Source organism: Halohasta sp. A2, assembly GCF_056175805.1.
This window is the reverse complement of record NZ_JAQFWV010000003.1, coordinates 1-110,443: the sequence shown is the minus strand read 5'-3', so window position 1 is coordinate 110,443 and position 110,443 is coordinate 1. Positions and strand designations below refer to the sequence as shown.

Genomic DNA, 110,443 nt, shown 5'->3' with positions numbered 1-110,443 from the left:
CCGGGCGTTGAGGTCCGGCTCGTCGACTTCTTGGACGTCGATCTGCGGGTCTTCCATGCCGAACCGTTCGGTGAGTTCGGTGGTGATCTTCCGAATGTTCTTGCCGCCTTTCCCGATGACCATTCCTGGCTTTTCGGCTTTGAGGACGATCTGCGTCCCCATCGGGGTTTTGGCGATATCCATGCCGCCGTAGCCTGCGCGACCGAGTTCGTCGCCGAAGAACTCGTCGATCTGGGCGCGCTGTAGGCCGTTTTCGATGAATTGGTGTTCGTCTGCCATTATCGGTCTGCCTCCGGTACTTCGAGGACGATCTCGACGTCACAGAGCGTGGTGTTCCACGCGCTGGCACGGCCGAACGCACGGGGCTTGCGGCCGGCTCGCTCGCCGACTTTGTGGGGCGCGAGATGGACGATCTCCATCTCCGAGCCCTCGAAGCCCTTGTTGGTGCCGTTGTTGCGGGCGTTTTCGAGGAGCTTCTTGAAGTCCTTCGAGGCCTTGTTCGGGTAGCGACCGGCATCCCAGCCGTCGATATCCGAGCGGTGACCGACGCCCGTGTTGTGTTGTTTGAACGGCACTGACTGCTCGCCAGCGATGACGCTGTCGAGGTACTGTTCGGCCTCGCTGACCGTCATGCCTCGAATGGCATTCGAGATGGCCTTGCTGTGCTTCAGGCTGATGGGCCGCTCGCGAAGCATCGCTTTCGCGGTGGTTTCGGGGTCGGCCTCGACGCTGTAGTTGATTCCCATGATTTACTTGAGGGGCACGAACTTCGATGAACGGGTCGCGCCAATCCCGGCCTGTCCGTGTTCGACCGAGTTGCGGGTCAGCTGGAACTCGCCGAGGTAGTGCCCGATCATCTCGGGCTGTACCTCGACGCGCTCGAAGCTCTGACCGGTGTAGACCGCAAACGTCAGCCCGACAAACTCCGGCAGAATCGGCATATCCCGCAGGTGGGTTCGGATCGGGTTGTTCGCGGTATCCTCGTCGGTCTTGCCGTCGGCTTTGTCCAGCAGCTTCTGGTGTTCCTCGGAGAGACCACGGAGAATGGTTCGCCGCTGTCGAGCGGGGAGCAGTTCTGCGACTTCGTCGAGCTCCAGGTCCTGCAACTCGTCGAGCGTGTGACCGCGGTAGGTGAACTCACCCTCACGGCCGGTTCGGTAGTCAGTACTCATTTGTCACGTCCTCCTTTGCCGCCGCGGCCGGTTCGCTTCGAGGCGATGTCGCCCACCTTTCGGCCCGGTGGCGCGTTCCGCGAAACCGACTTCGGCTTGCCGGGGTGCTGGCGGCCGCCGCCACCGAACGGGTGGTCGACGGCGTTCATCGCAACCCCACGCACACGCGGGTACTTCGTGCCGCGTGCTTTCATTTTGTGGTACTTGTTTCCGGCTTTGACGAACGGCTTTTCGGTCCGGCCACCACCCGCGACAACGCCGATGGTTGCTCGGCAGTCGGGGTTGAGCCGTTTGACCTCGCCGCTCGGCAGTTTGACGACCGCGACCTTGCGGTCGTGAGTCAATAGCTGGGCCGAAACGCCAGTCGAGCGGGCGAACTTGCCGCCGTCGCCCGGCGAGCTTTCGACGTTGCAGACCGGAATCCCCTCGGGGATCTCCGACAACGGCAGCGTGTTGCCGGGTTTGATTTCGGCACTGACGCCGACCTGAATCGTCTCGCCGACGGTGATTCCCTCGGGAGCGAGAATGAGTCGACGATCGTCGTCTTCAAACTCGACGTCTGCGAGTGGCGCACTCCGCGCGGGGTCGTGCTCGATGTTGACGACTTCACCAGTGATGGTGTCGTGTTCTTCGGACTTCTTGTGCGAGAGCTCTGCTTTGTAGCGGTGTGATGGCGCACGGAAGGTTGGCCCACCACGGCCGCGTCGTTGTCCCTGAATTCTACGTCCCATCTAGAACACCCCGATTCGTGAGGCGACCTCTGTCGCATCGTCGTCATCACTGAGCGAGAGGGTCGCTTTCTTTTTGGCTTTCGGCGTGACCTGCGTGTTGATCGAGTCGACGTTCACGTCGTAGCGCGATTCGACTTCCTCGATGATCTCCGGCTTGGTGGCGTCGACATCGGTAATGAACTGGAGCTTGTTGTCGAAGTCCATCTCGTTCATCGCCTTTTCTGTCACCAGCGGGTGGTGGAGAATCGAGCTCATCGGTCGGCCACCTCCTCGAGGGCGCTCTCGGTAAAGACCGTGAGTCGACCGGCGTGGGTGCCCGGTGCGAGATCCTCGACGTTGACTTCGGTGGCGGTTGCCACGTCGGCTCCCGCGAGGTTGCGAGCGGCGCGCGATGGCGTTTCGCTGGTCACGAAGAGGATCGATTTCGGCTTCTTGTACTTACGGCCACGGGTCGTCCCGCGTCCTGCTCGCACTTTCTTGCCGTCTTCTGCGCGCTGGATGTCGTCGGCGACACCGAGCGATTCGAGCAGCGAGACGACCTCTTTCGTCTTTTCGAGGTCTTCGAACTCGTCGCTCACAACGAGCGGGAGATCGAGATCCGTGTCGAACTGGTGGCCGCGGTCGGCGACGAGTTCGGCGTCTGTGGTTGCCGCAAGCGCCGAACGGGTCGCGAGCTGACGCTCTTTGCGGTTGATCGTTTTGCCCTGGTCCTTGTCGGCTTTCGGTGGGTGTGCGCGTCGACCACTGACGGCGTGGGGAACGCGGCGTGCACGACCGTTCTGACGGGGGTCGTGCGACATCCCGCGGCCGCTCCCGAGCGACTCGGCGGGCGTACGCATTCCTGCGTACTCGTCTGCACCGTAGGCCTGTTTCCGGTTTGCCTGGGCGGCAACGACTGCCCGCTGGATGAGATCCGGGCGGAAATGGGTCTCGAAGACCTCGGGGAGGTCGACGGTCCCTGCGTCGTCACCGTTCAGGTCGCGTACTGTTGCCTGCATGATTATCCTTGGTTGGATGCGGTCGAGACGTGCCGAACCTCGGGATCGAGGCGCGGGGAGTCGTTCGGCCGGATGGCCGGGCGGAACCGCAGCAGCCGTTTGTTCGGCCCCGGCAGCGAACCCTTGATAAGCACGTAGTCGCCGTCGACTTCGCCGTAGTTGACGAAGCCGCCGTCGACGCTGGCTTCGTCGCCGTCGCCGATTGCGATCAGGCGCTTGTTGAGTTCGGTTCGCTGGTGGTAGCCGGTCTGTCCTTGCTGGGGAACTGTGGAACGAACGCGCGAAGGGTTCCACGGACCGAGGTTGCCGATCCGTCGACGCCATCCCTGGCGTGCGTGTTTGCCTTTGCGTTTTTGGACGCCCCATCGCTTGACGGGACCTTGAGTTCCTTTCCCTTTGGTGACGCCCGAAACGTCGAGATACTCGCCCGCACGGAAGACATCGCCGAAACTGTGTTCGCCGCCGTCTTCGAGCAGGTCGAGTGCGAACTCGGCGCGCTCGTCGAGCGAGCCGCCGCCGATTCGCGTCTCCATGATGTCGGGTTTCGTTTTCGGGATGTTCTTGTTGTCGCCGGGGACGGTGTGGGTAATCAGACGCAGATCGTCTACATCGCCGTCGGCGATAAGTTCCCGAAGGGCCTCCGAGTCCTCCTCGAAGGTGATTTCTGCCGGAAGGTCGAGCGCACGGTCGAGATCGTCGTCGAACTCGGTGGCCCAGACCTCGGTGGTCGGCTTCTGTCCATACGGCGTGTCTTGGTAGGCTCGGACGGCAACCGCCCGCATCGGTGGCACCTCGACGACCGTGACGGGAACGGACTCTTCCATTCCTTCACGCGGCGAGTCTGCCTCGTCGTTGACCATGACAACGTGGGTCATGCCTGCTTTGTAGCCGGCAAAGCCCTGTGGAGCCGCTGCTCCGTCGTCGTCTGGCCACGAGCGAATACGTGGAACCTCGTCGGTTGCACGCTTCCGCGGGCCGTAGCCCAGCGAGCCTTTGCGTGGTCTGCTTGGTTGTGGCATTGTGTTACTCCGTGAGCGTGAGACAGCCGAGCGACGCGAACATCGCTTCCTCAGTTCGCACCGTCTCGCTGCCCTGTCGCGGAATCGTATTGAGCCAGCGGTCGAATCCCGGATCGGATTCAACGTGTTCGTCTGCCGCGACTGCGGCCGAGACTGCCTCGGGACTAATCCCGAGTATTTCCGGCAGCCCTCTACCAGGCGAGCCGAAGGCGACGGTCATTCCATCCGCGAGTTGCGGAAGGAGATCGCCGAGTCGAGCGTGGGAGAGTTGCTCCCCGTACTCGGATGTGGCGATCCGTAGCCCCGATTCGTCGTTGAGGGCAGCCGAGAGGCCCATGCAGTCGACGTCGAACCCCGCTGTGGGTTCGTCGACGAGTCGTGCACGGACCGGTTCTCTCGAAGAGATCCTGACGGTGACGCGCTCTCCCTCAGTGGGTGTCGCCATATCCGGCGGCACCATGAGCGAGATCGGGTGTTGCAGTCCGCAAGTGACCCGAACGCGGCCTTCAGATCCGACCTTGGTCACGATTCCTTGGTGTGTAGCCGGTCCCGCTGGACCGGCTACGGTCTGTGACGAAACGCGGAGCGGCGGAAGGATGCCCGCGAACTGCAGTTCGTCGCGTTTGCCCCATACCTCGTCTTTGAGATACGGGGGTGTCGCGGCGTACTGCAGCACAACGCGGACGAACTCCTCGCCCCATCGACGCTCGCCTTCCCGGTCGGGGAAGACGAGGAGTCGGTCGGCCCGGAATACCGCCGCCGCACGGGCGACGTAGCCGAGTTTGCGAGTTGCCTCGCGTTTGTCCTCGGCTTCGCGGACGACCGACGACGGAACCAGTAGTGTTAGTCCGTCCATCGGGTGTGCCTCGTCACTAGACTGTATGCTGGATTCCCAACGACACCCTAAAAGGCTAGCGGAATGAGTCCCCCCTGTGTCGCCTTCACACGGCTGGTAGAGCGCCTGTATCCGGGAATCACACTATTGGTTGGTGTACCATACCACACGACAAAGCAATGAGTTACTGGTTATGACGAGCCGCTGTCGACTCAATTTATAATTTCTATCTTCACGCGTACGCGAGTGGATGCGACGAGACACAGACAGAAGTCATCTCAGTAAAGCAGATCGGCATCGTTCTGAATCATATACAGACTCCTAGAGGCGATGTTGACCGCGTGGTCGCCGATGCGTTCGAGATCTCGAACGGTGAGCAAAAGCCGTGAAATATCCGAAAGTAGGCCTTCGCGGTCGACCCCGCTGGTCGTCGTCTCACGCCCCAAGAGATCACGAACCACCGTCTCGGAGGCGGCTTCGCACTGCTGGTCGACCAGAGCGTCACGGTCGGCCAGCTCGTAACACAGGGCGGCGTCCGCGTCGCCGTAGGCGATCATGGCGTCTTCGAGCATTGCGGTGACCGTCGTACCGATGTCCTGGATGTCGACCTCCGGCAAGCGCGTGCGGTCGGTCGCAAGCGAGTACTCGGCGAGGTTGACCGCGAGATCGGCAATGCGTTCGAGATCGGTGATGATCTTGAAGGAGGCTGCGATAAATCGGAGATCCGAGGCGACCGGCTGTTGGAGCGCCACGAGGTCGATACAGTCGCTTTCGAGATCCAGATACTGCTCGTTGATCTCGTCGTCACCGTCGATCACCTCGCGGGCCAACGATTCGTCGGTTTGTTCGAGTGCGGTGAGTGCAAGCCGAAGCCGGTCGAGAACGAGTTCGGACATATACAGCACGTCTTCGCCAAGTATGTCGAGGCGGTTCTGGTAGCTGACCCGTGGCATACCAGAGCGTGGCGCATAATACCATTTTAGGGTTTTGTGAATACAATATAACGTATATTACCGAATATGAAGTCGACTGGAGAACCTCGAGGAACAGCCTCGACACGGCTTCGGTTCTTCGTCTGGCAGATTGGCGGTGTATTGGGTACGACCCCGGCTTCGTCGGTTGGTTTTCTCACCCACGGGGCGTGGCTTTCGCAACGCTTATACATCCACCTCCGGTTAGATGTAAATGCGCACAAGGCGCGTCGGTAGTGTAGTGGTATCACGTAACCTTGCCATGGTTACAACCGGGGTTCAAATCCCCGCCGACGCATCTTCTCCCGAACACAACACCGCGAGCGACCGCCGTGTCGCTCGCACACCGTGTGAGGGTGTGATCGTCTCGCGGGGATTTGAACTAGAGAGCAACGCAAAGGCAGTGGGTAGAGTGACTGGAGTTCGAATTCCAGCCATAGGTTTCGTCGACCGAACGGTCGTGCTTATTGACGGTCAATCCATGTGACGACCACAAGTCCCACCGAGATAAGGACGAACGCCACCAGCGCGAGCCGTGGGATGGTGAAGATCCCAAAGCCCTGCCACAAAATAGCACCACAGCCGCCGCCGACCGAACACTGCGTACTCGGCAACACCTGAAGTGCAGTATGATACGCCGACACGCCGATTCCGAGCGCCGACAGGGGGAGCGCGGTCTTCCAGACCGCGGCCCGATCCTCCCAGGCGGCGACACCGAGGATCACGACCAGTGGATACATCAAAATCCGTTGGTACCAGCAGAGCCCACACGGTGTGAGCCCCGCGATTTCGCTGAAATAGAGGCTGCCACCGGTGGCAACCATCGCAACAAGCGTACAGCCAACGAGCAGTCGACGGCGCATACCACCCATATTTCGGATGGCTGATTGAACCTTCCGCTCACAGTGAGTCATCGAGCCTGACTGTCGCCACGGTATCCAGAGCAGTTAGAAACAACTCACGCGTAGTCGACATCATGACCGTCATCGCACTCCTGAGTGTCGCACCTGTTATCGAAGACAGCATGGCCGCGGAGGTCGCCGCAGCCGTCGATGCGCTCGACGACCACGATATCCGCTACGAAACGAACCCGATGGGAACCGTGATCGAAGCCGAGGATATCGACACCCTGCTGGCGGCGGTCGCGGATGCGCACAAAGCCGTCGACGCCGACCGCGTGAGCACCGTCCTCAAGATCGACGACAAACGTACCAGCGACGAGACGGCCGCCGAGAAGGTCGACGCTGTCGAGGACGTGCTCGGTCGCCCGGCACGGACGGACGACTGATCGGGACGTCGGGACAACTACGAATCCCTTTATTAGACGACGGCCAACCGGGGCGTATGGAGAGTATCAATCGCTCGGCCGTCGAGCTCGTCGACGAGGCGCTGGACTTCGCCGAGTCACTCGGCATCGTCGCTACCGAACTCGACTGCGGGTCGACCGTTCTCGATTTCGGTGTCGTTGCGGACGGCGGTATCGAAGCCGGGCTTATGCTGGCAGACATTCAAACCGCGGGACTCGCAACGATCTACACCCAGATGGGCCGCGTTGAGGGGGCCCCGATTCCCTACGTCGAACTGACAACCGACCACCCAGGCGTCTCGCTGTTGTGCTCCCAGAAGGCGGGTTGGGAGCTGGATTTCGAAGAGTTCAACGGCCTCGGCTCGGGGCCAGCGCGCGCGCTGGTCGGCCAGGAAACCGACTTCGAGCGTGTGGGCTACTACGACGAGTTCGATTTCGCCGTGCTCACCGTCGAGTCCATCGATCTGCCGGACGACCGGATCGCCGAACACGTCGCCGACCTCAGTAACGTTGAGCCAACGAGCGTTTTTCTGCCAACATATGCGGCGGGCTCGACCGTAGGCAGCGTCTCGATGGCCGCCCGGGCGGCGGAACTCGCCGTCTTTCGGCTGTCAGAACTCGGCTACCCACCCGCTGAAATCCTCTCGGCGACCGGCCGGGCCCCGGTCGCGCCGGTCAGTTACAACGAGTCAGTCGCGATGGGCCGGACCAACGACGCGCTCGCATATGGGGGCGAGGTCTATCTCCAGGTCCGCGAAGAATCGAACGTCTTCGACCAGGTTCCCTCGAACGCCCGCGAGGAGTACGGCGTTCCCTTCGAGCGCATCTTCGAGGAGGCCGACTGGGATTTCTACGCGGTCGACGAGCGCATTTTCGCGCCCGCGAAGGTGACTATAGATGTGGTCGACGGTGCGACCTACGTGCTGGGCGAAACCAACGAGGAGCTGGTCGCCGAATCGTTCGGCATCCGGTAGGCAATGCGATTTAAATGGGTTCCCGAGCCGCCTGATTCGGTCGACGCGGTGAGAGACGCCCAGCGAGCGATTCCGCTCGTTCCAGCCAGCGAGGCCAACTGTCTCCGGCGGTTGGTGAATCGAACCAACGAGATGGGAATCGGAAATCGGGACGACGCACAGCAGTGGCTGACGTTTCTGCGAGCCCTCGCACTAGTCGACCAAACACCAAGCGGCTACCGCCGAGAGCGTGTCGAACTCACGGCCAGCGAACTCGTTGAGCGACTACTCGACGGGATCTATGGCGCGCGTGAACTGTGTACTGTCTTCGAAAATACCGACGAGCCACTGTCGGTCGACGACCTCGATGCGCAAGCGGCTGTCGACCTGCCGACGTGGGAGCGACACCACCACGCCGATCCCGAGCGGATTCACCGGCGTAGACTGCACCGACTGGTCGACTGGTTCGTTCTCTGTGGAATCATCGAGCGAACTCCCACGGGCTATCGAGTGCGTACCGAACCAGTTTCCGAGCAAACCGAACGGTAGCGTAATCGGATAGTAGTCGACCACTACCTGCAAGTAGTCGTCGGCTACTCAGGGTGTGGTGTCGGTTCTCAGTTGTCGACCGAGACGACCGTCCCGACGCCTTTGCTGGAGCCTTCACGGAAGACGAACCGCTGGCCTTCTTCGACGAAGTACGGCCTGAATTTGAACTCGACAGTTGTTTTGCCAGTGTCGCCCGGCAGCAGTTTACCTCCCTCGGGCGAAAAGACGGCCGTCTCGCTGAGCGTCTCCAGATGGATCACGGGCTCGTAACCCTCAGAAATCCGGGTTGGGTGGTTCAGTACCATCACCTCGGCCTCGAACGAGCGCACTGGCTCGGGATCAGCCTCTCGAGGGAGCAGCACCATCCCGCGTTTGACCTCCGCTTCAGCCACACCCTTCAGGGCGATTCCGACGATTCGGCCCGCTTTGGCCTCGTCGACCCGGTGGTAGTGCATCTCTATCGACCGGACCTCGACCTCGCGGAAGTTTCCGTCAGGCATCGGCCCCAACAGGAGTTCGTCGCCTGCCGAAACCGACCCAGCGTTGATCGTGCCGGAGGCGACCGCGCCGACGCCGGTCACGTTGTAGGTGCGGTCGATGTACATCTGGAACTCGCTGTGCTCGTCGGTCGCCCGTTTCGGGAGCGTCTCGAAAAGGAGATCGAGGTCGTCCATCCCGTCACCGCGGACCGCACTCGTCCGAATGATCGGGACAACGGTCTCGTTGAGTTCGGTCGCGGCGGTTTCGACGCCGTACCGCTCGACCCGAAGCGGCGTTTTCTGGACGTCCCGCAGTAGCGTCTCGATCTCCTTTTCGACCTCGACAACGCGCTCGGGCGAGACCGCATCGACTTTCGTCACTGCCACGATCGTCGGCAGATCGGTCGCCAGCAGAATGCCGAGGTGTTCACGGGTCGTTTTCGTCGGGCCGTCGTCCGCAGCAACCGCCAGCAGACCGTAATCGATCTTCTGGCCGACCAGCCCCCGGATTGTCGTCCGGAGCCACGGCTCGTGGCCGACTGTGTCGACAAAGGAGACGAGTCGGGTGGCCTCCTGGACGACCTCCGCGCGGTCGGTCTTGCGGTGAGGATTGTCCATCCGCACGGGGTTGCCCGTCTCGTCGAAGCCGTAGACTGCATACGAGAGATCAGCCGACAGCCCGCGTTCGACCTCGTGAGGCTGAACGTCAAGAAAACTCCGCGTAAAACCGTCGCCGTCGTCGGGTTCGCCTGTGACGAGCGAGCCGACGAGCGTCGACTTTCCGTGGTCGACGTGGCCCGCCGTCCCGATGACGATGTGGCCGTTGTCGGCGGTGAGCATCGATCCCTCGCGGATCGTCGCCATGCCGACGAGACCGCCGTCGCCTGCGCTCCAGGTGTCGACGTTTTCGATGTGGGCACCCGCCTCTTCGGCGAGCAACGAAAGGACATCCATCGTTTCAGAAAAGTCGCCAGGAGCGATGCCGGCGATTCCGCCATCGTCGGTCACGCCGACGACGTAGGTGGCCTCACCGTCTCCCGAGAGCACCCGATGGCGGAGTTGGGCCGCCAGACTCTCCATTCGGCCATCGGCCAGATGAAGCGCCCGGGTGAGTCGTTCTTTGAACTCGATGTGGCCGCCGTCCTGTTCACCGCGCTTGAGGGCCTGCTGCAAAGCGGCCCGATCCGCGCTCATACCCGGAGTTTGGCAGGCGACAGTAAAACGCTTTTCATGCCGTGTGTCTCCATACCACGGTACGCGAAGGTTGGGATACTGTGACAACCGGACCAGTCAGTGTTCCGTTGAGCCTGTTTAAATAGAGGACTCACAGTACGGTCGACCGAGTGAGCTACTCGCTCAGCGTCTCGTAGGCCAGACTCACCTTTTTAAATCGCTGCTCGTCACCCGACTCCGTGTCCGGGTGGTACTGCTTTGCCTTACGGCGGTAGGCAGCCTTTATATCGGCCTCGTCGGCCGCCGCGTCGACGCCGAGGATTCGACGGGCATCGGAGATAGAGAGTCCCGCCGAACGGGGCGGTCGGTTCGACCGCGCCCGCTGCCGGTTGGTTCGGGCTCGTCGTGCGCGTTCGCGCGAAAACCGTCCCGAGTCCGTGCGAGCTCCACCGACCGCACCCGGATCGAAACCGACAGAGCGGTTACGTGCGCCCGGATTTCCGTCGACGACCTCGCGTCTGATTCGCTCGGCGAGTTTGCCACTGGCCTGATACCAGAGGAGATACGCCGAGCCGCCGAACGGGAGCGCCACCAACAGGAAAAACGGGTTCACCACGACACCGACAAGTAGCATGAGGACACAGATACCGAACAGCACCGCCGACACGCCGAGGATGAGCCCGTTTCGGTCCACTGGTGAGTACAACGGGTTGCATCATTGTAAGACTCTCGGGCACGCAGCCGTCGACTGACTGCCACAGGAGTTACGACATTTGCGGCCTTCTTTCGTCGACATGCGTACCGTTGGCATTTGTCACATCTGTTCGGCCGCCGAGGCACGCTACACCTGCACCCAGTGCGGGTCGCTGGCGTGTGCGGCTCACTTCGACCAGTCGACCGGCGTCTGTGATCGGTGTGCAGTCGGCCAGCGATGAGTCGCGTTACCGGTCTCGGTACTCGTTCAACCGATTTTTAAGCCGTTTTGCCGACTGTCCCGCGGCGGCCGCAAACGCCTCGCCCTGAGTCTCGCCAGCGTAGATGATCCCACGCGAAGAGTTGACGAGTCCGACGCCATCGGCACGCAGTCCGTACTTGACCGCAGCCTCGGCGTCGCCGCCCTGTGCGCCGACGCCCGGCACGAGAAACGGCAAGTCGGGCACTGCCTCGCGGATATCTTCGAGTTCGTCGGGGCCAGTCGCGCCGACGACGAGTCCGACGTTCTTGTGGGTGTTCCACAGGTCGGCGAGCGCCGCAACCCGTTTGTAGAGCGGTTCACCCGAATCGAGTTCGAGGTCTTGGAGATCTTCGCGACCGGGGTTCGAGGTTCGGCACAACACGAACACGCCCTTGTCGTCGCGGTCCAAAAACGGCTGGAGCGAGTCCCGACCCATGTACGGGTTGACCGTGATCGCGTCAACCTCGTCCAACACCTTGGCATACTGTCGGGTCGTGTTGCCGATATCGGCACGTTTGGCATCCAAGAGCACGGGCACGCCCTTGCCGTGGGCGTAGGCGATCGTTTCGCGGAGCGCCCGCCAGCCGTCGGCCGACTCGTAGAATGCGGCGTTGGGTTTGTAGCAGGCAGCGTGTTCGTGGGTGGCGTCGATGATACGACGGTTGAACGCCCACTGTGGGAGCTCGTGGTCGTGTAGATGTTCGGGAATTCGCTTTGGGTCCGTGTCGAGTCCAACTGAGACGACACTGTCGACAGTAGCGATCCGGTCGGCGAGCCGGTCGAAAAACGCGATGGCCATTAGCCCAAAGGTGTCGCGGCACTCTTAAGTCACCTTCTGTGTGGCTGGCTCGTCTTTTTATCTACGTGTGCTGTTACCCACGACAGTAGGCACTGCCTACCATTCGAGACGAGAGTGAGTCGACGCCTAACGAAACGCTATCGTGCAGAGACGGTGGTATGGATGGGCTCACCAGCGAACCGAGCCGGGGGCTCTCGCGACACGAGCCCAGCCTGTGGCTCATCGTGATCCTGTTTTTCGGCGTTGGAGATCTGGTAACGACGGGCATCGGGTTGCAGATCAGTGGTATCGTCGAAGTCGGACCGCTCGCTGGTCCCGTGATCGACGTCTACGGGTTGGCTGGAATGAGCCTTCTGAAAGGAGTCATCATCGCTGGAAGCTATGGCGTCTGGCAGACGATTCCACGGCCCCACTGTGTCGGGGTGCCGCTCGCGCTGGCGGTCGTCGGTGTCATCGTAACGGGGTGGAATACGGTGATCGTCTCGACGGTGCTGTTGGGGTGACTCACGCCGATTACTCGAGTTCGCGTGGGATCACGGCCATCGGTCGACTCGAATGGAGCAACACCTGTTCGGTGACGCTGCCGATCGCGACCTTGCTCGTCGGCGTTGGTTTCCTGACGCCCAGAACGATCTCGTCGGCGTCGACTGTTTCGGCACACGAGAGGATGTCTTCGGCCGGGACGTTGCCCCGCACGAACTGGTGTGTTTCGACGGTTGTCACGCCACCCAGACGCGAGTAGATCGCGTTGAGCGCGTCCTCGCCATCCCGAAGCGCCTCGGCTGTTGCGGTCTGTTCGTCGAGATGGGAGTTGATCGCGTGAACGGTGTCGCTGTCGTCGACTCGGTCTGTGAGATAGTCACAGAGGGCGGCGCTGGTGTGAACCGAGTTCGTTGCCACCACGAATGTCGTCATAGATGTGTGAATAGTGGCTACCGTGATAAACCCAAGTGACAGATTCACCCGAGTCAGCCCGCAGACGGAGAAACAGAACTGACCGATACGTTTCAAACCGTGTGAGTGGGTCTCGTTTGAGCCGTCGACCTCATGTATCGCGACGACGAGTATCGGTCGAATGCGTTCGAACTGTCGACGACACCGACCGACAGCACAGAGCCCGACCGTCATCGGTGTCGACATCGATGACGAAACACGGTGTGCCCACTACCACACCGACCGGGATGTCGTTGCGATCCGATTGCCCTGCTGTGGAACGTACTACGCCTGTTTTCAGTGCCACGACAGCTGTGTCGACCACGACGCCGTCCAGTGGTCTCGCGATCAGTTCGATCACCCGGCCGTACTGTGCGGCGTCTGTGGCAGCGAACTCACGATTCGAGCGTACCTCGACTGTGACCATCGGTGTCCGACCTGCGAGGCCGAATTCAATCCGGGCTGTCGACACCATGCCGACCGATACTTCGCAGTCGATTCGGTCAAATGACTGTTTCGACCGGTGATATTTAACGCTCGCCGCAGGAGAGTCGACCCATGAGTAAAGATTCGCTCGAATGGGAGACAGTGGCCTCCGAAGTCGATTACGAGTGTCCGGGCTTCGCAATACAGCGGGATGCAGTCAGGCTTCCCGACGGCACAGTCACCGACTACCACCACGTCGACGAGTCGCCCGCCGTCGTTATTCTTCCTCTAACGCCGGATGAGGACGTGGTCGTCATCGAAGAGTGGCGACAGGCCGTCGGCAGGGTCAACCGAGGACTACCAGCTGGCTCGGTCGAAAAGGACGAAGACGTCTTCGATGCCGCCCGACGGGAGCTCCGCGAGGAAACCGGCTACGAGGCCGATCGGCTCGAACACCTACTGACGGTCGAGCCGTCGAACGGCATCGCCAACTCGGTCCATCACCACTTCGTCGCCTACGACTGCGAGCCGGCTGGCGAGCGGGAGTTGGATTTCAACGAGAGCATCCGTGTCGACGTTACGCCGTACGACGAGTATCTCTCGGCCGTTGTCGACAACAAGCTATCTGATGGCCGTGCTGCACTGGCGATCACGCAGTACGAACTGACACGACGCTGACCGGCGATCAGCCCTCGAACGCAATCCTTACCGAGCCACCGCCGGTAGCTCGGGTATATGCGCGACCACTTCGAGATCCGGGATGCCGACGGGGCCGGACGGATCGGCCGACTTGACGTCCCGCGGGCCGACCGAACGATCGAAACGCCCGCCCTGCTTCCAGTAATCAACCCCAACACCCTGACCGTCGAGCCCTCTCGGCTCGAATCCGAGTTCGACGTCGACATCCTCATCACCAACTCATACATTATTCGCCAGACAGAGCGCCTTCGGGGGCGGGCGCTCGACGAGGGACTCCACGAACTGCTCGGGTTCGACGGCGCGATCATGACTGACTCGGGCTCGTTCCAGCTCGCCGAGTACGGCGATATCGAGGTGTCGACCGAAGAGATCCTTCGGTTCCAGTACGAGATCGGCTCCGATATCGGCACGCCGGTCGACATTCCAACCCCACCTGATGTCAGTCGTGAGCAGGCGGAATCCGACCTACAGATCACCGAGCAGGCGCTGGCCGATGCCGAAAAGCTCGATCTCGGCGAGATGCTTATAAATGCTCCCGTTCAGGGCTCTACGTACCCCGACTTGCGCGAGCAGGCGGGTCGACACGCCGCAGCGACGGATCTCGACGTATTCCCGATTGGTGCGGTTGTACCGATGATGAACAACTACCGCTACGCCGATCTCGTCACGACGGTGGCGGCAGCCAAACGCGGACTTTCGGTCGACTGTCCGGTCCACCTCTTCGGCGCTGGCCACCCGATGATGCTCGCGTTGGCGGTTGCGCTTGGCTGTGATTTGTTCGATTCGGCAGCCTATGCGCTTTACGCACGCGCGAGACGATACCTCACCGTCTCGGGCACCCAACAGCTCGACGATCTCGACTACTTCCCGTGTTCGTGTCCGATTTGTGCCGAGTACACGCCCGCAGATCTGCGAGCCGAAGCCGACGACGATCGTGAACGACTGCTCGCCGAGCACAACCTCCACGTCACGTTCGAGGAACTCCGCCGAATCAAGCAGGCGATCCGAAGCGGAAACTTGCTCGAACTCGTCGACCGGCGCGCACGGGGCCATCCCGCCATGTACGACGGCTATCGGGCACTCATGGATCACGCTGACCAACTCGAACGTGAAGACCCTGTCTCGAAGGGCACCTTCTTTTATACATCGCCCGAGAGCGCGCGTCGACCCGAAGTCCTGCGGCACCACCGGCGACTCGAACGGTTCGAGACACCCAACCGGCTGCTGTTGACCGAAGCTGGCGCACCCGAAAGCAATGAGTATGACGACGCCTGGCGCATCGTCGCTCCCTTCGGCCCGTTTCCCCGCGAACTCTCCGACAGCTATCCGTTGACTGCAGCCGTTCCCGATCGAGCCGACCGGAACGGCCAGCTCGCAGCCGCGGATGGCGTTCGGGCGCTCGTCGAGGCCAACTCGGACACCGAGTTCACGCTCGCCATCGAGGAGTGGCACCCCGACGCCGTCGACCGAATACCTGATCGGGTGATGGTCGAATGGCTGTCGGACATTCAGGACTCGGTAGCCTAACCGGTCGGCGGGGAGAGCTTTCCGGCTGGACAGCGAGCTATATGCGTGATGAACTTCGTCTACATGGCCGCCGGGATCGTGGTGATCGGCGTCGTGGTCGTCGACCTATTGTGGACCACCCTCTGGGTCGAAGGAGGTGCGGGCCCGCTGACGGCCCGCCTGATGGCCCGAACCTGGTTCGTCATGCGAGCGACGGTCGGCCAGTATCCCCGGTTACTGAGCCTCTCGGGACCGATCCTGTTGGTGTCGACGCTGTCAGTGTGGATCGTCCTGTTGTGGACCGGCTGGACGCTCGTGTTTATGAGCGGGAGCGTTCCGCTCATCGACACCGTGGGGACCGGACCAGTTTCGTGGGTAGACCGGCTCTACTTCGTCGGTTACACACTGTTTACACTGGGAAATGGCGATATCGTTCCCCGCGATGGCTGGTGGCAGATCGCGACCACACTGACGACTGCCAGTGGCATGCTCTTCATTACGTTGGGCGTCACGTACGTCCTGTCAGTGTTGGATGCGGTCACGCAGAAACGCGCCTTCGCAAGCGGGGTCACCGGCCTCGGTTTGCGGAGCGAGGAGGTCGTCCGTCGAGGATGGAACGACGAGACCTTGAGTGGGCTCGAACTGCCGTTATCCACGGCGACCTCACAGCTCAACACTCTCGCCTCGAACCACCGTGCCTACCCGCTTCTCCACTACTTTCACAACGCCAACCCCGAACGGGCACCAGTGGTTGCAATCGTGGTGTTAGACGAAGCACTCACGCTCATCGAAGATGGGATTCCTGCAGAACGCCGTCCGAGCCAGCCGATAGTCGTCAACGCCCGTTCGAGCGTCGACAGCTACCTCGAAATCCTCCGAAGCGCGTTCATTACCCCTGCCGAACAAACCCCGCCACCGCCCGATCTGGCCTCGCTCCACGAGGTGGGGGTTCCAACGGTCGACCATGAGGCGTTCGAAACATCGGTCGACGAGCGTGCCGAACGGCGACAAGCACTGCTCGGCCTCGTCAACTCGGATATGCGGGAGTGGCCGGCGTCCGGAGACGATCAACGCTGAGTTGTGATCGACAGTAGCCGGTCGCTACTCGTCGGTAGTCCGTGTATACTGCACCACTATGTCGACCGCAGCGCAGCCGCCGACTCAGTCGAGAGAACCACACAGTCGGAGGGGCCACTTATTTAAAACCAGCCAGCACCTCGGTGATTCAATCCCGATGGGTGGCTGAAGCCTGCAAAAGGCCGAATACGACTGGGATACCCCCACGCAACCGCACGCTCGACGGTCAATCAGCGATCGCGGTCTCGTCGGCCTGCCCGCCCCACAGGTCCGCGTACGTGCCGCCCGCGGCGACCAGTTCGTCGTGGGGCCCCTGCTCGATTAGTTCGCCGTCTTCCATCACAACCACCCGGTCGGAATCCCGAATCGTTGACAGCCGGTGGGCGATCACCAGCGCCGTGCGGTCGGCAATCAGCCGCGAGAGGCTCTCCTGAATGTGGCCTTCGGTCTCGGTGTCGACGTCGCTGGTGGCCTCGTCGAGGATAATGATCGCAGGATCGTTGAGAATGGCCCGCGCGATGGCGAGTCGCTGGCGCTGGCCGCCCGAGAGTTTCACACCGCGCTCGCCGATCTCGGTGTGGTAGCCCTGTGGCAGTTCGGTAATAAATCGGTCGGCCTCGGCGGCGTCAGCCGCTTCGACCACGTCGGTAGGCACCGAGTCGCCCTCCCGGAGCGCCGAGAGGACGTCCGCGTCGCCGTAGGCGATATTCTCAGCCACCGTGCCTGAAAAGAGGTACGGCGACTGGCCGACGATGACGATCTCCCGGCGGAGATCCTGGCGGGCGTACTCGCGGACGTCGACGCCGTCGACCCTGACGGCTCCCGCGTCCACGTCGTAGAACCGGGGGACGAGGCGGGTGAGCGTCGACTTTCCCGCCCCCGTCTCACCGGCGAGACCGATCGTCTCTCCGGCCGTGATATCGAGCGAGACGTCCCGGATGACTGGCTCGCGATCGCCATAGGCGAACGTCACGTGGTCGGACTCGATGTCTCCGTTTATTGTGTCGACGACGTGGGGGTCGACCGGGTCGGAGACGGTTGGCGTCTGGCCAAGCAAGCCGAAGACACGTTCGGCGCTGGATTTGGCCTGCTGGTATCGGTTGGCCGACCGACCAATCCGCCGCATCGGCGAGTAGAGCCGCCGGAGATAGAGAAAAAACAGGGCGAACGCGCCGGTCGAGAGCGCTCCCGCATCGCCGAGCAGGATGACATCCCGGCCACCCACGTAGAGAATGGCGACGAAGGCAACGCCAGTCAGCAGCCGGAGGCTCGCGAAAAAGCCACGCCGCATACGAAGCGCTCGGACCTGTTCGTCGTGGTAGCGGTCGCTCTGAGCGGCGACCCGGTCGTACTCGAAGGTGTAGCGGTCGAACGTCTTGATCACGTCGCCGCCTGCGATATTGTTCTCCAGTCGGGCGTTCAGTCGCCCAACGGTCTCGCGGATCGACTTGTATCGGGGCTCGATCCAGGTGAGGAACTTCGCGCTGGCAAGGCCGATAATCGGCACCGGAAGTAGGGCGATAGTGGCGAGTTTCGGCGAATAGCTCCAGAGGATCACGGTGATTCCCCCAACCGTCGCAACAACGCGGATCAGCTGGCGGAACTCGGTGTTCAAAAACCGTTCGAGGCGGTTGATGTCGCTGTTGAGGATCGACAGCATGCCGCCGGTCTGATGGTCGACGAAGAAATCCATCGAAAGCCGCTGAAGGTGGTCGTAGGCGTCGTTCCGGAGATCCCGCTGGATTTTCTGAGCGGTCGACTGCAGCAGGTACCGCGAGACAAATCGCGTCACCGAACGAACCAGGTACGCGATCGCGGCGATGGCGACCAACCGCCGAAGCAGGGCGAGTCGGGCAGCCTCACCTGTAATCTCACCGGTCGGCAGCAGTCCTACGTCCGTCAGCAGTCCGGGATCGGGCCCACTGAGCACGACGCGGTCGATGGCGGCGGCGACAACGAGCGCCGGGACCAGGCGAGCAAACCGTGTGAGAACGGCTGCGATGACGCCAGCGAGAAGCCGCGGCCAGTAGCGCAGGGCGTACCGGAGGAGTCCGACCATCGGGTGGCCGTCGACGTTCTCACGGATCGCTTCGAACCCGCCGTGTTCGTCGGCCATACTCGACCTACTGGCTGTCCCAGTGTAACACTGACGTTCGACGCCCGCTGCCAGTGAGGTTGCGTTTCTCAGTCCATCGTGGCTCAGACGGCCGGAGTAGTCGACGACTACCACTGAAAGACACGTATAGTAGTCAACACCTAACGCCGTAGTACTCCGCAAAAACCGCTTCCCGAAGTGCGGGGGAAGATCGTGTATGGAGTACGACACATGGTCGACTGAACAGGATTCGACGACCGTCACCGTCGACGGTCACGACCTCGATGTCGCCTACTACGACGCGGGCGACGGCCCACCGATCGTGTTCTTGCATGGGATTCCGACCTCGTCGTACCTCTGGAGCGGCGTTGTGACCGACCTCGCTACTGACTACCGGGTGATTGCCCCCGATATGGTGGGCTACGGCAACTCCGCCCAACACGACAGTTTCGACCGCTCGATTCGCGCGCAGGAGGCGATGGTCGACGACCTGTTGTATCAACTCGATGTCGGCCCTGTCGCGTTTGTCGGCCACGATCTTGGCGGCGGCGTCGGGCTTCGGTACGCGGTCCACAAGCCGCAGGCCGTCGACCGACTTGTTCTCTCCAATGCGGTCTGTTACGACTCGTGGCCGATCGAGTCGATCGTCAACCTCGGCCTCCCGTCGACGATCGAGTCGATAGGCGTCGACGACGTGCAGGGCATGCTCGACGGGATGTTCCGCGACGGGCTCGTGGACGACGATGTCGACGAGCAGTTCGTCGCGGGAATGAAAGCGCCGTGGGACTCCGAGGAGGGCCGGATTTCCCTGTCGCGGTGTGCGATCGCGACGAACACGAACCATACGACCGAGGTCGACCCTGGGGAGGTCGACGCCCGAACCCTGTTGCTGTGGGGTGCTGACGACGAGTTCCAGCCGATCTCGTACGGCGAACGGCTTGAATCCGATATTCCGAATGCCGAACTCGTCGGGCTTGATGGGGCCAATCACTGGGTCATCGAAGATCGCCCCGAGGCCTACCGCGAGGAACTACGGACGTTTCTCGACAACGAACCGTAGGAGGTGAGTACTGTTTTGTGAAAGAATCGATGGCGTCGACTGCTCGCAGTAGGCAGTGGCTACTGGGGGCTATCCGGAACCGATCCAGCCATTCGATCACTGAAATCCCACGTATAGGTGCGCGAAGGGGTGATCCGGATCCGGACTTCCTCTCGGTCGGGCGAGAGCAATCGCTCGGCCAACGGTGAGTCGGTTCCACCGAGGTACCGGTTGAGGAGGCCTTTTAAAAGCGTCTTGTCGAGATCAGGGTCGACACTCGCGGTTCCATTCCCTCTGACACCTTTATATGGTGGCTCGTTGGTCGAGATCTCGAACGCCACACGGTCGTCGTGGGCGAGGTAGTCGACGACGTCGGCTTCGGCGCTGGTCGCACACCACAGCGCGTCGTCTCGGTAGCGATACCACAGCGAGAGCATCCAGAGGTCGCCGTTGGGACGTCGACACGAGAGCCGAAGCGGGATCGTCTCGGCAGTGAGAAACGACTCGGTTCGCTCACGGCCCCACGCGCCAGTTGGATCCATACCGGCGAATCGACCGGCAACTGGAAAAACCCCCAGGTCGACGAAAAGCAAGATAGTTCACGCTCGCCTGCCGAACCCTGGTATGACCGACTATTTCGAAGTTCTCGACCGCGACGGCGCGGCCCGTCTCGGCGAACTGCGGCTCTCGACACCGCGTTTCACTCCGGCGCTTGTTGACGACGTGCTCGTCGACGCTGGCAGCCAGTGGACGGCCGACCGGCCGATTCCCGAGGGTGACGCCGACCGGCTGACACTGCTGCCACACCGATCATTGCCCGCAGGCACGCGCGAGGAGGTCCGTGAGGCGTTCGCGACACAACCCGTCGACGTCGACTTCCCCGCCGCCGCGGTCGTCTCCTCGCAGTCGCCCCGCGACCTCGGCGTCGACGCCTATATTCTGAGTGACGCCTCAGGGGTTGTCGGTCACGGTGAAGCATTTAAAGACGCAATCGTCCGCACGAAAGACGCGCTTCCGGCCGATACCGCGATCGTGCTGTCGGGCGTTGCGACACCGGTGAACGTGGCGACGCTGGTGTTTGCGGGCGTCGACGCGGTCGACGCCAAACTGGCGAAAATAAAAGGGAGCCAAGGCATGTATCTGACCAGCGACGGCGAAGCCTTCCTCGAAGACCTCCGAGAGCTTCCCTGTAGCTGTCCGGCCTGCCAGCAGCCTCGTGAGGAGTTCGGCCAGGCCGAGTGCATCGACCACAACGTGAACGCGCTCGACGCCGAACTCCGACGGGTCAGAGAGCGAATCCGGGCCGGTCGACTGCGCGACTACATCGAGGGACAGGCCCGCCACGACAACTGGCTCACGGCTGCGTTTCGGGAGTTCGACAGCCAGTATAGCTACATAGAGGCCCGAACCCCGGTGATCAGAAACACCGAACTCGCCGCGGCGACGAGCGATTCGATTCGTCGGGTTGAGATTCAGCGCTTTGCCGAGCGTGTGACGACCCGCTACCGCAACCGGTTCGAGAATCCACTCGTGCTCGTCCCGTGTTCGGCCCGCAAACCCTACAGCGACTCCCAGAGCCACGGACAGTTCCACGACGCCATCGCCTTCCGCGGCCACACGGTCTCGATGACCTCGCCGATTGGTGTCGTCCCGCCTGAACTCGAACTCACCTACCCGGCCCAGCACTACGATTCGGTGGTAACGGGTCGCTGGTCCGAGGACGAAATCCAGTTCGTCGCCGAAGTGCTCCGGCGCTACCTCCAGCGAAACGACTACCCACGGATTATCGCGCACGTCCCCGAACACGGCTACCGCGAAATCGTCGAACGCGTGGAACCGGATCTGAACGTCGACGTCGAGTACACCGTCGAGGGCCACCCCACCTCCTCGCAGTCGCTGTCGAACCTCGCGAGCGCAATGGCTGGCGAACTCAAATACTCGAAACGCGAACGCGAGCACAACACGGTCAAAGCGATCGCAGACTACCAGTTCGGGCCCGACGCAGGCGACCTGCTGTTCGATGAGATAGACATTCGAACCACCGGACGGTATCCGAAACTGCAAGTTCGCAACAGTGACGGCGAACAGCTGGCGACGATGGTTCCACAGTACGGCATGCTGGCGATGACGCTCGAAGGAGCCGACCGCTGGGTCGACAGCGACGCGCCAACGAAACTCGTCGAGATCGATGGCTTCGTTCCCCACGGCAGCGTGCTCGCACCGGGCGTGATCGACGCGAGTGAGGAGATTCGACCGGGCGATGAGGTCGTCATTCGTGGGCCGAAGGCGTTCGGGATCGGGCGCGCCGAGATGAGCGGCCCCGAAATGGTCGACTCGTCACGTGGGGTCGCCAGTGAGGTTCGCCACGTCAGAAAGCGGTAATCCCAGCGGGATACGAAAGGGTAGATACAGTGACGATTCGTTAAACCACTGTTTGGTGTCGTCGGACACGTGAAGAACACAACTGACAGCTCCTGGGAGAATGGGCTGACAGAACGGACCGGATGCCGGACAGCCGAAGGCAGGTTTAACACACCCGTAGCACCAATCATCTCCTGAGCAACAGCGTGTACATATGAGTGATGGCTATGACGACTGGTGAAAAAAACCCAATCGGCGAGAGTGGTGACCACCCGATACTGCTGTTCGATGGGGTCTGTAATCTCTGTAACGGCACAATCCAGTATATTATTCCACGCGATCCAGAGGGACGGATCCGATTCGCGCCGCTCCAATCGGCGCTCGGAAACCGGGTTCGACAGCAAAGCGGCCTGTCGACCGACAACCTCGAAACGGTCGTGTTGGTCGACGACGGGCAAATCTACACTAAATCCGACGCGGCGATCCGTGTCGGCGAACACCTCGGCGGCATCTACCGACTGTTGTCACTGGGCCGCCTCGTGCCGGGGTGGGTCCGCGACCGACTCTACGACGTCGTGGCCGCAAACCGGTACGACTGGTTCGGAAAGAAGGACCAGTGTATGGTTCCTGACGAGGACGTGAACGACCGATTCCTCAGGTAGCGAGTTCCTACTTTCGGTAGCTGATGACTACTGACGGGTTTTGTGGTAGTGTCACAATAAACAAAACATTCAGTATGAGGGACGTGTAAGGAGACGCAATGCTTCGGTCGATCCGGGTCCTCTACGTCGACGACGATCCACAGTCACTGGATGTGATCCCCAGTCGATGTGAATCGGTCTCTGAACTTCGATTCGACACCGAATCCCGACCGCGGAGTGTTTCGGATAAACTGGACGAGAAGCTAGACTGTTTGATCACGGATTACCGGATGCCGACGATGGATGGTATCGAGCTGCTTGAGGTCGTCTCACAGCAACAACCCGACCTTCCGATTGTGTTGTTGACCGGTCATGGTGGCGGCGAAATCGCCTCGGAGGCGTTGCAGAAAGGTGCCACCGAGTACATGGAGAAAACGACCGCGATCGAACAGCCCGACCTGCTGGCAAATCGGGTTCGGAACGCGGTCGAACAGATGCGCCGTGAAAAGACGAACCGTACGCTGGCGGCCGACGCCAACCGGTTTATCGGGGCGACCTCACCCACTGCCGTCTACGAAACCGCCGTCGAGCTCACCTGCGAGACCCTCGGCTTCGAGGGTGCCGCAGTAATCGCATCAGGCCCAGAGGGACGCTCTGTCGTCGCTCACAGCGGATTGTCGGCATCGCTCCGCAAGCAGCTTCCTACCGCAGACCCGGTTTCTACGGTAGCCGACACAGCAGAGCCGGTTGTCGTCGAACCTGAGACAGTCGAATCACTCGAAACAGTGAGCTGTTGGGCCTCACTCGGTAGCCATGGGGTGCTGGTCGGTCGAACCGCGGAAGCCGACACCGCGGTCGACTACCTCCGTGATGCGATACTGATTGTCGCAACAAACACCGAAAGCGCCTTGACGCGGCTCGAACAGGCCGCGCTGCTGGACGAACACAAACAGGAACTCGAACGGCAGCGAACCGAACTAACCTCACTCAGACAGACAAACGAGGTGATCCGGTCGGTAAACCGGGCGATTACCAGTGTGAGTTCACAACGCGAAATAGAGCGGCTCGTATGCGAACGGCTTGTCGGTGACGACCGGTACACGTACGCCTGGATCGGCGAATACGATCTCGAAACCAACCGCGTGACCCCCCGAGCGAAAGCTGGACTCGGGGCAAACGTCGTGGTCGACTCGCCTGTTTCGTTAGCAGATCGATACTGCTCCGAGACGCTCGAAACCTTGCTTGATCGCCCGCAGGTTGCGGTCGAAACGCCGACAGAGACGTCACAATCCGGTGAGACGAGTTTCAGATACGTCACCGAAACCGAGGCTGATTCGGGCACTGCAGCTCTCGTTCCGATCGTCCACAACGGGGTATTGTATGACGTACTGGTGGTGTACTCGTCGAATCAGACGACAGTTGGCCACCGCGAACAGGACGTGTTGGCCGAACTCGGCGAGACGATCGGCTACGCGCTTCGGACGGCCGAACAACGGCGTGCACTCGTCGGCGATGCGGACACCGAGGTCGTTTTCGAGATCGACTGTGAAACCGAGCAACTCAGTACGCTGTCGGCGCGTATCGATTGCACGATCAGTATCGAAAGCCAATACACGCGTTCGGATGGCCGTCTCCGACAGTTCGTTCTCGTTGAACAGACGGATCCGGACGCGTTTTTCGAGACTGCCAAGCAGATAGGGTTCGAAGAGCCAGCCGTGCTGGTCGAACGCGAGGCGTGTTTCGTCGCAACGTTGACCACCGATAGGAATCCGATCGTCGACTGTCTGGCCGAACAGGGTGTCTCACTTACCGCGTTTCGCGCGACCGGAGGCCACGCGACAGTCTCAATCTCAGTCCCCGAGACGACCGACGTTCGGACGCTGGCAGAGCAGTTCTCCACCACGTTTTCACAGGTCGAACTCCGAGCCAAACGACAGCTCGATACCTCGGTCGACACACCCCAAGGTTTTTCCCAACAACTCGAAGAAACGCTCACAGACCGACAACACGAGACGCTGCAAGCGGCGTACCATGCGGGATTCTTTGCATGGCCACGGACAAACACCGGCGAAACGATCGCTGAGCGACTCGGGATCTCTGGACCGACGTTCCTCCAGCATCTCCGTGCAGGCCAACAGAAACTACTCACAGAACTCTTCGAACAGGAACAAGGGATATCTAACTGACCGTCTTTTCGGAGAGAATTATTATCATCGAACATTAAGAACCTATGCACATTGGGGCATCGGTTTGAATGTGCCTATATGCATAGGTATAATTACTAATAACGTGGGTTGTATGGTTGCTTATGTGTCTAAGCTGGCGGTCCGTACTTCAACAGTGCGACGCACTGGTGGTATGACTACCGGCGTTCGGACGGCACATGCAATCCCACCACAACTCCGTGGTCACCAATCCACTGGGTCACAGCCGTCTCACCCCTGGGCTGCGTGACCGACGGTGACTACTGTCTGTGTGGCCCCCGCTGTCGCTTCTCCTCCCACCACACTTCGACCGCACGCTACCCGGGTTGGCAGTGCGATGCGGTTTTATCGCTTAGGCGAGAACTACGCCCAATGAGCAAGCCGAGCCCAGAGGTGTACGAAGACGGGCGCGGGATGGACGCACACAATTCGGTGATGCGCGAGATCCGCGGTCTCAAAGAAAAGCACTACGACCCACACGAGCCCACGCGTGTCTGGGTCGACGAGGACAACACCCCTGACGGCGTCTACGAGTCACTGACGATCATCCTCAACACCGGCGGCTGCCGGTGGGCGCGGGCGGGTGGCTGTACGATGTGTGGCTATGTCGCCGAGAGCGTCGAGGGCGGCACCGTCGAACACGAGGCGCTGATGGACCAGATCCAGGCCTGTCTGGACCACGAGGCCGACAACACCGACCAGCCCACCGATCTGATCAAGATCTACACCTCCGGCTCCTTCCTCGACGAGCGCGAGGTCCCCACCGAAACCCGCCGGGCGATCGCCGAGACGTTCGGCAACCGCGAGCGGATCGTCCTCGAATCCTTGCCGGATTTCGTCGACGAGAATAAACTCACGGATTTCACCGACCAGGGGCTCGCGGTCGACGTGGCCATCGGCCTCGAAACGGCGACCGACCGCGTACGCCACGACTGTGTGAACAAGTATTTCGAATTCACCGATTTCGAGGCTGCCTGCGCCACTGCCAAGGAAGCAGGTGCGGGCGTCAAGGCCTACCTCCTGATGAAGCCGCCGTTCCTCTCGGAGCCCGAGGCCCGCGACGACATGGCAGAGTCAATCCGGCGGTGTGCCGCCGTCGACGGTTGCCACACGGTGTCGATGAACCCCTGTAACGTCCAGCGCTACACGATGGTCAACGAACTCTTTCGAGCGGGCGGCTACAGACCGCCGTGGCTCTGGTCGGTCGCGGATGTACTAGAGCAGACCGCGGACGTCGACGCGATCGTCATTTCGGACCCAGTAGGCCACGGCTCAGATCGGGGCGCGCACAACTGTGGAGAGTGCGACGACAGAGTCCAGAAGGCGATCAAGGACTTCGATCTCCGGCAGGATTCGAGTGTGTTCGGGCAGGTCGACTGTGACTGCAAGCGGACGTGGCAACTGGTCATCGAAGAGGAGACGAGTTACGCGATGCCGTTGGCGCGGTAGGGACCGACTACTGAAATATACGTTCTATTTAAAATCCGCTCGAAGTAGGTCTGCACCGAGTCAATCAAGCACGGAAGCCAGTCAAAATCGCTTGTCCATCAGTTCCGCCGACATCCGGCAGCGTCGACCGCTCGGGATGGGGCATCAACACGGCGACCGATTCGTGCTCGCCCAAAATCCCGGCGACGTTGCCAGTCGACCCGTTGGGATTCGCCGCCTCGGTGAGTTCACCATCAGCGTCACAGTACCGGAACAGCACGCGGTTGTCGGCCTCCAGTTTCTCGTAGCGCTCGTCGGTGATCTCGAAGCGACCCTCACCGTGGGCGATCGGGATTTCGATAACGTCGCCCTCGTCAAACTCTTTGGTCCACGGCGTCTCCGCGTTCTCGACCCGCAGAAAGACGTGTTCACACTGGAAGCGGGCGCTCTCGTTTGTCGTAAACGCGCCGTCGGTGAGCCCGGATTCGCTGCCGATCTGCGCGCCGTTGCAGACGCCCAAAACTGGCGTTCCGTCCGCGGCAGCGTCGCGGATCTCGGCCATGACCGGCGACCGGGCGGCCATCGCGCCCGCACGGAGGTAATCGCCGTAGGAGAAGCCGCCGGGAAGCATGATCCCCGTGGTATCCGCTGGGAGACCGTCTTCGTGCCAAACGCGTTCGGCGTCGATCCCGAGATACCTGAGTGCCCTAACCGCATCCCGGTCGCAGTTCGAGCCGCCGAACTGGATAACGGCGACAGTCATCGGTCCCCGTCGGCCTCCGCGACCGACACCTCGTAGTCGTGGATCGTGGGATTCGCCAACAGGCGCTCGGCCATCTCCTCGGCACGTTCGGCGGCTTCGGAGGCGTCGTCGGCCGCGAGGTCGACTTCGTAGCGGTCGGCCGCTCGGAGCGCAGAGAGGTCGAAGCCGAGTCGTTGGAGCGCCTGCTTGGTAGTTTCGGCCTCTGGATCGAGCACGCCGTGTTTCAGCCGCACAGTGACGGTCGCAGTGTAGGCAGTCATACGCGAGGGTGGGCGAGCGTGGTCAAAAGCTCTTTTGGAACCGCGCGTTTGGGCACGTTCGTGGATAACACTCGCGTATGTGGACCATTCGAAGGATGGACACGTTTTTGGCTCCGGGTTGCTTTCGGCCGGTAATGACCCCAATCGAAGGCGGCGTGGAGGTGTGTCGATGACGACCGAACTCACCGAGATCACCGTTATCGGAGGCGACAAAACCGGACTCATCGCACGCGTCACCACCCTGCTTTTCGAGCGCGGAATCAACATCGAGGACCTCGATCAGGCGGTCCGTGATGGGCTCTTCCGCATGTCGATGCGCGTCGACACCGGCGAGATGTCGACCGACCGCGAGGAGCTCCGCGAGGCGCTTTCGGAGCTTGGTCGGGAACTCGGCGTCGAGATCCAGGTCCGGTTTCCCAGCGACCGCGAAACCCAGCGCATTGCGGTGTTCGTCACCAAGGAATCCCACTGCCTCGAAGCTCTGCTCGATGCCTCGGGATCCGGCGATCTCGACGTCGAAATCAGTGCCGTCGTCGGCAACCGTGGCACGCTCCGCGAACTGGCCGACTCGCACGGCGTTCCGTTCTACGACGTCGGCGACGGCAAGGGATCGCCCGACGAAGACCGCATGCTCGACATTCTGGCCGAACACGACGTCGACCTGATCGTCCTCGCTCGGTATATGCGGATTCTCGGCCCGAAGATCGTCTTCCGCTACGAGGATCGTATTATCAACATCCACCCCTCGTTGCTGCCTGCGTTCCCCGGCGCGGCAGCCTACCGCCAAGCCAAAGAGGAGGGCGTCAGAATCGCGGGTGTCACGGCTCACTACGTCACAACTGACCTCGATCAGGGCCCCATCATCACCCAGCGCGCCTTCGACGTGCCGGACGATGCACTTATTGACGAAATCAAGGCCCGCGGCCAGCCACTCGAGGCCGAGGCGCTCGTTGAAGCGGTCGACCTGCATCTCGACGACGCGGTTGGCGTCCACCGCGGCCGGACGAGCCTCCGGGATTCGGCCGACCCGAGCGCCTACCAGCTCGGACTCTCGAAGGCGGCCCAAAAGGCCAATCCGACCGAGCCGGTCGACGGTGGGATCGAGAAAACCGATGCGCCGACCGTCGCCAACGACTGAGGCGAGTTCCTGAAGACGTTTGGTACGTAACTGGTGGACGACCGAGACGAATAGACCGAACAGAGTCGTCTGAAAGCGGTAGTAGCGACGGTCCCTTGCGCAGTTGTCTGCCAGAGTCGAAAGGACTGTACGACACCACTGATAGAGTACAGTGTGCTTCCGTGGCCGATCCGAACGATCGTCATTCCGCCAGCCATCCGCGCGTCCATCGAGAGCCACGTCGCAGCCCACCACCCAGCGGAGGCTGGCGGCTTTCTCGGCTGTCAGCATCGCGGCAGGCGTCTGCATGCGACCCGTCACGTGCCGTTCCCGAACGATTCGTCGATGCCGAGACGCCGATTCGAAACAACTGTCGACGAGCGAACGCCACCGCCGCCGCGCGTGTTTTACCACTCACACACGAGCCCCGAATCGATCTCCGGACTCACACGGATCGACAAACGCTCGATTCCCGAATCCTTTGCGCTCGTGGTTTTCGCGCCCCGAGGACGAATACTGAGCTATCGTGGCTTCAAACGCAGCCTGGTCGACTGGCGAGAACTCCGCGTCGCAGCCGACACTACGGGTACGCCGTTGGCTCGGCTGTAGGTCTTTTTGTGTCCCTCGAATCCGCGTAAGGCCACCCAACAGCGGTCGGATTCGCACCGGTAGGCTGTCCGATCAGGTTCCGACGAGTTGTATAAACTGTATATACGTATTCGTATAGATGGGCGTCGTTTATACGTGCATTCGTGTTACCCAGGACAATCATACAAATACAGGCCAGAGCTTTTTATCCTTGGCTGTTTCTCAACTTCTGTTGAAAATATGCACGCGAAGCAGACCCAATTGCGCAATAGGATAGACAGATGCACAACAGCCACCAGTGGGTTGACGGAGGTAAACAGCCGATGAGCGTGATTCTGTACGGGATCTTCGGCGTTATTGCGGCGATGATGGCGATCGGTTTCTACGTCGCTCGGAAAGTAAAAGGCGACAGTATCAATTATATCGTTGCCGGCCGGGGGCTCATTCTCCCGCTGGCGGCAGCAACGCTGATGGCCCAATCGCTCGACTCGAATGCGACGCTTGGGAACACGGATCTGGTTGCCGATTTCGGCTTCTGGGCCGGTGCGGCACTTCCGGTGGGGCTGGCGTTGTGTCTGCTTCTGACCGGACTGTTCTTCGCCAAACCGATGAACCGGATGAACCTCACGACGCTGCCTGATTTCTACCGGCGCAAGTACGGTCGGACGGCCGAAGTACTCGCGAGCGTGATCATGTCGGTCGCCTACGCCTTCCTGCTGGCGGGGAACCTCGTCGCCGGTGGCTACCTGTTCGAGATCTTCGTCGGCACGAGTTTCCAAGTCGGGGTGTTCGTCATCGCCGGACTGGTGTTGTCTTACACGGTCGCGGGTGGACTGTTCTCGGTGGCGTACACCGACTTCCTCCAGGCGGGAATCGCCTTCGTCGGCTCGATGGCGCTCATCATCTTCGTGGGGAGCCAGTTCGGCTTCACCATCCCAGAGGGGGCCGGACCGGGCAACCTCGGCCAGCTGACTGATCCGAGCCAGGGGGCCTACATCAATCTAGCAACGATCGTCGCACTCGGCCTCGGTGACATCGTCGCCATCGATTTCATGGAACGAGTGTTTGCGGCCGACAGTCCCGAAACCGCCCAAAAGGCCTGCTTCATTGGGAGTGCGGGCACACTGATCATCGGGATTCCCTTTTCAATCGTCGCGCTGTCGGCCGACTCGATTCTTGGGTCGCTGGGTGTCGAAGGCGGCGGTCAAGCCGTTCTCTACACACTGCTACAGAACGCCGTGCCGCCGTGGCTCGCCGCGCTCGTAATCGCTGGCATCCTCGCGGCATCTTTCTCGACCAGTGACGGTGCGATCCTCGGCACGTCGGCCGTGCTCGCCCGCAACATCGGTAACATCCGCGTCGACGAGAGCACGGCCGTCGCAACCGACGGCGGTTCAACCGACAACGAGTCGACCGACGACAGTAGTTTGCTCGGTACCGACAGCGACAAACTGCTGACGGTCACCCGGCTGATGGCGGTCCCCATCACGCTGCTTGGCGTCTTCTTTGCCATCCGGGTTTCGGCGACCGGGATGTTGCTCGTGTTGGCGTTCGACATCATGTTGGCGGGCGCGTTCGTCCCGCTGGTGTTGGGACTGTACTGGTCCGAGATGGCGACCACGCCGGCGGCGTTGGCTTCGATGGTCAGTGGTTCGCTGACACGGCTGGTGCTGTTCGCCATGGTGCCGACGACGTACGCCTACGAGAACACGCTGCTGTACATCGAAAACGACATATTCACCTCGGCGTTCGACGGGCTGCCAACGTTCATCGCGGCCGGTGTCAGCCTTGTCACCTTCGTTGCCGTTGCGTACGCCACCAAGGACAGCTACGGCGTCCGGACGCTGAACCGAAATGGCCACCGGACGATCGTCGCCGGCGGGGACGACGACGAGTAATCGAACAGACACCGTTTCGTTTTATCGTATATATTTGGTGAAATATGTACCCAGTAGTTTATACAGTGCAATGACAATAGATTTTACAACCAGATGGTTCAACACAGACAGATTCTGGGGTCGGTGAGATGAGGAGTAATGATCGACAGATCCGTCGGAAGGCCCAACAGTTGGGTTCGTCGACGCTCGCGGTGACCGTTCCCGCCGACTGGGCGCGCCACCACGGGCTGACGAAGGGCGACGAGTTCATCGTCCAACGGGACGAAAACGGTAACTCGCTGCTCGTGACCCCGAAAGAGCCAGCCTTGATGGAGACCGAAACGACGATTTCGGCCGACTCGATGAGTGCGGACGCGCTCTCGAAGGCAGTGGTCACCCAGTACGTGCTCGGTCGCGGATTCATCCAGATCGAAACCGACACCGCACTCACGTCGGCGCAGTACGACGCCGTCCTCGATGCCGAGCGGCGACTGATGGGCCTCGGCATCGTCGAGGAGTCGACCACGCATATCACCATCAGGTGTTCGGTCGATCCCGACGACTTCGAGCTACCGACGCTGTTCGGCCGCCTTGGGCGGACCGAGTCGACGATAAGATCAAGCGCGGTCGAAGCCCTGCTGGCTGCCGATCCCGAGGCGGCCCGGCGGGCCCAAAACCGGAGCCCACAGCTCGAAAAACTGTTTTCGCTCTTTTTGCGGCTCGTGTTCACGACCTATCGCAACCCGCAGCTCAACCAATCGGTGGGCGTCGGCTCGGGGTTCCCACTCATCGGGTACCGCTCGGCGGCCCAAGACATCGCACTGATGGCCGACATCGCCAACGAGATCGCAACGATCGCCGCCGAAGAGATACCCGAACCGCTGGACGGTGAGGTGGCCCACGGAATCGAGTCGGTCCATACCGCGCTCGATACGGCCGCTGAGGCAGTCAGAGAGACGGTCGTCGACCCCGAGTACAGTCGTGTGACGACCGCCCGCCAGCGACTTGTCGAGTTTCACGAGACGTCGACAGCTGCGATCGACCAGCTCGAAACCACCCGACCTGAGCCGCTGTTGCCGCTGCATCGCTGTCATCTCCTTTTCGAGCGGAGCGCCCGACACACCGAGGACACCCTCGATGTCGCAACACACCTCACCTTCTGTGAGAGCCCAGACGTCGTTACGGAGAACGGTCCTTAAAGAATATAAGGGCACTCTAACTGTACGAGTGTGCACTCATTCACCCAATGAACTGCATCTTCTACCAAGAAACGCTTTAGTATCCACTGAATCACCGAATTAGTAGGCAAAAACGAGCACAACTGGCTCGATATTGCACGAAACCCAAACCCATGACAGACGAACGATCAGGCGAAGACATTTACGGCGATCAGTACAAAGAATCGAACGAACCCATCTTCAGCGGCATTCCGACCTTCCTCAAACTCCCGCAGGTCGATCGCAGCGACCTCGACGACGAGGACGTCGACATCGGTATTATCGGTGCGCCACTGGATACAGCGACGACGATCCGCCCCGGCACCCGGTACGGTCCGCGTGCGGTTCGGGCAGCCTCGACGGTACCCTCGCCACCGTACGAGCATTTCAACATCGAGACTGGCGTCGACCCCTTCGACACGTTCAGCGTCGCCGACACCGGTGATGCGGCGGTCTCGCCGGGCGACACCCGCCAGAGCCAGCTGAACATCGAGGACGCGGTCTACGAGATCAGCGAGCAGGCGACGCCGATCATCATCGGCGGCGACCACTCGATCTCCTACCCTGATATTAAGGGGTGGGCGGAGGCCAACGGCTACGAGGACATCGGTCTCATCCACTTCGATTGCCACGCCGACACGGGCGACGAAGGACTAACCGGCTTCAAGTACGACCACGGCGCGTGGGTCAAGCGTGTGTACGACGAGGGGATCATGGACGGCGAGAACTACACTTTGATCGGTCCGCGTGGCTTCTGGCCCGGTCCGGAAACCTACGAGGAGATGCGGGAAGCGGATATGAAATGGTACACCTCGATGGAGGTCGGCAACATGGATCTCGACGACATCGTCACCGACGCGGTCCAGCGAGCGACCGACGGCACCGACGCGGTCTGGATCTCCTTCGACGTCGACGTGATGGAGCCAGCCTACGCGCCCGGCACCGGCGAGCCCGAACCGGGTGGACTGATCCCCCGTGAGGCGATCTACATGGTTCGTGAGACGGTCAAAGCGCTCGATCCCGAGCACTTCGGCTTCGACGTGGTCGAGGTCTCGCCAGCGTACGACACCAGCGACAGCAGTTCGTACAACGGCGGCGTCACCAGCGGCCTCGCCAACCGGCTCATCATCGAAGTGATGGGAAGTATGGCACTCGCCAAGAAAGGCCTATCCGAGGGGTCACCGATTAAACCGAAAGAGCCGCTCGGTCCCACGGAAGCACCGCAGGCAGCCGACGACTGAGGCGTCGTCGAAAAGACAGCAACTCCTGCAGACGGAAACGGTTTTTACTTCAGTTCGGCGATCGTTGCTACTGCCTCGGTGATCGTCGGGGCGTCGAACCACTCCTCTCGTGTGTAGGCGTTGGTCCCAGCAGCGTACATCTCCGAGACAGCTGCAACGACGCCGGACGGAAGCGAGTTCGGTTCGATCTCACACAGTGGCCGCCAATCGGCCCCGTCAGCCTTCTCGACGCTCACTTTTGCCTCGGCGACAGCGTCGACCCACGCTGGCTGTTCGCGCTTGTAGTACTGGCGGATCACTTCCTTCGAGAGCTGGTGGCCGTCGACCGAAAACCGGTTTTCGTCGAAGGTGCCGACGACATCCGCGACGGCGACGGTGCCGTTGTAGTACAGACACTCGATTTTGCCGTCTTCGTGACTGAAACCGACCGACTCGCCGTGGTCGGTGATGATCTCGTTGACCGAACGAGCGAGCGATTCGAGCTCCGAGATCGAGGCGATACCGGCGATTCGGTCGGCCTCCTCGGCCGAAAGGTATCGGTCCTGTTCTTCGTACTTGGTCGAAAACTCAACGACTGGCTCGGGGAGGTCGACGGCCTCGTCGGGCCACTCGCCCATGTCGAGTCCGTAGTCGGCAGGCTCGCCACGCGTGCGGAGGCTCGAGCCGACCGGAACGGTGTTGCGGAAGACGACTTCGAGGGGAATAAGGAAGTTCTCGCCCGCAGCCTCGTGGTAGGTGTCGTAGTCGTAGCCGGTCTCGCTGTCGTACGGGAGATCCGGCACCTGGGTGAGCTCGATTGCCATCTCGGTCGGTGGCTCGGAACACCCCGCGAGGTCGACGATCTCACCCGTCTCATCCACAACACCGCGGTAATGCGTTGGAACGCCGTGGTCTTTCAACAGCTCGAAATTGAACGCCCCCATCGTACAGAGGCTTGCGCCCTTTCGTGGGATGGCGTCGGGCATCTGGCCCCAGTCGAAAACGGAGTAGGCATCAGTAAACACGAACCGACCGGCACCGAGGCCTGTTTCCGTCGGCGTGCGGTCGACGCGGAACTCCTTTACGCTCGTCATGATCGTATCGGCGACTGCCGCCCGTATGAATCTTTCAGTTCCGTAGCCCGAGGCGACCGACTCCTTTTTACTTGGGACCGAGAACCCAGTGGTAATGACGCGCCGGTCGGCCGCTGGGCTCACGCCAGCGGACCTTGAGTTCGAACACACCGCTGAGACTGATCTCTCGTTCGAGAACGCGCTCGCCAACGCCCGCGACGGGAACCGGTTGACCGTCGACGATGCGGTCGAACTGCTTACGACCGGCACCGACCACAAGGGGATCGATCCCCTGCGGAAAGAACAGGTCCTCGAACTCGCCGACCGCCGCCGGGCCGAGCAGGTTGGCGAGGACGTGACGTTCGTTGCCAACCTGAACAACAACGTCACCACCGCTTGTAACGTGGGTTGTCTGTTCTGCAATTTCAAGAACTCTGCTCACGCCTTCGAAGCCGACAGTGAGGCCGACCACGCTGGCTTCACCAAAACACCGGCCGAGTCGAAACGGATCGTCGACGATGCGCTCGATCTCGGAATATCGGAGGTCTGTTCGGTTTCGGGACTCCATCCGGCGTTCGCTCTCGACGACGAACACCACGAAATCCTCGCAGGGCACGACACTCCCGCCAGCGAGGTCAACTACAAACCGCCCACGCGATACGCCATCGATCCGGGCAGCTACACCGACCAGATTCGGGCGATGTCGGTCGACGGTGTCCACGTCCACTCGATAACACCCGAAGAAGCCTACCACGCCCGCCGTGGGACCGAGTGGTCCTACGAAGAGGTCTACAGCCGACTCCGCGAGGCGGGGCTCGATACAGCCCCTGGTACCGCGGCCGAAATCCTCGTCGACGAGGTCCGCGAGGTGATCTGCCCCGGCAAGATCACCACCGACGACTGGCTTGACGCAATGGAGGGTGCGATGGCCGCCGGGCTCGGAACAACGGCGACGATCATGTATGGCCACGTCGAAACCGAGATGCATCGGGCGATCCACCTCAAGCGCGTCCGTGCTCTCCAGGACCGCACGGGCGGAATTACGGAGTTCGTCCCGCTTTCGTTCGTTCACGAGAACACGCCGCTGTACGAACACGGCGTCGTCAACGGCGGAGCCACCGATGCCGAAGACGAGCTGATGATCGCCGTCTCGCGGCTGTTTCTCGACAACATCGACAACATCCAGAGCTCGTGGGTCAAGTACGGCAACGCCAAAGGCCTGAAACTGCTCAACTGCGGGGCGAACGACTTCATGGGAACCATTCTCTCAGAGGAGATAACGAAGCGCGCCGGGGGCAGCTACGGCGAGTTCCGGAGCGTCACGGAGTACGTCGACATGATCAGTGCGATTGGCCGTCGTCCAGTCGAACGGTCGACGGATTACCGAACCAAACGACCGATCGAGATCGACGGCGGCCCCTACGGCCCACGGCTTGGCCCGCGAGCCGACGGCACGCCGATGCTGTCGACCAACGACTCAACCGGGAAACAGCTGTCAGCCGATGACTAACCCGGCGTAGCCGACGCCTACTTTTGAACCGGTTTCACTGGTGGCCGGTGAGTGGCTTGTCCCGGCCTGCAACCGCTCGGTATCGCTGGCCAGTAGCCGACGAGTGGGTGAGTTCTTTTATAAGCCGCGTCGACAGCCAGCTCTCGTTCCCGTCACTGTCGGCGTTTTCTGTGAGTCGACGTGCCGGGTCGACCATCGCACGCCGAACCGAGTCAGGAAGGTATCGACTGTAGACGGGGAGTCGTTCGTACAGCGGCAGCCCGGCACCGTCCGCGATCGACCGGAGTTCATCGAGTGCGGGCCACGCGTAATCAGGGTTTATGTAGTCGTCGGTGATCGGCGAAACGCCACCGAGATCGTCGACCCCGCAGTCGATCAGTTCACGCGTCGGCGAGAGGTTCGGCGGCACCTGGACGGAGATCTCATCTGGGAGTGCAACTCGTGCCATTGCCACGACGCGACGCATGGTCTCGACCGATGGTTGGTCGAACGGCGAGCGTTCGTTTGGGACGACGTTCTGGATAATGACCTCCTGGATGTGGCCGTACCGTTCGTGGAGGTCGGCGATCGCCAGCAGGCTCTCGGCGCGATCTCGCCACGTTTCGCCGATACCCACGAGGAGGCCGGTGGTGAATGGGACGCTCTCGCGGCCCGCCGCCCGGATCGTATTCAGTCGCTGGCCGGGGGTTTTGCGCCGCGAGCCAGCGTGGGCAGCCACGTCGGCGGTCGTCTCCAGCATGACGCCCATCGAGCTGTTGACCTCACGGAGTCGACGGAACTCCGATTGGGTGAGATCGCCGGGATTCGAGTGGGGAAGTAGCCCTTCGTCGAGTGCGATCTCACAGGCGGCATACAGGTAGTCGATAATCGTGTCGTAGCCCCATGAGTTGAGCTGGCTGTGGATTTCGGTGTAGCGGTCGTCGGGTTTGTCGCCGAACGTGAAGAGGGCCTCTGTACAGCCAGCGTCGACACCGGTTTGGACGAGGCTTCGGATCGATTCGGGCGACATGAGCGTCGCCTCGCCGGGAACGTCGTAGTACGTGCAGTAGCCACACGTATAGCGGCAGGCAGTCGTCAGCGGTAAAAAGACGTTCCGCGAGAACGTGAGCGCTTCGGGAGCCGAGACAGCACGCGGCGTGACAGAGAGCAGGGCGTCGACGGCCGTCTCGTCGACCGAGATGTCGATGTCGTACTTGTCGCCCCCAGGGAACATACTCGATGCTCGGGGTTCATCTCCAAAAGCGGCTCGGCTCTCGGCGAGCTTCGACTGAGTAGTCAGTGGCTACTGGTATCTGATTCTCGACACCGTGACACGACCACTGCTCGTGTCGAGTTCGAACCCAGCCTCGACGAGCCAGTCGTGGGCCGCACCCTCACCGTGAATCAGTACTTCTGCCAGATCGTCCGGTTCGTCGATATCGGTCGCGAGTCGACGCGAGTCGACAGTCGTGAGGCTCGCATCCAGTTCGGCGGCCGTCTGGCAGTGGTCGAGATACGAGCAGCCGTGGTAGTCGACGCGGAACCGGGGCTCTCGAACGACGAGTGCGTTGGTTCCCCCACCGAGGCCTGGTGCGATGGTGATGTCGGCTTCACAGTCGACGAGTTGCTCAATCACCGTCGGCGTAACCAGTTGGAGATCAGCCATCACGATGAGTGTGGGGCATTCTTCGACGAGTCGTGCGTTGACCGCCGCCGATAGCTCACGGTCGTCGACTACCACGGCAGCACGGTCTGTCACACGGTCGTCAGCAATCGTCTCCGTCGAGATGATCGTCGGTTCGAATCCGGCGGCATTCAGTACGCCGAGAACATCATACAACATCGCGGTTGCGAACGACTGTCGCTCGGCCGGCGAGAGAACTGGAGCTAGCCGGCTTTTCGGTGCGTCTACTGCAAAGGGAACGTAACAATCCATGGCTACGAAACGGCCGAGGTACCTAAGAGTCCCTCTGACCGGTTAGAACAGCGATTCGAGTTCTTCGCTGCCGTCGGTGACGAGTCCTTCGAGGTTTTCCTCGCTTTCGTTTCGGATCTCGTCGATGTTCTCCTGGGCCTCGATGGCCACCTGCTGGAGTTCCTTGATCCGTGGGACGTTCGTCACCCCAGCAAGCAGGACGACAGCCGAGACACGGCCGGTGCCGTCGATGGGATAGTCGCCACCGCGGACCTCCATGCTCCCGGTTTGCTCTTCGAGCCACTTTCGGCCACGCTCAATACCTTTTCTGTTGAGGTACTTCGAGGGACCAGCCATCACGAGCAGTGCGCGCTCGGAGCCCTTGATCTCACAGGGTAGGGTCAGCCGACCCAGCGCTGCCTTCCGAACCATACTCGTGATACGGTTGGTTGTGTGGGCTGTGTCGGTAAGGTCGTCGGAATCGCTGCTCCGGAATCGCGAGAGTAGCCCGCCGGTCGACGGCTCTTCGACCTCCTCTTCGGCGAAACCGACTGTCGAGACACCGCCACCCGAGAGCGTGTTGATGATCTCCGAGGAGTCGACGACGCTTTCGGCGACCTCTTGGCCCTTTCTGACCTCGCCGGCACCGAACAGAATCCCGAAGCGGCGAACGATCTCGCTGTTGATCTCGTCGTAGCCGCTCTGGACCGATTCGCCGGTTTTTCGCCACGAGTCGTTGTCGAACACCAAGAGGTTGTCGACCTCACGGACGAACGTCTGGAAGGATCGTGCCGCGTTGAGCGTATAAATACCACCCTCGTCGCTGCCCGGAAGCACACCAAGCCCATAGACGGGCTCGGTGTAGATCCGCTTGAGATGTTTGGCGATCACGGGTGCGCCACCGGAGCCGGTGCCGCCGCCGAGTCCAGCGACCACGAGGAAGGCGTCGACTTCGTGGACCGGAATGGAGTCGATCGAGCCCTGAATCTCGTCGATATCCTCTTCGGCGATCTCTGCGCCGAGTTCGTTGTCTGCGCCGACACCGTGGCCCTTGACCCGGGATTGGCCGATGAGCACGCGACTTTCCTGTGGGATGTTTTTCAATCCCATGAGATCGGCCTTCGCAGAGTTGACCGCGACAGCCGCTCGGACGATGTCAGATCCAGTCTGTTCATCGTATTCGAGGAACTTGTCAACGATCTTTCCCCCTGCCTGCCCGAAACCGATCATTGCGAGTTTCATATATTGTCTCCCCTTGCCATTGCCAAGATTACAGTTGGATAGCGAATATAAACCTTTTGATCAGGTTAGTTTTCGTAGCTAAGCAGCTAGTTGCTAATCACCAGACAGCGGCGAGGTCCTACGGGAGACGGTGCGAAAACACAACAGCGTACTAGTCGGTACTCAGAGACGGTAATCGGTGTATTACTTTTATCCCCCGACAGATCAGCAGACAGACGGCAGTCGACTGGCAGACAACTGAGGTCACAATTGTCTCGCGCGCAGAGTAATCGACCCTTGCTAGATGAGATCACACGTCATATGAGTGAGGAGAAATAAAACTAATCATACATTATCTCGGCCTGTTACGTGGTCACGTAGCGTTTAGATACGCTCTGAGCGAGGTGAGATCAGCTTCACTATGGCCAAACTGAGTAATATCGTTCTGTGCGGTGGTGTTGTCGAACTGGAGCGATCGGTACTGGTCGGCACCCATCGGGAAGCCGGGGATCGACCCGGCAATCGAGAGCCCAACGCCAGCGAGCCCCATTGGTACTGAAACAACGGTCACCGACCGTCCATCGGCACCGTGGGCGAGCTTGGCGACGTCCGCTAGTGTTAGCTCGTCTGGACCGCCGAGTTCGTACGTTTGGTTGACGTGGTCGTCGTCTTCGACGGCGTCGGCGAGCATCCCAACGAGATCGCCGACCCAGATCGGCTGGAATCTGGTTTTACCGCCACCGGGAAGTGGTGCGACGTACGGCGGTGCGAGTTTTTTGGTAAACGAGACGAACTCGCCGCCGTCGCCGAAGACAACCGACGGCCGGAGGATCACCCAGTCGAGTTTCGACTCCCGAACGTGGGTTTCGGCCTGTCCTTTGGCCCGAATGTAGGCTGTGGCTCCCTGGGGATCGGCACCTAGCGCGCTCATCTGGACGAACCGGTCGACGCCGCTTTCTTCTGCGGCTCGAACCAGGTTTTCAGTGCCGTGACGGTGAATCTCGTCGTGCATCTCGTTGCCACCTTTCGGCTTAAACAGCGGCGAGAGTGCAACGAGATTAACGACGACGTCCTGGCCGTCGAGCGCAGACTTGATCGAGTCGTAGGCGGTGATATCACCACTCACGGTCTCAACGCCGTCGGGCAATCCTTCACTCTCGGGGTTCCGTGCCAGTACCGTCACATCGTGTCCCCGGTCGACGAGTTCGTCGACGAGATTCATTCCGATAAACCCGTTCCCGCCAGCTACTAACACATGCATACCAGTAACATCTCACCGGATCGACCTAAAGGTAGCGCGGCGACCGAGAGCGAACGGTTCATACCGCACCGCTGGGAGTCTGTTGTATGCTCGTGACGCTCGAAGGACTCGACGGGAGCGGCAAAACCACCGTCTGGAACGCGTTAGGCACTGACTACCCCGACGCGGTCCGCACACGCGAGCCGACGAACTCGTGGTACGGCGAGGCGGTCTACCGATCGATCGACGAAGAGACGGCCGACCCACTCGCGGAGCTGTTTTTATATACTGCTGATCACGCGGATCACCTTTCTCGGGTCGTTCGACCCGCACTCGCCGAAGACAGGCTTGTTATTTCGGATCGGTTCAGCGATTCGCGCTACGCCTATCAGGGTGCAACGCTCGCGAAGCACCTCGACGAGCCGATGGCCTACATCCAGTCGATCCACGAGCCGTTCACGCGAACGCCGGATCTGACGTTCTATCTCGACGTCGACCCCGAAACCGCCGCCGAACGCAGCGGCAAAACCAACAAGTTCGAACAGGCAGCCTATCTGGAACGCGTCAGCGAAAACTACGAGCAACTGATCGATGCCGAACCCGACCGGTTCGTCCGCGTCGACGCCACTCAGTCACCCGAAACCGTCTACGACCGGATCAAAACTCGCTTGGAATCCGAGTGAGGTGCGTCTGCACTCCGAAGCGTCGAACTGGTCTACACGTCACTACTGTGTTTTCGGAAGATCGACGTCGTCAGGTTGGGCGACGTACAGTAGGTCGAGCGTCAACCCGACCGCAAGCGGGAGGCCGATCATCACGCTGAAGGCGACCGTCGGCGAGCCGAGGTTCGGACCGATCTGTAACAGTCCGCTGAACACGAGCGTCGAGACGAAAAGGATGATCGGAATCAGCGTCAGCGCGTACAGTATCCAGCCGAACTGTGTTTCGAGACGGAGTCGGAGAAACCGCGTGAGAACGGCCGCGAGAAGTGTGTGGCCGACAAGCACACCACCGAACAGCACGAGCCCGATAATCGAGACCATACAGTCGACTACGTGGCCGTGACTCTTTGGAGTATCGACTCGCTGTACAGACACAGAACTCAGTCTTCGAGCGAAATATACGTTTTCGTCTCCAAGACTCCATCGAGCGACTGGACCTCGCTGGCTGTGGTCTGGAGGACGTCGTAGACGTTCGGAACCGAGAGTTCGACGATGAGATCGTACTCTCCAGCGACAATGTGTGCTTCGGATACGGCCGAGAGATCCCGTATCATCTCGATCAACGTTTCCGAGGCCGCGACATCGGTTTTGACCATGACGAACGCATGAACCATGGGTGTTAGTCGCATACCGGAGACAAAAGTATTCGCCCCGCTCGACACCCAACGGGGATACAGTTATCCGCTCAGAACGTGTTATCTCGTCACATGCGCTTCATTATCATTGGAGCCGGTCGTGTGGGCTTGCGTACCGCCCGAGTACTCCGTGACGAGGGCCACGAGGTAACACACGTCGAACGAGACACAATCAAAGCCGATCGCGCGCGTGCACTTGACTTCGAAGTCGTCGACGGCGATGGCTCTCGAGAGGACGTCTTACAGGCGGCGGGCATCGACGACGCCGACGCGGTTGGAGCACTGACCGGCGATCTAAACGTCAACTTCGCGGCGTGTCTGATCGCGAACCACCACGGCTGTCGAACGGTGCTACGGATCGACGAGGACTACCGCGAAGAGATCTACCAGAAGTACGCCGACGAGGTCGACGAGATCGTCTACCCCGAACGGTTGGGTGCGATCGGGGCGAAAAACGCCCTGTTAGGTGGGTCGATTCAGGCGATCGCGGACGTCGCTCAGAGCCTCCAGATCATTCTCGTTACGATCACCGACCAGTCACCGATGAAGGGGTACACGCTCAACGAGGTCGCACTGCCTTCGGATTCGCGCATTCTGGCGTTCGGGAAAGCCAACGGGTCGCTCGGGATTCCGCTGCCGGACGATTCGCTGGAGGTCGGCGACAGGGTAGCGGTTCTCGCTGAGTTCTCCGAACTTTCAGAGGTCAGACAGTTATTGGTCGGCGAGGAAACCGCGGCGAAAGCGCTTGCTGGAGGCGAGTAGTCGATGGGAGTCACTGCCTACATTCTCGTCAAATCGAACACGAGCGAGGCGGACCGTGTTAAAAGTGCCATCAGGGAGGTCGAGGGAGTCGTGCAAGCGAGTATCGTTGCAGGCGATGTCGACTTTATTGCGAAAATCGCCGTCGAGACACCGGGACAGGTCAAAGATATCGTCGCCAGCGGTCTCCAAACGATCGACGGCGTCGAAAACACTCAAACCTACATCGCGATGGGCTAGTTTTTTTATTGGGTTAGTTACCGCCAGCGGCTTGCTGCGCCCGGTTGAGAATCCCTGAAACCGGCTCCGTATACTCATAGCCCGGAATAATCCCCTGGACGAAGGTTCCTTCAACGTAGTCGATGAGCGCACTCGCATCGTCGACCCCACGGCGGTCGTTGCTATCGGTGAACGTCGCCTCGACAACGACTGTCTCGGCGTTGCGTTCGACCGTCGGTTCGAGGTCGCGTGTCGTTCGGAACACGCCGCCGACATCACGGACACGCAGTTCGAACGTTTCGTACCAGCCGTCTTCGACGACGGACGCGACCTCCTCTTCGGTCACGGCGTTGAGCAGGGGAACGCTCATCTCGACGGAGAACCGTACGGAGTCGTCAACTACCTCGGCTTCGACGTGGCCATCGAATGCGGTCGTCGTCGACTCGAACCGTGTTTCGTCGAGCTGGTCGAACGACGAATGGTTTGCGAACGCACGTCGGAGAGGTCCTGGAAGCTCACTCATGTACCAGAGAAAGGCGTCTGTCCGGAAAAACATCGCCCTTGATCGGATTGTGTAAAAGGCTCTCACACGCAACGAGTAGGATAGTTCTCGACAACATTCCCCGGACTCGACATCATTAAGTAAATACGACCTATTCTTACAAATGACGCTTCGCTTTGGAGGGCCGAAGCGTCAGCGGGGACCAATTGAAAGGCGTCCTGCCTACGCGAGACTTTTTCCTTTCGTGTGGGCGGGGTTGCCTTTTTTCAAAGAGTACGCCTTGTAGCGAGTTGCACAGATATCGATTCGTACAGTAGAGTCGCGCACAGGGTAGTCCTGTAGACGACGATGCGGAGTTGGTGGTAGGGTGTTTTTGTTCGGAGACTGGCGTCAGTTGCTGCTCACTGATTCGAATCCAGCCAGAATGATATGCGGTCTCACTATCGTTTGGACACGCGATGCGAGGGCTGGGATTCGAACCCAGGGATCCCTTCGGAAGCGGGTCTTAAGCCCGCCGCTTTTGGCCTGGCTCAGCCACCCTCGCGCAGTTGACCTTCGCTTATCCAACAAAAGTGGGTTTCGATGTCGACGACTACCAGTCGACGCTCAACGATCCATCACCATAGGGGTCGGGCGCGATCTCGATATCCCGCTTGCGGTCAATAATATGGATAATCCCGTCCCCCTTTTTTGCTGGGCACAGTTCGGCGGCACGAACGTTTTCGTCGAGCTCCGACTCGTCGAGAAAGTACGTCCGTGGCTTGGCGACGCCGGTTTCGAGGTCAAGCTCCCAGTTGTTCGACGCCTCCGCACACCGGCCTGCGCCGAAGCACTTGTTGGCTTCGAAGATGATTTTGTATGGCTTTTCTTCGACTGGCGGGGCGTCATCAGTGGTCCCGAACTCGCTGGGTTTCGGCCGCTTGTCGCTCATACTCGATGTTCGGTGCCAGTCGACCTTTCATGTGTCGGTTAGGAAGTGGCTACTGCGTGGTAGCCAACAACTGTTCGTAGTGCGCACCGGTTTGTTTCAACGTCGCCGTCGAGTAGAGCCGCTCGTGGTCGACCGGCAGATACTCGCTGGCGAGTTCGTCGATCTTGGCGTCGACCGCCTCGGCCTCGCGGCCGTGGACCATTGTGAACAGGTTGTAGGGCCAGTCTTGATCGGGCCGCCGCGGGCGGTGATAACAGAGCGTCACGTACGGGAGGCTCCCGACGCGTTCGCCCCACTCGTCGAGTTGGGCATCGGGCACGTCCCAAACCACCATGCAGTTGTTCGCAAAGCCGGTGACGACGTGGTTGACCACACAGCCGATGCGTTTGATACAACCGGCATCCAGGAGGCGAGTCGTAGCCTCGACGACATCCGACCTGTCGGCGTCGATGGCCGCAGCGATATCCTGATACGGGGTGAGACTCAGCGGGAACCCACCCTGGATCGCGAGCAGGAGATCGGCTTCAAGCGGGCTCAAGTCGCCGGTCGCCTCTTCGGAAATCCGGGTCGCGCTGACGGCGGTCGACTGGAGGCTCTCGCGGGCGAACCGATCATCGTTGACGACCGGGAACTCGAGGTCGATATAGTAGTCGGTCAACATCGGGAGGTTAAGGACCTCACAGCCGGTTTCGGATTCGATCGATTCGAGAATCGAATCCCGCGTTTCGCGGGAACCAGCGGTGACGACGAACCACATATTCCACTCGTGGTCGCGACGATAGTTGTGGTTAACTTGGCGGTGGCTATTGATGATAGCTGCGACCTCGTCGAACCGCTCGGACGGTGCACGAACGGCCGCGAGGGTCGAACTCCCTATAACGGGCGGGTTGAGAACAGGCCCGAACCGGCGGAAGATTCCGCGATCCGAGAGCCGTTCGACGCGGTCGAGAACGGCCTCAGCGGTGATATCGACGCCCGTCGACGCCGAGAGGTCAACGGCCATCTCCACGAACGGGTTGGATGTAACCGGAAAGCCGCTTTGGTACTCGTCGATGAGCATTGCGTCGACGGCATCGAGGTTCGCCCGCCACTCACCCTCAAGACTCATTGATCAGTGTAGGCGCGCGGGGTATCTACCGCTTTCGGACTGTTTCACGCTGTGGGAAGACAACGGGAGGCTTTTGCACTCCACACGCCAACGGCAGGTATGGCTCAGGCGACCGAACAATTCGGCGAGTGGCCCCTGAAGCGACTGATGACCGAGGTCTGTGGCTCCGGCCACAAATCCGCGGACGACCTAACGCGCGAGCAGGCGACAGAAGCCTTCGAGCGAATCATCGCGGGCGAACCCGACCACACCACGCTAGGTGCCTTCTGGCTCGCAAACCGCTGGAAGCGAAACACGCCTACGGAGCTGGCGGCCTACACCGATCTGATGTGCGAACACGTCGATTATGCAACGCCTAACTGCGACCCCGTCGACTGTGGAGCCAACTACGACGGCAAGGGCAAGAGCGCAATCCTCGGCGTCGGCGCGGGCGTTGTAGCTGCCGCAGCCGGAACTCCCGTCGTCGTTCACTCGGGCGACCGCGTGCCGACCCAGAAACAGGATGCGTATAAACACGTGCTCGACGAGCTGGGGATCGCAACCGAGCTGACACCACAGGATTCGGCCGACATGGTCGACGAAACCGGCTTCGGATTCTACTATCAGCCAGCGTTTAACCCCGTTATCGACGAGCTATTCGAGCGCCGTGATATGATGGGCGTCCGGACGTTCGTCAACACCATCGAGACGCTGGCGAATCCTGCCAACGCCGACGTTCACCTCGGCTCGTTCTACCATCTGGCCTTCGCGAAGAAGACGGTCGAGACCTTCGAGCAGAGCGAACACCACGATCTGCATCGTGTGATTATGTTCCAAGGAATGGAGGGGTACGACGATATTAGGCCCGGATTTACTAAGGTGGCCGAATGGACCGATGGTGAGTTTACGGATTACGGAATCGAGACCGCCGAGTACGGCATGGACTTCGAGGGCGAGGATCTCAACGTCGACGATGTCGCTGCCGACTCGGCACAGATCACACGCGAGGTTCTGGCTGGCGACCGCGACGATCAGTTCGCCGACGCCATCGCACTCAACGCCGCACTTCGGATCTACGCCCGCGAGGACGTCGACTCGCTCGACGATGGGCTAGAGGCCGCCCGCCAAGCCATCGACGACGGGAGTGCCGAGGCCGTGCTCGAAGCGCTCCAGGCGTTCTGAGTACCGATCCAGTACGAGTATTCTTCCTTATTTATAAGCAAATACGACGGTTCGGACCACAGAAGCTAAACGTCGTTCGCTGGTATACGGTACCCATGCAACGTGTTCGGCGTCGGTCGCCGCAGGATTTCGACCGTGTTCTGTCGTCGATGTGTACGGTCCCCCATCCGGACGCCCACCGAGAGGCGGTCCGATTTCTCTCGGCCAACCCCGGTGATCCAGCGACCTACCAGACAATCGCCGAACTCGAAACCGAAGCCGTCGACCTGCTCGGCGAGATTGCTGGCCTCGAGACGCCGTACGGATTCCTCCCGAGCGGCGGCACCGAGGCCAACATTCAGGCCGTTCGGGCGGCCCGCAACCTGGCCTCGAAAAACGATCCGAACGTCGTCGCCCCCGAAAGCGCCCACTTCAGTCTGACCAAAGCCGCCGAACTGTTGGGTGTCGAACTCCGGACGGTCCCGGTCGACGACTCGTTTCGCGCCGACCTCGATGCGGTTTCGGCGGCCGTAGATGACGAGACCGCGCTGGTGATCGGCGTCGCTGGCACCACCGAGTACGGCCGCGTCGACCCGATTGTCGCGCTCACAGAAATCGCCCACGACGCGGGCGCACGAATGCACGTCGACGCCTCGTGGGGAGGGTTCATACTGCCTTTCACCAACCACGAGTGGTCGTTTGCCGACGCCCCTATCGACTCGATGGCGATCGATCCGCACAAGTTCGGCCAAGCTCCCGTTCCGGCGGGCGGCTTTCTGGCCCGCCACCGCGAGACCGTCGACGCGCTGGCGGTCGACACGCCGTATTTAGAGACGACCTCACAGGCGACGCTCACCGGCACTCGCAGCGGTGCAGGCGTGGCGGGCGCGCTGGCGGCGATGGAGGCGCTGTGGCCCGACGGCTACCGCGCGAGCTACCGCGAACAGCAGGCCAACGCCGTCTATCTGGCCGCCGAGTTTCGGGCGCGGGGGATCGACACCGTCGACCCCGTATTGCCGCTGGTGGCAGCCTCGCTCGCGCCGTCGACGTTCGAGGCGCTTCGGGAGTTGGGGTGGCGGATCTCGCGGACCGCCAGCGGCGAACTCCGGATCGTCTGTATGCCCCACGTCACGCGCGAAGTGCTCGACTCGTTCCTCGCGGATTTCGATCGGATTCGATCCTGACGGCCTTTTATATCCGGTGGACATAGACAGACGGTATGACGATCCTCGTTCCGTACGACGGCTCCCGTCCGGCACAGAAGGCAGTCGACCACGCGATCACCAACTGGGGCGACGAGGAGATCGTCCTTCTGGGTGTGATCGAAGCCGCCGATGGCTCGCTCGAAGCGGGCATCGATCTGCTCCAAGAGTGGCTCAAAGACCAGCGCAAAGAGGGGCCAGCCGAACTCTCCGAGGAGTTGCGAACCAAACTCCGCGAGTCCAACATCGAGTTCAGCGTCGAAACGACCGTCGGCAAACCCGCCAGGGAGATCGTCGAGTTCGCCGAAGACCCTGACAACGACATCGATCACATCATTATCGGAAGTCACGGCCGGAAGGGGGCCTCTCGGATCCTCCTGGGAAGCGTCGCCGAGAAGGTCGTCGAAGAGGCTCCGACGACCGTCACCGTCGTCCGGTGATCGGTCAACGATCTATTCGCGGATCGATCAATCAACGATCCATTCCACAATTGGCCAGTCGACAGTGTGACCGCTGGCCACCTCGCTTATCAACGGGGCTGTGGATACCGCACACATGGACCCCGAGACCGCCCTCCGGGAGATCGAACAGGCTAACAGCGCACTCGCCGAGCGCGTGCTTCAAGACATAACCGTCGCCATCTAGCGACCGTCTCCCGAAGCGGTCGGGCGACATGCCGTCGACGTTTTCGAGCGCCAGAATGTCGAAATTCCTGATGATTCCTCGCTCTCGCCGACCGATTCGACCGGTACCGACGCCGAACTCGACGCGGATCCTTTTTAAATTCGGTTGGAAAGTCGACGGCCGCGAATCAGCGGCTTTTAGGGCGTCTTCGGCAACAGACGAGTAATGAGTCACGACGAGTTCCCGACCGACACCCCCGCGGTGGTGACCTGCGGGCTCCCGTACGCTAACGGTGACCTGCACGTCGGCCATCTGCGGACGTACGTCGGCGGCGATGTCTACTCGCGCGCGCTGAAAACGCTCGGCCAACAGACCGCCTTCGTCTCCGGGTCGGACATGCACGGCACCCCGGTCGCCGTCAACGCCGAAACACAGGGCGTCTCGCCCGAGGAGTTCGCCCTCGAGTGGCACGAAACGTACAAGAAGACGTTCCCGCGGTTCGACGTCGACTTTGACAACTACGGCCACACCCACGACGAGACCAACACCCAGTTGACCACAGAGATCGTCCGCGCGCTCGACGAGGCAGGCCACATCTACGAAAAGGAGATCATGGTGGCCTACGACCCCATCGAGGACCAACACCTGCCGGACCGATACGTCGAGGGGACGTGTCAGTACTGCGGTGAAAAAGCCCGTGGTGACGAGTGTGACGAGGGCTGTCAGCGCCATCTCGAACCGGGCGAGATCGAAGACCCCGTCTCCTCGATCACCGGTAACCCGGCCGAGTACCGCGAGCGGACCCACAAGTTCTTCGAGGTCTCGGAGTTCGAGGAGTACCTCTCGGGCTTTCTCGACCGCCTCGAAGGCACGTCGAACGCCCGGAATCAGCCACGTGAATGGATCGAATCCGGCCTGCAGGACTGGTGTATCACCCGCGATATGGACTGGGGGATCGACTACCCCGGAGACGATGCCGAAACTACTGAGCTCGTGCTCTACGTCTGGGTCGACGCCCCAATCGAGTACGTCTCGTCGACGAAGCAGTACACCGACCGCGTGGGGAGTGAGGTCTACGACTGGGAGGAGCCGTGGAAGGGCGACGGAGAGATCGTCCACATCATCGGCCGCGATATCATCCAGCACCACTCGATCTTCTGGCCCGCGATGTTGGAGGGTGCGGACTACAACGAGCCGCGCGCCATCATGGCCTCCGGATTCGTCACGCTGGGTGGCAAAGGGTTCTCCACGAGCCGCGACCGGGCAGTCTGGGCCGACGAGTATCTCGACGAAGGCTTTCATCCCGACTTGCTGCGCTACTATCTCGCCACAAATGGTGGGTTCCAGCAGGACGTCGACTTCTCGTGGGACAAGTTCCGCGACCGCGTGAACACGGAACTCGTCGGCACGCTCGGTAACTTCGTCTACCGCTCGCTGCTGTTTGCGGCCCGAAACTACGACGGGACGCCCGACGCTGAGGTCTCCGAGGAGGTCGACGACCGAATCGCCGAAGCCGTCGCTAAGTTCACCGACGCGATCAACGACTACTCGATTCGGAAGGCGGGTAACGCGGGAATCAAACTCGCCCAGTTCGGCAACGAGTATATCCAGCGCAACGAGCCCTGGAAGCTCACAGACGAGGACCCAGACCGCGCGGCGCAGGTTATCTACGACTGCGTCCAACTTGCCAAAGCGCTCGCCGTGATCTTCCAGCCGATTGCGCCCGACACCTGCGGTCGACTCTGGGACCAGTTGGGCGAAGACGGCGACGTGGCCGACACGACGGTCGACGCGGCCCACGAAGCCCCACAGGGAGAGTTCGACGAACCCGACGAGCTGTTCGAAAAAATCGAAGCAGAACGCGTCGAGGAGCTCAACGAGAAGCTCGATCAGCGCGTTGCAGAGGCGACTGCTGAAGATGACGGAGATGACGATCAACACGATTCTGAAGACACTATGACCGACGAATCCACCGACGACGCCAGCGAGGAACAGACCGCCGATCTCGAACCGATCGTCGACGACCGAATCAGCTTCGACGACTTCCAAGATATAGACCTCCGCGTCGGCGAGATCGTCTCCGCAGAGCCCGTCGAGGGCGCGGACAAACTCGCCAAACTCGAGGTCGACATCGGCCACGAAGTCCGCCAACTCGTCGCGGGCATCAAGCAACTCCACGATCTCGACGAACTGCCGGGGACGCGCGTGATCATTGTCGCCAATCTCGAAAAAGCAGATCTGTTCGGCGTCGAATCCAACGGGATGCTGTTGGCGGCGGGTGACGAGGCCGACATCCTAACGACCCACGGCGACTCGGTGCCCGGAACTCGCGTTCAGTAACCCTGGTAGGCCTGGAGGAAGTTCGTCAGTCTCCACATCGAGCCACAACATCCGCAAAGAGTGACAATTTCCGTGTCGAATGAGAGTCTCTGCGTTGAGTGACAGTCATCACGTCGACCAACACTCGAACGAGTGGTTGTCCCCAGGATTCGTTCAGAACTGTTCGTCTACCGATAACCCGCACCTTTATACGATAGTTTAACAGCCAATGAATGTACTCGGTAGTGACTACATACCGACTCCCCGTTGACATCATCCACCGCCCTCCCCTTCCGTTCAGCGACCCCTCAGTGGATCTCCCGGTATTGGTAGTCACTGCTGAGTATCGTCTTCTTCGACTCGGATCGACCGAGTCCCGGTACTGCTTTGTACCATGCGCCGGTTAGTATGGTACATAATGACACGATCATCGGTCGACGCCGTCTCGAGAGGCAGTAGCAGACCTCCGGGAGCAAAGCACTTAACCGCGGACCGGCCCGACCTACGGACAATCGCCCCGAACAAATTATGAACGAAGTGCAACTCGAAGTGGCGAAAGCCTACCCCAACGATTCGGGACGCGGTATCGCTCGTCTCGACCCCGACACCCTCTTGCATCTCAAGTTGTCGCCGGGCGACATCATCGAGATCGAAGGTGGCGAAACGACCGCCGCCAAGGTGTGGCGCGCCGACCGGCAGGACTGGAACACCGATACGGTTCGCATCGACGGCTTCACCCGTCAGAACGCGGACGTCGGCATCGGCGAGCGTGTGACGATTCGCAAAGCCGAGGCCGAAAAGGCCGAGACGCTCGTTTTGGCCCCACCGGAGGAAGCCAGCGTCCAGTTCGGCTCCGACGCCGCTGGCATGGTCAAACGCCAGATCCTCAAGCGCCCGGTGGTTGAACGCGACATCGTCCCTGTGATGAGTTCCACGAACCACCCGTTCATGCGCTCGCCAGGCCAGGCGATCCCCCTCATCGCGGTCGAAACCGAGCCGGATGGTGTCTGTCTCATTACTGAAGATACCGAGGTCGAACTCCGCGAGGAACCGATCTCGGGGTTCGAAAAGACCGGCGGCGGAATCACGTACGAGGACATCGGCGGGCTCCAAAGCGAAATCCAACGCGTCCGCGAGATGGTCGAACTGCCGATGAAACACCCTCAGATCTTCAAGAAACTGGGGATAGAGCCGCCGCAGGGCGTGTTGCTTCACGGTCCGCCGGGCACCGGCAAGACGTTGCTGGCCAAGGCCGTCGCCAACGAGACCTCTGCGAGTTTCTTCTCGATTGCCGGGCCGGAGATCATCTCGAAATACTACGGGGAAAGCGAACAACAACTCAGGGAGATCTTCGAGGACGCCAAAGAGGAGTCACCCGCGATAATCTTCATCGACGAACTCGACTCCATCGCGCCCAAGCGCGAGGACGTGACCGGCGAAGTCGAACGCCGCGTCGTCGCCCAGTTGCTGACGATGATGGACGGCCTCGAAGCGCGTGGCCAAGTCATCGTGATCGCCGCGACGAATCGCGTCGACAGCGTCGATCCCGCGCTGCGGCGCCCCGGTCGGTTCGACCGAGAAATCGAAATCGGTGTGCCCGACGAAGTGGGCCGCAAGGAAATACTGCAGATCCACACCCGCGGCATGCCGCTGTCGGACGACGTCTCGCTCGATCATCTGGCCGACGAGACCCACGGCTTCGTCGGCGCTGACATCGAGAGTCTGACCAAGGAGGCCGCGATGAAAGCACTCCGGCGCTACCTCCCCGAGATCGACCTCGACGAGGAGGACATCCCGCCGAGCTTGATCGACCGGATGATCGTCAAGCGCAGCGACTTCGGCGGTGCACTCGCGGAGGTCGAGCCGTCGGCGATGCGCGAAGTCCTAGTTGAACTCCCCAAAATCACGTGGGACGACGTCGGCGGACTTGAATCGCCGAAACAGCAGGTCAAAGAAAGCGTCGAGTGGCCGCTGACGACGCCCGAGAAGTTCGACCGGATGGGCGTCGACGCGCCCAAAGGCGTGTTGCTCTACGGCCCGCCCGGCACGGGCAAAACGCTGATGGCGAAAGCGGTCGCCAGCGAGACCAACGCGAACTTCATCTCGGTTCGTGGCCCACAGCTGCTGTCGAAATGGGTCGGCGAGTCGGAGAAAGCGATTCGCCAGACGTTCAGAAAAGCCCGCCAGGTGAGCCCGACGATCATCTTCTTCGACGAGCTCGACAGCCTCGCACCCGCTCGTGGCCAGGAAATGGGCAACAACGTCTCAGAGCGCGTGGTCAATCAGCTGTTAACCGAGCTCGACGGGCTCGAAGAGATGGGCAACGTGATGGTGATCGGCGCAACGAACCGACCGGATATGATCGATCCCGCCCTGATCCGGTCGGGTCGGTTCGACCGGTTAGTGATGATCGGTCAGCCCGACGAGGAAGGCAGAGAACAGATTCTTCGAATTCACACCGCCGAGACGCCGCTCGCTCCGGACGTCAGTCTCAGAGAGATTGCCGAAATTACGGATGGCTACGTCGGCTCGGATCTCGAATCGATCGCCCGCGAGTCGGCCATTGAAGCGCTTCGTGACGACGACGACGCGACCGAAGTCGAAATGCAGCACTTCCGCAAGGCCATGGAGTCGGTCCGTCCAACCGTCACCGACGATCTCATGACCTACTACGAGGAGATCGAAGACCAGTTCCGCGGCGGCGGCCGCGAAGGGTTCAGCGAACGGCGTGACCGCCGGATCGGCTTCCAGTAACGTCGCTGTCTTGCCGTCGCGCTCGTGTTACCCAGTTTTGGCGGCAAATCAGCGATTGGTCAGAAGGGTTGTAGGGTTAGTAGATCAGTTCGTCGTTGTTGTCGATCATGTAGAGCGCTCGCGCCGCGATGTTAACCGAGTGGTCACCGATGCGCTCGATATCACGGATGGTCAACAGGAACCGAGAGACGTCGGCCATGAACTGTTCGATATCCTCGTCTGAATCCATTGTGTCGCTCTCGATCAGTTCACGAACGACCGTGTCGCTGGCGACCTCACAGAGGTAGTCGAGATCGTCGTCACGTTCGTCGACACTGTAACACTGTTGTATGTCGTTGTCAGCGTAGGCGGCCATTGCCTCGTCGAGCATCTCCAGCGTCACTGTACCGAGCTCTTGAATATCGATCTCGGGGAAGATACTGGTTTCGCCTTCAATAGCGTACTCGCCGAGGTTCGTCGCGAGATCGGCGATGCGTTCGAGATCGGTGATGATCTTGAATGAGGCTGCAATAAAGCGGAGATCCCCGGCAACCGGCTGTTGGAGCGCGATGAGATCGGTACACTGCTTTTCGAGATCGAGATACTGCTGGTTGATCTCGGCGTCGCCCTCGATCACCTGATGGGCGAGTTCGTGGTCGTTGGTTTCGAGCGCGTCGAGACCCATCTCCAGACGCTCGGCAACCGTCTCGCTCATATCGAGAACGTCAGCCCGCAGCTCTGCAAGTTGGGATTGATATTCGTTTCGTGGCATATCGGCAATGGGGCAAGGCGGTAGAAAAGAATTGCTCACCAAAATCCGACTGGTGTGTTAGCCGAACTTGCCGGTAATGTAGTCCTCAACACGCTGATGTTCCGGATTCTCGAAGATCGTCTGGGTGTCGTCGAACTCCACGAGCTCCCCACCAGTCAGAAAGACGCCTGTTTTGTCCGAGATTCGGGCAGCCTGCTGCATGTTGTGAGTGACGATGATGACGGTGTACTCCTCGGAGATGTCGGCAATCAGGTCTTCAATCTGCGAGGTGGCGACGGGATCGAGCGCGCTCGCTGGTTCGTCCATCAAAATCACTTCTGGGTCAGGTGCGATCGCTCGCGCGATACAGAGTCGTTGTTGTTGGCCGCCCGAGAGTTCGAGTCCCGATTCGTCGAGGCGGTCTTTGACCTCGTCCCAGAGTGCTGCGCCCTTGAGCGCCCGTTCGACACGAGCGTCGACATCGCCATCGAAGCCCTGGATATCGAGGCCGTAGGCGACGTTGTCGCGGATCGACTTCGGGAACGGGTTGGGTTGTTGGAACACCATGCCGATTTTACGGCGCAGCGCGACCGGATCGACGTCGTCGTCGTAGACGTTTTTGCCGCCGAAATAGAGCGCACCCTCGACACGGGCTGACGAAATAAGGTCATTCATCCGGTTGATACACCGGAGGAACGTCGACTTGCCACAGCCCGACGGGCCGATCAGCGCAGTGACACGCTTTTCGGGAATCTCCATCGAGATGTCGCGGAGCGCCTGCTCGGAGCCATAAAAGACGTTGATATCCTCCGAGCGGATAATCGGTTCTTCGACGAGTGACCCCGATGGTGACTGGTTCGATCCGGCGAGATTTGAGCCGGGTGTCGGCGATGACACGACCTCGTCTGTCCCCTCGGCGTCAGTTTCGGGTTCACTCATAAACGTACCACGTAGTTATTTCGACTGCAAATAGCTGTTGCGGAACTATACGACTCGGTCGACAAAGTACAGACTCGACACCTCTCGAGCCGCCGAGAGTGTCCGAGACCGTATTCGCGTCGACAAGCGACCTCACGACCGTTCCGTGAGGAACCCATCACAATCCTTTTGAAAACGTAAGTTAACTATCATGTATGTCCACGCGAGGAGTTGGTCTCTGGTTGCGAATGATCGCTGCGGGTAGTTCGCTGCTGGTCGTGCTGGCAGTCCTCCTGGTCGGTTTTTTACATGCTGGCGGTCGGTTCCGAACTTACCGACCCGTTCGGTGTGGCGTCGCTGGTCGCCGGAGCGATCCTCCTGGTCGTTGGCTATCTGGAGTACAGACAGCTCGAGACGATAGAAGCGCTGGCCGATGCGCATCCGGTCGACCGAGAGACAGCTCCCGAATTGTACCGAACCACGACCAAAGTCGCGGCGATGTTCGACGTCCCGGTGCCCACGAGTGCGGTCTGGGTTTGTGGGCGAGCGATCACTGCACGACTCTCGCGGCATCGCGAACTGGCTGCCGACCGTGCGGCCGCCCACGTGACCGGCTCGCCGTCGACGCTTGCGGCGGCGCTGCGCACGCTCGACAGCGAGATCGACAACACCCCGGAGCGTGACCTGCGAGCAGTCTCCGAAATCTCCTCGCTATCGATCCTCTCGCTGAAGCCCGTCGAACCCACCAAGATCATGCTGGGCGCCGAGGGCGATGTCGAGCCCGCATACTGGTGGCTCCGAAAACGACTCCACCGACTCAACCACTGGCTGTTTGTCAGCCATCCACCGACCGACGAGCGGATCGACGCTCTCTCCGAACTCGAAGCCGACCACAACTGAGTCTTCTGGATCGAGTTGGTCGACGCGGTCTGTTTTCGACCGCACAATAGCTATCGCGAGATAGTACGATCGACCGGCCGTACGCTTCTGTTTATCGCCAGTAGCTTTAGTATCACAGAAACCGGAATGATAAAACCAGTTGACTACTACTCAGCTAACATAGTATGCGGTTTTTAGTAACAATACCTGACATGTCTGCCGCAGCGCGTGGGCGACGTGGTGTCGCACGACCGGACTGCTGGCAGTCGCCGGCGGCCAGCCGGCACAGCCGTCCAACGGGAGCTTGGGCATAATATGTCAGACGAACACTCGGCTTCGAACGTCGTTTTGATCACCGTCGACTCGCTGCGGGCCGACGCGATCAGTCCGTACGACGACGAGCGACACACGCCGGTCATGGAGTCGCTCGCCGACCGCGGCACGGTCTTCGAGCACGCGTTCGCCACCGGCAACTGGACGCCGTTTTCGTTCCCCTCGATTCTCGCCTCCCGGCCGGTGTTCGCCGATTCGGGCCGGATCGGCGTCGAGGAGTCGACGACGCTTGCCTCGGCCGTCTCCGAAGGTGGCGTCTCGACGGGCGGGTTCAACGCCGCCAACGGATTTCTGACCTCTCACTGGGGATACGACGAGGGGTTCGACGAGTTCGAACCGTTCGTCGCCAGCGTCGGCTCGAACATCTACAGCCGGTATCTCGCCACGCATCCCACCGTCGAGGCGTGGATTCAGCTGCTGACCTCGCCGGTTCGCCGAGCGAGCTCGTGGCTCCGCCGGGATACGCACGACCACCTGTTTTTGGACGCCTCCCGGATGGTCGACGTCGAAGCGGCCGCGACCTCGTTCATCGAATCGGCCGACGGACCCTTCTTCCTGTGGGTTCACTACATGGACACCCACACGCCGTACGTTCCGGCCCCACGCTACATCCGGGACGTTTCGTCGGACCTCTTGGGCACCCATCGGATGTTCCGCGCGCACACACGCACCGGCCTTGGCTTGGATGTCGGCGAGAAAACCCTCCGGGACCTTCGGATGCTGTATCAGGCCACTGTCCGACAGGTCGACGCCAGCATCGGTCGACTGATGGATACGATGTCGGCAAACGATCTCGACGACGAGACCGCCGTCATCGTTGCCGGTGACCACGGCGAGGAGTTCCAGGACCACGGCCACCTCGCGCACTACCCGAAACTCTACGACGAGTTGATTCACGTGCCGCTGATCGTCGACGTGCCCGAGACGGCCGCCCGGCGGATCAGCCAGCACGTCAGCCTCGATGCGATTGCACCGACAGTCACCGAACTCCTGTCGGTCGACACACCGGCCGAGTGGCGTGGGACGTCGCTGGTCCCGAGTATATACGATGGGTCGACGCCCGTCGACGAGCCAGTCATTTCGGTGACCGTCCGCGGCGAGTCGGTGACCGCTCAGCCGATTCCGCGCTCGCTCGACGACGGCGAGCTGTGGATCAGCGTCCGCGACCGCGAGTGGACCTACATCGAGAACACCGAGACGGAAGCGACAGAGCTGTACGACCGTCGTTCTGATCCGACCCAACAGACGGATCTCTCCGAGGATCCGACTGACGAACAGCAGGCCGTCATCGACCGGTTTTCGGTGCTCGTCGACGAGCATGCCGCGATGTTGAACGATTCCGAACGCAACACGGACACCAATGCGTCGACCGACGGCGTCGACACTGATCTCGAAGCACAGTTGGAGGCGCTGGGGTATCGATAGTGGTTCGGTCCGTTCTCCGAACCCTCGTCGACAGTCCACTCGCCACACGACTCCGCCGGTTCGTCGCCGTCGGGGCGTTCGCCGCAGGCGTGCAGATGGTACTGCTCTGGCTGTTCGTCGATATGGCGGGTATAAACTATCTAATAGCTGCAACAATCGCGATCGAGATCACGATCGTTCTCGCGTACGTTCTCAACAACGCCTGGACGTTCAAAGCGATTCAGAACACCGGTCGACGGGCGTATGTTCTCGGCCTCGCCAAAACGAACGTCGTCCGCGGGACCGCCATTCCGATCCAACTCGGCATCTTGTTCGTTCTCGTCGAGTGGGCCAGCAGTATGTATCTGATCGCGAACGCAGTCGCCATTGTCCTCAGCGGGCTCTACCGGTACGTTCTCGACGTGCGATGGACGTGGAACGGATAGATCGTCGACGCTCAACTGAGATCCGAACCAGTAAAACCGGTGGTAGTCCAACATCGGATATGGCTCTACTTACGTCCCAAGCGCTCCCGATCGAAGCGACCGCAATCGCCGTACTCGTGGTCAGCATCCTCATTACGATCCTCTGGCTGATTTCGGTTTTCCGGTAGTCGACAGCTACCAACTAGTAGTTAGCTCCTACCAGCCGGTAGGATTTGCCTACTCGCCGTCGAGTCGCCGGACGCGCGCGGCGAACCAGTCAACGGCCTCGTCGACGACCGCCGGGTCGGTCCCCGAGAACTTCACTCGAACGCTCTCGCCGGGGTAGCTGCCGACAGCCACATCGAACTCCTCGGCGACCGCCTGGAGTCGGTCGACCAGCGCGCTTTCGGGCTCGGCGACGACAACCGTTTTCGTGTGGATCGGCTCGCCCGAGAACTCCTCGGCGACCGTCTCGAACATCGCTTTCATCTCGGCTGGCACGCCGGGGAGTATATAAACGGAGTCGACCACACAGCCGGGAGCGACACCTTCCTCGTTGGGAAGCATTCGAGCCCCCTCGGGTAGCTGTGCGGTGCCGACCGCTCGCTCGTCGGCCGAGTAGCCGCCGTGTTCGGTGAGCCACTCCTGGGCGGCTTCGTGCGTACTCACCGGTCGACCCAGTGCGGCCCCCACGCCCTCCATCGTCAGGTCGTCCGGTGTGGGTCCGAGACCGCCGGTGACGATCACCGCCTCGTACTCGGTGCGGTACTCGTCGACGACTCCTGCAATGTCGTCGATCCGGTCGGGGACGGTCGTGATCCGCTTGACGCGGCAGCCGCGGGCGGTGAGCTGGTCGGCGAGCCACGCCGAATTCGTGTCGACGGTCGCTCCGGCCAGCAGTTCGTCACCGACAGTGACGATGGCGACGTTCATCGGTTTTTGCCCTCGTCTTCGTCACCGTCGTCATCGGTGGCGTCGGCTTCAGTATCGAGACCCATCTCGACGCGGATGTCGTGAAGCCGGTCGATCTGTCGGCGGTAGTAGTAGAGGCCGCCCACAGCCACAACCGAGAGCAGCGCCACTGCACCCCCGAAGATGTAGAGGTCCCGCACGAGATAGTACTGGACGAGGATGGTCTCGCCGACGACCTCGTCCCACGTCACGTGGACACGGTTGTCGATGACTTCGGTTTCAGCACCGCCCGGAGAGGCCGAGCCGAACGGGGCGATATCCATCCGATAGTCCTCGGGCAGCACCACCTCGTAGGAGCCCTCGACGTAGATCGGGATCGTAAACTGTCGAGGGGTTGCCTCCGTCAAGAAGGCGAACTGACCCGCCGCTGGCGCAGTTACCTCGACCTCGGTTGGCGTCTGGTCGATCTCACCGCCACGGTCGCGTATCTCCGAACCAGAGATCACCGTGCCGTTGTCGGCGTACCGGAACCGGACCGCCGAGATCTCCAACGGCTCTTCCTGGCCGATGCCTGCTGGCCTGTACAGTTCGAACTGTTGGCCATCGTCGACCTGGTAGACCGCTTGGACCTCCGACGGCGAGTGAAGATCGAACCTGACGTCACGATCGGTCTCCCAGGTGTACGGTTCGGCTGGCTCACGATCGAGTCGGTCGTCGGGGATCTCGCCACCGCCGGTGACGTAGTCCAGACAGCCACCGCTGATCGCGATCACGAGCACTGCCACAACTGCGAGGCCGAGCCGCCGGTTCATCGACCCTCCAGGCGAACTGGGTTCGTACAGACGGGTCGACCGGCGACTCCGGGCCCACCAGGCGGGCGGTTCGAGGCCACAGTCTCACACGTATTGTTTCGTTCCATGGCGGCGTTTGCCGAGACGTTGTTCGTTTGGCTAGTGCTGGGCTGGCCTGTTGAGCCTATCGCAATCGACTCGGGCGAACGATGATACCACTGGCCAGCGAAACGGTTTGCAGGTCCCTCCAATGGCACCCACGCTCGAAACCCCGGTCGACATCGGCCAGCTCTCGCTGAAAAACCGCCTCTATCGCGCGCCGCTTTTGGAGTGTGCGGCCAACGGCCCCGAGGCGGTCGACACCCTCATACGGGAGCTCGAACCTGCCGCCGCGTCGGGGGCCGGACTCGTCTGTCAGGGCGCGACGATCGTCCGCGGACCCGGCGGCTGTGCGGCCCCCAATATGACCTACGTTGACGACCCCGACTTCGTGTCGACGCTCTCACGGCTGACTGACGCGGTCCACGCCCACGGCGCAGCGATCGCGATCCAACTCGAACACGGCGGCCTACGAAGTATGGAGACGTGGCACCACGGCTTTCGGCGCGAGCACTCCGATCTCCAACAGCTCGCGGTTTCGCGCCCGCCGCGCCCCCTTTGGCTCGCCGACCGCCTGGGACTGCTTTCGTACGACCCACACGTCCTTTCGACCGACGAAATCTACGAGCTTGCGGCCGACTTCGGCCGCTCGGCGAAGTGGGCATCCGAGGCTGGCTACGACATCATACATATCGCGGGCGCGAACATGGGTATCGTCCACCAGTTCTGCTCGCCCTTTTATAATCGGCGGGCGGACGAGTTCGGCGACGGGGTTCGGTTTCTAGAACTCGTCGCCGAAGAGATCCGCGAGCGGTGCGGCGACGTCCCGCTGATGACCAAGGTCCCGGCCGAATCGTCGACGCCGCTCGGCGTCGGCCCGCACCTCTCGGAGGCCGACGCAGTGCGGATCTGCGAGCGCCTCGAGCGGGCCGGATTCGACGCCCTCGTTCCGGTCACTGGTTCGGTGATCTGGGATATGAGTATTATAAAAGGCGCGTTCCCCGGTCGGGCGTGGGGCGACGACCGGTTCACCGAGGGGTACGACGAGGCTTTCGGCGGCCCACTCCGGCGGCGGCTCGCGGCAGCGGCGACCTGGCTCGACTCGCGGCTGTACAGCTACGAGCCAGCGTGGAACAGCGGGCTGTGTCGGCGTGTCCGCGAGCGCGTCGACGTTCCCGTGCTCGCCGAGGGCGGCATTCGAAGCCGCGGACAGATCGACGAACTGCTCGACGGCCACTGTGATCTGGTCGGATTGGGTCGTCCCTTCTATGCCGAGCCACGACTCCCGGCGCGCCTGCTCAATGCGAGTACGGAAACGACCGTCGTCTGTGAGAACTGTAACAACTGCACGGTGCCACAGGCCGCCAGCGAGCCGGGCGTCTGTCGAACGCCGGCGGTGTTGGCCGAAGCCGGTCGGCTTCGAAAAGCACGAGCCTACGAGGTGTCCGACTCGGACTCCTGACCGGACCGCGCTGACCAGTCGGCGGGGATGTATTTTTATACCCCGACTCAGTGCAGATGGTATGAACCGGGCAACAACGTTCATCACGGGAGCCCTCAGCGGGCTGGCGGCGGTGGCTGGCTGGCGCTACTACCACACACGGACGGCGACAAAGGTGCAGTACGAGAGCCGTCGGCTGCTTGAGGGAGTCGAGATTCGACAGTATCCGACGGTCGTCGTCGCCGAAACGGTCGCCGACACCGAATCGGAGGCACGCAGCAGGCTCCGGAGCTATCTCTCGGGAGCCAACTCCGCAACGACGGCGATTTCGGAGACGACACCGGTTCGAATACAGCCCGAACCGATCGCCCTGTCGACCGCCACACAGGCGCAGTCGTCGACCGATCGAACGCGGATCGGTGTGTATCTCCCGCCATCGTACACCCCACAGACAGCCCCGAAACCGAGCGATCTGTCGGTGCTGCTCACCGTCGAAACACCCCGAACCGTGGCCGTTCGACCGGTTTCTCGGTATCCCCGCGCCGACCGTGTCGAACGCGCCGAAACACGACTCCAGTCGACGCTCGCCGAACACGACCTCGTTGCGGTCGGCTCGCCGTTCGTTTTTCGGTACGAAAACACGCTGCTCGGCTCGTTGACCGAACGGGCCGAAGTCGGCATCGAAATCGCCTAACAACACCCCCGCTTGAGGTTCGCGGTTAGCTTGTCGTGTTTGATTAGCGCTAGACGAACCCGGTTACAGAGAGACGACTGCAGTTACAGGTAGTCGTGTTCGACGAGCCGATCGACCGCCTCACGAAGTCGCTCTTCGCTCGCGGCATACGAGATTCGCGCGTAGCCCGGTGCGCCGAACGCACTTCCCGGCACGGTGGCGACGTGGGCCTCCTGGATCGCGCCCTCACACCACGCCTGATCGTCCTCGTCGACCGGGAGCATCATATAAAAGGCCCCGTCGCCGATGGGGACGTCGACGTCGTGTTCGGCAAAGAGATCGGCGAGCATGTCGCGGCGCTCGCGGAACGCCTCGCGCATTTCGACGACCGCGTCGTCGGTTCGGTCGGAGAGTGCCTCGACGCCAGCGTGCTGGACGAAGTTCACTGCGCAGGAAACCGAATGCGAGTGCAGTTTGCCTGCTTCGTCGATCAGGTCCTGCGGGGCGTGAATGTAGCCGAGTCGCCAGCCGGTCATCGAAAACGCCTTCGAAAAGCCGTTGAGCGTGATAGTGCGATCTGCCATCCCCTCAAGCGAGCCGAGCGAGGTCTGCTCGACACCATACGTAATGCGTTCGTAGATCTCGTCAGAAATGACGGCGAAGTCGTGTTCGACTGCCAGATCCCGAACGCCTTCCAGGGCGGCGTCTGAGTACACGGCCCCAGTCGGGTTCGACGGCGAGTTGACGACCAACAGTTTCGTCTCGTCGGAGACCGCGTCGGCCAGATCGTCGAGCGCGGGTTCGAGCTGGAACTCGTACGGTGCCAGGTCGACGCGGTTCAGTGATCCGCCAGCCAACTTGACCATCGCCTCGTAGGAGACCCACGCCGGATCCAGCAGGACGACCTCGTCACCGTCGTCGATGAGGGTGGTAAACGTCTCGTAGAGCCCCTGTTTGCCGCCAGGAGTGACGATGATCTCGTCGGCCGAAGCGTCGACGCCCTGACCCTGTAGTTTGGCCGCGATCGCCTCACGAAGCTCCGGAATCCCGTTCGAGGGCGTGTAGCTCGTGTGCCCCGCGTCGAGTGCCTCTTTCGCGGCGTCGACGATGTTTTCTGGCGTCGGGAAGTCGGGCGCGCCGACCGAGAGGTCGACGACATCGATTCCCTGTGCCTCCAGTTCGCTCGACAGATTACTGATCGCCAGCGTTGCGCTCGGCTCGACCCGGCCGACGCGGTCTGCAAACTCCATGTTCATTGTCCTACCTCCACCATATCAATCGCCGCGTTTACCGCTTCCGCTCCTTTGTCGACGCGCTCTCTGGCCTCCGCGCCGCTCATCCCCGGCCCACTCACACCGAAGGTGACGGGCGTATCGTGATCGAGGCTTACCTGTGTGAGTCCCTGTGCGGCCGCGTCGGCGATGACGCGATCGTGGTCGGTGTCGCCAGAAACGATTGCGCCGATGACGGCGACAGCGTCGACCTCCTCGCGGCGGGCGAGTCGGTCGGCCGCCAGCGGCGAGTCGTACGCGCCCGGTACATCGAGTGTGTCGACGATTTCGGCCCCTCTCGCCGCGGCGGCCTTCTCGGCGGCGGCGGCCATCCCCGAGGTGACCGAGTCGTTAAATTGTGCTACCACCAGTCCCAGTGCAGTCATAGCCGTCGATTGGAGGGTTCAGCAAAAGAACTACCGTTCGTGGGGCGCAAGCAGATCGACAGGCGCAGCGTTGCAAGCAGATCGACAGGCGGAACACGAACGTTTTCCCCGACCGCCTCTAACCGTTGAGGTGTGACATCCGGGCCAACGCCAGACAGCCGGTACAGCTGGTTCGTGGCGAGTATCGGTGCGTTCACGATGATCTTCACCTTCGGGACACCGCTTTCGTACGGTATTTTCCGTGGACCCTTCAGCGAGGCTTTCGGCGTCTCGCCGGTCGCGCTGTCGACCGTCTTTTCGGTGATGCTGTTTACCTTTTTTATCGGCTCGGGCCTCATCGGCGTGCTGTCGGTCCGACTGCCCGCCCGCGGGGTGCTCCTGGCGACGACGGCCGCCACCGTCCTCATCGCGCCATCGCTGTACGTCGTCGACTCCTACAGTGGCCTGCTGGTCGTCTTCGCAGTCCTCGGATTGGCGCTCGGCACGGCGTTCGTTCTGACGGCCTCGATCGTCCCACGGTGGTTCGAGACGTACCGCGGTGCTGCGACGGGCCTTATTTTCGTCGGCAACGGCCTCGGACTGTTCGTCCTGCCGCCGCTGTGGCAGTGGGCGTTCGCCTCCTTCGGCGTCCGCCGGGGGTTTCTGGCGATTATGGGCGTGACAGCGGTCGCCTTCCTGTTCGCGGCTATCGTGTGTCGACGCCCGCCATGGACCGAGGGATCGGCACCGTCGACCCGCGACCTCCTCGCGTGGGTTCGCGGGCTGGTCGGTACCCGAAGTTTTCAACTCTTGTTCGTTGGAATAGGACTCGCGTTCGCGTGGTACCAACTGCTCGCCGCCTATGCGGTCGACCTGTTTGCCGCCCGGGGGCTGACCGAGGCCGCGGCGTCGACGGCCTTCGGCTTTATCGGCGGCGTCAGCATTATCTCCCGTATCGGTGGCGGCTACCTCGGCGATCGCTTCGGCTCCAGACGAGCCTTCTTGGCCTCGCTGGGCTGTTCGACCGTCGGGATCACCCTGCTCGTGGTGCCGGAGGTTTCGGTCCTCGCGGTCGGTGTCTTCCTGATCGGCCTCGGGCTGGGCGGCTCTGCGACCCTTTATATCCCGGTGTTGATGAGCGTGTACCCGCCCGAAAAAGACACCGCCGTCATCGGGGTGTTCAACGTCGCTGGGGGTCTTGGCTCGCTGGCGATGCCGCCGCTGGGGACGGCGAGCATTTCGTACACGAACGGCTACACCGCGGCCATCGTATTGACAGTCGGGGTGACGCTCGTCGCCTTCTGGCTCGTTGTCGCTGGCACCAACGCCAGTCGGTCGACGTGAGTGAGTCTGTATGTAAATCAGCTAGACTTTTCACAGGGGAATGTAATCACGAGATATGGCAACCAACACCGGTAGCAGCGGCGGTAATCTCACAGATCAGTATTCGACGCTTGTCTGGCTCGTCGCCATCGTCGTCGGGCTGTTGTCGTTCCCGATCGGGCTGCTCATCCCCGCGTATTTCTACATCAAAGCCGACAAAGGCCAGGGGGTCACACAGAGCGCGTTGGAAGTCTGGACAGTCATCATCCTCGGTATCTTCGGGATTGCGGCCGTCGAGTTGGGCGGCCGCAAGGGTGCGAAGATCCTCTGGGTTATCACCGCTGTGCTGTTCGTGCTGGGCGTTCTCGGTGCGATGGCGGCAGTGTTTATGATCTAACGGTTCTCGCAACCAACCCGTTCGCGCCTCCCTAGTTGAGAATCCTTATGGCCCGTCGACCGAATCGGTCGGGTATGACAACCACGCTTCCCGGTCCGACCCTCGGCGTCGTCGGCGGGGGCCAACTCGGGCGCATGCTCGGCGAGGCCGCCGCCCCACTCGGCGTCGACCTCGTTGTCCTTGATCCGACCCCCGAGTGTCCGGCTTCGCCGGTCGCCCGCGAGCAGATCGTCGGCGACTTCGACGATCCCGACGCCATCAGAGAACTCGCCTCGGTCAGCGATGCACTGACCTACGAGATCGAACTCGCCGACCCAGACGTCCTCGCGGAGGTCAGCGAGGAGTACGATATCCCCGTTAATCCGGACCCCAAAACCCTCCGGACGATCCAAGACAAACTCGTCCAGAAGGAGGCGCTGGCGGACGCCGGGATTCCGGTGCCGGAGTTCATCGGCATCGGCGGCGAGAAGGATCTTAAACTCGCGGTCGACGAACTCGACGGCGTAATGCTCAAAGCCCGCGAGGGCGGCTACGACGGCCGGGGGAACACGCCCGTGCAGGACCTCGAGGATGCAGCCGACGCGCTCGACGAACTAGGCGTCGACACGATGGCCGAATCCTTTGTCCCCTTCGCGCGTGAACTGAGCGTCATCGGTGTCAAAGGCGCAGACGAAGTAGCGACCTACCCCGTCACCGAGACCATCCACGAGGAGGAGATCCTGCGGGCCAGCGTCTCACCGGCCCGGACCGACGACGAGACGCTCGATCGCGCCCGCGAGGTCGCTACTGACGTCTTGGAGTTTCTCGACGGCTGGGGCGTCTATGGCATCGAACTGTTCGAAACCGAAGCTGGTGAGATTTTGGTCAACGAGATCGCCCCCCGACCCCACAACTCCGGCCACTGGACCATCGAGGGCGCACGCACCTCGCAGTTCGAGAACCACATTCGGGCCGTCCTCGGCTGGCCGCTCGGCCCCACTGACCTCCGAGAACTGACCGTCTCGGCCAACATCCTCGGTGACGTGAGGGAGCCAGAGGAGGCGACGCTTTACAATGTCGACACCATCCTCGACAAACCGAACGCCCACATGCACTGGTACGGAAAAACGCAGGTTCGCCCGCTCCGAAAGATGGGCCACGTGACCGTCACCGACCCCGAGGAGGGTGGCCGCGACGCGCTACTCGACCGCACCGAATCGCTCAGCGACGACCTGACGTTCGTTGGAGAATCGCAGTAGTAACAGCCTACCACCACGCACATACCAGTAGCCAATGACTACCGCACCCGAAGTCCAAGCCCTGATCGACCGACTCGAAGCCGAAGCTGCACAGGACCGTAATCCAGCCACCACGCCGGACGTGGGGATCATCATGGGATCGGATTCGGACCTCGACGTGATGGCCGGAGCCTACGAGGCGCTCGAAGCACTCGGCTTTGCTGAGCAGACTGACTTCGAGAACCCTCCCGAGAGCCGATTCACCTTCGAGAGCTACGTCGTCTCGGCGCACCGAACGCCCGAACTCATGTACGTCTACGGCGAGACCGCCGCGGCTCGCGGTATTGATGTGGTCATCGCGGGCGCGGGCGGCAAATCTGCCGACCTGCCGAACATGACCGCCTCGATTGCCTACCCGATTCCCGTTATTGGGGTGCCTGTCCAAGAGAAGTCCGTCGACAGCGTAATCGGGATGCCCACTGGCGCGCCGATTACGGCCGTGGATGCGGGCAAGTCGTTCAACGCCGGGCTGTCGGCTGGGCAGATTCTCTCGCGTGAACATGAAGAGATCCAGGAGGCGCTCGTCGAGTACCACGACTCCCTGCAGGGCGGTGTCGGCGAAGTCTCGAAGGCGCTCCACGATCTGGGAATCGACGGCTTCCGCGAGCGCGACACCTAATTCGCCGTTTCTGTCGACTGAGTTCTGGTACTGTCGGTCAGTCGCCGATAAAGAGAAACAGCCCTACCGCGACGAGGAGGCCGACAGTCCCCGCAATGGCTATATTGGCGAGAAACGGCGTGGCGAAAAACTGGTCGACGACAGTCCCGACATCACCGCCGACACCGGCTCCGATCCCCCCGAGGAGGGCTGGCTGCGCCTCGGTTTCTGTCATTGTATAGTCATTACAGCAAGGATGGTTAAACATAATCCTCTGTAAGTGTGTCCTATGTGGCCGTCGACCGTCTCGTGGCGGGCGAGACAGCAACGCTCGACAGGCCGAGCCAGACGACGCAAGTGAAATGTGGACCACTGTAGCCGAACGTCCCAGTATGCCTGAGCCTGCTACCTGACACGGCCGGTCAAAAATCAACGCTTATGAGGGGCGGGTTCAAAGCTTCGGACGTTACGGAGAACCCGGAATGTCATGGATAGCAATCGGGGCATTGGCGCTCGTCGGGATCGCCATCCCACTGGCGATGATGGCGGTCTCAGCGTTGCTGCGACCAAGCGTCCCCGAACAAGGCAAGTCGACAACCTACGAGAGCGGTGAGATCCCGACGGGCTCGGGGCGCGTCCAGCTTAATATTCAGTATTACATGGTCGCGCTGCTGTTCGTCGTCTTCGATATTGAGACGGTGATGATCTTCCCGTGGGCGGTTATGTACCGAAGCGCGCTTGAAGAGGGTATTCCCCTCTCGCAGGCGCTGCTCCCTATGTTGCTGTTCGTTGGGATCCTCGTCATCGGTCTCGTATGGGCGTGGCGCATTGGGGCCGTCGAGTGGACACGGAGTCTCAAGGCCTCGGCGCAAAAGACAGAGAGACAGAACACATGAGTAGCGACAACCAACAACCATTCGTCACCGACAGCTCCGACGTACTGACTGAAACCCGCGACGCACGGCTGGCGGGCCAAGACGACCGGTTTAACTCCCGGCTTCGAGAGGCCTTCGGCTCCTCGCCGTTTATTCTCACCAAGTTCGATAAGTTCATGAACTGGGTGCGGGGCTCCTCGATGTTCATGCTCCAGTTCGGCATCGCGTGTTGCAGCATCGAGATGATGCACACCTACGCGGTCAAACACGACCTGGACCGCTTCGGGGCCGGTGTCCCACGCGCATCGCCGCGACAGGCAGACGTGATTATCATTCCCGGGACAATTGTGTCAAAATTCGCCCCGCGGATGAAACGCGTCTACGACCAGATGCCCGAACCCAAGTTCGTTATCGGCATGGGGTCGTGTACGATCTCGGGCGGGCCGTTCCAAGAGGGCTACAACGTGATCAAGGGCGCAGAGGAAGTGATCCCGGTCGACATCCACATCCCCGGCTGCCCGCCACGACCCGAGGCGCTCGTCTACGGCGTCGCCAAGCTCCAAGAGCGAATCGCCAACGGCGAGTCCTCGCCGGTCGTCGTCAAACCCTACGAGTTAGAACAGTTCGGCGATCTCGACCGCGATGAGATCGTCGACGAGTTGGCGAAAGAGATCGACGTCGACGACCTCGTGATGCGGTACAACTGGGCTGATTCACCATGAGCGTCGAACTCCCCGATACGACTGGCGTCGCCGAACAGTCGCCCGAAGAGCTCGCCGAGCTGCTCGGTGAGCTCGTGATCGGCCGCGAAGAACACCTCAACGCACCGGGGTTCGTCATCAAGCCCGATACCGTCGTCGACGCTCTACGTCGACTGCGCGATCAGGCTGGGTTCGATCACCTCTCGTGTGTCACCGCCCAGGAGTACGAGGATCGCTTCGAGTCGATCTACCACCTCACGAAGTTCGACGACCGAACCCAAGAGGTCAGCGTCGTTGTGCCTGCGGACAAGGAAAACCCCGTGAGCCAGTCGGCAAACGAGGTCTTCCGGACCGCAGACTGGCACGAACGCGAGGCCTACGATCTCGTGGGGATCACCTACGACGAGCATCCCGACCACCGCCGTATTCTACTCCCTGAAACGTGGAAGGGCCATCCCCTCGGCTTGGACTACGATCAGGACCAGCCGCAGGTTGTCCCGCTGCGAGAGCACGCCAACCCGCTGCTCGAAGACCAGAAATCGCAGGAGGAAAGCGAGACAATGTTCCTCAACATCGGCCCGCACCACCCGGCGACCCACGGCGTGCTCCACATCAAGGCCGTCCTCGACGGCGAACAGGTCGTCGACCTCGAACCCGACATCGGCTACCTCCACAGATGCGAAGAGCAGATGTGTCAGAACGGCACCTACCGCTACCAGATCATGCCGTATCCGGACCGCTGGGACTACATCTCGGCTGGCCTGCTCAACGAGTGGGCCTACGCGCGCGTCGCGGAGGATATGGCTGACATCGAGGTGCCCGAATACGCCCAGATCATCCGCACGATGGGTGCGGAACTCTGTCGGATGGCCGCGCACTTCCTCGCGCTGGGGACGTTCGCGCTCGACATCTACGGCGACTTTACGGCGATCTTCATGTACTCGATTCGAGATCGAGAGAAGGTCCAGAACATCCTCGAAGACCTGACTGGTCAGCGGCTGATGTTCAACTACTTCCGGCTCGGCGGGGTCGTCTGGGATCTGCCCGAACCCCGCGAGGAGTTCTTCGAGAACACGCGGGACTTCCTGGACGAACTCCCGACCGCGCTCGAAGAGTACCACGACATGATGACCTCCAACGAGATCCTGCAGATGCGGACCGTTGGGACCGGCGTCCTGCCGAAAGACGTCGCCAAAAGCTACGGCGCGACCGGTCCGGTCGCCCGTGGGTCGGGGATCGACTACGATATCCGGCGCGACGATCCGTACGGCTACTATGACAACCTCGATTGGGATGTCGCCGTCGAAGACGGCTGCGACAACTACAGCCGACTGCTCGTTCGCATGCGCGAAGTAGAAGAGTCGGCCAAGATCGTCGAGCAGTGCATCGACCTGCTCGAAGAGTGGCCCGAAGACGAGCGAAACATCCAGGCCAACGTTCCCCGGACGATCAAACCCGACGACGACACCGAGATCTATCGGGCCGTCGAGGGTGCGAAAGGCGAACTCGGAATCTACATTCGTGCGGACGGCACCGACAAGCCCGCCCGCTTCAAGATCCGGAGTCCGTGTTTCTCGAACCTCCAGACGCTCCCTGAAATGTCGAACGGCGAGTACGTCCCTGACGCAATCGCCTCTCTCGGGAGCCTTGATATCGTACTTGGCGAGGTGGATCGGTAATGGTGGGGCCGCTGCAAGGCGAAGTGCTCCTGCCCGAACGGATCGCCGACCTGCTCGGTATCGGTGGCGTCGCTGGCGATATTGTCGGCGCGCTGATCGGCGCGTTCATCGTCGGCAACATTATGCTTGCGTTCACCGGTGTTGCCGGACCGTGGGCAAAGCGAAAGATCACGGCCGCATTCACCGACCGGATCGCAGTCAACCGGATCGGTCCATTCGGCCTGCTGATCATCGTCGCTGACTCGGTGCGTCTACTCTCGAAAGAGCTGATCATTCCGGACGGTGCGGACCGACCCTCGTACGATCTCGCGCCGATCATCCTGCCCGCATCGGCGCTGCTCGGCTTTTCAGTCATTCCGATGGGCAGTGGAATTCAGCTCGCAGACCCCGAGGCAGGGCTTGCACTCGTGTTCGCCTTTGCTTCGATCGCCTCCATCGCGCTGGTGATGGGTGGCTACGCATCGAATAACAAGTACTCGCTGATGGGCGGGCTGCGCGCAGTGGCTCAGAACATCGCTTACGAGATTCCATTGATTGTCACCGCGATGTCGGTCGTCGTCTTCGCCGGTTCGCTACAGATGAGTACGATCGTCGCCGAACAGACGTCGACGCTCATCTCGCTCGGTGGGATCAGCATCCCGGCGTGGTACGCGTTCGTCAACCCGTTTGCGTTCGTGCTGTTTCTGGTGGCGAACATGGCCGAGATCGGTCGGAACCCCTTCGACATTCCGGAAGCGCCGACCGAGATCGTCGCCGGCTACCAGACCGAGTACTCCTCGGTGTACTTCGTGCTGTTCTACCTCGGGGAGTTCCTCCACGTCTTCCTTGGCGGGGCAATCATGGCGACGATCTTCCTTGGAGGCCCGGCCGGGCCGGTGCTGCCGGGGTTCGTCTGGTTCGTCATCAAGATCTGGGCGTTCTTCCTGTTCACCCAGTGGTGTCGCTCGGCGATTCCGCGGGTGCGTATCGACCAGTTGATCGAAATCGGTTGGAAAGGAATGTTGGTGCTCTCGTTCGCTAACTTGGTACTCACGGCCATCATCGTGGGAGTGATCGCATAATGATCGGACTACTCAAAGGCATGGCAACGACGATGAAACACGCACTCGACGGCAAGACGTTTACCGTCGAGTATCCCGAGACCGCACCCGAAGTCAGCCCGCGGTTCCGGGGCGTTCACAAGTTCAGCCAGGAGCGCTGTATCTGGTGTCGACAGTGCGAGAACGTCTGTCCGAACGACACGATCCAGATCGTGATGGACGACCAGCGCAACGGCGAACAGTACAACCTCCACATCGGCCAGTGTATCTACTGCCGACTGTGCGAGGAAGTCTGTCCGGTCGACGCCATCCTGTTGACCCAGAACTTCGAGTTTACAGCGGACACGAAAGACGAGTTCGTCTACAACAAAGAACAGCTCAAAAACGTGCCGTGGTACAAGGGGATCGATCCGCTCAACTCGCGGAACCCCGACCGTGGTGCGTGGGTCGGTGAGGGCGACGGCGAAGTCGACTACCAGTAGGCTCGCTGTCGGGATACTCGTCACTCACTGACAGATACGGCGGTCAGAGAGTGGCGTGGCTCCCTGTGTGCGAATCGCAGTGGCGGATCGTTCTCGAAATCTTCAAAGGGATACCTTAAGCATACACACACAATGGTTTATGAGACCATCGCGTTCGCGCTGTTTGCCCTCATCACGTTGGGCTTCAGCCTGGGTGTCGTCCTCGTCGACGACGTGTTTCACGCGTCGTTGCTGTTGGGTGGCGCGCTGTTGAGCGTCGCGGTGCATTACGTAATGCTGCAGGCCGAGTTCCTCGCAGCGATGCAGATCCTCGTCTACGTCGGCGGGGTTCTCATTCTGATTACGTTCGCCGTGATGCTGACGCGAGCAGAACCGGAGACGGAGGTGAACAACGCATGACCGACGACGAATTTGGCGGCTCCTCGCGCAAACCTGGAGTGGCGGCAGTTGTGCTGTTTGGTGTGTTGGCCGCAGTCGTTCTGGGCTCGGCCGGTGGCTTTGCCGACCCCGCGGGATTCCCCGCGGATGCGTCGATCGTCCACAACCTCGGCTACGCGCTGTTCGATATCGATCTCGGCGAGATCGCCTCGGAGGGCTTTCTGGCCGCCTTTCTGATCATCGCGCTCGCGCTGGATGTCGCACTCGACAGTGCGATCTACCTCGCCAAGCGCGAAGATGAAGGCTCGATCGTCTCGGCGCTGACTGATGGGGGTCGACCCGTCGACTCACCTGTCAGTCGCCAGAACGAACCAACCAATGCGGACGACGTCGACCACGGAGGTGACCACTGATGGTCGCGACCGAGTACTATCTGTTGTTGTCGTCGGCGATCTTCTGTATCGGCCTCTTTGGGGTCCTGACCCGGCGCAACGCGCTATACTTCCTGATGTCGGTTGAGCTGATGCTGAACGCGGCCAACATCAATTTGGTTGCCTTTTCCTTTTACTGGGGCAACCTCACTGGCCAGACGTTCGCGCTGTTCGCCATCGCGCTGGCCGCGGCCGAAGTCGCGGTCGGGATCGGTATCATCCTCACGCTGTACCGTAACTTCGGAGACGTCGACGTGATGAAAGCCGCAACAATGAGGTGGTAACACTATGATAACTGCATTCGACTACGTTCCGGCAATCGTCCTGTTGCCGTTCGTCTCGTTTATCGTCGCACTGTTCGTCGGCAAGACCATGCCGAAGAAGGGGGCCTACGGCGGCATCGCTGCCACAGCAGGCTCCTTGCTGTTGTCGCTGTGGGTGCTGGCGTCGGTCGCTGGCGGCCAGGCCCACCAGGAAACCTACTGGACGTGGGCCGAAGGCGTCGGCTCCCAACCGTTTACCTTGGAGTTCGGCGCGCTGATCGATCCGCTGTCGGCGCTCATGCTCGTGATCGTGACGCTGATCGCCACGCTCGTCCACGTCTTCAGTCTCGGCTACATGAACGACGAGGGCGAACGCGACCTGCCGCGCTACTACGCCGGACTCGGCCTCTTTACGGCCAGCATGCTCGGGTTCGTCATCGCCGACAACCTGCTGATGGCGTTCATGTTCTTCGAACTCGTCGGGCTGTGTTCGTTCCTCCTGATCGGCTTCTGGTACCGTAGCGAGGGCCCGCCGTCGGCAGCGAAAAAGGCCTTTTTGGTCACCCGCTTCGGTGACTACTTTTTCCTCGTTGGCGTCGTTGCCGTCTTTGCCACGTTCGGCACGGCGGCGTTCGCGGGCTCAGAGTCGTTCCCGGCACTCGCAGAGAGCGCACTCGCTGGCGACGTCGACGTCTGGACGCCAGGCGGTCTGGGTGTCGAGACATGGTTCACGCTCGTCGGTCTGCTCATCCTCGGCGGCGTGGTCGGCAAATCCGCACAGTTCCCGCTCCACACCTGGCTACCCGACGCGATGGAGGGTCCAACCCCGGTTTCGGCGCTGATTCACGCGGCGACGATGGTCGCCGCCGGTGTCTATCTGGTTGCCCGAATGTACGGCTTCTACGTGCTGACGCCGACGACGATGGGAATTATCGCCCTCGTTGGTGGCTTCACTGCACTGTTCGCCGCGACGATGGGCATCGTCAAAAAAGAGCTCAAACAGGTACTCGCGTACTCGACAATATCACAGTATGGATATATGATGCTCGCACTCGGCTCTGGCGGCTACGTCGCCGCAGTCTTCCACTTGACGACCCACGCCTTCTTCAAGGCGCTACTGTTCCTGGGTGCTGGCTCGGTCATCATCGCCATGCATCACAACGAGAACATGTGGGATATGGGTGGGCTCAAGGACAAGCTACCAGTGACCTACTGGACGTTCCTTGCGGGCTCGCTCGCACTCGCGGGCATCTTCCCTTTCGCGGGCTTCTGGTCGAAAGACGAGATTCTCTATGAGGCGTTGATCCACGGCGGGAGCCAGCCGCTGCTGTTCGCCGGCTACGCGATGGGCCTGCTTGCGGTGCCTGTCACCGCGTTCTACACGTTCCGGATGGTCTTTTTGACGTTCCACGGAAACGCACGCACCGACCTCGCGCGAGACCCCGAATCTGTCGGCTGGAACGTGAAGGGTCCGCTGACGGTACTCGGCTCGCTGGCGGTCGTCGCCGGAGCAATCAATCTGGTACCGGTCCAGAAGGTGTTCGGACTGGAAGGAATCGACTTCCTGCACCTGTGGCTCGACAACGAGTGGGGCGGCATCGAGGGGCTGTCGTCGCACCACTACGCCGAAATCGATCCGTACAGTTCGACCTACCCCTTCGGTACCGAGGTGTCGACCGTCCTCGTCGGCGCGGCCGTCTCGCTCGGCCTCGCGTTGGTCGGCCTCGGCCTCGCATGGAAACTGTACAACGTGGCCACGCCGGTCGAACATACCGACAAACTCGGCGGCGCGAAAGCGTTGCTGTACAACAACTACTACCAAGACGAGCTGCAGGTCTGGATCGCCAACCGGACCCGAGGCGTCTCCGCGAGCGCGGACACGTTCGACCAGGGTGTCGTCGACGGCGTCGTCAACGGCGTCTCGTCGGTCAGCCTGTTCAGTGGTGACCGGATCAAACGGGTCCAGACAGGGATCGTCGGCAACTACGCGTTGTTGCTCACGCTCGGGCTGACAGCGCTGCTTGTCGTCTTTGCGATCCTGGGAGGTTGGTTCTGATGATTATCGAAGCACTACTCGCATTCACGTTCGCGGCCGCATTGCTCGTCTTGGCTGTTCCGAACCGCTATGCCCACAAACTCGCCTTCGGGCTGAGTCTGGTTCCCATCGCCGGGAGTCTCTACATGTGGTCGGCCTTTGAGGCCGGTGGCAACGCCCTGACGGGCGGCGAGATCGCGTTCGAAACGGTCGCCCCGTGGCTCGAAGTCGCAGGCTACCAGTTGCAGTGGTACGTCGGCGTCGACGGAATCAGTCTGCCGCTCGTCGTGCTGACGACGTTCCTCACGGCGCTGGCGATCATGAGCGCGTGGACGCCGATCGACGAGCGACAGAGCCAGTTCTACGGCCTGATGCTCCTGATGGAGGCCAATCTGATCGGCGTGTTCACCGCACTGGACTTTTTCGTCTGGTTCGTCTTCTGGGAGGCCGTTCTCGTGCCGATGTACTTCCTCATCGGCATCTGGGGCGGTCCACGCCGGAAGTACGCGGCGATCAAGTTCTTCGTCTACACCAACATCGCCTCGCTGGTGATGTTCATCGGCTTTATGATGCTGGTGTTCTCGCTGCCGGTCACCAGTTTCGGCCTGCCGGAGATCACCCAATCGCTTGCGGCCGGTGAACTCGAAGCCGGCTTCGGCCTGTCGTCCGAGGCGCTGGCGCTGGTTGCGTTCGCCGCGATCTTCATTGGCTTTGCCGTCAAGGTGCCTGTCGTCCCGGTCCACACGTGGCTACCGGACGCCCACGTTGAAGCACCAACGCCAGCGTCGGTGATGCTGGCTGGCGTGCTCCTGAAGATGGGGACCTACGCGCTGCTCAGATTCAATTTCACCATGCTGCCCGAGCAGGCGAGCACGTTCGCCATCCCGATCGCGATCATCGCGGTCGTCTCGGTGATCTACGGCGCGATGCTCGCGCTCGCACAGACCGACCTCAAACGGATCGTCGCCTACTCGTCGGTGTCGTCGATGGGGTACGTCATCCTCGGGCTGATCGCGTTCACCGAGTTCGGCGTTGGCGGCGCGACGTTCCAGATGGTCGCCCACGGCCTCATTTCCGGGCTGATGTTCATGGCGGTCGGCGTCATCTACAACGCGACACACACCCGGATCGTCGACGACATGTCCGGACTCGCCGACAAGATGCCCGTGGCGGTCTGGATTCTCGTCGCTGGGGCGTTCGCCTACATGGGCCTGCCGCTGATGGCAGGGTTCGCCGGCGAGTTCTTCATCTTCGTCGGCTCGTTCGGCTCGACGAACCTGCCGTACGCACCGGCGTTCACCGCGCTGGCGATGTTCGGGATCGTTATCGTCGCCGGCTATCTCCTGCTCGCGATGCAGGGGACGCTGTTCGGTCCGTTCCATCTCGAGACCGACTACGAGATCGAGCGTGCGCCGCTTCACGACATCGCACCGCTCGTGGCGCTGCTCGGGGCGATCATCCTGCTCGGTGTCGCACCCTCGCTGTTCTTCGATATGATACTCGATGCAACCGTTCCGATTCTTGAGTTGACCGGAGGTGGGATCTGATGAGTTCGCTGCTCCAGATCGAGCCGACGAACTGGCTGTTCGCCATCTGGGCGCTCGAACCGGTCGTGGTGTTGGCGCTGACCGCACTCACGGTGTTGGCTGTCGACAGCCTCTCGCCGGACTCGCGATCCAACGGCCTGCTGGCAGGCGTCTCGGTCGCTGGCACGCTTGTCTCGCTCGGGATTACCGTCTGGTATCTCGTCGCTGGCACCGGCCAAGAGAGCCACGGCGGCGCGATCAGCCTCTTCAGCGACGCGATCGTCGTCGACGGAATGGGGCTGTTCTTCATTGCCATCTTCACCAGCGTTGCTGCGCTGGTGATTCTCGCGAGCTACAACTATCTCGAAGACGACGACAACCCGGCGGCGTTCTACTCGCTGTTGCTGTTCGCGACGACCGCGATGTCGTTGATGGCGGTCTCGAACTCGCTGGCGACAGTCTTTATCAGCCTGGAGATGGCCTCGCTGCCGTCGTACGCGCTGGTCGCGTATCTCAAAACCAACCGTGGGAGCGTCGAAGCAGGCCTGAAATACTTCCTGATCGGCGCGGTGTCGGCGGCCGTCTTCGCGTTCGGTATCAGCCTCGTCTACGGGGCAACCGGCTCGCTACTCCTGCCGGAAATCGCTGCCGAAATCGGCTCTGTCGACGACCTCTCGGGAATCCTCGGTATGGGGATTCTGATGACCGCTGGCGGCTTCCTGTTCAAGACGGCCTCGGTGCCGTTCCACTTCTGGGCCCCGGAGGCCTACGAAGGCGCACCCGCACCCGTGAGCGCGTTCCTCTCGTCGGCCTCGAAGGCAGCTGGCTTCGCGGTCGCGTTCCGTGTGTTCGCCGAAGCGTTCATGCCGGCACTCGATGTCGCGATCGACTGGGGGCTGCTGTTTGGCATTCTTGCCGTGGTGACGATGGTTCTCGGTAACTTCGCCGCCGCAACCCAGACCAACGTCAAGCGCATGCTGGCGTACTCCTCGATCGGACACGCCGGCTACGCGTTGATCGGACTGGCGGCCATCTCGTCGGGCGCAACTGCGTCCAACGGGACCGTGATGGGTGCAGCGATGGCCCACCTACTCGTCTACGGGTTTATGAACACGGGCGCGTTCCTGTTCATCGCCATGGTCGAGTACTGGGAGATCGGTCGAACCTTCGACGAGTACGCTGGCATTGGGCGGAAAGCACCGATGGCGAGTCTGGCGATGGCCGTCTTCATGTTCAGCCTCGCTGGCCTGCCGCCGTTCGGCGGCTTCTTCTCGAAGTACGTGCTGTTCCTCGGGGCGATCCAGGCGGGCTTTTGGTGGCTCGCCGCAGTCGGTGCGATCACCAGTGCGCTGTCGCTGTACTACTACAGCCGTGTAGTCAAAGCCCTCTGGCTGGAGGAGCCGACCACATCGCTCGACGCGCTCGATAGCAAGCCGGCTGGACTGTACGCCGCGGTCATCATCGCTGGCGTGATCACCGTCTTGCTGCTTCCCGGCTTCGGGCCTGTCATCGAAACCGCGGAAGCCGCTGCCGCCGCCCTGTTCGCCTGACGGCGACAGCTGCTCTTGTAACTAACAGTCGACGTTCGCGTCTCCACGACGGCACCGTTTTCCCGGTCGACCACCTGGTAGTAGCTATGATTCGTCGGCTCGTCCTCGGAGACGGGGGTGTCGGACGCAGCCTCACCGATCCGGCGACCGCCTCCCCCGGCGAGCTGTACGTCGTGACCACCGACAGCGGCTGGGTGACGACACTGCGCGACGACCGTATCGCAGCCATCGAAGGCGATCCGGCCGATCCGACACACTACCCCTCAGCGGCCGATATCGTCGTCGTTGCAGCGTCCGATCCCACGTCGACGATTCGGATAGCCACTACTGTGAGAACTGAGTTTCCCGATTCGATGCTGATCGTCGCGGTCGGACTGGAGGCAACACCCGAACAACGAGACCAGCTCACCGAGTTGGCCGACGAGCTGATCGACTCCCGTACGGAGATCGCAGGTCGTATCGTCGAGGCGACCGCGAGCGGGCAGGGCGGACAGATGGGACAGCTGTTGTCGACCATTCGGTCGCTCTCGAAACCGTTGGGAGTGATCGCACACGACAATCCAGATCCTGACGCGATCGCCAGCGCTGTCGGGCTCGTTCGCATCGCCGAATCGGTCGGAGTTCCGGCCGAGGCCTGCTATTTCGGCGATATTTCACACCAAGAAAACCGGGCGTTGGTCAATCTGCTTGACCTCACGTTGTACCCGGCCGACCCCGAGACGTTCGATCCATCCGACTACGGTGCGCTCGCGCTGGTCGATCACTCGCAACCGGGGGTAAACGACAGCCTCCCACCCGAGACAGCGATCAAAATCGTGGTCGATCACCACCCACCTCGCATGCCGATAGACGAGACCGACAGATACGTCGACATCCGCCCGGAGATCGGGTCGACGAGTACGATCATCACCGAGTATATCCGTCGGCTCGGGTTACCGTTCGACCAGTCACTGGCGACGGCGCTGCTGTATGGCATTCAGACCGACACCAAGGGATTCACCAGGGAGGTCTCGGAGGCCGATTTCGTCGCGGCATCGGTGCTCTCCTCGTTGGCGAGCGAGGACGATCTCGAACGCATCGAATCGCCGAGCGTGACGCCGTCGGTCGTCGAAACGCTGGCGACCGCGATTCAGCGACGCGATGTTCGAGGGTCGACGCTGACGACCTGTGTCGGCCGGATCACCGACCGTGACGCACTGGCACAGACGGCCGACAACCTGCTAAATATGGAGGGAATTTCGACGGTGCTCGTCTACGGCTATACCGAGGACATGATCTACGTTTCAGGCCGGACACGGGGTGCACCGATCGATCTGGGAGAGACGCTTCGTGAAGCACTCGATCAGATCGGTAGTGCTGGCGGGCATGCGAACATGGCAGGTGCCCAACTCCCCCTGGGGATTATTCGAGCGGTCGACGACGATGAAGACCTCACGGACGTCGTCCACACGCTGATCTCCGAACGGTTCTTCGCGTCGCTCGAAGCGACTACCGATCCGGCCGTCCACACCCAGAATCAATCGCTTGAGCGTCGAGAGTAGTCAGTGGCTACCAGTGGGAAAACAAGCGTAGCCTCTGACTACCCCGGCCTGCCAACCGAGTATTTCACCAGAGACCTCACGAGTCGATAGCACTAGCTTTTTGCATGCCTCGGGCTTAAGAGCGACAGTATGGACCGAAAGCCCCGCGTCGAGGAGTATATGACACACAACGTCTCGACGGTGTCTCCGGATGACTCGGTCGAAGCGGTGAGTCGACGGATCAGCGAAAGCCAAGACCACAACGGGTTTCCGGTCTGTCAAGCGCTGACTGTCGAGGGGTTTGTCTCTGCACGTGATCTGCTTACCGCAGACGGGTCGACACCGATCTCCGAGGTGATGAGCACCGATATACTGGTCACCCACCCCGAGATGTCGGTGACGGATGCCGCCCGCGTGATTCTCCGTTCGGGAATTCAAAAACTCCCGGTCGTCGACGACAACGGACAGTTGGTCGGCATTCTCTCGAACACCGACGTCGTCCGAAGCCAGATAGAGCGGGTTACCCCGGAAAAAGTGGGTAAACTCCGACGAAGCCTCGAACAGATTCACGGCGACGTCGATCTCTCCGAAGAGCGTCGAGAGGTGTCGCTGTCGTTGCTGACACCAACGCAGGATCGGGTGTACGCTGACGAACTCGAAGGCCGACGCTACGAACTCGAGCGCGGGCTGGCCGAACCGCTCGTCGTCATCGACAACACAGGCTCGGCCGAGCGTCCAGAACTCTATCTCGCAGACGGCCACCACCGGGTGTTGGCCGCCGACAGTATGAATCTCGACGAGATGGAGGCGTACGTAATCGTTCTCAGCGAATCGGTCGATCTGGGACTGGCCAAAACAGCCGCCAAGCTCGGGTTATCCGGAATCCAAGATATCTCTATCGTTGACTACGCCCACCATCCACTGGTTGAGACGACCGAACGACTTCTGTAGGCTGCTCAACCGACTACTCCGGGATGCTGTTCGGTCCGACTGGCCCTGTCTGCCACTCGTCGACCAGCTGTTCGGCGGCGGCACGGCTTTCGACGACCTCGTAGGCGTAGCCACGACCCTCGTCGGCCTGATACAGCCGGTCGAGGCGGACCACGAAGCTTCCATCGGTGCGTTGGCGGAGCCGGATGGTTGCGGTGCCGTCGGGTACGGTCCATTCTTCGAGCCCGTCTTCAGCTGTCGTTTGCTCCCAGTTCATATCGACTCAACGGGCTCTTTCGACACGTACGTTACGAAACCGATACACGGTTTTCCTGTTGTCAATCAGATTGTGCTTGGGCGACCGTCTGTTCGTCACCTGCTTCTGGATACCGAATGATCGTTCCACAGTTCGGACAGACTGGGTAACCGAAATCGTCGTATCGGGTTGCACTCGGAATGATGTTACAGGAGGGACACGCATTCACGGAGAGCCATTGGAAGGCCATACACTCGCTTGTGTCCAACTATGTGGTAAGTAATTGCTGCCTAATTTTTATACCCCGTCCCGATCTGTCGGTCGACGCCTCTTTTGAGACGGCCGAATACGAGTCTGTATGCCTCCCCATTCGGATCGGCTCGCGGCCTGCCAGCGTCGGCTGGCTGCGAGTAGCGCCGACGCGGTCGTCCTGTTTCCGAGTCGAAATCTGGAGTATCTCACCGGGTTCGCCGAGGAGCCGAGCGACCGAGCGCTATTTTTGTTTCTCATAGCCGACCGCGAGCCGATGTTTTTCGTTCCTGAACTGGCGGCCGAACAGGTCGACGACCGAACGCCGATCACACGGATTCGAACGTGGTGCGACGCCGAGGGACCGGCCGAACCGCTCGCGGAGCTGTGTTCGGAGCTGAATCTCGACGGCTCGCACCTGCTGGTCGACGAGACGATGTGGGCGCGGTTTACGCAACTACTGGCGTCAACGCTCCCGTCGTCGACGTTCGGATTAGCCGATAGCCTGCTGGCCGAGCTCCGAATACGCAAGGACGAGACAGAACTCGACGCACTCCGGCGGGCCGCTACGGCAACCGACACTGCAATGCTGGCTGTTCGCGAGTTGGGTTCGGAGGCAGTCGGGATGACCGAGACCGAACTCGCAGCACGGATTGAGGCCGAACTCACCGCGGCTGGCGGAGAGTCGCTCTCGTTTGAACCGATCGTGGGCTCGGGGCCGAATGGCGCGATGCCACACCACACCCACAGCGACCGAGTGATCGAGTCAGGTGACCCGGTCGTGCTCGACTTCGGCGCGCGCGTCGACGGCTACCCCGCTGACCAAACCCGAACGGTCGTCTTCGACGGCGAACCCAGCGAGGAGTTTCGAGCCGTCCACGAACTCGTCCGGCGGGCGCAGGCCGCGGCGATCAATACTGTCGAACCAGGAGTAGCCGCGGGCGCGGTCGACGCGGCCGCCCGCGAGGGTATTGCCGAAGCGGGCTACGGCGACCGGTTTATCCACCGAACGGGCCACGGAGTCGGTCTCGATGTCCACGAGGAGCCCACCATCGTCGACGGTAGTGACCGCCTACTGGCGCCACAGATGGTGTTTTCAGTGGAACCCGGCATCTATCTGCCCAGAGAGTTCGGTGTCCGTATCGAGGACCTCGTCGTCGTCACCGATACTGGCTGTGAACGGCTCAACACCACGCTGCGCGACTGGCATATATAAACAGAGGCAAAAAAGCAGACCAGTCATCACGCGAACAGTATCGTCGCTACTGATAATTCGCGTCGAGTAGGAACCAACTACTGCCGGATTGTGACGAGTAGTCGTCGACTACTCGTCGTCTGCGTCGGTTTCGTCCTCGTCGCTGGCCAGAAGGCCATGGTCGTCGAGAACCGTTTCGAGTTCGTCGACCGAGTAGTGGTGGAACGATTCGTCGTCGACGGTGATCGTCGCTAGTCCGAGTCCGTCGGGTTCGAGTAGTTCGTCGGTGGCGTCCGAAAGTGCGCCGAGAGCGAGTTCAATACCCTCATCGAGCGTGAGTTCCTCGTCGTATCCCTCTTCGAGGTACTCGCGGATGTCGGCTCGGTTCTCGCCGATCGCCAGTGCCTTCCACTCGTATGGGGTGCCAGAGGGATCTGTCTCGAACAGTCGAGGCTCGCCGTTTTCGATGCCACCGACGACGAGGGCAACGCCGAACGGGCGTGCGCCACCGATCTGCGTGTACTGCTGGATGTAGTCGGTGACCGTTTTTGTCAGCGTTTCGACGCCCATTGGCTCACCGTAACGAAGGCGTTCGACCTGTGCCTGTCGACGCGAAAAGTCGATCAGTTGGCGCGCGTCGGCAACGTGGCCCGCCGAAGCCATCCCGATGTGATCGTCGGCTTTGTGGAGCTTTTCGACGCTCTCGGGCTCCATGAGTGGTGAATGGCTTCGCTTGTCTGCGAGTAGCACTACTCCCTCGGTGGTTCGAACACCGATGCTCGCCGAGCCGCGTTTGACTGCTTCGCGGGCGTATTCGACCTGGTAGAGTCGACCGTCCGGCGAGAAGATGGTGATGCCGCGGTCGTACGCCTGCTGTTGGGCTTGTCCCTGCATATATGTCTCACTCGAAATCGAGTTCCGTCGCGCTCACGAACCCCGTCGGCATCGATACGTCGATCTCGTCCTCTCGTGAGAACGCAGGCCGTTGGGCGTCCGCAAACACCACGTGTCTCTGGTCGAAAGCTCCGGTCCGGCGTCCTAAATACCTTTCTTCACAGGCACGTACCGTCCCTGAAATCCCACGGACGACTACCCCGACCGGCTCGCCGTCGACGGCAGTGAGACAGGCCAGTGCTGCACGTGCAGGATCGGTTTCCCCCCGGCGTACCCGGATGATCGTCTCGCCGATCCCCTCGTCAAACGAGAAGCCATAGACCGTCAGATCGGCATCGGCACTTCCCGAATCACCCAGGAGGTTTCCGGCAGCGTACCACAACTCCCGCTGGAACGTCCCACGGTCGATCTCAGCATCGGGTGTCGACTCGATCTCAACCGCCAGATATCGCCATCGTGGACGAATGTGCTTTGGTAGGTGCTTCATAACAATTTATTCACGTGAGTGCTCGTCGTCCGTCTTTTCATATCGGCCGCGTGTAACGCCCGGCTCGACGAACACGTCGCTGGCTCGGTGTCTGTTGCGGTTCGCAAGTCTGCCCCACTCTTCGAGGCCGCGTTCGACCTGCTCGGCCGAAAAGCCGATCTGTTCGCCGACGGCAACCAGCTCTCGTGGAGACCGAAGCCATAGATGCGTGGTCGGGCTCGAACTGACGACGTATGGGGTGTTGTACTGCTCGACGAGTTCACGGAGTTTGCGGAGTCCGCGCAGTGCCTTGACGCGCTGGCCGCCACTGGATCGCAGAACGGGACCGAAATCGAACTCGACGCGGACGCCGTGGGTGGTAGCTGCTTTCGCGAGCACGTGATTGAAGTCACCCGATTCGGCCATTGGGCGCGTGAGTACGTCGACACGATCGGTTTCAACAGCGTACCGATCGAGCGCGTTCGTGCCGCCACGCACCAACAGTAGGGTACATTTCGCGCGAAAGTTGCCGACCGAGCCGGAGACACTATCGGGGGTGTCTGCCTCGATCTCGACCGCGTCGACGATGTCGATCTCGTAGCGATCACCAATGGCTGCGGCGTCGTAGTCGGCTTCCCGTGTTCGAACGACAAGTCCGTCGTAGCCGTAGCTTGCGGCCGTTTTGGCGTATCGACTGACGGTGCTCGTTCCCATGGGATGGGCGACGACCGCCTCGTACATACCCTCGATTTCCGTGTCGACCGCTTGGTGGTTGCGGTTCACTCTCGGTCAGTGGCTGTATCGCCAGTATTGACCGCCTGCTGGACGTCAACGGCGGCCCGATTCTCTGCAACGTCGTGAACGCGGACGATGTCAGCACCACGATCGGCGGCCAGCGCAGTCGCCGCGACGGTCGCCTCGCGTCTATCGTCGGGCGCGCGGTCGATATGATCGAACATCGACTTGTGGGAGTGGCCCACCAAAATCGGACAGCCCAGTGCTCGGAACTCGTCGAGTCGCCCCAGGAGTTCGAAGCTTTCGGGAGCCGTTTTACCGAAGCCGAGGCCGGGGTCGACGATGATCCGTTCACGGGGGAGTCCGGCTTTTTCGGCGAGCAACACACGCTCGTTGAGCGCGCGAATCACGTCTTCGACCACGTCCTCGTAGTCGACGTCTCGGTCGGGAACGACCGGCGTATCAATCGAGTGCATGACGATCACCGGCACCTCGCGGTTGGCGGCCAAAAATCGCATTGCAGGGTCTTCGAGCCCAGCGACGTCGTTGAGGATATCCGCTCCAGCGTCGAGGGCGGCCTCGGCGACCGCGGCTTTACGGGTGTCGACCGAGATCCGGACGTCGAGTTCGGAGACGGCCTCGATGACCGGAACAATGCGGTCGATCTCCTCGGCGACAGTCACTGGATCGGCCCCAGGACGGGTGCTTTCGCCGCCGATGTCGATAAGGTCTGCACCCTCGTCGACGAGGGCTTTGGCGCCCTCGATTGCGGCCTCGCGGTCGAAAAAATCCCCGCCGTCGTGGAAGCTGTCGGGCGTAACGTTGAGAATTCCCATGACGGCGGTCCCCTCGTCCCACGGATACTGGGGGGTTGTTTCGTCGTCGGCATCAGTTATAAGGCCGACCTGGCGACGGATCTTGGCGGCAATCGCCGGAAGGCCGAACGGTTGGCCCATGAGTGTGGCCGTCAACTGGCGGAACTGAGCGACCGTTCCCATCAGCACGACATCGTGGAGTTCGCCCGCCGCAGTGACCCCAGAGCTGCCACAGCTCCCACCGAGCGAGCGGAGTTCGCGATCGAGAATTGTGGCCTGTCGACCTTCAACCTGCATTGAGACGACGCGGTGGACCGCCCGCTCGGCCTCGATGTCGATCTCCCAATCGGTCACATGAGCCTTCGACAACACCGTTCTGGCTTGCTGGCTGTCGTCGACACGTTTTGGGATCGCCCGCCGTGTCATCGTCGTCCGGGCCTCGCCGACCGCGAACAGCGAGCCAGTCACAAGGAGACAGTCGTCGGGACCGGCACGCTCTCGGGCCTCGGTAACTGCCTCGGCAACCGACGAGCCCGCAGTCACGTCGTCAGCGCCTGCGGTTTCGAACACACGGGCGAGAACCGTCGGATCCTCCGCGCGGTCGAGATTCGGTCGGCACGTGATGACCGAATCGGGGGTCGGCAGCGTTTCAGCCATCTCCCCGTGGGATTTGTCGTGCATCGCCCCGAAGACGAGATGCAGGTCGTCGTAGTCGAACGTCGACAGCGTTTCGGCGAGCGTCCCGGTCGCCTCGGGGTTGTGAGCACCGTCGAGGACGATCAGGGGAGCTTCGCGTATGACCTCGAAGCGCCCCGGCCAGTGGGCGTTGCGGAGCCCACGGCCGATCGTCGTGGCATCGAAGTCGACTGTCTCGCTGTATTCGTCTTCGAGCGAGCCAACGACCTGTCCTGCGAGCATCGTGGCGATCCCGGCGTTGAGCGCCTGATGCTCGCCGAGTAGCGCGAGCCTAACGTCGAGTTCACTGGTGTCGAGCGCGGGCCACGGCCCACGGTCGACGGTCGGGAGTTCGATCCGCGCGCTGGCCTCGGTGTGGTTGACCCGGCCCTCGTAGCGAACCGTGCAGCCGCTGGGCTCGGTGTCGCTGGCCGTGCCAACCGTGAGGACCTCACCAGCCTCGGCGCGAACAGCGTGGCGGGCCTCACCGGTCGCGCCCGTGACGAGCGGAGTCTCACCGCTGGGTGCGACTTTGGCTTTTGTCGTCGCGATTGCTTCGATCGTATCGCCGAGCACGTCGGTGTGTTCGAGCGTGACCGTCGTCACACAGCTGGCAACCGGGTCGACCACGCTCGTCGCGTCGAACTCGCCGCCGAGACCGACTTCGAGCACCGCCACGTCGACGTCCTCGCGGTCGAAATACCAGATACCCATCATCGTGACGACCTCGAAAAACGTGAGCGGGTTACCCTCGGCGGCGCGGTCGACCAGCCAGGGTTTGGTTCGCTCGATAAAGTCGGTGATCGCCGACGCGGTGATCGGGCGGCCGTCGACCTGTATTCGTTCGTCGAGCGAAACCAGGTGTGGCGAGCTGTAGAGCCCGACAGACAGCCCGCTTTCCCTGAGAATAGATTCGACCATCTTCGCTGTGCTTCCCTTGCCGTTCGAGCCCGCAATCTGGACGAACGGGAGTTCGCTGGCGGGCTCACCGAGTTCGCTTCGCAGGGCTGCGATGCCGTCGATACCGGGGCGGACCGCAAATCTGCGGAGATCGAAACAAAAATTTGCCGCCTCGTGATACTCCATATAGCCGAATCCGACTGCCGCAGGTTATCTGCTTCGGTGCAGTACGGCGCACACCTGTTTAACAGCCCGCGGCGAGATACTACTGTATGCGGTTTCCCACCCGCCGAACTGGCTACTATGTGGGGTTAGTGGTTGCGACGACCCTCCTGTTCACCGTACTCTACAACGCTGGCATGACGTTCTTAGAGGGTCGACCCCAGCCACTGTTTCGCTCGCTCGGAGTCGTGATTCAGAGTTTCACCACCACCGGCTACGGTGAGGACGCACCGTGGCAAACACCTGAAATGAATCTCTTGGTGATCCTCATGCAGTTCGCCGGGATCGGACTCATTCTGACTGCCGTCGACATCTTCGCAGTACCGTGGCTCCGCAACACCCTCTCGCCGACCGTCCCGGAGACTGCCCCGAAGAGTGATTCTCACGTTATCATCTGTGCGCACACACCCCGAACGGACGCCTTTATAAACGAGCTCGACGCCAGAGACCAGCCCTACGTGCTGATCGAGCCGGATATCGAGACCGCGAACAAACTTCATAAGGCAGGATACCAGGTGGTCCACGGCGATCCGGAGTCGACCGAGCTGCTGGCGAACGTCGGGATCGACCGGGCGGTCGCCGTTGTCGCGGATGTGGCCGACGATACGAACGCAAGCATTGCGCTGTCGGTGCGAGCTTCGGACGCCGAGGTCCGAATCATCACGCTCGTCAGCGATTCGGAGCTCAGTCGCTATCAGTACGTGGCCGGTGCTGACGAGGTGCTGTCGCCCCGGCAGTTGCTGGGCGAGAGCCTCGCGGCACAGGTTCCCGCGACGATAACGACCGATATCGAAGAGGGGGTTCCGATCAGCGAGACTGTCGAACTGGTCGAACTCACGGTTGAGGCGGACAGCGACTTTTCCAACCGTCGGTTTAGGGAGGCTGCCCTCCGCGAGCAGTTCGGTGTCAACGTCATCGGAATGTGGGTCGACGGGAGCTTCGAGACACCGGTCGACCCGAACCAACGACTCAACTCCGGCAGCCGGCTACTCGTCGCCGGTGAGCAAAGCCAGGTCGATGCACTCCGTGAGGCGACGGCCGCGACGGTTCGGGAAATCGCCCCGCAGAGAATCGTTCTTGCGGGGTACGGGGATGCTGGCCAAGCAGCAGCCGACGAGCTGACGGCCGCCGACTCACAGCTCTCTGTGTTGGATATTGATGCAAAGAACGCGGTCGACGTCGTGGGTGATGCCCGCGATCCGGCGGTGCTGGATGCCGCAGGAATCGACGACAGCAGCGCACTCATTTTGACTGTGGGAGACGATACGACCGCGATCTTCGCGACACTCATCGCTCGTGAACTGAATCCGGAGCTCGACATCCTCGTGCGGGCTAACGAGCAAGAAAACGTCGAGAAACTCTACCGGGCGGGCGCAACGTACGTTCAGTCGTTGGCCACCGTCAGCGGACGAATGCTGGCCTCTACGGTGTTCGAAGACGAGGAGGTGCTGGCCTACGGCACACAGCTCAGCGTGGTTCGACTCCCTACGGGCGAGCTAGCTGGGAGTACACTCGTCGACGAACAGGTGCGAACAGAGACAGAGTGTACGGTGATCGGTATCCAGCGCAATGGAGAGACGATCACCGAGTTCGATCCCGAGACGTTCCGCTTCGCCGAAGGTGACGAGGCCATCATCGTTGGGACGGACACCGCAATCAGAGAGTACGAGAATCGGTACTGTTCGTAGTCGCTCGTGGTTCGAACCGGCCGGTGAACCCTTTTGTAGTCGGCACAACTGGACCTAGTATGGATCTGCCAGTGGGCGAGGCATCGTCGACGCCGGTCGAGTACGAACCGGTCAGCGTCAAGGATCTGCTCGTCGAGATGAAAGACACCGCCGAGCTGCTGATCGATCTCGCCTACTCGGCAGTGCTCCACCGCAGCGACGAGCTCGCTACCGAAGTGTTACGGCTCGAAGGCAAGATGGATGTCCTCGAAATCCGCGCCCAAATGAGCCTGCTGATGGCCGCCCGGAGCCCCTCGGATGCAGAGGCGCTTGCGCCCGTCCTCAGTATCGTCACCGCGACCGACCAGATCAGCGATGCGGCGGGCGATATCGCCAAGATCGTCCTCGAAGACATCGGCCTTCCGGACGCCATGCGGGCGGCGCTTCCCGAAGCGGTCGAAACGCTCGTCCGTGGCGTCGTCGACGAGGAGTCGGTGTACGCTGGCCGCACGCTCGGCGAGATCGATCTCGAATCCGAAACCGGCGTTCGAGTAATCGCCCTCAGGCGCGGCGAACAGTGGCTCTTGAATCCCGGCCCCACCACCGATATTCAGGGTGCAGACATCGCCTTTCTCCGCGGCCCCGAATCAGAGATCGGCGATGTCTATGAGACGCTCTCGGCGACCGCCTACGACCCACAGCTTCCCGAGGTCGCTAGGATCGAGGATCTCGAACGCGCGGTCGACACCATCCTCCACATGAAGAACCTCTCGGAGCTGGCGGTCGATCTGGCCTACAGCAGCGTGCTGTTCGACGACGCCGAACTCGCCGAGGAGGTGAGTAACCTGGAGGTCGAGGTCGACTCGCTTGAGTCGCGGTTCGAGGCATGGGTACTGCAGGCCGCGGCCGACGCCGAGGATCCGGTCACGCTTCGCGGCCTGATCCATCTCGGCACCAGCACCGAAGTCATCAGCGATGCTGCCCTCGACATCAGCGAAGGCGTCCTCCGGGATATCGAAGTCCACCCGGTGGTCCAACTCGCGGTCCAAGAGAGCGACGAGATCATCACTCGCGCGGCGGTTGCGACCGGAAGCGAGCTCGATGGCACTTCGGTCACTGAGGGAGTTCCCGACGCTGATGTGACGATGTCCGTGATTGCGATCCGTCGACCCGGCGACGGCTGGATTCTGGTGGCGGATGCCGACGCCGACCTCCGCGGCGGCGACATCGTGATCGCCAAAGGCACCCGTACGGCCGCCGCACAGTTCGACCAGTTAGCCGCGGCCTAACGAACCACTTATTGGGATGAGCGGCCCCGTTTTGAGTATGAACTACGAGCAGGTGCGGTCGGTCGACCCGGCGGTCGCAGACGCCCTCGAAGGCGAGGATTCTCGACAAGAAGGCACACTGGCAATGATCGCCAGCGAAAACCACGTCAGCAAGGCCGTCCTCGAAGCCCAAGGCAGCGCACTCACCAACAAGTACGCCGAAGGCTATCCCGGCAAGCGCTATTATGCGGGGTGTGAGTACGCCGACGACATCGAACAACTGGCCATCGACCGCGCCAAAAAGCTCTGGGGAGCCGAACACGTCAACGTCCAGCCCCATTCCGGCACCCAAGCGAATCAGTCGGTCTACTTCGCGACGCTCGAACCCGGCGACAAGATCCTTTCTCTCGATCTGACCCACGGCGGCCACCTCAGCCACGGCCATCCCGCCAACTTCGTCGGCCAGTTCTACGACGTCGAACAGTACGAAGTCGACCCCGAAACCGGCTACGTCGACTACGAGGGCCTCGCCGAGATGGCCGCCGAATTCGAGCCCGATATGATCGTCTCGGGTTACTCCGCGTACCCACGCGAGGTTGAATGGCAGACCATTCAGGACGTCGCCGACGACGTGGGGGCCTACCATCTCGCCGATATTGCACATATTACCGGCCTCGTCGCTGCGGGCGTTCACGCCTCGCCGGTCGGCATCGCCGACTTCGTGACAGGGTCGACCCACAAAACGATCCGCGCTGGCCGTGGTGGCATCGTGATGACCAGCGAGGAACACGCCGACGACATCGATAACGCCGTCTTCCCCGGCGGTCAGGGTGGCCCGCTGATGCACAACATTGCCGGGAAAGCAGTCGGCTTCGGCGAGGCGCTCGAACCGGCGTTCGAGGAATATGCCCAGGAGGTCGTCGACAACGCCGAAGTCCTCGCCGAGACCTTTGCGGACCACGGCTTCGAGGTCGTTTCGGGCGGTACCGACACACACCTCGTCCTGGTCGACCTTCGCGAGTCGCATCCGGACTTGCCGGGCGGTGATGCCGAGGACGCCCTCGCCGAAGCCGGAATCGTGCTTAACGCGAACACGGTTCCGGGCGAGACGCGCTCGCCGTTCAACCCCAGCGGGATTCGCGCCGGGACGCCCGCGCTCACTACGCGCGGCTTCGACGAAGAAGACATCGCCGAGGTCGGCGATCTGATCTACAGAGTCGTCGACAATCACGACGACGAAGGCGTGATCGCAGAAGTCGCGGCACGCGTCGACGAACTCTGCGACGAGCACCCGCTCTACGAGTAACGTCGCTGTCGCTGCTTCCGAATCCTTTTGCTGATTGCCTCCCCGTGTTAGGCTAATGACCCAGATTATCGACGGCAAAGCCGTCGCAAGTGATATCCGAGGCGAAATCACCGGCTGCGTCGACACCCTCGTCGACGCAGGCGTTACTCCCGGCCTCGCGACCGTCCTGATGAGCGACGACGCCGCCAGCGAGACCTACGTCTCGATGAAACAGCGCGACTGCGAGGAGGTCGGCATCAATGGCATTCACGTCGAGATCGATCCCGAGGCTCCCGCCGAAGAACTCTTTGAGACCATCGATGACCTCAACAACGACCCTGAAGTTCACGGTATCCTCGTCCAGTTGCCGGTGCCGGATCACGTCGACAAACGTGAGGTCATTCGGGCTATCGATCCCGCCAAAGACGTCGACGGTTTCCACCCCGAGAACGTGGGTCGACTCGTCGCTGGCGACGCCCGATTCAAACCCTGTACCCCTCACGGCGTCCAGAAGCTCCTAGAGTACTACGAGATCGAAACCGAAGGCGCAGACGCCGTGGTCGTCGGGCGGTCGGACATCGTCGGCAAACCGCTGGCGAACCTCCTGATCCAGAAGGCCCCACAGGGTAACGCGACAACGACGATCTGTCACTCCCGAACGGGCGATCTCGCAGCCAAAACGGGCGACGCAGACATCGTCGTTGCTGCTGCGGGCGTTCCCGAGTTCATCGATGGCTCGATGATCAAAGAGGGCGCAACGGTGATCGACGTGGGCGTGAATCGTGTCGATGCGGACACCGAGAAGGGTTACAAACTGGTCGGCGACGTCGACTACGAGAGCGCCAAAGCAGTCGCGGGCGCGATCACGCCGGTTCCCGGCGGTGTTGGCCCGATGACTCGGGCGATGCTCCTGTATAATACGGTCAAAGCCGCCAGCGAACAGGCAGACGTCGACGTCGAACTCCCATAGACACCAGGTTCAGTGTCGGAACAGGTAGAGCGCGTCGTCCTGGTTCAAAAGACAAAAGCTCGCACCGTCGTTTTCGGGGAACGTTGTTCCACGTTGTTTTGTTACAAAGAGCCGGTCGAACACCGTACTACAGACCGGACACGTCACGTCCTTCCGATTGTCGTACAGCCCCGTTTCCCCCGTGTGCTTCAACTGCTTCATCTCGTGTCGATGGTCGTGGATATCGAACGGCTCTGGCATATTCTCACAGATGACTGTCGACTGGTTTGGTGTTTTCGCCGTCGGTATCGATCAGGCCGTCACTGTCGCCGTCGCCGTCGGTGTCGACGGACTACCCCAACCGTTGGAGTCGATCACGAGCCGACGCCAGCGCGTCGACGTCTCCCGTCCGGAGATACTGGCCGATCTCGCGGGTCGACGAAACGAGCTCCGCGGTCGTCTCAGGCGGTATCTCACCTTGGAGGGCTTCGGCGCGCTTGCACTGGTCTCGGAGCGAACCCAGCGCCTTAGTAGCCTCCGAATCCGGGTGCTCGTCGAGCCAGGTTCGAAGGTCCCGTCGGTAGGCCTCGACGCTCTCGACGACTGCCATCCCTCTGGCAGGTGCCAGTGAGTCCGGGAGCTCGGGTTCGGGTGGCCACTCGCCGTCTTCGGCGTGGCGGACCACTGAGAGGACGTAGAGTTCCTCGGCTTCGGTCGACTCGCGACCACGGGCGACCAAATCGGCGGCATGCAGGAGCTCTCGAGCCAGGAGATACGTATCGTCAAGCTCGCGGAGCTCACCACCAGTAATAAATCCACGTTTGCGCGTGTAGCTCCGCAGTATGGCTTTCAAGTCGGCGACGACATCCTCGATCGATTCGGACCCCAACCGGTGGCGAATCGGCGTGAGATCGAGTTCGATGGGGCTGTCGGTGTGCTGACGACGCGCCTCGTCGACGCCGACGCTTCGGACCGAGCCACAACTCGGACAGGAGATGCTCCCCGTCTCGTAGTAGGACCACTGGGTATCACACGATCGACACTGGCGTGTTCCCCGGATTTTCATACCACGGCGTTCGGATGGCAGGCCGAAAAGTCATTCGTGCGACGGCTCGAACCCGTTCGGTTCGACAGCTGCCTACAATCACATTTGATAGCCATATGGATATGTTTAATACACAGGGGATTCGTGTTACAGTCGACGCTTCGCTTTGGAGGGCCGAAGCGTCAGCGGGGACCACAACGGAACGAAGGCGCGCATTTTTCGCGTCGCTTACGTTCCCCTTTTGACGAAACCAAACGATATAGCGAAGCTGTCTGAACTGGTTACTCGATACTGAGCGAGCCGCCCGTCTGTCCCGTCGAGCCGTCTTCGTCCCACTCGATTTCGAGTTCGAGCGAACGCTCGGCGTTGGCTCCACTGCTGTCGGTTTCCCGTTCGGCTTTTACTTCGAACGTGGGTTGGTCGGGGATTTCAACGGTGTGGCTCTCGTCGCCTGCCGATAGCGTGACCGCCTCGCCAGCCGAGAGTTTGTCGGCTACTGCACGCAGGTAGACAGCGATCTCTTCGCGCGACTGTGTCGACTCGGATTTGAACAGGACCTCTTCGGGCATACACCTACTAACGGACTGTACCCTGATAAATGATTGTCAGCCATAGCTGTCGGTGCCAACAGAGCTCCGGACACCTACCAATCTGATACGAGAACGATGCGATAGGTACCAAGGCAAAAGCAGCCAAGAAGCCCGATCTGGTCGTTGATTTCAGTAATAGGTCGGTATATTTATTTATTTTAGAGAATAACCTGCAACTGGACATTACCGATGTACGACCTAACAGGATTCCAACGTGACCTGCTGTACGTGATTGCCGGGCTGGACGACCCTCACGGATTAGCAATCAAAGAGGAGCTCGAGGAGTATTACGAAAAAGAGATTCACCACGGGCGGCTCTATCCGAATCTCGATACGCTCGTCGACAAAGGGCTCGTCGAGAAGGGCCAGCGCGACCGTCGAACCAACTTCTACACGATGACCCGTCGCGGCCGTCGCGAGATCGACGCCCGCTCGGACTGGGAAAAGCAGTATCTCCCGGCCTGAGACCACCTATTCTGTTGATTCAGTCGATTTTTCTGTTGATTGCTGTGACTCCGTTGCAGTCGTAGACTCGCCACGAGCGGTCGATGATGTCGAGTCGACCGGCGGTGTCGAGTCGGTCGACCCGGAAGCAGTGGACCCACCAGGTGGTCGGTGGCCTGCGGTTCCAACCGGAGCCCCGATGAATGGAACTGCGGTGGACTGATCCTCGGAGAGTAGTTCCGGCAAGACGATTCTGGCGAATTGGATCACCAACACCAACAGAATCGGCATCAGAAACAGCCCGTACCAGCCGAACAGCAGCGGGCCGAGCGTGTACGCCAGCATAAGCGCGCCGACGTGGACGTTCCGTCCCGAGACGTAGGGACGCAACACGAGGTCAGGAATCGTGTCGACGATAACCAGCGAGACGATGACGAACAGCCCGACGAACCACAACGACTCGATGCCGCCGGTCCGGACCGCTTCGGCGGTCATGTAGATCGCGACCGGCACGTAGATGAGCTTCATTCCCACGACCGGAATGAGGCTGGCAACCCCAGTCAAGAGGCCGATGAGCGCTGCCGCCGGGATCGCTACTGCCTCCGGGGCGAGAACGTTCAACAGCGAGTAGGTGATCACCGCGATCGTCCCGGCGAACACGGCGTTGAGGATGTTACCGAAGAAGATGTCTCTGAGATCTCGGTCGACCGCGACGAAGTACGCTCGAAACAGCGAGCCCTTCTCACCGAAGGCGTCCAACAGCCACGCTGACATTCGGTGGTCGTCCCGAAGCAGGTAGAACGCCAGCGCGACCATCGCAAAGAGGTTGATAAGCACGATCGCAACTACCGTCAGCGTCTCGACCGCCGAGGTCACAGATCCGATCGCCGAGCCGAGCAGGTCGGCGTTCAGGAACTGTCTGGGTTCGAGCGATAGCAGGCTGGTCGGATCGCTCAGCTGCTCGAACAGCGCCGGATCGATGCCGAAATCCGCCGGATCGAGCGCGGTCGACCGCGTCACTTCGTTGAGTTCGCCGAAGACGATCAACAACGCGTAGGTCACGAGCGCCAGCGCGGGCAGCGCCAGCGCAAAAATCGAGATGCCTGCGGCGATGCTCGGCTCGCCAACCCGGCGTTCGATGCGGTTGTAGACGGGGCGCGTCGAGTAGTATATAAACAGCCCAAAGACGAGCGTTCCGATGAACGAACTTACGACATAGGCCACCGCACCGAGGAGGGCAACGCCGACGAGCACCCAGATCGGGTGTCGACGGATCGTCCGTTGAAGTGACATAGGTACTCATCTCTGGGCGCTGAAAAAAGCATGTCGACTCAGCCACCGTCGACCCGTTCACTGCGCCGCTCAGTCGGCGGAGTCTTAAACACCGCGCAGATCAATGGTCGACGAATGGGTCACGTCGTCATCGATGCACAACCGCTTTCTGCGGTCAGTCTCCAGCCCGAGACGTGGTCCGCGGCACTTCAAACGGGGGCGTTCTTCGGGCTCTCGTTCGACGAACCAGTGTTCCAGCTCATTATCGCGGCGGTGCTTGGGCTGTTTCTCGGTCTGGAACGCGAGTGGTCCGAAAAGCCCGCGGGCATCCGCACGTTTTCGTTGACCTGCCTGCTGGGTGCGGTGTTCACGATCGTCGCCCAGTCGACCGAGTACGGCGGGATTCTGATCGGTGTCGGCGGGCTGTTCGTCATCTCTCAGGGGTTCTTGCTGGGCATCGAAGGGCTTCGGTCGGCCAGCGAAACCGAGTCGCTCTCGCTGACGACCGCGGTCTCGCTGCTGGTCGCCTACGGGGTTGGCATTCTCGTTGCGGCCGGCTTCGTGCTCGAAGGCGTCACGGTGGCGGTCGTCTCGTCGACGCTGCTCGTGCTCAAACGCGAGCTTCACGATCTGGCCGGCGGACTCTCACGCATCGAGCTCCAGTCGGCCATCGAGTTTGCTATCCTCGCGTTCGTCGTCTACCCGCTGCTTCCGTACGGCGTTATCGAGGTTGGTCCGGTTCCGTTCGAGCCCCGGATCGCCTGGCTGATGGTCGTCACAGTGGCAGCCATTGGCATGGTCAACTACGCGCTGGTTCGGAGCTACGGCGGACGAGGTATCGCTGTCACGGGCTTTTTCGGGGGGTTAGCCTCGTCGGCGGCGGTCGTCGGCGCGATGCTCGATCACGTCCAACAGGACGCCGAGGCCGTCCAGTACGGCGTCGCGGCGGTGTTGCTGTCCAACGCCGCAATGGCGCTCCGAAATCTCGCCATTGCGGTCGTCTTTACGCTCTCGGCCGGTGCCGTTCTCTACACCGTTGTCGCCCCATTGGGCGTGATCGTGCTCGGAAGCTTCGTCATCGCGTGGTTCATCGCCGACTGGAGCCAACAGGTCGACATGGAGTTCGCCAGCCCGTTTTCGCTCCGGAACGCGCTCGCGTTCGGCTCGGTGTTCCTCGTTATTCTCGCCGGGAGTTCGGTCGCCCAGACCGAGTTCGGCACCGCGGGGCTCTACGTCAGCGCGCTGGTTTCCGGGCTGGTCTCGTCGGCCGGCGTGACGACGTCGACCGTGTTGCTGTTTCGGTCGGGTACCATCGATGGCCCAGAGGCCGTTGTGGCGATTTTGCTCGCGACTGCCGCTAGTATCGTCGTCAAGGTCGGTCTGTCGACGGCCGGCCCGAAACCGTTCTCGCGTGCGGTCACGCTGTGGAGCAGCGTCTTGGTGGGGCTCGCCGCGGCCGTTGGACTCGGCGTTCTCACGCTCGGCGGCTAGTTCTGGCACTCGGTCCACGGCGCTGATGCGAAGTGGACGTACTTATGTGTCCGAATGTCTTCGTTCTTCGTGAACCTGCGCAGTACTGTATGAATACGGTACGTGTTATCGATACTATGAGTGTGGAACACGCTGCCGAGATCACCTCGGTTGTCTCGACTGGTCTTCAGGGGTCTGTCTCGCTGTTATCGATCTATCTGGTTGTTTTCGGAGCCGCCGCGATTGCCTGCTTTGCGAGCCTCGGCCGGGCGACCGAGATCACGAATACGGACACACGCCGTGGGCTCGTTGCGTTGCTCGTCACGAGTGGGCTCTGGGCGACGTTCCACGTCGGCTATCTCGCTGCCCCGTCGACCTCGCTCAAGTATGCGAGCTATATGGCGGGCCTCATCGTCGGTCTGAGCACGGTCGGGCCGTGGCTCTACTTGTGTTCGGCCTACAGCGGCCGGACGCTCCACCGAAATACGACCTATCGGCGGCTCGCGGTCAGCGTCTATCTCGTGATCGTCGCGATCAAACTCACCAACCCGCTCCACGGGCTGTACTTTTCGGCCGAGTTCGTGACGACGCCGTTTCCACACCTCTTCATCGATCATGGCGTGCTCCACTGGGTGGCGATGGGGTTGGCCTACTCGCTGGCGCTGGTCGGGATGTTCATGCTGTTCGAACTGTTCGCCAAGGTCGACTACGACACCAAACCGTTCATCGTTCTCGTCGGGCTCACGGGGCTGCCGGTCGCGTTGGATATCGTCGGGACGGCCAGCCCGCGGTTTCTCGACATCGGCTACTCGTCGCTCGGCGTCGCCGCGTTCGCGGTCGGAACGCTATTCATCTACACGGATCGGTTCCAGACGATCCAGCTGGCCGGCCAGTACGACGACCCGGTGATTGTTCTCGACGACGAGGACCACATCCGGGATTTCAATTCGAGCGCCCGCGACCTGTTTTCCGAACTCGATGGGGCTGTCGACGCGGAGTTGTCGACGGTTCTCCCGGAAGTCACCACCTATTTGGCAACTGGCACACCGCTCGAACGGATGGTAGCTGGCCAACGGCGATACTACAGCGTACTGTCGAACCAGTTCGCGACCAGCCACGCCCGGCTCGGTCAGCTCGTCACACTGAAAGACGTAACCGAACAGGAGCAGTACAGACTCGAACTCGAGTACCAAAACAGCCGTCTGGAGCAGTTCACTGGCATGGTTTCGCACGACCTGCGCAACCCGCTCAACATCGCCCAAGGCAACATCGATCTGAGCCGCGAAACCGGCGACAGCCAGCCGCTCGAAACCGTCAAAACCGCCCTCGATCGGATGGAGACGCTCATCGAGGACCTGCTCGCGTTGGCCCGCCAGGGCCAGCCCATCGACGAAACCGAGCCCGTTTCGCTCAGCGAAATCGCCCGCTCGTGCTGGGCGATGGTCGACGTGGGCCAAGCCGAACTCATCGTCGACGACGATCTGACAGTCGAGGCCGATCCCGACCGCCTCCGACAACTGTTCGAGAACCTATTTCGAAATGCCGTTGAACACGGTGGCAAAACGGTCACCATCTCGGTCGGACCGCTCGATACCGGTGCTGGGTTTTACATCGAAGACGATGGTGCGGGCATTCCCGAGGAGGCCCACGCCACGGTCTTCGAGTCGGGCTATACGACCTCCCGAAATGGGACGGGCTTCGGGCTCAGCATCGTCTCGGAGATCGTCGACGCCCACGGCTGGACGATTCGCGCAACCGACGGCCGAGACGGTGGGGCCCGGTTCGAAATCCGAACCAACGAGTCGGTGTACCGTCCTGAAGAGACACAGGACGAATCGACAGCCGATTCGAATCTGGATACGGACATCGATTCAGTGTCGACAGTATCGACGTAATAGTGGCTACTCGCTGACCGAATGACTCGACAGTACGGATAGTCGAAAAATCAGTAAAAATGGCTTGCGGTTGTCGACCGCTTAGACGAGCATCTCTTCTTCGGCTTCGAGCAGCTCGTGGTACCGGTTTCGGATGGTGACTTCGGAGATGTCGGCGACCTCCGAGACCGCCGCCTGCGTGGTTTTCTCGTTGGTCAGGAGTGCGGCCGCATACACCGCGGCGGCAGCGAGGCCGACCGGCGATTTGCCGCTGTGGACGCCCTGTTCTTTCGCGTTTTTCAGGAGCTGTTTGGCGCGCATTTCGGACTCCTCGGAGAGATCCAACGAGGAGGCAAAGCGTGGGACGTACTGTTCGGGATCAGCCGGTCGGACTTCGAGCGAGAGTTCGCGGACGACGTAGCGGTAGGTGCGGGCGATCTCGCTTTTCTCGACGCGGGAGACGTCCGCGATCTCGTCGAGGCTTCGGGGGACGCCTGCCATTCGTGCGGCCGCGTACACACACGAGGTCGACACGCCTTCGATCGAACGGCCCGGCAGGAGATCCTCGTTGAGCGCGCGGCGGTAGATCACGGAGGCAGTCTCGCGGACGTTGTCCGGCAGGCCGAGCGCCGAGGCCATCCGGTCGATCTCGCCGAGTGCCTGCTTGAGGTTGCGCTCTTTGGAGTCACGGGTGCGGAAGCGCTCGTTCCATTTGCGGAGCCGCTGCATTTTCTGGCGCTGGCGGGCACCGAGCGATCGGCCGTAGGCGTCTTTGTTCCGCCAGTCGATGTTGGTGCTCAGACCCTTGTCGTGCATCGTGTTGGTGGTCGGCGCACCAACGCGGGATTTCTGGTCTTTTTCGGCGCTGTCGAACGCACGCCACTCGGGGCCGCGGTCGACCGAGTCCTCGGTGATAACCAGCCCGCAGTCGTCACAGACGGTTTCGCCGTGTTCGTCGTCAGTGATGACGTTACCACTACATTCGGGGCATACGAGTCCATCACGTTCGGATTCGGACTCGGATTCTTGTTCGGAGGCTGTTCTGTTATGCCGCTGTCGGGACCGCGAGCGGCCGGAAGTCGTCGTAAACGTTCGTTCACTCATTGTGTACTCATCGCTCCCGTTACCCTGGATAAAAATACGGGTGCGGTCGTTGCCAACAAGAAGACAGAATATTACTTAAGTAGTTTGGTATCGGGTCGAGCACCACGAAGAGCGCCCCAACTGCGCTGAACAACCCTGATAGTTTACCATCAAAATTATGATAACTATCGGACGGTTTTCGGTTGTGGGCCCCGAAGTCGGGGTATGACTCCGCGTCGAATCGTCTCGTTGGCTCCGAGTGCGACGGCCACCCTTTCGGCGCTCGGGCTCGCTGACCGTCTCGTTGGCGTCACGGCCCACTGTGAACTCGACCGTCCAGTGGTCGGCGGCTGGCTGAACCCGGAGTATGACCAGCTGGAAGAACTTTCACCGGATCTGATCTGTACGAACGACGCGCTCCAGGCCGAAATCCGTGACGAACTCGTCGACCGTGGCTATTCGGTCCATCATGCCGAACCGAGTCGACTCGCCGATGTGCTGTCGGGGTTCGAAGCGCTAGCGACGGCCGTCGGTTGCCCCGACGCTGGAGCCGACCTCCGCACCGACGCCGAGCGTCGACTGGCGGCGGTCGACGAGCGGGTCGACCGTGTACAGAAAGACAATGATGGCAATCGTCAACGGCCGGTCGTCTACTGCGAGGAGTGGTCCGAGCCGCCGATGGCCGCTGGCAATTGGGTGCCCGACGCGATTGAGGCCGCCGGTGGTCGCTACCCGTTCGTCGACCCGGGCGAGCGCTCGCAGGAAGTCGACCGCGAGACCGTCGTCACGGCCGATCCCGATCACGCCGTCCTCCACATCTGCGGGATGGGCGATCGGGTCTCGCCCGACCGCCTTCGGGATCGTGGGTGGGATCTCGATGCGTCCGTTCATGTCGTCGACGATTCGCTGCTCAATCAACCGAGCCCACGACTGATCGACGGAATCGAACTGCTTGCCGAGCGCCTCCATGCTGTCGATAAGACTAGTTAGGAGACGGCGGCTGCAGCCGGTGGCTCTCTGGCGGCGTTATCAATGACGCAAGGCTAAAACCCGCCCTTCAGGGCATAGAACATGTCAATCAAATAGGCGGCTGAACGCAGTCTCATCGCTCGGAGACGGTCGACCCCAGAGTCCGGTTGCGAAATCGAGCCAGGTGACGATGATAATGTGCGGCGCAGTTAGCACGGCAATGCCGACTAGGTAGATCGCGAACAGATCGGCCCAGCCGACCGGGGCGACCGGAACCGCAAGCGCCAGCCCAGCAACGAGACCGAGTGCACCGAGAGACATGGGAGTGGCCTGTCGACCGAAGCGGGCCAGCGCGCCCCGAAGACCGCCGGTCGAGAGTGCGGTGGCCGTTACATCGTCCAACAACAGGAGTCGGGCGATGTGGCGCACCGAGTGCCAACAACAGAAGAACACCCCGATCGCGAGAATCGGTGGGACGACCAGAAAGAAGCCACTAAGCAGGAGACATTCGCCCGCGTCGACCAGCCACGCGCGTCGATTCTCAGCGCCAGGATAGCCGACGGCGAGCGAAGCCACGATCAGCGTGGCGACGACTCCGGCGACGACCGCTCGCGTTGTCACCGCGAACAGCGGATCAACCACGGCGAGGTCGACCGTACCGAACAGACCGACGAGCTGCTCGGCAACCCAGCGATACTCGCCAGGAAACGCCACGAGCGGAACGGCCATCGGTAGCGACCCGCGGACTGCAACCGTCAACACTCTCGACAGCCGTGTTCGGAGATGGGTCGAGTCGACCAAGTCGACGAGCGGATGAAGGTCACCGGCCCCCCAATGGAGCCACGTCAGCAGGATGAACACCACGAACGCGGCGACGGGCGCGAGAAACCAGAGGCCTACATATGCGAGTCCAACAACGAGGTACAGCCCACCGACGAGCCCCAGCCACCGCCGGGTCAGCGGCTCGTCGTAGTGCCATGGCAGCGTGAGATGGTCGACCGCACCGTGCGGGAGCCCGAAAAAGACGATGCTCGCGCCGAACACCAGAAGCTGCGTCCCTCGAGGAGGCTCACCCAACACGAGTATGGCGGCTATTGTTGCACCAACGGCGAGCCACGGGAAGACGAACGCGAACCCGAAAACCGCCTGGCTTCGGGACGGTGTTGTGTCGGTGGTCATACTGTCGAGGGCCTCCAGTTGGCCAGCAGCCACTGATACAGCACCAGTCCCTGGACGACGAACAGATTCGTCACCAGAAAGAACACGGCCTCCTCGATCGGCAGGCCGAACGGCACGAACCCAACGGTGTACTGCGGCGAGATCGTCCACAGTCCGAGCGAGATTGCTACCCAGTCGACGAGCCACAGATAGGCCGTTGGAATGGCAATTGCCACCCCGACCGTCTGGCGGGCCTCCCAGAGCTGTTTCCAGCCAAAGGCCCACTGAATCGCGAGGATCGGACCCGCCCACGCAAGGATCGCCCCCAGATAGAGCGTTGTATCGGTCGCCAGCAACCCGATGCCGCAGCTTCCGATGCCGACGCCTGCAAGCGCGCCAACAGCACGTTCACCGAGTGGGCGACCGAGTGCCAGCGAAGTCGGAAGCGAGAGTCGCGAGAGCCAGAGGGCAGTCAAAAGCGGCTGCAGCACGAAAAACAGCACCTCACCGATCGGCACCGACCAAAGCCGACCGCGAACCACGTTTTCGCCGTAGATCCAGACGCCGCGTCGAATGAGGTACGCGTCCCATGGAAGCGTGTAGATCACTGCCAGAAGTGTGATACAGACCACGCCACTGATCGCTCCGCTCCGGGGGTAGCGGGACGGTCGACGCCACGAAAGCAACCCCAGTCCGATAATCGGGGGCAGCATGGCGACTGTATGGAACTGCAGGTAGGTTTCCGGAGGGATCATGACTCGACCAGTCGACGCCAGTTGGCCACACCGAGCGCTCCAACAGGTGTTGTCGACTGTACTGTCTCAACGAATATACCCGTTCGGGCTCCGCCTTGGTGAGTACTCTAGCTGTCAAAACTCTAGCTGTCAAAACTCTAGCTGTCAAAACGACATCTGCCTTTGAAACCATTGTTCGTGGAGATCTCATCGACTCGGTTAGGGCGCGTGTAGTACGAGCGGGGGATGATCTAGGTGCTCGAATCGCTCCTCGATGTAGACTGACGCCGCTCTGTAAACTCGTGATTGCAAAACCCAGTCGACAAGCTCTCAAACACGCTATCAAAGCGACGGTCTGAAATCACGATGTGCTGTATATGAGCACCCATCCTAATTTGCAAGAAGTGCTGCCCAACGAGCCTGTTTTACTGGCATATTTGACAAAATACCTGTGTTAGCTTTTTATAATATAGTAATAAAGTCATGAAGTGCAATGGAAGACAATCAACGGAAACGAATAGACGAAGAGAGGAATTCTCTTGACGAGTTCGTCCGCCCAGCAACCGAAAGCGACCACGCAATAGAGTTCTACGGCGGTCGAGGGATGAGCGCGATTCCGCTTTTGTTTTTCATTGTGTGGGCGATCGCACAAACGGCACTGTGGCGCGTGTCAAGCGAGGAAGGCCTCGTTCTCGGGATGTTGCTCGGACTGATCGTCGCGATGTTCTTCGTGAAGGGTTCGTGGCGCAACTACGCGAGTACCATTTTCGAAGGAATGACACAACCCGTTGCTGCGACAGCAATCGTCGCGTGGGTGTGGGCCGGGATGTTCGCAGAGACGATGCAGGCAGGCGAGTTCGTCGGCGGACTTGTGTGGCTCGCAAACGTCACCGGCGTCGGACCCGTGCTCTTTCCGGCTGCGACATTCATTCTCGCGGCGGTGTTGGCGACAGGAATCGGAACCGGCTACGGGACCTCTGTCGCGTTCGCGGCGCTGTTTTTCCCTGCAGGAGTCCTCCTCGGCGCGAATCCGACGCTGCTGTTCGGCGCGATTCTATCGGGCGCGGCGTTCGGTGATAACCTCGCACCCGTGAGTGATACCACTATCGTGAGTGCGGTTACCCAGGACGCCGATATCGGCGGCGTCGTTGCCTCCCGGTTCAAGTATGCCATCATCGCGGCGGGCATTGCACTCCCCGCCTACATTCTCGCGAGTTCTGTAATGCCAGGTCTCGAAGTCGGTGCTGAAGCACGAGAGATACTGATCGGAGACAGCGAGCCGATCGGCTTGATTCACCTATTGTCGATGGGTGTCGTCATTGTTACCGCGGTTTCCGGCCGTCACATCATCGAAGCGATCTCGTGGGGGATCGTTACTGCAATCGTGATGAATATTCTTCTCGGCCTCACGTCGGTCTCCGAGATACTCGTCTTTCGTGCGCCCGCAGATGCGCCGCTCGCCGAACCGATGGCGTTTCTGCCGTTTCTCGAAATCGTTGAGACCGCAGATGTCGGCGTGGGTGGAAGCCTCGTCAACGGTGCATCCGGCTTTTTCACATTGAGTATTCTGGTGTTGTTCATCATCGCTGGGGCACAGATCATGATCCGCGGTGGTGCGTTCGATGCACTTTTAGAGTGGTCGTTCGACAAACTCGCGACGAACGTTCGGCGCGCAGAGCTCACGATGGTCGGCTCGACGGCGTTGATCAACGCCGCGATCACCATCAACACCGCGGCAGAGATCGCGATCGGTCCGTACATCTCCAAACTCGGCGAGCGGTTCAACATCAACGGTTACCGGCGTGCGAACATTCTGGACGCTCAGACCTCCGCGCTCGGATACATTTTCCCGTGGTCCGGTGGCGTTCTCGTCGGCTACACCTCCATTCAGGGACTTCCGGAAACGTACGACTGGTTCGAACAGAGCATGATCGTGAACCCGGTCGACGTCGTACCGTTCGTGTTCCACGGTTGGCTTCTCGTCGCGGTGTTCGTCTTCGCTGCGGCAACTGGCTTCGGTCGTGAGTACCTTATCGATCGCCAATCCGAGGAGGTGTCTCGCGTATGAGCATCCTCAAGAAGTATCTCGCTGGCTGGTCGTTCCGGACGTCGACGCCTGCGCTCACGGTCGGTCAAACCGTTGAGGTCTTCGTTACCGAGTACGACGAGAGCGCCGAGACATACCTCGCTCGTATCGGAAACACGATCCTCCGAGTTGAAGCGGCTCCAAACGACGTTCTCGAAAAACGGGTGCGTGTAGAGATAACGTCGTTCGAACCCGAATCTTCGGTCGGGTACGGAAGCTACATCGAAACTGTCGGCGAAAGTTCGTACGCTGGCTGAGTCCCGTCCCCTTTTTTGACGGCCCCTCTCCGCATATCGGTGCGCAAGAGACTCAAGCGCTTGATCGCGCTATCTCCTCGGCGATATCGGGGAGGGTCGCTTGGCTCACGTCCGCAACGTGCTGGACGGCTTTCAAGGCGGACCACCAAGACATCGACACACCACCGCCGCCGTGGCCGTAGTTGTGAATAACACGGTTCTCTCTCTCGATCCGCATTCCGTCGGCTCTGTACGGCCGGTACCCGTACGTGACGTTCAACTCGGTTTTGGTGACATCGACGTACTCGTTCATCACGTCTTTCGTTACGGTGTACAGTCGTTCAGGGATCGTCTGGCCGTCGACCACGATCGGGTTTTCGGGAGACTCGCCACGCCACTCGCCGTCGACGATGTCGCCCCGTAGGTAGGTGCCACCGAAAAGCACGGTCTCTTTTCTCGGATACATGTAGACGTAGTTGCTGGAACCCGAGGGCGTGTACGTATATGCGAACGGAAGTGGTTCGTCTCCATCGTACGGCACTTGGAGGATATGGCCTTTTATTGCCTTCATCGACTCGTCGTCGAACAACTCGCGGCTACCGTAGCCGGAGCAGTTGAATACGGCCTCACCGTCCAGCTCGCCTATTTCATCTGGTTTCACCGTCCGTCTCTCAGTCGACCCCCCGAGATTCGTGTACGCGGCGTACAGTTGCGGGATGTATTCGGGCATTTCGACGAAATACTCCTTGCAGACGTACCCTCCACGGACCTCTTTGCCCCCTCGGGACGGTACGTCTCCATCGAACTCGGTCACGTCTTCTATTTCCATCCGAGCGGGATGAGTAGCCTCGTATGGGTCTTCGTGGAGGTAGAAGTGGGTGTGTTTTCGAACCGGGATTCCGTCCATATTATAAAAGGGTTTGAACGTCGACTCCGCACGAGCGATGAGTTCGTCCTCCGAATACTCGGATTCGATATGGACGGGATGTATCGAAGCGGCCGCATAGTCCGTCGAGACCGTGGGCGTGTCTGCCCCGTCGATGTACGAAAACGACTCGCTCACTAACTTCGTGTCGTGACCCAAGTACTGAAGCAAAATCCCCGTCGACAGCGCTTGGACACCGCCACCGATAATCGAGTACTCCATCGTTGTGTAGAAATAACCACGCCGGATTAACTATTGCGTGGCTACCGGTCCACGTGTTCTAACAAAAAGTAATTTCGAAAGAAATTGACTGGAATGCCGAATTTCTTTTGAGTTTTTATTAGCTTTGACGAACGATCTATTCGCAGATTCCAATAGATCACCCAAAATGAACAACTCTACTTTCTCTGCGAAAACTGATGTTTGGTAACTATCCACAAATATTGAAGAGAGTGGATAAAGAGTCACCATACGGAAAAGAATGGCAATTACCTCCGCAATCGGTGGCGCGCGAACGACGTTCGATTCGGTGACAGAAGTCCTCGCCAAAGCCAACGAGCGCAAGACCGGCGATGAGCTTGCAGGTGTCGCTGCCCGGTCGGATGCCGAACGTGTTGCTGCCAAAGACGCACTGAGCGATCTCACACTCGAAACACTCCGAGAGAATCCGGTGGTCCCCTACGAAGACGACGAAGTGACCCGTGTGATCCAAGACGCCGTCCGCGAGCCGGTCTACGAGCGAATCGCCGGCTGGACGGTCGGTGAACTCCGTGAGTTCCTCGTCGACTCCACGACGACCGACGAGGACATCAGCGCCATCCGCCCCGGTCTGACGAGCGAGATGATCGCGGCGGTCGCCAAGCTAATGTCGGATATGGATCTCGTGTTGGTTGCCTCGAAAATCACGGTGACCGCCCGCTGTAACAACACGATCGGCGAGCCCGGTCGACTCTCGTTTCGCTTACAACCGAACGACCCGGCAGACGATATCGACAACATCCTCGATTCGACCCGCGAGGGACTCGCCTACGGCGTTGGCGACGCGGTTATCGGCGTCAACCCGGTGACCGACACCGTCGGAACGACGACCGAGATACTGGAGGCGACCCGCGGGATCATCGACGAGTACGACATTCCGACCCAGAACTGTTGTCTATCACATGTGACAACCCAGATGGATGCCATCCGTGAGGGTGCGCCCGCTGACCTGATCTTTCAGAGTCTCGCGGGGACCGAAGCCGGCAACGACGAGTTCGGTGTCGACGTCGCAATGCTCGATGAGGCCTACGAACTCGGCAAACACCAGTGTAGTTCGGCAGGGTCGAACGTCATGTACTTCGAGACCGGCCAAGGCTCCGAACTCTCGGGTGACGCCCACCATGGAGTCGACCAAGTAACGCTCGAAGCGCGGTGTTACGGCCTCGCCAAGCGGTACGATCCGTTCATCGTCAACACGGTTGTCGGCTTCATCGGCCCCGAGTACCTGTACGACGGCAAGCAGGTGATTCGCGCCGGGCTCGAAGACGTGTTCATGGGGAAACTGCACGGTATTTCGATGGGCATCGACGCCTGCTACACCAACCACATTCAGGCCGACCAGAACGATATCGAACGATTGGCGATGCTGCTCTCGAAGGCCTCGAACTACTTCATTACCGTGCCGATGGGCGATGATGTGATGCTCAACTACCAATCCAACAGCTACCACGACGCCGCCTCGCTGTGGGAATTACACGACCTCCGGCCAGCGGCCGCCTTCGAACAGTGGCTCGAAGAGATGGGTATCATGCGCGAGGGCAGACTCACGGAGAAAGCGGGCGATCCAACGATATTCACTGAGGGGCCACCCAATGGCAACTAACGATTCATCGGACGACCACGACACAGTCCTCGACCGCATTGCCGACCGCAACCCCTCTCGGCTTGGCGTTGGCCGGGCGGGTTCGCGACCGCGAACGTCGACGTTGCTCGAATTCCGCTCGGATCACGGCGTCGCCCGTGATGCGGTCCACAGTCACGTCAGCGACGACCTCGTCGAGAAGATGGGGCTCGTTGCCATCCAGACACTGGTCGAAGACAAAGACGACTATCTCGCCCGTCCCGATAAGGGCCAAGAGATTTCCGAGGAGACCGCCGAGCGGCTTCGCGAGTCGTGTCAGCAAGCACCGCAGGTACAGCTGATCGTTGCCGACGGTTTGAGCTCGACGGCTATCGAGCGAAACGTTCCTGATCTCCTGTCGATTCTCACTGACGGACTCGACCAGCGTGGGCTCGACGTTGGAACGCCAATTTTCGTCACTTACGGTCGAGTCGACGTAATGGACGCCATTGGCGAGGAACTCGACGCCGAGTGCTGTCTGATCTTGATCGGCGAGCGGCCCGGACTGGCGACCGCCGAAAGTCTGAGCGCGTACATGGTCTACGATCCCGAGCGCGGAACGCCGACGGCGAAGAAAACGGTCATCTCCAATATTCATGCCGGCGGGCTGCCACCGGTCGAAGCCGGTGCCGAAATCGTCGACCTCATCGCCGAGATGTGTGACAAACAGGCCAGCGGTCTCGACCTTACGGCTGCAGACCGCGAGTTCGCGAAGGGCTAATGGTCCACACACCGAAGCAGGGTATCGATGGTGTCTGACTCACCCACCGATTCCACGTCGACGCTGACAAGCGTCGGGATCGACGTCGGGACGACAACGACCCACGTCGTCGTCAGCGAGCTGGCGGTCGAATCCGACGGCGTTTCGGGGACCGAAAAACTCGCGATCGGCGATCGGACGGTTCACTTTCGCGGGCCGGTTCACGAAACCCCACTCGTCGACCCCGAAACCGTCGACGTCGACGCGGTCGCCGATCTCATCGCCAACGACCTCGATACAGCCGGCGTTGCTCCCGCAGAGATCGACACGGGTGCGGTCATCGTCACCGGTGAGACGGCCCGCACCGCGAACGCCGAGCCGCTGGCTCACCGACTCGCCGACGAGAGCGGTAGCTTCGTCGTCGCCACCGCTGGCGCAGCACTTGAGGCGATCTTAGCTGGCCAAGGCGCTGGGTCGGCCGCCCACGCAGCCGAGACTCAGACGACCGTGGCCAACGTCGACGTCGGCGGCGGTACGACCAACACCGCAATTTTCGACGCCGAAACCGTGGTCGAAACCCGGTGTCTCGACGTCGGTGGGCGGTTAGTCGGCGTTGCCGACGGGACACTCACGAAACTGGCCGATCCAGCCCGCACGATCAGTGAGGCACACGGCCTCGGTCTCTCGGTCGGCGACCAAGTCGACCCGGACACGCTGTCCGCGCTTGCCTCTGCGATGGCGAGTCTCGTGATCGACTCGCTTGCCGGACCGCCGTACGACCGGCTCACCCTCCAGTTGGCGATCGGGTCGCTCCCGGATGAGCCCCAGTCGCTCGATGCGGTCGTCTTTACGGGTGGTGTCGGCCGGTTGGTTGGCGAGTACATCGATTCGGCAGTCGGTCCCGATCCGTTCGTCTTCGACGACCTCGGGCCCTTGCTTGCCCAAGCGCTTGCGGAGGCAGTTGTCGACGCAGAGTTGACCGTAACACGGCTCTCGGAGGATCTGCGTGCGACCGTCATCGGTGCCGGAACCCACACGACCCAACTCAGCGGCCGAACCGTGTTTATCCATGTCGACCTCCTCCCGCTGCGCAATCTCCCAGTGATCTCTGCTGGCTCGCTGGCCAAGGTCGACGATGACGGACTCACCGCGGCGTTTTCGACGGTTCTCTCGCAGGCGACCCAGCGGTATGACGTTCGAGACGTCGGCGGCGTTGCAATCGCGGTCGACGACTTTGGTGGCCTCTCATACAACCGGCTCCAAGAGGTTGCAGCGTCATTTGCAGCGGCGCTGGAGGACACCTATCCCCCATCGGTCCCGATTGTCGTCGTCACCCAGCAGAACTGTGCGAAGGCGCTTGGGCAGTTACTGAGTGTTCGCTGTGCGGACTGGCCGCTCACAGTGATCGACGAACTCGTAGTTGGAACCGGTGCATATCTCGATATCGGTGAACCACTTGTGCACGGCGAGACGGTTCCGGCAGTGGTGAAAACGCTTGTATTCGGGTCATAATACATCCGTATTGAGGTGCAACGATCCCACCGCTGGGCCTACAACGCGCGTCGTTGAAGCGGGAAAGCTTACCCTCAAGAAGTCGACGAAGGCTGTGAGTAGGACGAGGGAGTTTACCAAGACTAATACACCCTACTGCAGATTGTTTCCGTATGAACGTCTTTTCCTCACCAAAAGATAGACGGCGAGGAATTCTCGTTGCAACACTCGTTCTCGCGGGTTTCGCTGCAACCTATGTTCTGATTCTTCGGTTTGCACCGTTTATATTCAATGTGCCTCGTTGCGCCGCTAATTAATCGCACTCTCGGTGCTTTCTCCGTCCAGTTTCCGTGAAAGTTGTATGCAATTGGACGCCTTCTGTCGATATGAAGTCGAAGCGGTCAACAATACGACAGTGTAA

The 110,443-nt window shown here is 61.0% G+C and carries 113 protein-coding genes and 2 tRNA genes (1 of these 115 cut by a window edge); 65 read left to right on the top strand and 50 right to left on the bottom strand.

Going from position 1 to position 110,443, the window contains the following annotated elements; translation table 11 throughout:
• From O2S87_RS02105 to phoU (O2S87_RS02065), 9 genes are all read right to left on the bottom strand, one after another.
• Positions 1-279 carry the 5' portion of a 30S ribosomal protein S3 gene (locus O2S87_RS02105; protein ID WP_475407148.1) on the bottom strand. Its footprint begins 651 nt before the window's first position, so 279 of the gene's 930 nt are visible here — the first part of the coding sequence; it begins with the start codon at positions 277-279; the stop codon falls past the left edge of the window.
• Positions 279-746, bottom strand: coding sequence for a 50S ribosomal protein L22 (locus O2S87_RS02100; protein WP_475407147.1), 468 nt, complete (start codon positions 744-746; stop codon positions 279-281). Before O2S87_RS02100 ends, O2S87_RS02105 begins: the two co-directional genes overlap by 1 nt.
• Positions 747-749: 3 nt before the next feature.
• Positions 750-1,172 (bottom strand): 30S ribosomal protein S19, encoded by a 423-nt coding sequence (locus O2S87_RS02095; RefSeq protein ID WP_475407146.1) that lies wholly within the window; start codon positions 1,170-1,172, stop codon positions 750-752.
• On the bottom strand, positions 1,169-1,903 hold the full coding sequence (locus O2S87_RS02090) for a 50S ribosomal protein L2 (RefSeq protein ID WP_475407145.1): 735 nt from the start codon (positions 1,901-1,903) through the stop codon (positions 1,169-1,171). The genes O2S87_RS02095 and O2S87_RS02090 overlap by 4 nt, the downstream gene beginning before the upstream one ends.
• A complete protein-coding gene (locus O2S87_RS02085) occupies positions 1,904-2,158 on the bottom strand; it encodes a 50S ribosomal protein L23 (RefSeq protein ID WP_475407144.1) in 255 nt (84 codons plus the stop codon). It abuts the gene before it with no gap.
• Positions 2,155-2,901 (bottom strand): 50S ribosomal protein L4, encoded by a 747-nt coding sequence (gene rpl4p, locus O2S87_RS02080; RefSeq protein ID WP_475407143.1) that lies wholly within the window; start codon positions 2,899-2,901, stop codon positions 2,155-2,157. Before rpl4p ends, O2S87_RS02085 begins: the two co-directional genes overlap by 4 nt.
• Positions 2,902-2,903: 2 nt before the next feature.
• Complete coding sequence (locus O2S87_RS02075) at positions 2,904-3,920, bottom strand: 50S ribosomal protein L3 (protein ID WP_475407142.1); 1,017 nt, start codon at positions 3,918-3,920, stop codon at positions 2,904-2,906.
• 4 nt (positions 3,921-3,924) lie between these two features.
• Positions 3,925-4,776 carry a putative RNA uridine N3 methyltransferase gene (locus O2S87_RS02070; RefSeq protein WP_475407141.1) on the bottom strand — a complete coding sequence of 284 codons (852 nt, stop codon included), beginning with the start codon at positions 4,774-4,776 and terminating at the stop codon, positions 3,925-3,927.
• Positions 4,777-5,033: 257 nt separating this feature from the next.
• A complete protein-coding gene (phoU, locus tag O2S87_RS02065) occupies positions 5,034-5,708 on the bottom strand; it encodes a phosphate signaling complex protein PhoU (protein ID WP_475407140.1) in 675 nt (224 codons plus the stop codon).
• Positions 5,709-5,953: 245 nt separating this feature from the next.
• Here phoU (O2S87_RS02065) and O2S87_RS02060 point away from each other — a divergent pair.
• A tRNA-Gly gene (locus O2S87_RS02060) sits at positions 5,954-6,024 on the top strand.
• Between the two features lie 166 nt (positions 6,025-6,190).
• Here the strand turns inward: O2S87_RS02060 and O2S87_RS02055 are convergent.
• Positions 6,191-6,598, bottom strand: coding sequence for a disulfide bond formation protein B (locus tag O2S87_RS02055; RefSeq protein ID WP_475407139.1), 408 nt, complete (start codon positions 6,596-6,598; stop codon positions 6,191-6,193).
• Between the two features lie 104 nt (positions 6,599-6,702).
• Between O2S87_RS02055 and O2S87_RS02050 the strand changes: the two genes are divergently transcribed.
• The 3 genes from O2S87_RS02050 to O2S87_RS02040 are packed head-to-tail and all read left to right on the top strand — an operon-like array spanning position 6,703 to position 8,534.
• The gene (locus O2S87_RS02050) at positions 6,703-7,014 is read left to right on the top strand and encodes an MTH1187 family thiamine-binding protein (RefSeq protein ID WP_475407138.1); all 312 of its coding nucleotides are present in this window, start codon (positions 6,703-6,705) and stop codon (positions 7,012-7,014) included.
• 56 nt (positions 7,015-7,070) lie between these two features.
• Positions 7,071-8,006 (top strand): methenyltetrahydromethanopterin cyclohydrolase, encoded by a 936-nt coding sequence (gene mch / locus O2S87_RS02045; protein ID WP_475407137.1) that lies wholly within the window; start codon positions 7,071-7,073, stop codon positions 8,004-8,006.
• 3 nt (positions 8,007-8,009) lie between these two features.
• Positions 8,010-8,534, top strand: coding sequence for a double winged helix-containing putative transcriptional regulator (locus O2S87_RS02040; protein WP_475407136.1), 525 nt, complete (start codon positions 8,010-8,012; stop codon positions 8,532-8,534).
• Between the two features lie 68 nt (positions 8,535-8,602).
• Here the strand turns inward: O2S87_RS02040 and O2S87_RS02035 are convergent, their stop codons facing one another.
• Entirely contained in the window at positions 8,603-10,207 is a 1,605-nt protein-coding gene (locus O2S87_RS02035; protein ID WP_475407135.1) for a GTPBP1 family GTP-binding protein, read from the bottom strand.
• Between the two features lie 154 nt (positions 10,208-10,361).
• Entirely contained in the window at positions 10,362-10,880 is a 519-nt protein-coding gene (locus O2S87_RS02030) for a J domain-containing protein (RefSeq protein ID WP_475407134.1), read from the bottom strand.
• A gap of 100 nt (positions 10,881-10,980) precedes the next feature.
• Here O2S87_RS02030 and O2S87_RS02025 point away from each other — a divergent pair, with 100 nt between their 5' ends.
• Positions 10,981-11,121: a zinc finger HIT domain-containing protein gene (locus O2S87_RS02025; protein WP_475407133.1), complete on the top strand. Its 141-nt coding sequence runs from the start codon at positions 10,981-10,983 to the stop codon at positions 11,119-11,121.
• A gap of 6 nt (positions 11,122-11,127) precedes the next feature.
• Here O2S87_RS02025 and pyrF read toward each other — a convergent pair whose 3' ends face one another.
• The gene (pyrF, locus tag O2S87_RS02020) at positions 11,128-11,934 is read right to left on the bottom strand and encodes an orotidine-5'-phosphate decarboxylase (RefSeq protein WP_475407171.1); all 807 of its coding nucleotides are present in this window, start codon (positions 11,932-11,934) and stop codon (positions 11,128-11,130) included.
• A gap of 164 nt (positions 11,935-12,098) precedes the next feature.
• Between pyrF and O2S87_RS02015 the strand changes: the two genes are divergently transcribed.
• Positions 12,099-12,443: a DUF5658 family protein gene (locus O2S87_RS02015; RefSeq protein WP_475407132.1), complete on the top strand. Its 345-nt coding sequence runs from the start codon at positions 12,099-12,101 to the stop codon at positions 12,441-12,443.
• A gap of 10 nt (positions 12,444-12,453) precedes the next feature.
• Here the strand turns inward: O2S87_RS02015 and O2S87_RS02010 are convergent, their stop codons facing one another.
• Positions 12,454-12,855, bottom strand: a complete 402-nt coding sequence (locus O2S87_RS02010; RefSeq protein ID WP_475407131.1) for a universal stress protein — start codon at positions 12,853-12,855, stop codon at positions 12,454-12,456.
• 160 nt (positions 12,856-13,015) lie between these two features.
• Between O2S87_RS02010 and O2S87_RS02005 the strand changes: the two genes are divergently transcribed.
• Genes O2S87_RS02005 through O2S87_RS01990 form a run of 4 tightly spaced genes read left to right on the top strand, consistent with a single transcriptional unit; the run spans position 13,016 to position 16,581 of the window.
• Complete coding sequence (locus tag O2S87_RS02005) at positions 13,016-13,384, top strand: CHY zinc finger protein (protein ID WP_475407130.1); 369 nt, start codon at positions 13,016-13,018, stop codon at positions 13,382-13,384.
• Positions 13,385-13,431: 47 nt separating this feature from the next.
• On the top strand, positions 13,432-13,977 hold the full coding sequence (locus O2S87_RS02000; RefSeq protein WP_475407129.1) for an NUDIX hydrolase: 546 nt from the start codon (positions 13,432-13,434) through the stop codon (positions 13,975-13,977).
• 57 nt (positions 13,978-14,034) lie between these two features.
• Positions 14,035-15,525 carry a tRNA guanosine(15) transglycosylase TgtA gene (tgtA, locus tag O2S87_RS01995; protein ID WP_475407128.1) on the top strand — a complete coding sequence of 497 codons (1,491 nt, stop codon included), beginning with the start codon at positions 14,035-14,037 and terminating at the stop codon, positions 15,523-15,525.
• A gap of 48 nt (positions 15,526-15,573) precedes the next feature.
• A complete protein-coding gene (locus tag O2S87_RS01990) occupies positions 15,574-16,581 on the top strand; it encodes a potassium channel family protein (protein WP_475407127.1) in 1,008 nt (335 codons plus the stop codon).
• Positions 16,582-16,807: 226 nt separating this feature from the next.
• Here the strand turns inward: O2S87_RS01990 and O2S87_RS01985 are convergent, their stop codons facing one another.
• The gene (locus O2S87_RS01985; protein ID WP_475407126.1) at positions 16,808-18,697 is read right to left on the bottom strand and encodes an ABC transporter ATP-binding protein; all 1,890 of its coding nucleotides are present in this window, start codon (positions 18,695-18,697) and stop codon (positions 16,808-16,810) included.
• Positions 18,698-18,893: 196 nt separating this feature from the next.
• Here O2S87_RS01985 and O2S87_RS01980 point away from each other — a divergent pair, with 196 nt between their 5' ends.
• On the top strand, positions 18,894-19,736 hold the full coding sequence (locus tag O2S87_RS01980) for an alpha/beta fold hydrolase (protein ID WP_475407125.1): 843 nt from the start codon (positions 18,894-18,896) through the stop codon (positions 19,734-19,736).
• Positions 19,737-19,795: 59 nt separating this feature from the next.
• Here the strand turns inward: O2S87_RS01980 and O2S87_RS01975 are convergent, their stop codons facing one another.
• Positions 19,796-20,257 carry a pyridoxamine 5'-phosphate oxidase family protein gene (locus O2S87_RS01975; RefSeq protein ID WP_475407124.1) on the bottom strand — a complete coding sequence of 154 codons (462 nt, stop codon included), beginning with the start codon at positions 20,255-20,257 and terminating at the stop codon, positions 19,796-19,798.
• Between the two features lie 82 nt (positions 20,258-20,339).
• On the opposite strand from O2S87_RS01975, the gene arcS reads away from it, so the two are divergent.
• The 4 genes from arcS to O2S87_RS01955 all read left to right on the top strand — a co-directional run bounded on the left by arcS (position 20,340) and on the right by O2S87_RS01955 (position 26,370).
• Entirely contained in the window at positions 20,340-22,097 is a 1,758-nt protein-coding gene (gene arcS / locus O2S87_RS01970; protein WP_475407123.1) for an archaeosine synthase subunit alpha, read from the top strand.
• Between the two features lie 206 nt (positions 22,098-22,303).
• Positions 22,304-22,738, top strand: a complete 435-nt coding sequence (locus tag O2S87_RS01965) for a thiol-disulfide oxidoreductase DCC family protein (RefSeq protein WP_475407122.1) — start codon at positions 22,304-22,306, stop codon at positions 22,736-22,738.
• Positions 22,739-22,836: 98 nt separating this feature from the next.
• Entirely contained in the window at positions 22,837-24,903 is a 2,067-nt protein-coding gene (locus O2S87_RS01960; RefSeq protein ID WP_475407121.1) for a bacterio-opsin activator domain-containing protein, read from the top strand.
• Positions 24,904-25,293: 390 nt separating this feature from the next.
• On the top strand, positions 25,294-26,370 hold the full coding sequence (locus tag O2S87_RS01955; RefSeq protein ID WP_475407120.1) for an archaeosine biosynthesis radical SAM protein RaSEA: 1,077 nt from the start codon (positions 25,294-25,296) through the stop codon (positions 26,368-26,370).
• Between the two features lie 64 nt (positions 26,371-26,434).
• Here O2S87_RS01955 and purQ read toward each other — a convergent pair whose 3' ends face one another.
• Positions 26,435-27,112, bottom strand: coding sequence for a phosphoribosylformylglycinamidine synthase I (purQ, locus tag O2S87_RS01950; RefSeq protein WP_475407119.1), 678 nt, complete (start codon positions 27,110-27,112; stop codon positions 26,435-26,437).
• Positions 27,109-27,372 (bottom strand): phosphoribosylformylglycinamidine synthase subunit PurS, encoded by a 264-nt coding sequence (gene purS, locus O2S87_RS01945; RefSeq protein ID WP_475407118.1) that lies wholly within the window; start codon positions 27,370-27,372, stop codon positions 27,109-27,111. The genes purQ and purS overlap by 4 nt, the downstream gene beginning before the upstream one ends.
• 169 nt (positions 27,373-27,541) lie before the next feature.
• Here purS and O2S87_RS01940 point away from each other — a divergent pair, with 169 nt between their 5' ends.
• The 5 genes from O2S87_RS01940 to O2S87_RS01920 all read left to right on the top strand — a co-directional run bounded on the left by O2S87_RS01940 (position 27,542) and on the right by O2S87_RS01920 (position 33,412).
• Entirely contained in the window at positions 27,542-28,510 is a 969-nt protein-coding gene (locus tag O2S87_RS01940; RefSeq protein WP_475407117.1) for a formyltetrahydrofolate deformylase, read from the top strand.
• Positions 28,511-28,663: 153 nt separating this feature from the next.
• On the top strand, positions 28,664-29,098 hold the full coding sequence (locus tag O2S87_RS01935) for an MPN domain-containing protein (RefSeq protein WP_475407116.1): 435 nt from the start codon (positions 28,664-28,666) through the stop codon (positions 29,096-29,098).
• Between the two features lie 302 nt (positions 29,099-29,400).
• Positions 29,401-30,975, top strand: coding sequence for a high affinity choline transporter 1 (locus O2S87_RS01930; protein ID WP_475407115.1), 1,575 nt, complete (start codon positions 29,401-29,403; stop codon positions 30,973-30,975).
• Between the two features lie 128 nt (positions 30,976-31,103).
• Positions 31,104-32,153 carry an AbrB/MazE/SpoVT family DNA-binding domain-containing protein gene (locus tag O2S87_RS01925; RefSeq protein WP_475407114.1) on the top strand — a complete coding sequence of 350 codons (1,050 nt, stop codon included), beginning with the start codon at positions 31,104-31,106 and terminating at the stop codon, positions 32,151-32,153.
• Between the two features lie 152 nt (positions 32,154-32,305).
• Positions 32,306-33,412 carry an agmatinase family protein gene (locus O2S87_RS01920; RefSeq protein ID WP_475407113.1) on the top strand — a complete coding sequence of 369 codons (1,107 nt, stop codon included), beginning with the start codon at positions 32,306-32,308 and terminating at the stop codon, positions 33,410-33,412.
• A 44-nt stretch (positions 33,413-33,456) separates the two neighbouring features.
• Here O2S87_RS01920 and O2S87_RS01915 read toward each other — a convergent pair whose 3' ends face one another.
• On the bottom strand, positions 33,457-34,485 hold the full coding sequence (locus O2S87_RS01915; RefSeq protein WP_475407112.1) for a phosphoribosylaminoimidazolesuccinocarboxamide synthase: 1,029 nt from the start codon (positions 34,483-34,485) through the stop codon (positions 33,457-33,459).
• A gap of 94 nt (positions 34,486-34,579) precedes the next feature.
• Here O2S87_RS01915 and cofH point away from each other — a divergent pair, with 94 nt between their 5' ends.
• Entirely contained in the window at positions 34,580-35,974 is a 1,395-nt protein-coding gene (gene cofH, locus O2S87_RS01910) for a 7,8-didemethyl-8-hydroxy-5-deazariboflavin synthase subunit CofH (RefSeq protein WP_475407111.1), read from the top strand.
• Positions 35,975-36,008: 34 nt separating this feature from the next.
• Here cofH and cofG read toward each other — a convergent pair whose 3' ends face one another.
• The 4 genes from cofG to O2S87_RS01890 all read right to left on the bottom strand — a co-directional run bounded on the left by cofG (position 36,009) and on the right by O2S87_RS01890 (position 40,350).
• Positions 36,009-37,187, bottom strand: coding sequence for a 7,8-didemethyl-8-hydroxy-5-deazariboflavin synthase subunit CofG (cofG, locus tag O2S87_RS01905; protein WP_475407110.1), 1,179 nt, complete (start codon positions 37,185-37,187; stop codon positions 36,009-36,011).
• A gap of 69 nt (positions 37,188-37,256) precedes the next feature.
• The gene (gene cofC / locus O2S87_RS01900; protein WP_475407109.1) at positions 37,257-37,889 is read right to left on the bottom strand and encodes a 2-phospho-L-lactate guanylyltransferase; all 633 of its coding nucleotides are present in this window, start codon (positions 37,887-37,889) and stop codon (positions 37,257-37,259) included.
• Positions 37,890-37,931: 42 nt separating this feature from the next.
• On the bottom strand, positions 37,932-39,110 hold the full coding sequence (locus tag O2S87_RS01895) for a tubulin/FtsZ family protein (protein ID WP_475407108.1): 1,179 nt from the start codon (positions 39,108-39,110) through the stop codon (positions 37,932-37,934).
• A gap of 352 nt (positions 39,111-39,462) precedes the next feature.
• A complete protein-coding gene (locus O2S87_RS01890; protein WP_475407107.1) occupies positions 39,463-40,350 on the bottom strand; it encodes a complex I NDUFA9 subunit family protein in 888 nt (295 codons plus the stop codon).
• A gap of 86 nt (positions 40,351-40,436) precedes the next feature.
• Here O2S87_RS01890 and tmk point away from each other — a divergent pair, with 86 nt between their 5' ends.
• Positions 40,437-41,012 carry a dTMP kinase gene (gene tmk / locus O2S87_RS01885; protein ID WP_475407106.1) on the top strand — a complete coding sequence of 192 codons (576 nt, stop codon included), beginning with the start codon at positions 40,437-40,439 and terminating at the stop codon, positions 41,010-41,012.
• Between the two features lie 42 nt (positions 41,013-41,054).
• Here tmk and O2S87_RS01880 read toward each other — a convergent pair whose 3' ends face one another.
• On the bottom strand, positions 41,055-41,372 hold the full coding sequence (locus O2S87_RS01880; protein ID WP_475407105.1) for a DUF7991 family protein: 318 nt from the start codon (positions 41,370-41,372) through the stop codon (positions 41,055-41,057).
• A gap of 59 nt (positions 41,373-41,431) precedes the next feature.
• Complete coding sequence (locus tag O2S87_RS01875; RefSeq protein WP_475407104.1) at positions 41,432-41,665, bottom strand: Lrp/AsnC family transcriptional regulator; 234 nt, start codon at positions 41,663-41,665, stop codon at positions 41,432-41,434.
• 93 nt (positions 41,666-41,758) lie between these two features.
• Between O2S87_RS01875 and O2S87_RS01870 the strand changes: the two genes are divergently transcribed.
• Both O2S87_RS01870 and O2S87_RS01865 read left to right on the top strand, forming a co-directional pair.
• The gene (locus O2S87_RS01870) at positions 41,759-42,448 is read left to right on the top strand and encodes a potassium channel family protein (RefSeq protein WP_475407103.1); all 690 of its coding nucleotides are present in this window, start codon (positions 41,759-41,761) and stop codon (positions 42,446-42,448) included.
• Between the two features lie 3 nt (positions 42,449-42,451).
• Positions 42,452-42,685, top strand: a complete 234-nt coding sequence (locus O2S87_RS01865; protein WP_475407102.1) for an Lrp/AsnC family transcriptional regulator — start codon at positions 42,452-42,454, stop codon at positions 42,683-42,685.
• Between the two features lie 13 nt (positions 42,686-42,698).
• On the opposite strand, the gene O2S87_RS01860 is transcribed toward O2S87_RS01865, so the two are convergent.
• The 4 genes from O2S87_RS01860 to ahbB all read right to left on the bottom strand — a co-directional run bounded on the left by O2S87_RS01860 (position 42,699) and on the right by ahbB (position 45,205).
• Complete coding sequence (locus O2S87_RS01860; protein WP_475407101.1) at positions 42,699-43,187, bottom strand: DUF5813 family protein; 489 nt, start codon at positions 43,185-43,187, stop codon at positions 42,699-42,701.
• Between the two features lie 438 nt (positions 43,188-43,625).
• Positions 43,626-43,710: transfer RNA gene (locus O2S87_RS01855), tRNA-Leu, on the bottom strand.
• A 48-nt stretch (positions 43,711-43,758) separates the two neighbouring features.
• On the bottom strand, positions 43,759-44,097 hold the full coding sequence (locus O2S87_RS01850) for a ferredoxin (RefSeq protein ID WP_475407100.1): 339 nt from the start codon (positions 44,095-44,097) through the stop codon (positions 43,759-43,761).
• Between the two features lie 49 nt (positions 44,098-44,146).
• Positions 44,147-45,205, bottom strand: a complete 1,059-nt coding sequence (gene ahbB / locus O2S87_RS01845; RefSeq protein ID WP_475407099.1) for a siroheme decarboxylase subunit beta — start codon at positions 45,203-45,205, stop codon at positions 44,147-44,149.
• Between the two features lie 99 nt (positions 45,206-45,304).
• Between ahbB and O2S87_RS01840 the strand changes: the two genes are divergently transcribed.
• The 5 genes from O2S87_RS01840 (at position 45,305) to O2S87_RS01820 (ending at position 53,244) form a co-directional block, all read left to right on the top strand.
• A complete protein-coding gene (locus tag O2S87_RS01840) occupies positions 45,305-46,366 on the top strand; it encodes an anthranilate phosphoribosyltransferase (RefSeq protein WP_475407098.1) in 1,062 nt (353 codons plus the stop codon).
• A gap of 95 nt (positions 46,367-46,461) precedes the next feature.
• A complete protein-coding gene (gene mfnA / locus O2S87_RS01835; RefSeq protein ID WP_475407097.1) occupies positions 46,462-47,529 on the top strand; it encodes a tyrosine decarboxylase MfnA in 1,068 nt (355 codons plus the stop codon).
• Between the two features lie 35 nt (positions 47,530-47,564).
• Positions 47,565-47,987 (top strand): universal stress protein, encoded by a 423-nt coding sequence (locus O2S87_RS01830; RefSeq protein WP_475407096.1) that lies wholly within the window; start codon positions 47,565-47,567, stop codon positions 47,985-47,987.
• Positions 47,988-48,396: 409 nt separating this feature from the next.
• Complete coding sequence (gene metG, locus O2S87_RS01825) at positions 48,397-50,511, top strand: methionine--tRNA ligase (protein ID WP_475407095.1); 2,115 nt, start codon at positions 48,397-48,399, stop codon at positions 50,509-50,511.
• Between the two features lie 507 nt (positions 50,512-51,018).
• The gene (locus O2S87_RS01820) at positions 51,019-53,244 is read left to right on the top strand and encodes a CDC48 family AAA ATPase (protein WP_475407094.1); all 2,226 of its coding nucleotides are present in this window, start codon (positions 51,019-51,021) and stop codon (positions 53,242-53,244) included.
• Positions 53,245-53,320: 76 nt separating this feature from the next.
• Here O2S87_RS01820 and phoU (O2S87_RS01815) read toward each other — a convergent pair whose 3' ends face one another.
• Together phoU (O2S87_RS01815) and pstB are read right to left on the bottom strand one after the other, a co-directional pair.
• Entirely contained in the window at positions 53,321-53,995 is a 675-nt protein-coding gene (gene phoU / locus O2S87_RS01815; protein WP_475407093.1) for a phosphate signaling complex protein PhoU, read from the bottom strand.
• A gap of 57 nt (positions 53,996-54,052) precedes the next feature.
• Complete coding sequence (gene pstB / locus O2S87_RS01810; protein ID WP_475407092.1) at positions 54,053-54,913, bottom strand: phosphate ABC transporter ATP-binding protein PstB; 861 nt, start codon at positions 54,911-54,913, stop codon at positions 54,053-54,055.
• A gap of 288 nt (positions 54,914-55,201) precedes the next feature.
• Here pstB and O2S87_RS01805 point away from each other — a divergent pair, with 288 nt between their 5' ends.
• From O2S87_RS01805 to O2S87_RS01795, 3 genes are all read left to right on the top strand, one after another.
• Positions 55,202-55,792, top strand: a complete 591-nt coding sequence (locus O2S87_RS01805) for a M48 family metalloprotease (RefSeq protein WP_475407091.1) — start codon at positions 55,202-55,204, stop codon at positions 55,790-55,792.
• A gap of 294 nt (positions 55,793-56,086) precedes the next feature.
• Complete coding sequence (locus tag O2S87_RS01800; RefSeq protein WP_475407090.1) at positions 56,087-57,529, top strand: sulfatase; 1,443 nt, start codon at positions 56,087-56,089, stop codon at positions 57,527-57,529.
• Positions 57,529-57,954 (top strand): GtrA family protein, encoded by a 426-nt coding sequence (locus O2S87_RS01795; RefSeq protein ID WP_475407089.1) that lies wholly within the window; start codon positions 57,529-57,531, stop codon positions 57,952-57,954. Before O2S87_RS01800 ends, O2S87_RS01795 begins: the two co-directional genes overlap by 1 nt.
• 216 nt (positions 57,955-58,170) lie before the next feature.
• Here O2S87_RS01795 and O2S87_RS01790 read toward each other — a convergent pair whose 3' ends face one another.
• Positions 58,171-58,866: a competence/damage-inducible protein A gene (locus O2S87_RS01790; protein ID WP_475407088.1), complete on the bottom strand. Its 696-nt coding sequence runs from the start codon at positions 58,864-58,866 to the stop codon at positions 58,171-58,173.
• Positions 58,863-59,657: a DUF5803 family protein gene (locus O2S87_RS01785; RefSeq protein WP_475407087.1), complete on the bottom strand. Its 795-nt coding sequence runs from the start codon at positions 59,655-59,657 to the stop codon at positions 58,863-58,865. Before O2S87_RS01785 ends, O2S87_RS01790 begins: the two co-directional genes overlap by 4 nt.
• 229 nt (positions 59,658-59,886) lie before the next feature.
• Here O2S87_RS01785 and O2S87_RS01780 point away from each other — a divergent pair, with 229 nt between their 5' ends.
• The gene (locus tag O2S87_RS01780) at positions 59,887-61,197 is read left to right on the top strand and encodes an oxidoreductase (RefSeq protein ID WP_475407086.1); all 1,311 of its coding nucleotides are present in this window, start codon (positions 59,887-59,889) and stop codon (positions 61,195-61,197) included.
• 61 nt (positions 61,198-61,258) lie between these two features.
• On the top strand, positions 61,259-61,870 hold the full coding sequence (locus tag O2S87_RS01775) for an SOUL family heme-binding protein (protein ID WP_475407085.1): 612 nt from the start codon (positions 61,259-61,261) through the stop codon (positions 61,868-61,870).
• Between the two features lie 83 nt (positions 61,871-61,953).
• Here the strand turns inward: O2S87_RS01775 and O2S87_RS01770 are convergent, their stop codons facing one another.
• Positions 61,954-63,105, bottom strand: coding sequence for a pyridoxal phosphate-dependent aminotransferase (locus O2S87_RS01770; RefSeq protein ID WP_475407084.1), 1,152 nt, complete (start codon positions 63,103-63,105; stop codon positions 61,954-61,956).
• Positions 63,102-63,506, bottom strand: a complete 405-nt coding sequence (gene ribH, locus O2S87_RS01765) for a 6,7-dimethyl-8-ribityllumazine synthase (RefSeq protein ID WP_475407083.1) — start codon at positions 63,504-63,506, stop codon at positions 63,102-63,104. The genes O2S87_RS01770 and ribH overlap by 4 nt, the downstream gene beginning before the upstream one ends.
• A gap of 198 nt (positions 63,507-63,704) precedes the next feature.
• On the opposite strand from ribH, the gene O2S87_RS01760 reads away from it, so the two are divergent.
• The 4 genes from O2S87_RS01760 (at position 63,705) to purE (ending at position 67,101) form a co-directional block, all read left to right on the top strand.
• The gene (locus O2S87_RS01760; RefSeq protein ID WP_475407170.1) at positions 63,705-64,829 is read left to right on the top strand and encodes an MFS transporter; all 1,125 of its coding nucleotides are present in this window, start codon (positions 63,705-63,707) and stop codon (positions 64,827-64,829) included.
• A gap of 55 nt (positions 64,830-64,884) precedes the next feature.
• Positions 64,885-65,205, top strand: a complete 321-nt coding sequence (locus tag O2S87_RS01755) for a hypothetical protein (protein ID WP_475407082.1) — start codon at positions 64,885-64,887, stop codon at positions 65,203-65,205.
• Between the two features lie 74 nt (positions 65,206-65,279).
• Positions 65,280-66,443, top strand: coding sequence for a 5-(carboxyamino)imidazole ribonucleotide synthase (locus O2S87_RS01750; protein WP_475407081.1), 1,164 nt, complete (start codon positions 65,280-65,282; stop codon positions 66,441-66,443).
• Positions 66,444-66,477: 34 nt separating this feature from the next.
• Entirely contained in the window at positions 66,478-67,101 is a 624-nt protein-coding gene (gene purE / locus O2S87_RS01745; protein WP_475407080.1) for a 5-(carboxyamino)imidazole ribonucleotide mutase, read from the top strand.
• Between the two features lie 37 nt (positions 67,102-67,138).
• On the opposite strand, the gene O2S87_RS01740 is transcribed toward purE, so the two are convergent.
• On the bottom strand, positions 67,139-67,315 hold the full coding sequence (locus tag O2S87_RS01740; protein ID WP_475407079.1) for a hypothetical protein: 177 nt from the start codon (positions 67,313-67,315) through the stop codon (positions 67,139-67,141).
• A gap of 247 nt (positions 67,316-67,562) precedes the next feature.
• Between O2S87_RS01740 and O2S87_RS01735 the strand changes: the two genes are divergently transcribed.
• The 13 genes from O2S87_RS01735 to O2S87_RS01675 all read left to right on the top strand — a co-directional run bounded on the left by O2S87_RS01735 (position 67,563) and on the right by O2S87_RS01675 (position 80,511).
• Positions 67,563-67,976 carry an NADH-quinone oxidoreductase subunit A gene (locus tag O2S87_RS01735; RefSeq protein ID WP_475407078.1) on the top strand — a complete coding sequence of 138 codons (414 nt, stop codon included), beginning with the start codon at positions 67,563-67,565 and terminating at the stop codon, positions 67,974-67,976.
• Complete coding sequence (locus tag O2S87_RS01730; RefSeq protein ID WP_475407077.1) at positions 67,973-68,677, top strand: NADH-quinone oxidoreductase subunit B; 705 nt, start codon at positions 67,973-67,975, stop codon at positions 68,675-68,677. Before O2S87_RS01735 ends, O2S87_RS01730 begins: the two co-directional genes overlap by 4 nt.
• Positions 68,674-70,335 (top strand): NADH-quinone oxidoreductase subunit D, encoded by a 1,662-nt coding sequence (locus tag O2S87_RS01725; protein WP_475407076.1) that lies wholly within the window; start codon positions 68,674-68,676, stop codon positions 70,333-70,335. Before O2S87_RS01730 ends, O2S87_RS01725 begins: the two co-directional genes overlap by 4 nt.
• Positions 70,335-71,396, top strand: a complete 1,062-nt coding sequence (locus O2S87_RS01720; RefSeq protein ID WP_475407075.1) for a complex I subunit 1/NuoH family protein — start codon at positions 70,335-70,337, stop codon at positions 71,394-71,396. Before O2S87_RS01725 ends, O2S87_RS01720 begins: the two co-directional genes overlap by 1 nt.
• Positions 71,396-71,857, top strand: coding sequence for a NuoI/complex I 23 kDa subunit family protein (locus O2S87_RS01715; protein ID WP_475407074.1), 462 nt, complete (start codon positions 71,396-71,398; stop codon positions 71,855-71,857). Before O2S87_RS01720 ends, O2S87_RS01715 begins: the two co-directional genes overlap by 1 nt.
• A gap of 132 nt (positions 71,858-71,989) precedes the next feature.
• Positions 71,990-72,256, top strand: a complete 267-nt coding sequence (locus tag O2S87_RS01710) for an NADH-quinone oxidoreductase subunit J (RefSeq protein WP_475407073.1) — start codon at positions 71,990-71,992, stop codon at positions 72,254-72,256.
• Entirely contained in the window at positions 72,253-72,648 is a 396-nt protein-coding gene (locus O2S87_RS01705) for a hypothetical protein (protein WP_475407072.1), read from the top strand. Before O2S87_RS01710 ends, O2S87_RS01705 begins: the two co-directional genes overlap by 4 nt.
• Complete coding sequence (nuoK, locus tag O2S87_RS01700; protein WP_475407071.1) at positions 72,648-72,950, top strand: NADH-quinone oxidoreductase subunit NuoK; 303 nt, start codon at positions 72,648-72,650, stop codon at positions 72,948-72,950. Before O2S87_RS01705 ends, nuoK begins: the two co-directional genes overlap by 1 nt.
• 4 nt (positions 72,951-72,954) lie before the next feature.
• Positions 72,955-74,985, top strand: coding sequence for an NADH-quinone oxidoreductase subunit L (gene nuoL, locus O2S87_RS01695; RefSeq protein WP_475407070.1), 2,031 nt, complete (start codon positions 72,955-72,957; stop codon positions 74,983-74,985).
• On the top strand, positions 74,985-76,511 hold the full coding sequence (locus O2S87_RS01690; protein ID WP_475407069.1) for a complex I subunit 4 family protein: 1,527 nt from the start codon (positions 74,985-74,987) through the stop codon (positions 76,509-76,511). Before nuoL ends, O2S87_RS01690 begins: the two co-directional genes overlap by 1 nt.
• Positions 76,511-78,040: an NADH-quinone oxidoreductase subunit N gene (locus O2S87_RS01685; protein WP_475407068.1), complete on the top strand. Its 1,530-nt coding sequence runs from the start codon at positions 76,511-76,513 to the stop codon at positions 78,038-78,040. The genes O2S87_RS01690 and O2S87_RS01685 overlap by 1 nt, the downstream gene beginning before the upstream one ends.
• A gap of 86 nt (positions 78,041-78,126) precedes the next feature.
• Positions 78,127-79,581 carry a DHH family phosphoesterase gene (locus O2S87_RS01680; protein WP_475407067.1) on the top strand — a complete coding sequence of 485 codons (1,455 nt, stop codon included), beginning with the start codon at positions 78,127-78,129 and terminating at the stop codon, positions 79,579-79,581.
• Positions 79,582-79,710: 129 nt separating this feature from the next.
• Positions 79,711-80,511: a CBS pair associated ParBc domain-containing protein gene (locus O2S87_RS01675; RefSeq protein ID WP_475407066.1), complete on the top strand. Its 801-nt coding sequence runs from the start codon at positions 79,711-79,713 to the stop codon at positions 80,509-80,511.
• 13 nt (positions 80,512-80,524) lie between these two features.
• Here O2S87_RS01675 and O2S87_RS01670 read toward each other — a convergent pair whose 3' ends face one another.
• On the bottom strand, positions 80,525-80,767 hold the full coding sequence (locus O2S87_RS01670; protein ID WP_475407065.1) for a DUF7543 family protein: 243 nt from the start codon (positions 80,765-80,767) through the stop codon (positions 80,525-80,527).
• A 61-nt stretch (positions 80,768-80,828) separates the two neighbouring features.
• Positions 80,829-80,996 carry a hypothetical protein gene (locus tag O2S87_RS01665; protein ID WP_475407064.1) on the bottom strand — a complete coding sequence of 56 codons (168 nt, stop codon included), beginning with the start codon at positions 80,994-80,996 and terminating at the stop codon, positions 80,829-80,831.
• Positions 80,997-81,104: 108 nt separating this feature from the next.
• Between O2S87_RS01665 and O2S87_RS01660 the strand changes: the two genes are divergently transcribed.
• Positions 81,105-82,211 carry a M24 family metallopeptidase gene (locus O2S87_RS01660; protein WP_475407063.1) on the top strand — a complete coding sequence of 369 codons (1,107 nt, stop codon included), beginning with the start codon at positions 81,105-81,107 and terminating at the stop codon, positions 82,209-82,211.
• A gap of 108 nt (positions 82,212-82,319) precedes the next feature.
• Here the strand turns inward: O2S87_RS01660 and psmA are convergent, their stop codons facing one another.
• From psmA to folP, 4 genes are read right to left on the bottom strand one after another with little or no spacing between them, the layout of a single operon-like run.
• The gene (psmA, locus tag O2S87_RS01655; protein WP_475407062.1) at positions 82,320-83,084 is read right to left on the bottom strand and encodes an archaeal proteasome endopeptidase complex subunit alpha; all 765 of its coding nucleotides are present in this window, start codon (positions 83,082-83,084) and stop codon (positions 82,320-82,322) included.
• Positions 83,085-83,091: 7 nt separating this feature from the next.
• Entirely contained in the window at positions 83,092-83,571 is a 480-nt protein-coding gene (locus O2S87_RS01650; protein ID WP_475407061.1) for an Rpp14/Pop5 family protein, read from the bottom strand.
• Between the two features lie 6 nt (positions 83,572-83,577).
• Positions 83,578-84,291 carry an RNase P subunit p30 family protein gene (locus O2S87_RS01645; protein WP_475407169.1) on the bottom strand — a complete coding sequence of 238 codons (714 nt, stop codon included), beginning with the start codon at positions 84,289-84,291 and terminating at the stop codon, positions 83,578-83,580.
• 38 nt (positions 84,292-84,329) lie between these two features.
• Positions 84,330-86,861, bottom strand: a complete 2,532-nt coding sequence (folP, locus tag O2S87_RS01640; RefSeq protein ID WP_475407060.1) for a dihydropteroate synthase — start codon at positions 86,859-86,861, stop codon at positions 84,330-84,332.
• Between the two features lie 86 nt (positions 86,862-86,947).
• Here folP and O2S87_RS01635 point away from each other — a divergent pair, with 86 nt between their 5' ends.
• From O2S87_RS01635 to O2S87_RS01620, 4 genes are read left to right on the top strand one after another with little or no spacing between them, the layout of a single operon-like run.
• Positions 86,948-88,585: a potassium channel family protein gene (locus O2S87_RS01635; protein ID WP_475407059.1), complete on the top strand. Its 1,638-nt coding sequence runs from the start codon at positions 86,948-86,950 to the stop codon at positions 88,583-88,585.
• A 59-nt stretch (positions 88,586-88,644) separates the two neighbouring features.
• Positions 88,645-89,853, top strand: coding sequence for a potassium channel family protein (locus tag O2S87_RS01630; protein ID WP_475407058.1), 1,209 nt, complete (start codon positions 88,645-88,647; stop codon positions 89,851-89,853).
• A 37-nt stretch (positions 89,854-89,890) separates the two neighbouring features.
• Positions 89,891-91,138: a serine hydroxymethyltransferase gene (gene glyA, locus O2S87_RS01625; protein ID WP_475407057.1), complete on the top strand. Its 1,248-nt coding sequence runs from the start codon at positions 89,891-89,893 to the stop codon at positions 91,136-91,138.
• A 55-nt stretch (positions 91,139-91,193) separates the two neighbouring features.
• Positions 91,194-92,087, top strand: coding sequence for a bifunctional methylenetetrahydrofolate dehydrogenase/methenyltetrahydrofolate cyclohydrolase (locus tag O2S87_RS01620; protein ID WP_475407056.1), 894 nt, complete (start codon positions 91,194-91,196; stop codon positions 92,085-92,087).
• A 9-nt stretch (positions 92,088-92,096) separates the two neighbouring features.
• On the opposite strand, the gene O2S87_RS01615 is transcribed toward O2S87_RS01620, so the two are convergent.
• The 3 genes from O2S87_RS01615 to O2S87_RS01605 form a co-directional block, all read right to left on the bottom strand.
• Positions 92,097-92,327, bottom strand: a complete 231-nt coding sequence (locus O2S87_RS01615; RefSeq protein ID WP_475407055.1) for a DUF7385 family protein — start codon at positions 92,325-92,327, stop codon at positions 92,097-92,099.
• Positions 92,328-92,418: 91 nt separating this feature from the next.
• Positions 92,419-93,132, bottom strand: coding sequence for a DUF7117 family protein (locus O2S87_RS01610; protein ID WP_475407054.1), 714 nt, complete (start codon positions 93,130-93,132; stop codon positions 92,419-92,421).
• 260 nt (positions 93,133-93,392) lie between these two features.
• Positions 93,393-93,680, bottom strand: coding sequence for an amphi-Trp domain-containing protein (locus tag O2S87_RS01605; protein ID WP_475407053.1), 288 nt, complete (start codon positions 93,678-93,680; stop codon positions 93,393-93,395).
• A 210-nt stretch (positions 93,681-93,890) separates the two neighbouring features.
• On the opposite strand from O2S87_RS01605, the gene O2S87_RS01600 reads away from it, so the two are divergent.
• Positions 93,891-94,166, top strand: a complete 276-nt coding sequence (locus O2S87_RS01600; protein WP_475407052.1) for a helix-turn-helix transcriptional regulator — start codon at positions 93,891-93,893, stop codon at positions 94,164-94,166.
• A 6-nt stretch (positions 94,167-94,172) separates the two neighbouring features.
• On the opposite strand, the gene O2S87_RS01595 is transcribed toward O2S87_RS01600, so the two are convergent.
• Positions 94,173-95,438 (bottom strand): AI-2E family transporter, encoded by a 1,266-nt coding sequence (locus O2S87_RS01595; protein ID WP_475407051.1) that lies wholly within the window; start codon positions 95,436-95,438, stop codon positions 94,173-94,175.
• 114 nt (positions 95,439-95,552) lie between these two features.
• Here O2S87_RS01595 and O2S87_RS01590 point away from each other — a divergent pair, with 114 nt between their 5' ends.
• On the top strand, positions 95,553-96,908 hold the full coding sequence (locus O2S87_RS01590) for an MgtC/SapB family protein (RefSeq protein ID WP_475407050.1): 1,356 nt from the start codon (positions 95,553-95,555) through the stop codon (positions 96,906-96,908).
• Positions 96,909-97,024: 116 nt separating this feature from the next.
• Positions 97,025-98,782 (top strand): sensor histidine kinase, encoded by a 1,758-nt coding sequence (locus O2S87_RS01585; RefSeq protein ID WP_475407049.1) that lies wholly within the window; start codon positions 97,025-97,027, stop codon positions 98,780-98,782.
• An 81-nt stretch (positions 98,783-98,863) separates the two neighbouring features.
• On the opposite strand, the gene O2S87_RS01580 is transcribed toward O2S87_RS01585, so the two are convergent.
• Positions 98,864-99,865, bottom strand: a complete 1,002-nt coding sequence (locus O2S87_RS01580; RefSeq protein WP_475407048.1) for a transcription initiation factor IIB — start codon at positions 99,863-99,865, stop codon at positions 98,864-98,866.
• 204 nt (positions 99,866-100,069) lie between these two features.
• Between O2S87_RS01580 and O2S87_RS01575 the strand changes: the two genes are divergently transcribed.
• Positions 100,070-100,834 (top strand): cobalamin-binding protein, encoded by a 765-nt coding sequence (locus O2S87_RS01575; protein WP_475407047.1) that lies wholly within the window; start codon positions 100,070-100,072, stop codon positions 100,832-100,834.
• Between the two features lie 84 nt (positions 100,835-100,918).
• On the opposite strand, the gene O2S87_RS01570 is transcribed toward O2S87_RS01575, so the two are convergent.
• Positions 100,919-101,992 (bottom strand): Brp/Blh family beta-carotene 15,15'-dioxygenase, encoded by a 1,074-nt coding sequence (locus O2S87_RS01570; protein ID WP_475407046.1) that lies wholly within the window; start codon positions 101,990-101,992, stop codon positions 100,919-100,921.
• On the bottom strand, positions 101,989-102,726 hold the full coding sequence (locus O2S87_RS01565; RefSeq protein ID WP_475407045.1) for a lycopene cyclase domain-containing protein: 738 nt from the start codon (positions 102,724-102,726) through the stop codon (positions 101,989-101,991). The genes O2S87_RS01570 and O2S87_RS01565 overlap by 4 nt, the downstream gene beginning before the upstream one ends.
• Positions 102,727-103,198: 472 nt before the next feature.
• Here O2S87_RS01565 and O2S87_RS01560 point away from each other — a divergent pair, with 472 nt between their 5' ends.
• Together O2S87_RS01560 and O2S87_RS01555 are read left to right on the top strand one after the other, a co-directional pair.
• Positions 103,199-104,773 (top strand): Na+/H+ antiporter NhaC family protein, encoded by a 1,575-nt coding sequence (locus tag O2S87_RS01560; protein ID WP_475407044.1) that lies wholly within the window; start codon positions 103,199-103,201, stop codon positions 104,771-104,773.
• Complete coding sequence (locus O2S87_RS01555) at positions 104,770-105,048, top strand: DUF7513 family protein (protein WP_475407043.1); 279 nt, start codon at positions 104,770-104,772, stop codon at positions 105,046-105,048. Before O2S87_RS01560 ends, O2S87_RS01555 begins: the two co-directional genes overlap by 4 nt.
• Before the next feature lie 52 nt (positions 105,049-105,100).
• Here the strand turns inward: O2S87_RS01555 and O2S87_RS01550 are convergent, their stop codons facing one another.
• Positions 105,101-106,174, bottom strand: a complete 1,074-nt coding sequence (locus O2S87_RS01550; protein ID WP_475407042.1) for an FAD-dependent oxidoreductase — start codon at positions 106,172-106,174, stop codon at positions 105,101-105,103.
• Between the two features lie 259 nt (positions 106,175-106,433).
• Here O2S87_RS01550 and O2S87_RS01545 point away from each other — a divergent pair, with 259 nt between their 5' ends.
• The 3 genes from O2S87_RS01545 to O2S87_RS01535 are packed head-to-tail and all read left to right on the top strand — an operon-like array spanning position 106,434 to position 110,043.
• Positions 106,434-107,813 (top strand): ethanolamine ammonia-lyase subunit EutB, encoded by a 1,380-nt coding sequence (locus O2S87_RS01545; protein WP_475407041.1) that lies wholly within the window; start codon positions 106,434-106,436, stop codon positions 107,811-107,813.
• Positions 107,803-108,552, top strand: a complete 750-nt coding sequence (gene eutC / locus O2S87_RS01540; protein WP_475407040.1) for an ethanolamine ammonia-lyase subunit EutC — start codon at positions 107,803-107,805, stop codon at positions 108,550-108,552. Before O2S87_RS01545 ends, eutC begins: the two co-directional genes overlap by 11 nt.
• Positions 108,553-108,579: 27 nt before the next feature.
• On the top strand, positions 108,580-110,043 hold the full coding sequence (locus O2S87_RS01535) for an ethanolamine ammonia-lyase reactivating factor EutA (protein ID WP_475407039.1): 1,464 nt from the start codon (positions 108,580-108,582) through the stop codon (positions 110,041-110,043).
• Positions 110,044-110,443: the final 400 nt, after the last annotated feature.

Excerpts from the sequence above, each read along its gene's own strand:
- O2S87_RS02100 (WP_475407147.1), bottom strand. The coding sequence starts at position 746 with ATGGGAATCAACTACAGCGTCGAGGCCGACCCCGAAACCACCGCGAAA.
- O2S87_RS02095 (WP_475407146.1), bottom strand. The coding sequence starts at position 1,172 with ATGAGTACTGACTACCGAACCGGCCGTGAGGGTGAGTTCACCTACCGC.
- O2S87_RS02090 (WP_475407145.1), bottom strand. The coding sequence starts at position 1,903 with ATGGGACGTAGAATTCAGGGACAACGACGCGGCCGTGGTGGGCCAACC.
- O2S87_RS02085 (WP_475407144.1), bottom strand. The coding sequence starts at position 2,158 with ATGAGCTCGATTCTCCACCACCCGCTGGTGACAGAAAAGGCGATGAAC.
- rpl4p (WP_475407143.1), bottom strand. The coding sequence starts at position 2,901 with ATGCAGGCAACAGTACGCGACCTGAACGGTGACGACGCAGGGACCGTC.
- O2S87_RS02075 (WP_475407142.1), bottom strand. The coding sequence starts at position 3,920 with ATGCCACAACCAAGCAGACCACGCAAAGGCTCGCTGGGCTACGGCCCG.
- O2S87_RS02070 (WP_475407141.1), bottom strand. The coding sequence starts at position 4,776 with ATGGACGGACTAACACTACTGGTTCCGTCGTCGGTCGTCCGCGAAGCC.
- phoU (WP_475407140.1), bottom strand. The coding sequence starts at position 5,708 with ATGCCACGGGTCAGCTACCAGAACCGCCTCGACATACTTGGCGAAGAC.
- O2S87_RS02055 (WP_475407139.1), bottom strand. The coding sequence starts at position 6,598 with ATGGGTGGTATGCGCCGTCGACTGCTCGTTGGCTGTACGCTTGTTGCG.
- O2S87_RS02050 (WP_475407138.1), top strand. The coding sequence starts at position 6,703 with ATGACCGTCATCGCACTCCTGAGTGTCGCACCTGTTATCGAAGACAGC.
- mch (WP_475407137.1), top strand. The coding sequence starts at position 7,071 with ATGGAGAGTATCAATCGCTCGGCCGTCGAGCTCGTCGACGAGGCGCTG.
- O2S87_RS02040 (WP_475407136.1), top strand. The coding sequence starts at position 8,010 with ATGCGATTTAAATGGGTTCCCGAGCCGCCTGATTCGGTCGACGCGGTG.
- O2S87_RS02035 (WP_475407135.1), bottom strand. The coding sequence starts at position 10,207 with ATGAGCGCGGATCGGGCCGCTTTGCAGCAGGCCCTCAAGCGCGGTGAA.
- O2S87_RS02025 (WP_475407133.1), top strand. The coding sequence starts at position 10,981 with ATGCGTACCGTTGGCATTTGTCACATCTGTTCGGCCGCCGAGGCACGC.
- O2S87_RS02015 (WP_475407132.1), top strand. The coding sequence starts at position 12,099 with ATGGATGGGCTCACCAGCGAACCGAGCCGGGGGCTCTCGCGACACGAG.
- O2S87_RS02010 (WP_475407131.1), bottom strand. The coding sequence starts at position 12,855 with ATGACGACATTCGTGGTGGCAACGAACTCGGTTCACACCAGCGCCGCC.
- O2S87_RS02005 (WP_475407130.1), top strand. The coding sequence starts at position 13,016 with ATGCGTTCGAACTGTCGACGACACCGACCGACAGCACAGAGCCCGACC.
- O2S87_RS02000 (WP_475407129.1), top strand. The coding sequence starts at position 13,432 with ATGAGTAAAGATTCGCTCGAATGGGAGACAGTGGCCTCCGAAGTCGAT.
- tgtA (WP_475407128.1), top strand. The coding sequence starts at position 14,035 with ATGCGCGACCACTTCGAGATCCGGGATGCCGACGGGGCCGGACGGATC.
- O2S87_RS01990 (WP_475407127.1), top strand. The coding sequence starts at position 15,574 with ATGAACTTCGTCTACATGGCCGCCGGGATCGTGGTGATCGGCGTCGTG.
- O2S87_RS01985 (WP_475407126.1), bottom strand. The coding sequence starts at position 18,697 with ATGGCCGACGAACACGGCGGGTTCGAAGCGATCCGTGAGAACGTCGAC.
- O2S87_RS01980 (WP_475407125.1), top strand. The coding sequence starts at position 18,894 with ATGGAGTACGACACATGGTCGACTGAACAGGATTCGACGACCGTCACC.
- O2S87_RS01975 (WP_475407124.1), bottom strand. The coding sequence starts at position 20,257 with ATGGATCCAACTGGCGCGTGGGGCCGTGAGCGAACCGAGTCGTTTCTC.
- arcS (WP_475407123.1), top strand. The coding sequence starts at position 20,340 with ATGACCGACTATTTCGAAGTTCTCGACCGCGACGGCGCGGCCCGTCTC.
- O2S87_RS01965 (WP_475407122.1), top strand. The coding sequence starts at position 22,304 with ATGACGACTGGTGAAAAAAACCCAATCGGCGAGAGTGGTGACCACCCG.
- O2S87_RS01960 (WP_475407121.1), top strand. The coding sequence starts at position 22,837 with ATGCTTCGGTCGATCCGGGTCCTCTACGTCGACGACGATCCACAGTCA.
- O2S87_RS01955 (WP_475407120.1), top strand. The coding sequence starts at position 25,294 with ATGAGCAAGCCGAGCCCAGAGGTGTACGAAGACGGGCGCGGGATGGAC.
- purQ (WP_475407119.1), bottom strand. The coding sequence starts at position 27,112 with ATGACTGTCGCCGTTATCCAGTTCGGCGGCTCGAACTGCGACCGGGAT.
- purS (WP_475407118.1), bottom strand. The coding sequence starts at position 27,372 with ATGACTGCCTACACTGCGACCGTCACTGTGCGGCTGAAACACGGCGTG.
- O2S87_RS01940 (WP_475407117.1), top strand. The coding sequence starts at position 27,542 with ATGACGACCGAACTCACCGAGATCACCGTTATCGGAGGCGACAAAACC.
- O2S87_RS01930 (WP_475407115.1), top strand. The coding sequence starts at position 29,401 with ATGAGCGTGATTCTGTACGGGATCTTCGGCGTTATTGCGGCGATGATG.
- O2S87_RS01925 (WP_475407114.1), top strand. The coding sequence starts at position 31,104 with ATGAGGAGTAATGATCGACAGATCCGTCGGAAGGCCCAACAGTTGGGT.
- O2S87_RS01920 (WP_475407113.1), top strand. The coding sequence starts at position 32,306 with ATGACAGACGAACGATCAGGCGAAGACATTTACGGCGATCAGTACAAA.
- O2S87_RS01915 (WP_475407112.1), bottom strand. The coding sequence starts at position 34,485 with ATGACGAGCGTAAAGGAGTTCCGCGTCGACCGCACGCCGACGGAAACA.
- cofH (WP_475407111.1), top strand. The coding sequence starts at position 34,580 with ATGACGCGCCGGTCGGCCGCTGGGCTCACGCCAGCGGACCTTGAGTTC.
- cofG (WP_475407110.1), bottom strand. The coding sequence starts at position 37,187 with ATGTTCCCTGGGGGCGACAAGTACGACATCGACATCTCGGTCGACGAG.
- cofC (WP_475407109.1), bottom strand. The coding sequence starts at position 37,889 with ATGGATTGTTACGTTCCCTTTGCAGTAGACGCACCGAAAAGCCGGCTA.
- O2S87_RS01895 (WP_475407108.1), bottom strand. The coding sequence starts at position 39,110 with ATGAAACTCGCAATGATCGGTTTCGGGCAGGCAGGGGGAAAGATCGTT.
- O2S87_RS01890 (WP_475407107.1), bottom strand. The coding sequence starts at position 40,350 with ATGCATGTGTTAGTAGCTGGCGGGAACGGGTTTATCGGAATGAATCTC.
- tmk (WP_475407106.1), top strand. The coding sequence starts at position 40,437 with ATGCTCGTGACGCTCGAAGGACTCGACGGGAGCGGCAAAACCACCGTC.
- O2S87_RS01880 (WP_475407105.1), bottom strand. The coding sequence starts at position 41,372 with ATGGTCTCGATTATCGGGCTCGTGCTGTTCGGTGGTGTGCTTGTCGGC.
- O2S87_RS01875 (WP_475407104.1), bottom strand. The coding sequence starts at position 41,665 with ATGGTTCATGCGTTCGTCATGGTCAAAACCGATGTCGCGGCCTCGGAA.
- O2S87_RS01870 (WP_475407103.1), top strand. The coding sequence starts at position 41,759 with ATGCGCTTCATTATCATTGGAGCCGGTCGTGTGGGCTTGCGTACCGCC.
- O2S87_RS01865 (WP_475407102.1), top strand. The coding sequence starts at position 42,452 with ATGGGAGTCACTGCCTACATTCTCGTCAAATCGAACACGAGCGAGGCG.
- O2S87_RS01860 (WP_475407101.1), bottom strand. The coding sequence starts at position 43,187 with ATGAGTGAGCTTCCAGGACCTCTCCGACGTGCGTTCGCAAACCATTCG.
- O2S87_RS01850 (WP_475407100.1), bottom strand. The coding sequence starts at position 44,097 with ATGAGCGACAAGCGGCCGAAACCCAGCGAGTTCGGGACCACTGATGAC.
- ahbB (WP_475407099.1), bottom strand. The coding sequence starts at position 45,205 with ATGAGTCTTGAGGGTGAGTGGCGGGCGAACCTCGATGCCGTCGACGCA.
- O2S87_RS01840 (WP_475407098.1), top strand. The coding sequence starts at position 45,305 with ATGGCTCAGGCGACCGAACAATTCGGCGAGTGGCCCCTGAAGCGACTG.
- mfnA (WP_475407097.1), top strand. The coding sequence starts at position 46,462 with ATGCAACGTGTTCGGCGTCGGTCGCCGCAGGATTTCGACCGTGTTCTG.
- O2S87_RS01830 (WP_475407096.1), top strand. The coding sequence starts at position 47,565 with ATGACGATCCTCGTTCCGTACGACGGCTCCCGTCCGGCACAGAAGGCA.
- metG (WP_475407095.1), top strand. The coding sequence starts at position 48,397 with ATGAGTCACGACGAGTTCCCGACCGACACCCCCGCGGTGGTGACCTGC.
- O2S87_RS01820 (WP_475407094.1), top strand. The coding sequence starts at position 51,019 with ATGAACGAAGTGCAACTCGAAGTGGCGAAAGCCTACCCCAACGATTCG.
- phoU (WP_475407093.1), bottom strand. The coding sequence starts at position 53,995 with ATGCCACGAAACGAATATCAATCCCAACTTGCAGAGCTGCGGGCTGAC.
- pstB (WP_475407092.1), bottom strand. The coding sequence starts at position 54,913 with ATGAGTGAACCCGAAACTGACGCCGAGGGGACAGACGAGGTCGTGTCA.
- O2S87_RS01805 (WP_475407091.1), top strand. The coding sequence starts at position 55,202 with ATGCTGGCGGTCGGTTCCGAACTTACCGACCCGTTCGGTGTGGCGTCG.
- O2S87_RS01800 (WP_475407090.1), top strand. The coding sequence starts at position 56,087 with ATGTCAGACGAACACTCGGCTTCGAACGTCGTTTTGATCACCGTCGAC.
- O2S87_RS01790 (WP_475407088.1), bottom strand. The coding sequence starts at position 58,866 with ATGAACGTCGCCATCGTCACTGTCGGTGACGAACTGCTGGCCGGAGCG.
- O2S87_RS01785 (WP_475407087.1), bottom strand. The coding sequence starts at position 59,657 with ATGAACCGGCGGCTCGGCCTCGCAGTTGTGGCAGTGCTCGTGATCGCG.
- O2S87_RS01780 (WP_475407086.1), top strand. The coding sequence starts at position 59,887 with ATGGCACCCACGCTCGAAACCCCGGTCGACATCGGCCAGCTCTCGCTG.
- O2S87_RS01775 (WP_475407085.1), top strand. The coding sequence starts at position 61,259 with ATGAACCGGGCAACAACGTTCATCACGGGAGCCCTCAGCGGGCTGGCG.
- O2S87_RS01770 (WP_475407084.1), bottom strand. The coding sequence starts at position 63,105 with ATGAACATGGAGTTTGCAGACCGCGTCGGCCGGGTCGAGCCGAGCGCA.
- ribH (WP_475407083.1), bottom strand. The coding sequence starts at position 63,506 with ATGACTGCACTGGGACTGGTGGTAGCACAATTTAACGACTCGGTCACC.
- O2S87_RS01760 (WP_475407170.1), top strand. The coding sequence starts at position 63,705 with ATGATCTTCACCTTCGGGACACCGCTTTCGTACGGTATTTTCCGTGGA.
- O2S87_RS01755 (WP_475407082.1), top strand. The coding sequence starts at position 64,885 with ATGGCAACCAACACCGGTAGCAGCGGCGGTAATCTCACAGATCAGTAT.
- O2S87_RS01750 (WP_475407081.1), top strand. The coding sequence starts at position 65,280 with ATGACAACCACGCTTCCCGGTCCGACCCTCGGCGTCGTCGGCGGGGGC.
- purE (WP_475407080.1), top strand. The coding sequence starts at position 66,478 with ATGACTACCGCACCCGAAGTCCAAGCCCTGATCGACCGACTCGAAGCC.
- O2S87_RS01740 (WP_475407079.1), bottom strand. The coding sequence starts at position 67,315 with ATGACAGAAACCGAGGCGCAGCCAGCCCTCCTCGGGGGGATCGGAGCC.
- O2S87_RS01735 (WP_475407078.1), top strand. The coding sequence starts at position 67,563 with ATGTCATGGATAGCAATCGGGGCATTGGCGCTCGTCGGGATCGCCATC.
- O2S87_RS01730 (WP_475407077.1), top strand. The coding sequence starts at position 67,973 with ATGAGTAGCGACAACCAACAACCATTCGTCACCGACAGCTCCGACGTA.
- O2S87_RS01725 (WP_475407076.1), top strand. The coding sequence starts at position 68,674 with ATGAGCGTCGAACTCCCCGATACGACTGGCGTCGCCGAACAGTCGCCC.
- O2S87_RS01720 (WP_475407075.1), top strand. The coding sequence starts at position 70,335 with ATGGTGGGGCCGCTGCAAGGCGAAGTGCTCCTGCCCGAACGGATCGCC.
- O2S87_RS01715 (WP_475407074.1), top strand. The coding sequence starts at position 71,396 with ATGATCGGACTACTCAAAGGCATGGCAACGACGATGAAACACGCACTC.
- O2S87_RS01710 (WP_475407073.1), top strand. The coding sequence starts at position 71,990 with ATGGTTTATGAGACCATCGCGTTCGCGCTGTTTGCCCTCATCACGTTG.
- O2S87_RS01705 (WP_475407072.1), top strand. The coding sequence starts at position 72,253 with ATGACCGACGACGAATTTGGCGGCTCCTCGCGCAAACCTGGAGTGGCG.
- nuoK (WP_475407071.1), top strand. The coding sequence starts at position 72,648 with ATGGTCGCGACCGAGTACTATCTGTTGTTGTCGTCGGCGATCTTCTGT.
- nuoL (WP_475407070.1), top strand. The coding sequence starts at position 72,955 with ATGATAACTGCATTCGACTACGTTCCGGCAATCGTCCTGTTGCCGTTC.
- O2S87_RS01690 (WP_475407069.1), top strand. The coding sequence starts at position 74,985 with ATGATTATCGAAGCACTACTCGCATTCACGTTCGCGGCCGCATTGCTC.
- O2S87_RS01685 (WP_475407068.1), top strand. The coding sequence starts at position 76,511 with ATGAGTTCGCTGCTCCAGATCGAGCCGACGAACTGGCTGTTCGCCATC.
- O2S87_RS01680 (WP_475407067.1), top strand. The coding sequence starts at position 78,127 with ATGATTCGTCGGCTCGTCCTCGGAGACGGGGGTGTCGGACGCAGCCTC.
- O2S87_RS01675 (WP_475407066.1), top strand. The coding sequence starts at position 79,711 with ATGGACCGAAAGCCCCGCGTCGAGGAGTATATGACACACAACGTCTCG.
- O2S87_RS01670 (WP_475407065.1), bottom strand. The coding sequence starts at position 80,767 with ATGAACTGGGAGCAAACGACAGCTGAAGACGGGCTCGAAGAATGGACC.
- O2S87_RS01665 (WP_475407064.1), bottom strand. The coding sequence starts at position 80,996 with ATGGCCTTCCAATGGCTCTCCGTGAATGCGTGTCCCTCCTGTAACATC.
- O2S87_RS01660 (WP_475407063.1), top strand. The coding sequence starts at position 81,105 with ATGCCTCCCCATTCGGATCGGCTCGCGGCCTGCCAGCGTCGGCTGGCT.
- psmA (WP_475407062.1), bottom strand. The coding sequence starts at position 83,084 with ATGCAGGGACAAGCCCAACAGCAGGCGTACGACCGCGGCATCACCATC.
- O2S87_RS01650 (WP_475407061.1), bottom strand. The coding sequence starts at position 83,571 with ATGAAGCACCTACCAAAGCACATTCGTCCACGATGGCGATATCTGGCG.
- O2S87_RS01645 (WP_475407169.1), bottom strand. The coding sequence starts at position 84,291 with ATGTACGAGGCGGTCGTCGCCCATCCCATGGGAACGAGCACCGTCAGT.
- folP (WP_475407060.1), bottom strand. The coding sequence starts at position 86,861 with ATGGAGTATCACGAGGCGGCAAATTTTTGTTTCGATCTCCGCAGATTT.
- O2S87_RS01635 (WP_475407059.1), top strand. The coding sequence starts at position 86,948 with ATGCGGTTTCCCACCCGCCGAACTGGCTACTATGTGGGGTTAGTGGTT.
- O2S87_RS01630 (WP_475407058.1), top strand. The coding sequence starts at position 88,645 with ATGGATCTGCCAGTGGGCGAGGCATCGTCGACGCCGGTCGAGTACGAA.
- glyA (WP_475407057.1), top strand. The coding sequence starts at position 89,891 with ATGAACTACGAGCAGGTGCGGTCGGTCGACCCGGCGGTCGCAGACGCC.
- O2S87_RS01620 (WP_475407056.1), top strand. The coding sequence starts at position 91,194 with ATGACCCAGATTATCGACGGCAAAGCCGTCGCAAGTGATATCCGAGGC.
- O2S87_RS01615 (WP_475407055.1), bottom strand. The coding sequence starts at position 92,327 with ATGCCAGAGCCGTTCGATATCCACGACCATCGACACGAGATGAAGCAG.
- O2S87_RS01610 (WP_475407054.1), bottom strand. The coding sequence starts at position 93,132 with ATGAAAATCCGGGGAACACGCCAGTGTCGATCGTGTGATACCCAGTGG.
- O2S87_RS01605 (WP_475407053.1), bottom strand. The coding sequence starts at position 93,680 with ATGCCCGAAGAGGTCCTGTTCAAATCCGAGTCGACACAGTCGCGCGAA.
- O2S87_RS01600 (WP_475407052.1), top strand. The coding sequence starts at position 93,891 with ATGTACGACCTAACAGGATTCCAACGTGACCTGCTGTACGTGATTGCC.
- O2S87_RS01595 (WP_475407051.1), bottom strand. The coding sequence starts at position 95,438 with ATGTCACTTCAACGGACGATCCGTCGACACCCGATCTGGGTGCTCGTC.
- O2S87_RS01590 (WP_475407050.1), top strand. The coding sequence starts at position 95,553 with ATGGGTCACGTCGTCATCGATGCACAACCGCTTTCTGCGGTCAGTCTC.
- O2S87_RS01585 (WP_475407049.1), top strand. The coding sequence starts at position 97,025 with ATGAGTGTGGAACACGCTGCCGAGATCACCTCGGTTGTCTCGACTGGT.
- O2S87_RS01580 (WP_475407048.1), bottom strand. The coding sequence starts at position 99,865 with ATGAGTGAACGAACGTTTACGACGACTTCCGGCCGCTCGCGGTCCCGA.
- O2S87_RS01575 (WP_475407047.1), top strand. The coding sequence starts at position 100,070 with ATGACTCCGCGTCGAATCGTCTCGTTGGCTCCGAGTGCGACGGCCACC.
- O2S87_RS01570 (WP_475407046.1), bottom strand. The coding sequence starts at position 101,992 with ATGACCACCGACACAACACCGTCCCGAAGCCAGGCGGTTTTCGGGTTC.
- O2S87_RS01565 (WP_475407045.1), bottom strand. The coding sequence starts at position 102,726 with ATGATCCCTCCGGAAACCTACCTGCAGTTCCATACAGTCGCCATGCTG.
- O2S87_RS01560 (WP_475407044.1), top strand. The coding sequence starts at position 103,199 with ATGGAAGACAATCAACGGAAACGAATAGACGAAGAGAGGAATTCTCTT.
- O2S87_RS01555 (WP_475407043.1), top strand. The coding sequence starts at position 104,770 with ATGAGCATCCTCAAGAAGTATCTCGCTGGCTGGTCGTTCCGGACGTCG.
- O2S87_RS01550 (WP_475407042.1), bottom strand. The coding sequence starts at position 106,174 with ATGGAGTACTCGATTATCGGTGGCGGTGTCCAAGCGCTGTCGACGGGG.
- O2S87_RS01545 (WP_475407041.1), top strand. The coding sequence starts at position 106,434 with ATGGCAATTACCTCCGCAATCGGTGGCGCGCGAACGACGTTCGATTCG.
- eutC (WP_475407040.1), top strand. The coding sequence starts at position 107,803 with ATGGCAACTAACGATTCATCGGACGACCACGACACAGTCCTCGACCGC.
- O2S87_RS01535 (WP_475407039.1), top strand. The coding sequence starts at position 108,580 with ATGGTGTCTGACTCACCCACCGATTCCACGTCGACGCTGACAAGCGTC.